At 57.5% G+C, this 112,736-nt stretch carries 112 protein-coding genes, 5 tRNA genes, 1 other RNA gene and 2 pseudogenes (1 of these 120 running past the window's edge); 72 read left to right on the top strand and 48 right to left on the bottom strand.

Translation table 11 applies throughout. The features are described from left to right. The 4 genes and pseudogenes from rpsD to SynMINOS11_RS03285 all read left to right on the top strand — a co-directional run. Positions 1–216 carry the 3' end of a 30S ribosomal protein S4 gene (gene rpsD / locus SynMINOS11_RS03295; RefSeq protein WP_011935039.1) on the top strand. Its footprint begins 393 nt before the window's first position, so 216 of the gene's 609 nt are visible here — the last part of the coding sequence; its start codon lies off the left edge, out of view; its stop codon occupies positions 214–216. 427 nt (positions 217–643) lie between these two features. Then, positions 644–1,237, top strand: a pseudogene (locus tag SynMINOS11_RS13115) (hypothetical protein); the annotation flags it as partial. A 3-nt stretch (positions 1,238–1,240) separates the two neighbouring features. Then, on the top strand, positions 1,241–8,761 hold the full coding sequence (locus SynMINOS11_RS03290) for a YadA-like family protein (protein WP_255445469.1): 7,521 nt from the start codon (positions 1,241–1,243) through the stop codon (positions 8,759–8,761). A 3-nt stretch (positions 8,762–8,764) separates the two neighbouring features. Beyond that, positions 8,765–9,163, top strand: coding sequence for a hypothetical protein (locus SynMINOS11_RS03285; protein WP_186549832.1), 399 nt, complete (start codon positions 8,765–8,767; stop codon positions 9,161–9,163). Between the two features lie 6 nt (positions 9,164–9,169). Here the strand turns inward: SynMINOS11_RS03285 and SynMINOS11_RS12865 are convergent, their stop codons facing one another. Continuing rightward, the gene (locus tag SynMINOS11_RS12865) at positions 9,170–9,391 is read right to left on the bottom strand and encodes a hypothetical protein (RefSeq protein WP_255445468.1); all 222 of its coding nucleotides are present in this window, start codon (positions 9,389–9,391) and stop codon (positions 9,170–9,172) included. On the opposite strand from SynMINOS11_RS12865, the gene SynMINOS11_RS13110 reads away from it, so the two are divergent. The 4 genes from SynMINOS11_RS13110 to SynMINOS11_RS03265 all read left to right on the top strand — a co-directional run bounded on the left by SynMINOS11_RS13110 (position 9,293) and on the right by SynMINOS11_RS03265 (position 11,971). After that, the gene (locus SynMINOS11_RS13110) at positions 9,293–9,652 is read left to right on the top strand and encodes a putative 2OG-Fe(II) oxygenase (RefSeq protein ID WP_370586192.1); all 360 of its coding nucleotides are present in this window, start codon (positions 9,293–9,295) and stop codon (positions 9,650–9,652) included. The genes SynMINOS11_RS12865 and SynMINOS11_RS13110 overlap by 99 nt on opposite strands. Before the next feature lie 78 nt (positions 9,653–9,730). After that, on the top strand, positions 9,731–10,528 hold the full coding sequence (locus SynMINOS11_RS03275) for a hypothetical protein (protein ID WP_186549828.1): 798 nt from the start codon (positions 9,731–9,733) through the stop codon (positions 10,526–10,528). Beyond that, entirely contained in the window at positions 10,486–11,733 is a 1,248-nt protein-coding gene (locus tag SynMINOS11_RS03270; RefSeq protein WP_186549826.1) for a YadA-like family protein, read from the top strand. Before SynMINOS11_RS03275 ends, SynMINOS11_RS03270 begins: the two co-directional genes overlap by 43 nt. After that, a complete protein-coding gene (locus SynMINOS11_RS03265; RefSeq protein ID WP_186549824.1) occupies positions 11,705–11,971 on the top strand; it encodes a hypothetical protein in 267 nt (88 codons plus the stop codon). The genes SynMINOS11_RS03270 and SynMINOS11_RS03265 overlap by 29 nt, the downstream gene beginning before the upstream one ends. A gap of 198 nt (positions 11,972–12,169) precedes the next feature. On the opposite strand, the gene trpC is transcribed toward SynMINOS11_RS03265, so the two are convergent. From trpC to SynMINOS11_RS03240, 5 genes are all read right to left on the bottom strand, one after another. Then, positions 12,170–13,054, bottom strand: coding sequence for an indole-3-glycerol phosphate synthase TrpC (gene trpC, locus SynMINOS11_RS03260; RefSeq protein WP_186549822.1), 885 nt, complete (start codon positions 13,052–13,054; stop codon positions 12,170–12,172). A gap of 8 nt (positions 13,055–13,062) precedes the next feature. Beyond that, positions 13,063–14,490, bottom strand: a complete 1,428-nt coding sequence (gene lpdA / locus SynMINOS11_RS03255) for a dihydrolipoyl dehydrogenase (protein WP_186550667.1) — start codon at positions 14,488–14,490, stop codon at positions 13,063–13,065. An 8-nt stretch (positions 14,491–14,498) separates the two neighbouring features. Next, entirely contained in the window at positions 14,499–15,338 is an 840-nt protein-coding gene (locus tag SynMINOS11_RS03250; RefSeq protein ID WP_186549820.1) for a TrmH family RNA methyltransferase, read from the bottom strand. Beyond that, positions 15,325–15,573, bottom strand: a complete 249-nt coding sequence (locus tag SynMINOS11_RS03245; RefSeq protein WP_011935031.1) for a hypothetical protein — start codon at positions 15,571–15,573, stop codon at positions 15,325–15,327. The genes SynMINOS11_RS03250 and SynMINOS11_RS03245 overlap by 14 nt, the downstream gene beginning before the upstream one ends. Positions 15,574–15,672: 99 nt before the next feature. Then, positions 15,673–15,756 (bottom strand) — tRNA-Leu (locus SynMINOS11_RS03240). 226 nt (positions 15,757–15,982) lie between these two features. On the opposite strand from SynMINOS11_RS03240, the gene murA reads away from it, so the two are divergent. Further along, positions 15,983–17,284: a UDP-N-acetylglucosamine 1-carboxyvinyltransferase gene (gene murA / locus SynMINOS11_RS03235; protein ID WP_186549818.1), complete on the top strand. Its 1,302-nt coding sequence runs from the start codon at positions 15,983–15,985 to the stop codon at positions 17,282–17,284. Here murA and SynMINOS11_RS03230 read toward each other — a convergent pair. Beyond that, positions 17,282–17,363: transfer RNA gene (locus SynMINOS11_RS03230), tRNA-Leu, on the bottom strand. The two genes, murA and SynMINOS11_RS03230, sit on opposite strands and share 3 nt — an antisense overlap. Positions 17,364–17,385: 22 nt before the next feature. Here SynMINOS11_RS03230 and SynMINOS11_RS03225 point away from each other — a divergent pair. The 3 genes from SynMINOS11_RS03225 to SynMINOS11_RS03215 are packed head-to-tail and all read left to right on the top strand — an operon-like array spanning position 17,386 to position 20,232. Further along, a complete protein-coding gene (locus SynMINOS11_RS03225) occupies positions 17,386–18,558 on the top strand; it encodes an aspartate aminotransferase family protein (RefSeq protein ID WP_255445467.1) in 1,173 nt (390 codons plus the stop codon). Between the two features lies 1 nt (position 18,559). Then, positions 18,560–19,762, top strand: a complete 1,203-nt coding sequence (locus SynMINOS11_RS03220) for a bifunctional folylpolyglutamate synthase/dihydrofolate synthase (protein WP_186549815.1) — start codon at positions 18,560–18,562, stop codon at positions 19,760–19,762. Continuing rightward, positions 19,762–20,232, top strand: coding sequence for a pentapeptide repeat-containing protein (locus SynMINOS11_RS03215; protein WP_011935027.1), 471 nt, complete (start codon positions 19,762–19,764; stop codon positions 20,230–20,232). Before SynMINOS11_RS03220 ends, SynMINOS11_RS03215 begins: the two co-directional genes overlap by 1 nt. On the opposite strand, the gene SynMINOS11_RS03210 is transcribed toward SynMINOS11_RS03215, so the two are convergent. Beyond that, positions 20,212–21,552 carry an FAD-binding oxidoreductase gene (locus SynMINOS11_RS03210; protein ID WP_186549814.1) on the bottom strand — a complete coding sequence of 447 codons (1,341 nt, stop codon included), beginning with the start codon at positions 21,550–21,552 and terminating at the stop codon, positions 20,212–20,214. The genes SynMINOS11_RS03215 and SynMINOS11_RS03210 overlap by 21 nt on opposite strands. Beyond that, complete coding sequence (locus tag SynMINOS11_RS03205; RefSeq protein ID WP_186549813.1) at positions 21,552–21,938, bottom strand: DUF4359 domain-containing protein; 387 nt, start codon at positions 21,936–21,938, stop codon at positions 21,552–21,554. The genes SynMINOS11_RS03210 and SynMINOS11_RS03205 overlap by 1 nt, the downstream gene beginning before the upstream one ends. Positions 21,939–21,979: 41 nt before the next feature. On the opposite strand from SynMINOS11_RS03205, the gene SynMINOS11_RS03200 reads away from it, so the two are divergent. Then, positions 21,980–22,052 (top strand) — tRNA-His (locus tag SynMINOS11_RS03200). Positions 22,053–22,063: 11 nt separating this feature from the next. On the opposite strand, the gene SynMINOS11_RS03195 is transcribed toward SynMINOS11_RS03200, so the two are convergent. Both SynMINOS11_RS03195 and SynMINOS11_RS03190 read right to left on the bottom strand, forming a co-directional pair. Continuing rightward, the gene (locus SynMINOS11_RS03195; RefSeq protein WP_186549812.1) at positions 22,064–23,119 is read right to left on the bottom strand and encodes a DUF1611 domain-containing protein; all 1,056 of its coding nucleotides are present in this window, start codon (positions 23,117–23,119) and stop codon (positions 22,064–22,066) included. After that, on the bottom strand, positions 23,113–24,153 hold the full coding sequence (locus tag SynMINOS11_RS03190; protein WP_186549811.1) for a dipeptide epimerase: 1,041 nt from the start codon (positions 24,151–24,153) through the stop codon (positions 23,113–23,115). Before SynMINOS11_RS03190 ends, SynMINOS11_RS03195 begins: the two co-directional genes overlap by 7 nt. Before the next feature lie 86 nt (positions 24,154–24,239). Between SynMINOS11_RS03190 and miaB the strand changes: the two genes are divergently transcribed. The 5 genes from miaB to ftsZ all read left to right on the top strand — a co-directional run bounded on the left by miaB (position 24,240) and on the right by ftsZ (position 29,128). After that, complete coding sequence (gene miaB, locus SynMINOS11_RS03185; protein WP_186549810.1) at positions 24,240–25,601, top strand: tRNA (N6-isopentenyl adenosine(37)-C2)-methylthiotransferase MiaB; 1,362 nt, start codon at positions 24,240–24,242, stop codon at positions 25,599–25,601. Between the two features lie 18 nt (positions 25,602–25,619). Next, on the top strand, positions 25,620–26,657 hold the full coding sequence (locus SynMINOS11_RS03180; RefSeq protein WP_186549809.1) for a D-alanine--D-alanine ligase family protein: 1,038 nt from the start codon (positions 25,620–25,622) through the stop codon (positions 26,655–26,657). Continuing rightward, positions 26,654–27,064 carry a hypothetical protein gene (locus tag SynMINOS11_RS03175; RefSeq protein ID WP_011935020.1) on the top strand — a complete coding sequence of 137 codons (411 nt, stop codon included), beginning with the start codon at positions 26,654–26,656 and terminating at the stop codon, positions 27,062–27,064. Before SynMINOS11_RS03180 ends, SynMINOS11_RS03175 begins: the two co-directional genes overlap by 4 nt. Next, positions 27,061–27,876 (top strand): cell division protein FtsQ/DivIB, encoded by an 816-nt coding sequence (locus tag SynMINOS11_RS03170; protein WP_186549808.1) that lies wholly within the window; start codon positions 27,061–27,063, stop codon positions 27,874–27,876. Before SynMINOS11_RS03175 ends, SynMINOS11_RS03170 begins: the two co-directional genes overlap by 4 nt. 112 nt (positions 27,877–27,988) lie before the next feature. Beyond that, positions 27,989–29,128 (top strand): cell division protein FtsZ, encoded by a 1,140-nt coding sequence (ftsZ, locus tag SynMINOS11_RS03165; protein ID WP_255445466.1) that lies wholly within the window; start codon positions 27,989–27,991, stop codon positions 29,126–29,128. Between the two features lie 23 nt (positions 29,129–29,151). Here ftsZ and ffs read toward each other — a convergent pair. Next, positions 29,152–29,248, bottom strand: an RNA gene (ffs, locus tag SynMINOS11_RS03160) — signal recognition particle sRNA small type. 37 nt (positions 29,249–29,285) lie between these two features. Here ffs and panB point away from each other — a divergent pair. After that, complete coding sequence (gene panB, locus SynMINOS11_RS03155; protein WP_186549806.1) at positions 29,286–30,098, top strand: 3-methyl-2-oxobutanoate hydroxymethyltransferase; 813 nt, start codon at positions 29,286–29,288, stop codon at positions 30,096–30,098. Here panB and hemW read toward each other — a convergent pair. Continuing rightward, positions 30,016–31,248: a radical SAM family heme chaperone HemW gene (gene hemW, locus SynMINOS11_RS03150; RefSeq protein WP_186550665.1), complete on the bottom strand. Its 1,233-nt coding sequence runs from the start codon at positions 31,246–31,248 to the stop codon at positions 30,016–30,018. The genes panB and hemW overlap by 83 nt on opposite strands. Before the next feature lie 61 nt (positions 31,249–31,309). Here hemW and SynMINOS11_RS03145 point away from each other — a divergent pair, with 61 nt between their 5' ends. Genes SynMINOS11_RS03145 through SynMINOS11_RS03125 form a run of 5 tightly spaced genes read left to right on the top strand, consistent with a single transcriptional unit; the run spans position 31,310 to position 35,713 of the window. Continuing rightward, a complete protein-coding gene (locus tag SynMINOS11_RS03145; protein ID WP_186550663.1) occupies positions 31,310–32,380 on the top strand; it encodes a PIN/TRAM domain-containing protein in 1,071 nt (356 codons plus the stop codon). A 24-nt stretch (positions 32,381–32,404) separates the two neighbouring features. Then, positions 32,405–33,079, top strand: coding sequence for an ATP-dependent Clp protease proteolytic subunit (locus SynMINOS11_RS03140; RefSeq protein WP_186549805.1), 675 nt, complete (start codon positions 32,405–32,407; stop codon positions 33,077–33,079). Between the two features lie 40 nt (positions 33,080–33,119). Continuing rightward, the gene (locus SynMINOS11_RS03135) at positions 33,120–33,722 is read left to right on the top strand and encodes an ATP-dependent Clp protease proteolytic subunit (protein ID WP_011935013.1); all 603 of its coding nucleotides are present in this window, start codon (positions 33,120–33,122) and stop codon (positions 33,720–33,722) included. Positions 33,723–33,767: 45 nt separating this feature from the next. Further along, on the top strand, positions 33,768–34,763 hold the full coding sequence (ilvC, locus tag SynMINOS11_RS03130) for a ketol-acid reductoisomerase (protein ID WP_011935012.1): 996 nt from the start codon (positions 33,768–33,770) through the stop codon (positions 34,761–34,763). 14 nt (positions 34,764–34,777) lie between these two features. Then, positions 34,778–35,713 carry a CobD/CbiB family cobalamin biosynthesis protein gene (locus SynMINOS11_RS03125; protein WP_186549804.1) on the top strand — a complete coding sequence of 312 codons (936 nt, stop codon included), beginning with the start codon at positions 34,778–34,780 and terminating at the stop codon, positions 35,711–35,713. On the opposite strand, the gene SynMINOS11_RS03120 is transcribed toward SynMINOS11_RS03125, so the two are convergent. Continuing rightward, positions 35,710–36,405, bottom strand: a complete 696-nt coding sequence (locus SynMINOS11_RS03120) for a sugar transferase (protein ID WP_186549803.1) — start codon at positions 36,403–36,405, stop codon at positions 35,710–35,712. The genes SynMINOS11_RS03125 and SynMINOS11_RS03120 overlap by 4 nt on opposite strands. A 65-nt stretch (positions 36,406–36,470) precedes the next feature. Further along, the gene (locus SynMINOS11_RS03115) at positions 36,471–37,649 is read right to left on the bottom strand and encodes a glycosyltransferase (protein ID WP_186549802.1); all 1,179 of its coding nucleotides are present in this window, start codon (positions 37,647–37,649) and stop codon (positions 36,471–36,473) included. A gap of 91 nt (positions 37,650–37,740) precedes the next feature. Between SynMINOS11_RS03115 and SynMINOS11_RS03110 the strand changes: the two genes are divergently transcribed. Next, positions 37,741–37,983 (top strand): hypothetical protein, encoded by a 243-nt coding sequence (locus SynMINOS11_RS03110; RefSeq protein ID WP_011935008.1) that lies wholly within the window; start codon positions 37,741–37,743, stop codon positions 37,981–37,983. A 551-nt stretch (positions 37,984–38,534) separates the two neighbouring features. After that, complete coding sequence (locus tag SynMINOS11_RS03105; RefSeq protein ID WP_186549801.1) at positions 38,535–39,839, top strand: arylsulfotransferase family protein; 1,305 nt, start codon at positions 38,535–38,537, stop codon at positions 39,837–39,839. Here SynMINOS11_RS03105 and SynMINOS11_RS03100 read toward each other — a convergent pair. From SynMINOS11_RS03100 to SynMINOS11_RS03075, 6 genes are all read right to left on the bottom strand, one after another. Continuing rightward, complete coding sequence (locus SynMINOS11_RS03100) at positions 39,836–40,888, bottom strand: sulfotransferase (protein WP_186549800.1); 1,053 nt, start codon at positions 40,886–40,888, stop codon at positions 39,836–39,838. The genes SynMINOS11_RS03105 and SynMINOS11_RS03100 overlap by 4 nt on opposite strands. Before the next feature lie 331 nt (positions 40,889–41,219). Further along, entirely contained in the window at positions 41,220–41,477 is a 258-nt protein-coding gene (locus SynMINOS11_RS03095; protein WP_186549799.1) for a hypothetical protein, read from the bottom strand. A gap of 275 nt (positions 41,478–41,752) precedes the next feature. Further along, on the bottom strand, positions 41,753–43,342 hold the full coding sequence (locus SynMINOS11_RS03090; RefSeq protein WP_186549798.1) for a GMC oxidoreductase: 1,590 nt from the start codon (positions 43,340–43,342) through the stop codon (positions 41,753–41,755). Next, entirely contained in the window at positions 43,333–44,136 is an 804-nt protein-coding gene (locus tag SynMINOS11_RS03085; protein ID WP_186549796.1) for an aldo/keto reductase, read from the bottom strand. Before SynMINOS11_RS03085 ends, SynMINOS11_RS03090 begins: the two co-directional genes overlap by 10 nt. Continuing rightward, on the bottom strand, positions 44,117–44,824 hold the full coding sequence (locus tag SynMINOS11_RS03080; RefSeq protein ID WP_186549794.1) for an FkbM family methyltransferase: 708 nt from the start codon (positions 44,822–44,824) through the stop codon (positions 44,117–44,119). The genes SynMINOS11_RS03085 and SynMINOS11_RS03080 overlap by 20 nt, the downstream gene beginning before the upstream one ends. 15 nt (positions 44,825–44,839) lie before the next feature. Then, complete coding sequence (locus tag SynMINOS11_RS03075; protein WP_186549792.1) at positions 44,840–46,003, bottom strand: glycosyltransferase; 1,164 nt, start codon at positions 46,001–46,003, stop codon at positions 44,840–44,842. A 184-nt stretch (positions 46,004–46,187) separates the two neighbouring features. On the opposite strand from SynMINOS11_RS03075, the gene SynMINOS11_RS03070 reads away from it, so the two are divergent. From SynMINOS11_RS03070 to SynMINOS11_RS03060, 3 genes are all read left to right on the top strand, one after another. Then, the gene (locus SynMINOS11_RS03070; RefSeq protein ID WP_186549790.1) at positions 46,188–46,961 is read left to right on the top strand and encodes an FkbM family methyltransferase; all 774 of its coding nucleotides are present in this window, start codon (positions 46,188–46,190) and stop codon (positions 46,959–46,961) included. Between the two features lie 793 nt (positions 46,962–47,754). Continuing rightward, complete coding sequence (locus SynMINOS11_RS03065; RefSeq protein ID WP_255445563.1) at positions 47,755–47,919, top strand: hypothetical protein; 165 nt, start codon at positions 47,755–47,757, stop codon at positions 47,917–47,919. A gap of 30 nt (positions 47,920–47,949) precedes the next feature. Further along, positions 47,950–48,399, top strand: coding sequence for a hypothetical protein (locus SynMINOS11_RS03060; protein WP_186549788.1), 450 nt, complete (start codon positions 47,950–47,952; stop codon positions 48,397–48,399). Positions 48,400–48,409: 10 nt separating this feature from the next. Here the strand turns inward: SynMINOS11_RS03060 and SynMINOS11_RS03055 are convergent. From SynMINOS11_RS03055 to SynMINOS11_RS03035, 5 genes are all read right to left on the bottom strand, one after another. Beyond that, positions 48,410–48,494: transfer RNA gene (locus tag SynMINOS11_RS03055), tRNA-Ser, on the bottom strand. A 28-nt stretch (positions 48,495–48,522) separates the two neighbouring features. Then, complete coding sequence (locus tag SynMINOS11_RS03050) at positions 48,523–50,331, bottom strand: ComEC/Rec2 family competence protein (RefSeq protein WP_441351177.1); 1,809 nt, start codon at positions 50,329–50,331, stop codon at positions 48,523–48,525. A 92-nt stretch (positions 50,332–50,423) separates the two neighbouring features. Next, entirely contained in the window at positions 50,424–51,293 is an 870-nt protein-coding gene (gene glyQ / locus SynMINOS11_RS03045) for a glycine--tRNA ligase subunit alpha (protein WP_043737810.1), read from the bottom strand. Between the two features lie 233 nt (positions 51,294–51,526). Beyond that, positions 51,527–51,940 (bottom strand): hypothetical protein, encoded by a 414-nt coding sequence (locus tag SynMINOS11_RS03040; protein WP_011935002.1) that lies wholly within the window; start codon positions 51,938–51,940, stop codon positions 51,527–51,529. 95 nt (positions 51,941–52,035) lie between these two features. After that, the gene (locus SynMINOS11_RS03035; protein WP_186549784.1) at positions 52,036–53,634 is read right to left on the bottom strand and encodes a multicopper oxidase family protein; all 1,599 of its coding nucleotides are present in this window, start codon (positions 53,632–53,634) and stop codon (positions 52,036–52,038) included. A 44-nt stretch (positions 53,635–53,678) separates the two neighbouring features. Here SynMINOS11_RS03035 and SynMINOS11_RS03030 point away from each other — a divergent pair, with 44 nt between their 5' ends. Further along, entirely contained in the window at positions 53,679–55,175 is a 1,497-nt protein-coding gene (locus SynMINOS11_RS03030) for a carbohydrate porin (RefSeq protein WP_186549782.1), read from the top strand. 3 nt (positions 55,176–55,178) lie between these two features. On the opposite strand, the gene ubiE is transcribed toward SynMINOS11_RS03030, so the two are convergent. Genes ubiE through hisF form a run of 3 tightly spaced genes read right to left on the bottom strand, consistent with a single transcriptional unit; the run spans position 55,179 to position 56,904 of the window. Then, positions 55,179–55,871: a bifunctional demethylmenaquinone methyltransferase/2-methoxy-6-polyprenyl-1,4-benzoquinol methylase UbiE gene (gene ubiE / locus SynMINOS11_RS03025; RefSeq protein ID WP_186549780.1), complete on the bottom strand. Its 693-nt coding sequence runs from the start codon at positions 55,869–55,871 to the stop codon at positions 55,179–55,181. Further along, positions 55,861–56,100, bottom strand: a complete 240-nt coding sequence (locus SynMINOS11_RS03020; RefSeq protein ID WP_186549778.1) for a hypothetical protein — start codon at positions 56,098–56,100, stop codon at positions 55,861–55,863. The genes ubiE and SynMINOS11_RS03020 overlap by 11 nt, the downstream gene beginning before the upstream one ends. Positions 56,101–56,133: 33 nt before the next feature. Continuing rightward, the gene (hisF, locus tag SynMINOS11_RS03015) at positions 56,134–56,904 is read right to left on the bottom strand and encodes an imidazole glycerol phosphate synthase subunit HisF (RefSeq protein WP_186550661.1); all 771 of its coding nucleotides are present in this window, start codon (positions 56,902–56,904) and stop codon (positions 56,134–56,136) included. A gap of 71 nt (positions 56,905–56,975) precedes the next feature. Here hisF and petP point away from each other — a divergent pair, with 71 nt between their 5' ends. The 4 genes from petP to SynMINOS11_RS02995 all read left to right on the top strand — a co-directional run bounded on the left by petP (position 56,976) and on the right by SynMINOS11_RS02995 (position 60,884). Then, complete coding sequence (gene petP / locus SynMINOS11_RS03010) at positions 56,976–57,188, top strand: cytochrome b6f subunit PetP (protein ID WP_011934996.1); 213 nt, start codon at positions 56,976–56,978, stop codon at positions 57,186–57,188. A 4-nt stretch (positions 57,189–57,192) separates the two neighbouring features. Further along, complete coding sequence (gene chlG / locus SynMINOS11_RS03005) at positions 57,193–58,146, top strand: chlorophyll synthase ChlG (protein ID WP_186549776.1); 954 nt, start codon at positions 57,193–57,195, stop codon at positions 58,144–58,146. 99 nt (positions 58,147–58,245) lie between these two features. Beyond that, a complete protein-coding gene (locus SynMINOS11_RS03000) occupies positions 58,246–60,282 on the top strand; it encodes a transglycosylase domain-containing protein (protein WP_255445529.1) in 2,037 nt (678 codons plus the stop codon). Further along, positions 60,279–60,884 carry a DUF4079 domain-containing protein gene (locus SynMINOS11_RS02995; RefSeq protein WP_255445464.1) on the top strand — a complete coding sequence of 202 codons (606 nt, stop codon included), beginning with the start codon at positions 60,279–60,281 and terminating at the stop codon, positions 60,882–60,884. Before SynMINOS11_RS03000 ends, SynMINOS11_RS02995 begins: the two co-directional genes overlap by 4 nt. On the opposite strand, the gene SynMINOS11_RS02990 is transcribed toward SynMINOS11_RS02995, so the two are convergent. Further along, a complete protein-coding gene (locus tag SynMINOS11_RS02990) occupies positions 60,868–62,172 on the bottom strand; it encodes a 16S rRNA (cytosine(967)-C(5))-methyltransferase (protein ID WP_255445463.1) in 1,305 nt (434 codons plus the stop codon). The genes SynMINOS11_RS02995 and SynMINOS11_RS02990 overlap by 17 nt on opposite strands. Continuing rightward, positions 62,162–62,512 (bottom strand): MGMT family protein, encoded by a 351-nt coding sequence (locus SynMINOS11_RS02985; RefSeq protein ID WP_186549772.1) that lies wholly within the window; start codon positions 62,510–62,512, stop codon positions 62,162–62,164. Before SynMINOS11_RS02985 ends, SynMINOS11_RS02990 begins: the two co-directional genes overlap by 11 nt. A 3-nt stretch (positions 62,513–62,515) precedes the next feature. On the opposite strand from SynMINOS11_RS02985, the gene trmH reads away from it, so the two are divergent. Next, complete coding sequence (trmH, locus tag SynMINOS11_RS02980) at positions 62,516–63,205, top strand: tRNA (guanosine(18)-2'-O)-methyltransferase TrmH (RefSeq protein WP_186550657.1); 690 nt, start codon at positions 62,516–62,518, stop codon at positions 63,203–63,205. 9 nt (positions 63,206–63,214) lie between these two features. Here the strand turns inward: trmH and SynMINOS11_RS02975 are convergent, their stop codons facing one another. Beyond that, positions 63,215–63,487, bottom strand: a complete 273-nt coding sequence (locus SynMINOS11_RS02975; protein WP_186549770.1) for a hypothetical protein — start codon at positions 63,485–63,487, stop codon at positions 63,215–63,217. A 27-nt stretch (positions 63,488–63,514) separates the two neighbouring features. On the opposite strand from SynMINOS11_RS02975, the gene SynMINOS11_RS02970 reads away from it, so the two are divergent. After that, positions 63,515–65,461, top strand: coding sequence for a glycosyltransferase family 2 protein (locus tag SynMINOS11_RS02970; protein WP_186549768.1), 1,947 nt, complete (start codon positions 63,515–63,517; stop codon positions 65,459–65,461). On the opposite strand, the gene SynMINOS11_RS02965 is transcribed toward SynMINOS11_RS02970, so the two are convergent. Continuing rightward, complete coding sequence (locus SynMINOS11_RS02965) at positions 65,365–66,237, bottom strand: ABC transporter permease (protein WP_186549766.1); 873 nt, start codon at positions 66,235–66,237, stop codon at positions 65,365–65,367. The two genes, SynMINOS11_RS02970 and SynMINOS11_RS02965, sit on opposite strands and share 97 nt — an antisense overlap. Positions 66,238–66,258: 21 nt before the next feature. On the opposite strand from SynMINOS11_RS02965, the gene SynMINOS11_RS13065 reads away from it, so the two are divergent. The 14 genes and pseudogenes from SynMINOS11_RS13065 to SynMINOS11_RS02900 all read left to right on the top strand — a co-directional run bounded on the left by SynMINOS11_RS13065 (position 66,259) and on the right by SynMINOS11_RS02900 (position 79,829). Beyond that, a complete protein-coding gene (locus tag SynMINOS11_RS13065; protein WP_304623014.1) occupies positions 66,259–66,825 on the top strand; it encodes a type IV pilin protein in 567 nt (188 codons plus the stop codon). Next, entirely contained in the window at positions 66,816–68,243 is a 1,428-nt protein-coding gene (locus SynMINOS11_RS02955) for a hypothetical protein (protein ID WP_186549764.1), read from the top strand. Before SynMINOS11_RS13065 ends, SynMINOS11_RS02955 begins: the two co-directional genes overlap by 10 nt. Positions 68,244–68,933: 690 nt before the next feature. After that, positions 68,934–71,708 carry a calcium-binding protein gene (locus SynMINOS11_RS02950; RefSeq protein ID WP_186549762.1) on the top strand — a complete coding sequence of 925 codons (2,775 nt, stop codon included), beginning with the start codon at positions 68,934–68,936 and terminating at the stop codon, positions 71,706–71,708. A gap of 101 nt (positions 71,709–71,809) precedes the next feature. Further along, a complete protein-coding gene (locus SynMINOS11_RS02945) occupies positions 71,810–72,325 on the top strand; it encodes a hypothetical protein (RefSeq protein ID WP_186549760.1) in 516 nt (171 codons plus the stop codon). Then, positions 72,318–72,830, top strand: a complete 513-nt coding sequence (locus SynMINOS11_RS02940) for a GspH/FimT family pseudopilin (RefSeq protein ID WP_186549758.1) — start codon at positions 72,318–72,320, stop codon at positions 72,828–72,830. Before SynMINOS11_RS02945 ends, SynMINOS11_RS02940 begins: the two co-directional genes overlap by 8 nt. Beyond that, positions 72,827–74,122: a prepilin-type N-terminal cleavage/methylation domain-containing protein gene (locus tag SynMINOS11_RS13060; protein ID WP_304623013.1), complete on the top strand. Its 1,296-nt coding sequence runs from the start codon at positions 72,827–72,829 to the stop codon at positions 74,120–74,122. Before SynMINOS11_RS02940 ends, SynMINOS11_RS13060 begins: the two co-directional genes overlap by 4 nt. A 317-nt stretch (positions 74,123–74,439) precedes the next feature. Further along, on the top strand, positions 74,440–74,826 hold the full coding sequence (locus tag SynMINOS11_RS13055) for a type IV pilin protein (RefSeq protein WP_370586181.1): 387 nt from the start codon (positions 74,440–74,442) through the stop codon (positions 74,824–74,826). Positions 74,827–74,890: 64 nt separating this feature from the next. After that, a pseudogene (locus SynMINOS11_RS13105) lies at positions 74,891–74,983 on the top strand (prepilin-type N-terminal cleavage/methylation domain-containing protein); the annotation flags it as partial. A gap of 63 nt (positions 74,984–75,046) precedes the next feature. Further along, on the top strand, positions 75,047–75,367 hold the full coding sequence (locus SynMINOS11_RS02925; protein ID WP_255445562.1) for a hypothetical protein: 321 nt from the start codon (positions 75,047–75,049) through the stop codon (positions 75,365–75,367). Beyond that, entirely contained in the window at positions 75,367–77,037 is a 1,671-nt protein-coding gene (locus SynMINOS11_RS02920) for a hypothetical protein (RefSeq protein ID WP_186549750.1), read from the top strand. The genes SynMINOS11_RS02925 and SynMINOS11_RS02920 overlap by 1 nt, the downstream gene beginning before the upstream one ends. Beyond that, complete coding sequence (locus tag SynMINOS11_RS02915; RefSeq protein WP_186549749.1) at positions 77,034–77,501, top strand: type IV pilus modification PilV family protein; 468 nt, start codon at positions 77,034–77,036, stop codon at positions 77,499–77,501. Before SynMINOS11_RS02920 ends, SynMINOS11_RS02915 begins: the two co-directional genes overlap by 4 nt. Positions 77,502–77,503: 2 nt before the next feature. Further along, positions 77,504–78,148: a pilus assembly FimT family protein gene (locus SynMINOS11_RS02910; protein WP_370586180.1), complete on the top strand. Its 645-nt coding sequence runs from the start codon at positions 77,504–77,506 to the stop codon at positions 78,146–78,148. Positions 78,149–78,263: 115 nt separating this feature from the next. Beyond that, on the top strand, positions 78,264–78,746 hold the full coding sequence (locus SynMINOS11_RS02905) for a hypothetical protein (RefSeq protein WP_186549745.1): 483 nt from the start codon (positions 78,264–78,266) through the stop codon (positions 78,744–78,746). Positions 78,747–78,761: 15 nt separating this feature from the next. Beyond that, a complete protein-coding gene (locus SynMINOS11_RS02900; RefSeq protein WP_186549743.1) occupies positions 78,762–79,829 on the top strand; it encodes a hypothetical protein in 1,068 nt (355 codons plus the stop codon). 10 nt (positions 79,830–79,839) lie between these two features. Here the strand turns inward: SynMINOS11_RS02900 and SynMINOS11_RS02895 are convergent, their stop codons facing one another. Further along, a complete protein-coding gene (locus tag SynMINOS11_RS02895) occupies positions 79,840–82,125 on the bottom strand; it encodes a secretin N-terminal domain-containing protein (protein WP_186549741.1) in 2,286 nt (761 codons plus the stop codon). Between the two features lie 138 nt (positions 82,126–82,263). Between SynMINOS11_RS02895 and SynMINOS11_RS02890 the strand changes: the two genes are divergently transcribed. Then, positions 82,264–83,721, top strand: coding sequence for a sensor histidine kinase (locus tag SynMINOS11_RS02890; RefSeq protein ID WP_186549739.1), 1,458 nt, complete (start codon positions 82,264–82,266; stop codon positions 83,719–83,721). Here the strand turns inward: SynMINOS11_RS02890 and SynMINOS11_RS02885 are convergent. Beyond that, the gene (locus tag SynMINOS11_RS02885) at positions 83,666–84,271 is read right to left on the bottom strand and encodes a prepilin-type cleavage/methylation domain-containing protein (RefSeq protein ID WP_186549737.1); all 606 of its coding nucleotides are present in this window, start codon (positions 84,269–84,271) and stop codon (positions 83,666–83,668) included. The genes SynMINOS11_RS02890 and SynMINOS11_RS02885 overlap by 56 nt on opposite strands. A 122-nt stretch (positions 84,272–84,393) precedes the next feature. On the opposite strand from SynMINOS11_RS02885, the gene SynMINOS11_RS02880 reads away from it, so the two are divergent. Beyond that, the gene (locus SynMINOS11_RS02880; RefSeq protein ID WP_186549735.1) at positions 84,394–84,762 is read left to right on the top strand and encodes a response regulator; all 369 of its coding nucleotides are present in this window, start codon (positions 84,394–84,396) and stop codon (positions 84,760–84,762) included. On the opposite strand, the gene SynMINOS11_RS02875 is transcribed toward SynMINOS11_RS02880, so the two are convergent. Both SynMINOS11_RS02875 and SynMINOS11_RS02870 read right to left on the bottom strand, forming a co-directional pair. After that, positions 84,744–85,835: a sensor histidine kinase gene (locus SynMINOS11_RS02875; RefSeq protein WP_186549734.1), complete on the bottom strand. Its 1,092-nt coding sequence runs from the start codon at positions 85,833–85,835 to the stop codon at positions 84,744–84,746. The two genes, SynMINOS11_RS02880 and SynMINOS11_RS02875, sit on opposite strands and share 19 nt — an antisense overlap. Further along, the gene (locus SynMINOS11_RS02870) at positions 85,832–86,227 is read right to left on the bottom strand and encodes a PAS domain-containing protein (RefSeq protein WP_186549732.1); all 396 of its coding nucleotides are present in this window, start codon (positions 86,225–86,227) and stop codon (positions 85,832–85,834) included. The genes SynMINOS11_RS02875 and SynMINOS11_RS02870 overlap by 4 nt, the downstream gene beginning before the upstream one ends. Before the next feature lie 78 nt (positions 86,228–86,305). On the opposite strand from SynMINOS11_RS02870, the gene SynMINOS11_RS02865 reads away from it, so the two are divergent. The 7 genes from SynMINOS11_RS02865 (at position 86,306) to SynMINOS11_RS02835 (ending at position 92,759) form a co-directional block, all read left to right on the top strand. After that, a complete protein-coding gene (locus SynMINOS11_RS02865) occupies positions 86,306–87,028 on the top strand; it encodes a response regulator transcription factor (RefSeq protein ID WP_186549730.1) in 723 nt (240 codons plus the stop codon). 179 nt (positions 87,029–87,207) lie between these two features. Further along, a complete protein-coding gene (locus SynMINOS11_RS13050; protein ID WP_304623012.1) occupies positions 87,208–87,591 on the top strand; it encodes a prepilin-type N-terminal cleavage/methylation domain-containing protein in 384 nt (127 codons plus the stop codon). 81 nt (positions 87,592–87,672) lie between these two features. After that, a complete protein-coding gene (locus SynMINOS11_RS02855; RefSeq protein WP_186549726.1) occupies positions 87,673–88,152 on the top strand; it encodes a type IV pilin protein in 480 nt (159 codons plus the stop codon). Further along, a complete protein-coding gene (locus SynMINOS11_RS02850; RefSeq protein ID WP_186549724.1) occupies positions 88,146–89,822 on the top strand; it encodes a hypothetical protein in 1,677 nt (558 codons plus the stop codon). The genes SynMINOS11_RS02855 and SynMINOS11_RS02850 overlap by 7 nt, the downstream gene beginning before the upstream one ends. A 111-nt stretch (positions 89,823–89,933) precedes the next feature. Beyond that, entirely contained in the window at positions 89,934–90,458 is a 525-nt protein-coding gene (locus SynMINOS11_RS02845; RefSeq protein ID WP_186549722.1) for a type II secretion system protein, read from the top strand. After that, entirely contained in the window at positions 90,437–91,063 is a 627-nt protein-coding gene (locus tag SynMINOS11_RS13100; protein WP_186549720.1) for a prepilin-type N-terminal cleavage/methylation domain-containing protein, read from the top strand. Before SynMINOS11_RS02845 ends, SynMINOS11_RS13100 begins: the two co-directional genes overlap by 22 nt. Before the next feature lie 136 nt (positions 91,064–91,199). Further along, positions 91,200–92,759 (top strand): vWA domain-containing protein, encoded by a 1,560-nt coding sequence (locus SynMINOS11_RS02835; protein WP_186549718.1) that lies wholly within the window; start codon positions 91,200–91,202, stop codon positions 92,757–92,759. A 3-nt stretch (positions 92,760–92,762) separates the two neighbouring features. On the opposite strand, the gene SynMINOS11_RS02830 is transcribed toward SynMINOS11_RS02835, so the two are convergent. The 5 genes from SynMINOS11_RS02830 to lepA are packed head-to-tail and all read right to left on the bottom strand — an operon-like array spanning position 92,763 to position 95,913. Then, entirely contained in the window at positions 92,763–92,993 is a 231-nt protein-coding gene (locus tag SynMINOS11_RS02830) for a hypothetical protein (protein ID WP_186549716.1), read from the bottom strand. A gap of 19 nt (positions 92,994–93,012) precedes the next feature. Then, a complete protein-coding gene (locus tag SynMINOS11_RS02825) occupies positions 93,013–93,486 on the bottom strand; it encodes a GspH/FimT family pseudopilin (protein WP_186549715.1) in 474 nt (157 codons plus the stop codon). After that, on the bottom strand, positions 93,473–93,868 hold the full coding sequence (locus SynMINOS11_RS02820) for a hypothetical protein (protein ID WP_186549713.1): 396 nt from the start codon (positions 93,866–93,868) through the stop codon (positions 93,473–93,475). Before SynMINOS11_RS02820 ends, SynMINOS11_RS02825 begins: the two co-directional genes overlap by 14 nt. Positions 93,869–93,873: 5 nt before the next feature. Then, entirely contained in the window at positions 93,874–94,068 is a 195-nt protein-coding gene (locus SynMINOS11_RS02815; protein ID WP_186549711.1) for a hypothetical protein, read from the bottom strand. Positions 94,069–94,098: 30 nt separating this feature from the next. After that, on the bottom strand, positions 94,099–95,913 hold the full coding sequence (gene lepA, locus SynMINOS11_RS02810) for a translation elongation factor 4 (protein ID WP_186549709.1): 1,815 nt from the start codon (positions 95,911–95,913) through the stop codon (positions 94,099–94,101). 70 nt (positions 95,914–95,983) lie between these two features. Between lepA and SynMINOS11_RS02805 the strand changes: the two genes are divergently transcribed. Together SynMINOS11_RS02805 and SynMINOS11_RS02800 are read left to right on the top strand one after the other, a co-directional pair. Next, positions 95,984–97,120 carry a glycerol dehydrogenase gene (locus SynMINOS11_RS02805; protein ID WP_186549707.1) on the top strand — a complete coding sequence of 379 codons (1,137 nt, stop codon included), beginning with the start codon at positions 95,984–95,986 and terminating at the stop codon, positions 97,118–97,120. A gap of 77 nt (positions 97,121–97,197) precedes the next feature. Then, the gene (locus SynMINOS11_RS02800) at positions 97,198–98,874 is read left to right on the top strand and encodes a SulP family inorganic anion transporter (RefSeq protein ID WP_186549705.1); all 1,677 of its coding nucleotides are present in this window, start codon (positions 97,198–97,200) and stop codon (positions 98,872–98,874) included. Between the two features lie 21 nt (positions 98,875–98,895). Here SynMINOS11_RS02800 and SynMINOS11_RS02795 read toward each other — a convergent pair whose 3' ends face one another. Further along, a complete protein-coding gene (locus SynMINOS11_RS02795; protein WP_186549703.1) occupies positions 98,896–100,329 on the bottom strand; it encodes a malate:quinone oxidoreductase in 1,434 nt (477 codons plus the stop codon). A gap of 43 nt (positions 100,330–100,372) precedes the next feature. Here SynMINOS11_RS02795 and SynMINOS11_RS02790 point away from each other — a divergent pair, with 43 nt between their 5' ends. Genes SynMINOS11_RS02790 through SynMINOS11_RS02765 form a run of 6 tightly spaced genes read left to right on the top strand, consistent with a single transcriptional unit; the run spans position 100,373 to position 106,213 of the window. Then, entirely contained in the window at positions 100,373–100,639 is a 267-nt protein-coding gene (locus SynMINOS11_RS02790) for a NifU family protein (protein WP_011934966.1), read from the top strand. Between the two features lie 40 nt (positions 100,640–100,679). Beyond that, a complete protein-coding gene (gene serS / locus SynMINOS11_RS02785; protein ID WP_011934965.1) occupies positions 100,680–101,957 on the top strand; it encodes a serine--tRNA ligase in 1,278 nt (425 codons plus the stop codon). 21 nt (positions 101,958–101,978) lie between these two features. Continuing rightward, a complete protein-coding gene (rseP, locus tag SynMINOS11_RS02780; protein ID WP_186549701.1) occupies positions 101,979–103,067 on the top strand; it encodes an RIP metalloprotease RseP in 1,089 nt (362 codons plus the stop codon). 48 nt (positions 103,068–103,115) lie between these two features. Next, entirely contained in the window at positions 103,116–103,418 is a 303-nt protein-coding gene (gene rpsN, locus SynMINOS11_RS02775; RefSeq protein WP_011934963.1) for a 30S ribosomal protein S14, read from the top strand. Next, the gene (aat, locus tag SynMINOS11_RS02770) at positions 103,415–104,023 is read left to right on the top strand and encodes a leucyl/phenylalanyl-tRNA--protein transferase (protein ID WP_186549699.1); all 609 of its coding nucleotides are present in this window, start codon (positions 103,415–103,417) and stop codon (positions 104,021–104,023) included. The genes rpsN and aat overlap by 4 nt, the downstream gene beginning before the upstream one ends. Before the next feature lie 30 nt (positions 104,024–104,053). Further along, positions 104,054–106,213 (top strand): polyribonucleotide nucleotidyltransferase, encoded by a 2,160-nt coding sequence (locus SynMINOS11_RS02765; protein ID WP_186549697.1) that lies wholly within the window; start codon positions 104,054–104,056, stop codon positions 106,211–106,213. On the opposite strand, the gene SynMINOS11_RS02760 is transcribed toward SynMINOS11_RS02765, so the two are convergent. After that, positions 106,210–107,127, bottom strand: coding sequence for a 3'(2'),5'-bisphosphate nucleotidase CysQ (locus tag SynMINOS11_RS02760; protein WP_255445462.1), 918 nt, complete (start codon positions 107,125–107,127; stop codon positions 106,210–106,212). The genes SynMINOS11_RS02765 and SynMINOS11_RS02760 overlap by 4 nt on opposite strands. 1 nt (position 107,128) lies before the next feature. Here SynMINOS11_RS02760 and rsmI point away from each other — a divergent pair, with 1 nt between their 5' ends. Together rsmI and SynMINOS11_RS02750 are read left to right on the top strand one after the other, a co-directional pair. Beyond that, the gene (rsmI, locus tag SynMINOS11_RS02755; RefSeq protein ID WP_186549695.1) at positions 107,129–107,977 is read left to right on the top strand and encodes a 16S rRNA (cytidine(1402)-2'-O)-methyltransferase; all 849 of its coding nucleotides are present in this window, start codon (positions 107,129–107,131) and stop codon (positions 107,975–107,977) included. A 20-nt stretch (positions 107,978–107,997) separates the two neighbouring features. Then, on the top strand, positions 107,998–108,213 hold the full coding sequence (locus SynMINOS11_RS02750; protein ID WP_011934958.1) for a hypothetical protein: 216 nt from the start codon (positions 107,998–108,000) through the stop codon (positions 108,211–108,213). A gap of 1 nt (position 108,214) precedes the next feature. Here the strand turns inward: SynMINOS11_RS02750 and SynMINOS11_RS02745 are convergent, their stop codons facing one another. Then, positions 108,215–108,985 (bottom strand): helix-turn-helix domain-containing protein, encoded by a 771-nt coding sequence (locus SynMINOS11_RS02745; RefSeq protein ID WP_186549693.1) that lies wholly within the window; start codon positions 108,983–108,985, stop codon positions 108,215–108,217. A 58-nt stretch (positions 108,986–109,043) separates the two neighbouring features. On the opposite strand from SynMINOS11_RS02745, the gene SynMINOS11_RS02740 reads away from it, so the two are divergent. From SynMINOS11_RS02740 to SynMINOS11_RS02730, 3 genes are all read left to right on the top strand, one after another. Then, a tRNA-Arg gene (locus tag SynMINOS11_RS02740) sits at positions 109,044–109,117 on the top strand. Positions 109,118–109,251: 134 nt separating this feature from the next. Next, positions 109,252–109,797, top strand: coding sequence for a hypothetical protein (locus SynMINOS11_RS02735; RefSeq protein WP_186549691.1), 546 nt, complete (start codon positions 109,252–109,254; stop codon positions 109,795–109,797). An 831-nt stretch (positions 109,798–110,628) separates the two neighbouring features. Then, a complete protein-coding gene (locus tag SynMINOS11_RS02730) occupies positions 110,629–110,796 on the top strand; it encodes a hypothetical protein (protein ID WP_186549689.1) in 168 nt (55 codons plus the stop codon). A 75-nt stretch (positions 110,797–110,871) separates the two neighbouring features. On the opposite strand, the gene SynMINOS11_RS02725 is transcribed toward SynMINOS11_RS02730, so the two are convergent. The 3 genes from SynMINOS11_RS02725 to SynMINOS11_RS02715 all read right to left on the bottom strand — a co-directional run bounded on the left by SynMINOS11_RS02725 (position 110,872) and on the right by SynMINOS11_RS02715 (position 112,705). Further along, positions 110,872–111,051, bottom strand: coding sequence for a hypothetical protein (locus tag SynMINOS11_RS02725; RefSeq protein WP_186549687.1), 180 nt, complete (start codon positions 111,049–111,051; stop codon positions 110,872–110,874). A gap of 108 nt (positions 111,052–111,159) precedes the next feature. After that, a complete protein-coding gene (locus tag SynMINOS11_RS02720) occupies positions 111,160–111,390 on the bottom strand; it encodes a hypothetical protein (protein ID WP_011934953.1) in 231 nt (76 codons plus the stop codon). Positions 111,391–112,405: 1,015 nt separating this feature from the next. Further along, positions 112,406–112,705, bottom strand: coding sequence for a hypothetical protein (locus tag SynMINOS11_RS02715; RefSeq protein ID WP_011934951.1), 300 nt, complete (start codon positions 112,703–112,705; stop codon positions 112,406–112,408). Positions 112,706–112,736: the final 31 nt, after the last annotated feature.

Genomic DNA, 112,736 nt, shown 5'->3' with positions numbered 1-112,736 from the left:
AAAGCCGGTGATGTGATCGCCATCCGCGAGAAGAAGCCCAGCAAGAAGCTGGCCGAAACCAACCTGGAATTCCCAGGTCTGGCCAACATCCCCCCTCACCTCGAGCTCGAGAAGAGCAAGCTGACCGCCAAGGTGGTGGGCAAGTGCGAGCGCGAATGGGTCGCGCTCGAAATCAACGAACTGCTGGTGGTGGAGTACTACTCCAGAAAGGTCTGATCGCCTCGCCAATTCGTTCATCAAGCCCTGGCCATTGGCCGGGGCTTTTTTTGCCATCAACTTGAGGGAACTACAAGAACAAGCTCAATCCTGCTAGCCAACGTATTTAGTAGCGAAAGGCACACTTGGAAGGTCGATCAAAATTCCTGGCGAACAAGGGAATGTGAGCGAAGCGCTGTGATTGGCCTAGGGCAACACCGTCACTGACTTTGAACAGCCCACCAGCTCCATGACACATGATGCGTTCCAAAACTTGACCGCCGTTTTGGCAAAAAAGCGGCCAGCCCAAACCAGCCAAAAATCGTGCCGAAAGCCTGGCCCACAGGGAATTCCAATAAGAGCAAGCGGACATTACACATAGAAACCAAAGGAATCTCTTCACAATCACAGAAGAGCACTTTACTAAAGTTTACTTAGAAAATAATCAGTGCTAGCTGTGAAGCGCTCCAGCTTTACTCTCACGGCGATTGCTTTACAGAGCGGTATCTGGGCCTTTGGGCATTTCGCTGCCTATGCCCAATACCAAGCCCCTGACTCGGCAACAGCTACCGGAACAGGCGCTCTCGCCCTTGGAGAATCTGCCGCGGCAAGCGCTAATTACGCAACAGCCGTTGGCGCCAGTGCTGATGCGTCTGCAGAAAATTCCATCGCCCTGGGCAACGTTGCTAATGCCACTGGGGCTGCAGCAACAGCCATCGGCGCAGCTGCTACTGCCACTTCATCCAACACCGTTGCCATTGGATCGGCAGCACTAGCGACGCTCAACGACTCCATAGCATTTGGCTCCAATTCCAATAGCTCAGGGGCAAGCAGCGTTGCCATAGGAGCTAACAGCCAAGCATCAGCGAACAGAGCCATAGCGATTGGCAGCAACACAGCTGCATCGCAAACGAATTCCGTTGCACTGGGAAGCGCTTCTTCAGCATCTGCATCGGATGCCATGGCCTTGGGGAGTGGCGCCTATGCCAATGGCACCAATTCAGTGGCAATAGGGCCTGGAGCACAAGCGACAGCAGCCAACCAGATGACCTTTGGCCAGAGCAGCACGCGTTATGTCTTCCCGGGCATAACAGTGAACCAAAGCTCACTCAAAACACCCCCTGTAACAAACACCCCAGCAACAGCAAATGGATATGTCTATGCCTATGTGAACAGCTCATCAAGCACTGTTCAATACGCCTATGGCAGCGCCAATGTTCCTACAGATGCTACCAGCAGCTACAAAACAAGTGTTACCTATAACTCAACAACGACAACATCAAATTATACGAATAGTTCAATGACAGCGAATGGCTGGACAATGCAGCCTAACTTCTCGTCTACAGCAACAGTATTTAGCAACAGCGGAGATTTAATAACGACATATTCAAGTTCATCCGACACAAATGGCGTGTGGTACGCCAACGCAGCCAGTGGGGTTTACTTCTTGGCAACGAACTCGTCATCCACCACTGTGGATTGCAGCCAAACTTACAACTCAACATCTGGCTACAGCAATGGATCTTTCACAACTTCCACAACAACAAGCAGCTCTTGCGTTCCTGCAGGGGACAATTCAGTTACATACAATTCAACCACAAATTCGTGGAGTACATCTAGCTCAAGCTCTACAAACAGCTCAAGCATTGCCCGTTCCAATGGCGATCAAACAACCATCGCCATAAAGTCTGACCCACCCTCAAGAGGAGATGTCTACAGAAATAGCACCATTAGCAAGCTTACCGCTGGTGCCCTTAACGCAGCGCCCCTAATCAGCAATCTTCTCTCAGCAGGCAGAGACCCTGGGAGTCCATTTCAAATTGACAACAGCTCCTCCCCAGGCGAAGTTTCCAGAGCATCTGCTTTAACTGATTTTGGCACTGGCCTTTGCACAGATTCCTCTAGTACAACCCGCGGCGCCAACTTTTCATTTGATGGAGATGGCCTTCTATCGGTAACTGGCGAGGTAGAGCTTATGCAGGTCACCAGCGTAGAAACAGATGAATTCACAGGCGAAGTCACTGCTATTTTTGTTGACGGCACTGTTGATTGTGGGGGGCTTTGCGGGGGAGGCGGAACAGTAGATGGAGCAAGCAATATCACCGGCGGTGGCTACATCGAGATGATTGATGTCAACATCGACGGCGCTGATTTAATCCTTGAAACCGATGGCGAAGCTGCACTGGCCTGGGAAGCGGAGTCAGGAGACCAATTTTATGGATTCAGCTGTGGCGAAAACCTTACTTTTGATGGCGTAGCTGATGTTTTTGGCAAAGCAAATACAGCTGGCGCCATTGCCATTGGCCCGGATACAACCTCCACAGGAGGAACGGTCATCGGCGCCTTCAGCAAAGTCGGCAAAGGTGTTGCCCTTGGTGAAGCCGTGGATGTTGACGGCGCAGGCTCAGTCGGGGTGGGCCTTGGAGCTGTGGTCAAAGGCAATGGCAGTGCAGCCATCGGCCTTGGAGCCGTGGCCAATGGCACCCGCGCCCTTGCCATGGGTACAGCCGCAGTCGCTGACGGGGATGGCGCTGTAGCCATCGGGCGAGATGTCAGCGCTCTAGGTGATTCCGTCATGGCGCTTGGAGCAGGGATTGTCAGCACGACTCCTCGCAACATTCAAATTGGTTTTGATGATCGCATTCTTAATGCAACCGACGAAGTGCAAACGTTAGCCGGGGATAACATCGACCTTCAATCTTCAGGAACCCGGTCAACAGAATTAGGGTTTAGGAATGATACTTTTGGAGACGGAGCTGTTGCAATAGGACGGAACATCAGGATATCAAAATCGGCAACAGATTCGATTGCCATTGGCGGAGGAGGCATCGATGCAGGAGGAACTGTCGTCCCGAAAACCTTTGTGAGCATGAAGAAAGCTGTGTCGATTGGGATAAACAATAAACTTGAAAGCAGCAATGTTGTTAAACAGATTACTGTTTGCGATCTTAAAACATTAGCAGAGCTCGACAAGCTTGGATTGAAGGATCAGTGCGGTTCAAACCTTGGTAAGTATTACTGGACCTCCGAGCCAAGCAGCAAAGCCCTCGTCATGGGCGGTGGAAACAAGAGCAGATCAAGCAAATCCATCATTATCGGCAATGAAAGCGAAGCATTAAATGTTCTGTATCAACGAGGTTTATTCGCTAATCTGGACGTTATCAATACTGTCGCCCCTGATGAAAAAGAAGGGACTATTCCGTACGATCTTTATTATGACCTACCCAACCAAATTGTTGTTGGTTCCAGTTCAACCGGTACCGGCTCTGGCAGTATTACACTTGGAAATGCGGCAGGAAATTATAGTAAAAGCGTTTTTAGTGCTGACAGCACTGCATTTGGAGATCTCTTTAACCTCTTAGCCAAAAGCTATGTCGATGCCCTTGAAATCAAAACAGCACGAGAGGCATCGACGAACATAGCAACGGGGCTCACCCCTTTTGGGAATTTCTCAGACAACACTGTCGTAATTGGCAATACGGCTTCTTGCACAGGCGATAAGTCAATCTGCATCGGCAATAAAGCTCTCGTCTTTTCAGACACACTGCAAAAAAGTGCCAATGCTTATGTTTTCAAAAAAACAGGTAATGCTGACATCGCGTCTGTGTTTAGCAGTATCGTCAGCTCAGACAGTGGTTCAACACAAATTGGCAGCGGCTACTCCATTGGCTTTAGCAACTCGACTATCGGAACCGGCAAAGTTTTAGGCAGCAACAATTTACTAATAGGCAAGGGGATTTCCTGGAAATCAACTTACTTTGACGCTCTTGTCTCTATTTTTGGAATGTATGGTAGTGATTTTGCTAAAGAACTCCAAGCAGCTGCTGATGCCCTCGCAAAACTTACATCGGATATTCTTCCGAGCAGCGTTGGCTACTCGAATGTTGGCGTTGGCAACAACAATATTATATTTGGTGAATACTTAACATCCCTAGGGAATTACAACTTTGGGGTTGGACAGCACTCAGTTTCGATCGGCAATAACGTTAACGGTGGGTTTTGCTCAGCTTGGAAGGGGCTTTCCAGTGGCTCGCTTGTAAGCATTATCAGTGGTATTGAATCAGGGGATGGGTGGGAAAAGTGGTCTGACAAAATTAAAGATTGCTTTGATGGTGAAGTTCTGCGCAATGAGGTCACCACCCAATTCGCAGTAGCTATTGGAGATTACAGCTCATCTGGCGGGCACAACTCGACTGCATTAGGTGCCTATGCCAACAGTGGAGGACTGAAGTCCACAGCTCTTGGTTCCAGCAGTAACGCTTCCGCCCAGGGAGCTGTCGCGATTGGCCACAACTCTGCAGCTGCCGGTGAAAACTCCATCGCCATTGGCAGCTACACCTCAGCCAGCTGTGCCAACTCGTTTGTGCTTGGTGCTGGTGCCATTGCCAATGGCGATGGTGCTGGGGCTATTGGCTACATGGCCAACACTCAAGGCACAGATTCCATGGCGATCGGCGTTAAAGCCTGTGCTCTTAACACCAACGCTTCTGCCATTGGCACCAATGCCACAGCCAGTGGTGTGAACTCCATGGCCTTTGGTGCTAACTCAAGGGCGACAGGCGCTAATTCAACCGCCATTGGAGCCCAATCCTTCGCTGATCAAACCAACTCCTTCGTCATTGGCCCCAACACCACAGCTTGCGGCATCAATGCTGGCGCCATTGGCGCATCGGCCAATGCCAATGGCGAATCATCCCTGGCCATTGGTGTTCAATCCTATGCAAAAGAGAACAGCTCTCTAGCCCTCGGCACCAATGCATCGTCCATTGGCACCAACTCCACGGCCATTGCGGTCAATGCCTCGGCCACTGGTGCTAACTCGATGGCCATTGGCTACTTCTCATCCTCCAATGGCGTCAACTCAGCGGCACTCTCGGTGATGGCCAATGCCACCGGGAATAACTCCGTTGCACTAGGTGTCTTTGCCAATGCCCAGGGCGGCAATGCCCTCTCCTTTGGCACCTTCTCACTGGCCTCTGGAACCAATGCCACCGCCATCAGTTCCAACTCATCAGCCACCGGTGATAACTCCATTGCCATTGGCGTTGATTCGGTTGCCAACAAGCAAAACGCGCAGTCCTTTGGTGTTTCGGCCACTGCAGCTGGCATCAATGCCGTAGCGATTGCCGCTGGCTCCTTTGCCAATGGCAGAAACTCCATGGCAATGGGTGTTCTAGCCAATGCCACAGCCCTCAATACCGCTGCCATCGGCACCTTCGCCCATGCCACGCAAAACGGTGCTTTGGCATTTGGTGCGAACTCAGCGGCCACCGCCAATTACACGATGGCCTTTGGCGTCAATTCCTTGGCAAGCAGCAACAACGCTATTGCCATTGGCCGCTACGCCAATGCCACAGGCAACGTCGCCATTGCTTTTGGCATGTTTGCCAGTGCCATCAGCAATGACACCTTCGCGGCTGGTGCCTTCGCTCAGGCGCTCAACAAGAACGCTCTTGCAATTGGCACCAATGCCAAGGCAACCGGTGAAAACACCATGGCCATCGGCACCTGCAGTAACGCTTACTTGGCTGATGCCTTTGCTGCTGGTTTGCAAGCAGAAGCGATAGGTACCAACTCAATGTCGTTGGGCTTCCAGTCCAAGGCGCTCAAGACCAACAGCCTGGCCTACGGCACACGGGCCAATGCCTCAGCTGATAACGCTATGGCAACGGGTACCGGCGCCATCGCCTCTGGCAATGAATCGATTGCATCGGGCACCAGTGCTCAAGCAACAACGAATGGAGCTATCGCAATTGGCCCGCTCGCAATGGCTAAAGCCAGTGAGACCATTGCCATGGGTGCTCGTGCTGAGGCCACTGGCAACTATGCCATCGCCATTGGCTACAAATCTCTCGCCAATCAAGAACGTGCTTTTGCAGCTGGTGCACAGGCCCAAGCAACAGCCAATGGCGCCATGGCGTTAGCTGCGTTTGCCAATGCCACCGGCACTGATTCCATCTCCGCTGGTTTTAACGCCCTGGCCAGTGGCAACAACTCGATTGCACTTGGCACCGGCACCCGTGCTCTCTCTAACGATGCCTTTGCAACGGGTTATCAGGCCAATGCCAGTGACATCTCGGCTTTTGCTATTGGCACCAACACGTCAGCCAGTGGCCAGAACGCGATTGCGATGGGCACATCCGCTCAAGCCAGCAATGTTGATGCCTATGCCTTTGGTGCTACGAGCTTTGCTAATGCAGTGAATGCAACTGCAATCGGCACTCAATCTAAGGCCACAGGTACGAACGCATTCGCCATTGGTTTAGAAGCTACATCCAGCGCAGAAAATGCTCTCGCTTTTGGCGTCAGTGCTAGCTCCTCAGGGGTCTCAGCCAGCGCGATCGGCACGAATGCTGATGCCTCTTCGCAGATGAGTGTTGCTATTGGCTTTGATTCCATTGCCAATGGAATGAATGCATTCGCTGCAGGGTCTCTTTCCCTAGCTTCTGGAATTGACAGCTTGGCAGCTGGAACGCGCTCCAGTGCCACCAACTTCCGCACAACAGCCATTGGTACTCGTGCTGTGGCCTCAGCGATCGATGGAGTAGCGATTGGCTTTGAAGCCAGTGCAATCGCTACCAATGCTTATGCAGCAGGTGTCAAAGCCAAAGCCAGTGGTGTGAATTCCATCGCTTGGGGCGTCCACGCTGAAGCGACCAATAACAACTCGATGGCCATTGGTGTAAACAGTCTCTCAACAGGCATTGATTCAACAGCAATTGGTCCCAATGCCAGAGCAACTGGAGAGAATGCATTTGCCTTAGGTGTTAATGCGATTGCCAGAGGCAACAATGCTTTTGCTATTGGAGTCAATGCCAAAGCAATTGGTGATGATTCTTTCGCATTTGGCGATCAATCTTATGACAGTAAGCGCTCCGTTGATTCATTATCAACAGGAGATAATTCTACCACTCAAGGTTCGGCTTACGCAGCCGCTTATGGAACGGATTCAACCGTTTTGTTCTCAGCTAACAGCTTTGCCTATGGAACCAATTCCAAGATTCTCTTGGCTCCTAACGCCGTTGCATCTGGAACGGATTCGCAGGCCCGTGGTGAGAATTCCATGGCCTATGGAACAAACTCTGAAACAGCGAGCGGCTCAACCAATGCCACAACATTTGGCCATAGTGCTTATGCCAATGGCGTTAATACCCAAGCTTCTGGCACTTCAGCCCAAGCCAATGGAACGAATTCCCAGGCCTCTGGCGCTAATGCACGCGCGATTGGTTTCAATGCTGTCGCTCAAGGCACTGATGCGGTTGCAGAAGGCCGCAATGTGATTGCCATTGGTACGGGTGCCAAAGCGTTTGGTTACAACACCAATGTGGTTTCCATCGGCACTGATGGTTTTGCTGACGGCACCAATGTGGTTGCTCTTGGTGCCGCATCCAGGGCCATTGGCACCAATGGCTTGGCCATTGGCACCGGTGCTTACGCCCAAGGAAGCAATGTCATCGCCATTGGTCCTGCAGCTCTGGCTGATGGTGTCGAATCCGCTGCGATCGGATCTGGTGCCATTGCCTTTGGCACGCAGGCCTTCGCGGTTGGTGCCTTCTCGAGCTCTTATTCCGATTACGGCTCAGCCTTTGGCCCTGGCGCCACAGCTCGCGCGTTTGGCTCCACCGCGATCGGCATGAATGCGGTCACAACACGGCCGTTTGAGGTGTCGCTCGGCAGCGCAGAGTCTCCTTACAGCCTGCCTGGCTTGCACCCCAATGGATTCGTGGGTGATCGTTACCAAAAGCCAGGTGAAAAGCGTTTTGTCACCACAGACCAAAACGGCACGCTAGGCACCACCAGCTACAGCCCCGATGAGGTGGTGGCATCGATTGGCGCCGTTGGTGCCTTGAGCGCAGCGATGGGCTCTGTTCCTGTAACAACGCTGCTGCCTGACGAGACCGTGCGTTGTGGCGTCGGCACCGGCACCTATGGCGGTCAATACGCCGGTTCACTGGGTTGCGCCGCGAAAGTTGCCAATCGCTTGTTCTTTAACGGCGGTGTTGCGATGACAGCAACCGACACGGTGAATAACGGAGCGATGGGCCGGCTGGGCTTCTCCTTTGGTTTTGGCGGTGCACCACCCAAAGCCAAGCAAGCGGAACTCGCTGCGATTCCAGCGATGGCAACAGGAGGTCAAAGCTTGTTTGAACTGGGCAACAGCACTGGCGCTCAAGGCGCAGGTGAAGCTGCTGCTGTTATGGCCAAAACAACCGCTCCTGCAGTCATTGCAGCTAACAGCGTTCATCCATCCATTGTTGAAATCCAAACCAACAAAGACCAGGAACTACAACAACGGCTCAAGGAATTAGAGGCTGAAATCGAGAAACTCAAGCATGAAGCCCAGAGAGATAATGATCTGAATGAAGGCAATGAGGAGGCCTATGGCAACTCCCTTAAGCGTCTTGCGGAAATGAAGGAAGAAAAAGAGCTACTTCAAAAAACTCTTGCCGCCAACACACAAAAGCTCCAACAACAAGAGCAGCAAATTCAAGAGCAACGCCAAATGATTCTCGAGCAAAAGCAAAGACTTGATGCTCTTCTTCTCAAATTTGAGTCCAAACTCTAAACAATGTATTACTTTGCAAAATCCAAGTTCTTAGCACTAGTAACACTTGGTGTGCTTCAAACTACTGCTGCCGTTAGCGCTCCTCTTTCACCTGCCACTGAAGGACAAATACGCAGCATCATTGCGCAATCGGCACTCTCCAGTTGCTACTTGCTTAAGGCAGGGGTGAATCCAAAAACTGCCTACACGGCCAATTCGGCTGCCGCCATGAGTCATCTCAAAGACACCGGCATGGCAAGCGTTGACATGACAGATGAACGAATTCGGAAGCTCTCCAAATTGATCAGCTTCCGCATCGCTCGCGCCTCCACACGCATCTGTCCCGAGCTTGTTCCGGCCAATGTCAAATCCTCACTCGACAAAGTCGAAGCTCTAATGAAAGAGCGCCGCGAGACCCCTTAACGCTGATCAGCCGCTAATCAACGTTTCCAAGGCTTGCGGCACATCGCTTTGGCCCGCCAGGGCTGGAGGCTTGACAGCCCGCATGAGCTCAAAGAATTTGGCGTCCTCAATCAAGACATTCAGCGCAGCTTGTCGATTGTTTGCCAGCAGCTGCGCTGGGAGCCCACACGCCGAGCCTTTGACAGCTGGCTGAGCGTTCTGCCAACAGGCGGTCACCATGTTTGCCATCACCACAGCCCCAATCTGCTGAGTGGCGTGGCCTATCTCGATGCCATCACTGCAGAGTCAGGACGCCTGATTTTGCGAGATCCAAGACCGGGGCGATCGATGTTCAACAACATTCAGCTGGGGCCAGTTGATGTACCCGTGGAAGCAGAAGTGGGGTCCATTTTGATTTTCCCGGCTTGGCTAGAGCACTCTGTCGAGATCAACAACCACGGGGAAAGACGCAGATCAATAGCGTTCAATCTCGGGTCTCAAGCGAGATAAAAGAAAAAGATTCTGTTCATCTGTTTCCCAAGCAAACTCTCAGCCACTGCTCAGACTTAAACCCATCGCTACCTTTTGGTGCGCAATCCCTCCCTCAAATTGGCCCTGGTGGTCCTTCAGGGAGGCATGTGGGCGTTTGGGCAATTTGCCGTTTACGCCGAGAGTTTTTCAGCGCCCACAGGCGCAACAGCAACAGGGGATAATGCGGTTGCCATTGGTGAAGCTGCCTCTGGCGGGGGCGATTCATCCGTTGCTGTTGGCAATGACAGCAACGCCAATCAAGACAGTGCCATTGCCATCGGCAATGGCACCAGCGTCAGCGCCAGGAATGCCTCAGCGTTCGGTACCGAATCAAGAATTTGGGCTGGGGCGACGAACTCCTATGCCTATGGCTACAACTCCCTGGTTTATATCGCTGCAGAGAATGCCATTGCATCAGGAACACAAGCCAAGGCCATCGCCAGTAATTCCATGGCCATGGGGATGCAAGCTCAAACTGGCGGCGCTAACTCCATCGCCATTGGCTTCAATGCTCAAACTTCCGGGACCTCAAATAACCAGCAGTCCGTCAACTCCATTGCCGTAGGTATTTCGTCACGGGCCAATGGCTCCAATTCAATGGCCTACGGATCAATGGCCAATGCGAATGGAGCTAATGCCATAGCCTTTGGCGCTAACGCCTCTTCCAACGGTCCGAATACCAGTGCCTCAGGTACAAACGCTAGAGCCATTGGCTTCAACGCGATTGCTGACGGAACTGACGCCCTCGCCGAGGGTCGCAACGTGATCGCCATTGGTGTTGGCGCCAAAGCACTGGATACAACACCAATGTCGTGTCGATTGGTACCGACGGCTATGCCGAGGGCACGAACGTAGTTGCTCTTGGCGCATCATCTCGGGCTATTGGCGTCAATGGCATGGCCTATGGCAGTGATGCGAGAGCAGAGGGCACCAATGTCTCAGCATTTGGCACTGGTGCTTGGGCCACAGGAGTGGGTTCAACAGCGATTGGTCCCCGTGCCTATGCCTTTGGAGTTCAGACCCTCAGTGTTGGTGCTTATTCGAGTGCAGAAGTGGCCTACGCCTCAGCCTTTGGCCCTGGTGCCACAGCGCGCGCGTTTGGCTCCACCGCAATCGGCATGAATGCGGTCACAACACGGCCATTTGAGGTGTCGATTGGTAGTGCGTATTCCCCGTACAGCCTGCCTGGCTTGCACCCCAATGGTTTCGTGGGTGATCGCTACCAAAAGCCAGGTGAGAAGCGCTTTGTCACCACAGACCAAAACGGCACCCTAGGCACCACGAGCTACAGCCCCGATCAGGTGGTGGCATCGATTGGAGCGGTTGGAGCATTGAGTGCTGCGATGGGCTCGGTTCCAGTGACAACGCTGCTGCCCGACGAATCAGTGCGTTGTGGTGTGGGCACGGGAACCTACGGCGGTCAATACGCGGGTTCGTTGGGTTGCGCCGCGAAAGTTGCCAATCGCTTGTTCTTTAACGGCGGTGTTGCGATGACAGCAACCGACACGGTGAATAACGGAGCGATGGGCCGATTGGGTTTCTCCATTGGCTTTGGTGGTGCGCCCAAGAAAGCCAAGCAAGCGGAATTAGCTGCGATCCCCACCATGAACATGGGAGGGAACAGCTTGTTTGAGCTGGGTAACAGCACTGGCGCTCAAGGCGCAGGTGAAGCTGCTGCTGTTATGGCCAAAACAACAGCCCCTGCAGTCATTGCAGCCAAAGCAGCTGAGACCTCCGTCCACGCCAATCAAGCGCAAGAGACCGAAGAGCTCAGGGCACGCCTGGCAGAACTAGAGGACACCATCGCTGAGCTGAGCCGCGAGCAACCAGAAGACGGTCAAACGGAGCCAGAACTGGCAGCCGCCTATGCCAGAGCCATGGAGGCGTTAGAGAAACTCACTGAAGAAAAGCAACAGCTTGAGGATGAACTAACCGGCAAACTCAACGAGCAAGGCATTCAAATTGCTGAGCAGCGCGCCATGCTGCTCAAGCAGCAACAAATGCTGAATGCTTTGCTCAAAAAGATCGGCGATGATTCCATCACTGCACCGAGCAACTAATCATCTTGATTTGATGAGTACCCCGTCAGCGCTGGCAACCATTGGAGCATCAGCCATCTTTGCGGGGCTACAGCTTGTTACCTCCAATCCCAGTTACAGCCAACAAGCCTCAAAGCCAATGTCGCAGCGAGAGCTCAAGGAGCTGCTGAGTTTCTCCACAACAAAAACTGCCTACCGCGGCTCAATGACAGATCTCTCTTCACCGACTTACGCCGAGCTGGCAATGCCTTTGGTTTGATTTTGACTCAGAACCACAATGGCAACATTGCCGGAGTGAGCAACACTCTTGACTTTACAAAAGCCCGCGCTTTTTACTAATGAGCTTGGTTTCCAGGTTCTAAAGACCTGCCCCAATGTCCTGACTCCCAATGAAAAGAGCAGGATGGAAAAATTAAAGCTGGAGCTCCAACGGCAATAGCGGCTAATCAGATCCGAATCAGCCGCTAATCAACGTTTCCAAGGCTTGCTGCACATCGCTTTGGCGCATCAAGGCCTCACCCACCAGCACCGCATCGGCCCCAGCGCTCTGCACCCGATCGAGATCATCTCGGCTGAACAAACCCGATTCACTCACCAGCAGCGCGCCGCTTTGACGTAACTGCTCGCCGTAGGTAGCCGTCAGCGTTTCTGTTGTCGCCAGATCGGTTTCAAAGCTGGTGAGATCGCGGTTGTTGATGCCGATCAGCTGCACACCCTCAAAGCTGAGCGCACGCTCCAGCTCAGCGGCGTCATGCACCTCCAGCAGCACCTGCAAGCCAAGGCTGCGGGCCACTTTCAGTAAATAGCTGATGTCTTGATCGGTGAGGATCGCTGCGATCAGCAGCACCGCATCAGCGCCAGCGGCGCGGGCTTGATAGAGCTGATAGGGGCTGAGGATGAATTCCTTGCAGAGCAGGGGCAGATCCACCACCTGGCGCACCTGCACCAGCACCTCAAAACCACCTTGGAAAAAGCGCTTATCGGTGAGCACCGACAGGCAGCTCGCTCCGCCTGCGGCATAGGCCTTGGCGATGGCCTCGGGATCAAAGTCTTCGCGGATTACCCCTTTGCTGGGGCTGGCCTTTTTCACCTCAGCAATCACTGCCGGCTTACGGCAGCTGGCCTTCAGCGCAGCGATGAAATCACGGGGCGCCGGCAAGGCCGCCACCTGGGATTTCAGCTTCTCGAGCGGCACCCGCTCACGGGCCTGAGCGACTTCGCGGTCTTTCTCCCAAACGATCTCTTCGAGGATGTGGCGCGGGGCCTCATCGTCGTGGGGGACGGCGTATTCCAGATGGGCCACACGCACCTTGGGGTTGGGCGGCCGGCGACGGATTTCCATGGCGGGGCTCAAGCAGCAAGGGCGTGGGCGGCCTGCTTGTAGGCCGATTCCACCACCTCACTCAAGGTGGGATGGGTGTGCACCTCATAAACGAGGTCGCGCACCGACTGGCGGCGGGCCACGGCATTGGCCACCTCCTGAATCAAATCAGCGGCGTGCAAACCAAAGATGTGCGCGCCCAACACCTCACCGGTGTCTTTGCGGAACAGCAGCTTCATCAAGCCATCGCTCTCCAGCTCCGCCAGGGCCTTGGAGTTGGCCTTGAAGTAGCTGCGCACGCTGCCCAGTTCAAAGCCCTGCTCAGCAGCGAGGGCTTTGGCATCGGCCTCGCTGAGGCCGACCGAGCTGATCTCCGGGTGGGTGAAGGTGGCCGCTGGAATCGAGCGGTAATCCACGGTGCGGTTTCCGCCGCAGATGTTCTCAACCGCCACAACGCCCTGGGCAGCTGCGGTGTGAGCCAGCATCAACTTGCCGGTCACATCACCCACGGCCCAGAGATGGGGCACGGGATTGCCGCCAGCGAGCACCCGCAGCCCGTCATCCACGGGGATGAAGCCGCGCTCGCTCTCAACGCCCACAGCAGCCAAGTTGAGATCAGCACTGGTGGGAACTCGGCCGGTGGCCACTAGCACCGCATCAACTTCCAGCACTTCCACCAACTCTTTGGTGCCGGCATCAATCAGCTCGATCTTGACCGGGCTGCCCGGGATCACCTTGGAGGCAAAGACACCGGATCGGGTGTCGATATCGCGGCTTTCAATCAGCTTGCGGCCTGCCAACTTGGCGATGTCGGGATCGAAGGTGGGCATCACCCGATCGAGGGCCTCGATCATCGTGACTTCACATCCCAGAGCGGTATAGACATCGGCAAATTCCAAGCCGATGTAGCCACTGCCGATGATCGCCAGCCACTGGGGCAGGCTTTCGAGGCGCACGGCGTCATCGCTGGTGAACACCGTGAGTCCGTCGGTTTCAATGCCGCGCGGCACAAAGGGATCGGAGCCCGTGGCAATCAGCACATCGGTGGCGCTGAGCACCCGCTCCACACCATTGCTCTGCCGCACAGCCACCTGCTGTGGGCCGGCCAACTCGGCCGTGCCGCGCACGATGGTGACGCCAGCACGCTCTAAGGATTTGGTGAGATTGGCGCGGATGTTCTCCACCAGCTGGGTGGCGTGATCAGCGATTGCCTGGCGATCGAACTGAACGGTGCCGGGAGTGATGCCAAAAGAAGAGAGGTGCTCGCCATCGCTGAGCTCACGCACCCGGCCGCTGGCAGCCAATAGCGCTTTGGAGGGCACACAACCGCGGTTGACGCAGGTGCCGCCCATTTCGCGGCTCTCGATGATGGCCGTCTTCAGGCCCTTGTCAGCAGCGTGCTTCGCTGCATCAAAGCCGCCATAGCCGGCCCCGATCACGATCAGGTCGTAGTCCATCGCCGCGGTCAAGCGCCCAACGCAGTTGCCGCCGATTCTCTCCTGTCGTGCCCCTGCCTTACGCGCTCCAGTAACAGCACGCCCGCTGCCACGGCCACATTGAGGGATTCCACCGCCGCGTGATGGGGAATCGTCAGGGCTGTGACGCCCTGCTGCACCAGGGCTGGATCCAAGCCGCTGCCTTCATTTCCCAGCAGCAGCAGGCTGGGCTGATGCCAATCGGGCTGCCAGTAGGGCTGGCCGCCATCGCGCAATGCGGCATAACAAGCCACACCCCGCTCTCTGGCCATGGCCAGCACAGGAGCCAAATCATCAAGCCGCTGCATGGAGAGCTCCAAGGCAGCACCAGCAGAAGCGCGCAGCACCTTGGGCTGCCAAGGGTCGGCGCCACCGCCCAACCAAACCCGATCCACACCAGCAGCTAGGGCGGTGCGCAGGATCGTGCCGAGATTGCCGGGATCTTGAACGCGGTCCAAGGCCAACAGCAGCGGCGATTTGGCCTGCGGCCAAGACGGAGCTTGCAGCCCAGGAGCTGGATGGGGCACCAGGGCGATCACCCCATCCGGGCTATCGGTGCTGGCCATGGCCTGCAACACCTCAGGGCTGACCGGTTGCAATGGCTCAGACCCCAGCAGCGTTGGGTGTTGCTCTTGCCAGCGGGTTGTAGCGATCAAACGATCTAAGGGCAGCCCAAGACGGCGGCATTCCTGCAACAAGTGGGTCCCCTCCAGCAGCAGCAAGCCCTGCTCGCGGCGGCCGCGCGGCTGCTGCAAAGCGCGCACCTGATGCACCAGGGGATTGCGGCGACTGCTGATCAAATCAGCGGGGCGACCGTCAAATCTGCTCAAAGCGGCGCAGATGAATGTCGTTCTTCATCACGATGCCTTCGGGGCTGAGATCCAGGCCCTTCACCGAAGCCACCGAACCCTCGATGCCTTCGGTGCGCAGGTTTTCCACCAACTTTTTGATCACCTCTTCCTCCACCTTCGCTTCATCGAGGCTGTCGGGAGTTAAGCGCTCCAAGAAGCGACCCACTTTGGAGGCCACAACGTCCGAGGCATTACTGATTTTGAGGACGATCACTGAAAAATGCCCTTGTCTTCTTCAGGATGCCAAGAATGGCCCCCAAAAAAAAGAAGCAAAATCTATAGAGCAGTTGTTATCGGTAACAACTAATTGAAGTGCGGATGGGGAGACTTGAACTCCCACGATGTTGCCACCACTAGTACCTGAAACTAGCGCGTCTACCAATTCCGCCACATCCGCTGGCGTTACCCAGATCCCCTGCAGGAGCAGGGTTAATCAGCCTTAGAAAGGAACTCACCGGGACGCGTTTGCGAGCCCGCCGAGCTGGCAGCTGACAACCATAAACCATGGCTGAACGCCCCCAAAGCCCACCCGAAGTGAGCCAATCAAGACAGTTCAACGGCCGGCCGTCTAGACGGTCTCACTTGCGATTGTCAAGATGTGGGTCCAGACGGCCACATTGCCGATGAACGTCATTCTTGCGCCGTCTCAAAAAGCTCTCACTCCGCACCTTGAAATTCGAGGCGGTCGGCGCTTAGCAGGGGAGATTCGCGTCAGCGGCGCCAAGAACTCAGCCCTGGTGTTGATGGCCGCCTGCCTGCTCAGCAGCGACGATCTCAAGCTGCGCAACATGCCGGCCCTCTCGGACATCCAGGGCATGGGCGAAATCCTCGAGTCGCTCGGGGTCACCATGAACCGGGGCGACGGGTTCGTTGAACTCAACGCCTCTGGGCTCAACCAGTCGTCACCGCCCTATGAGCTGGTGAACGGCCTACGGGCCAGTTTCTTCTGCATCGGTCCTCTGCTGGCTCGCACTGGCGTGGCCCGGGTGCCGCTACCCGGTGGCTGCCAGATCGGCGCGCGCCCTGTGGTTGAACACGTCAAAGGTCTTAAAGCCCTCGGCGCTCAGGTCACCATCGAACACGGCGTGGTCTCAGCTGTCGTTCCAGGCCGCGGGCATCGCCTCACCGGCGGCAAGATCCACCTGGATTGCCCCAGCGTTGGCGCCACCGAAACCTTGATGATGGCCGCCGCCCTGGCCGACGGCGAAACAACGATTGAAAACGCTGCCCAAGAGCCCGAGGTGGTGGACCTCGCCGGCTTGATCATCGCCATGGGCGGGAAGGTGCGCGGAGCAGGCACCCCCACGATCACGATCGTGGGTATGGAGCGCCTGCATGGCGCCGACTACATGGTGATCCCCGATCGCATCGAAGCTGGCACCCTGCTGCTGGCTGGTGCCATCACCCGCTCCAAGCTGCGCATCACTCCGCTGATTCCTGAGCATCTCGGCGCCGTGCTGAGCAAGCTTGAAGAGGCTGGCTGCACGCTCGAATCCGATGGGATCGGCATGACCATTTCGGCCGATCGCGTGCGCGCCGTTGATCTGCGCACCCAGCCATTCCCTGGCTTCCCCACCGATCTGCAGGCGCCATTCATGAGCTTGCTGGCCACGGCCGAGGGCACCAGCGTGATCACCGAAGCGATCTTTGAAAACCGGCTCCAGCATGTGGCTGAGCTGCAACGCATGGGCGCCGCCATCCGCACCCAAGGCAACACAGCGTTCATCGAAGGTGTTCCCTTCCTCAGCGGAGCCCCAGTGACCGGTAGCGACCTGCGCGCTTCAGCCGCCATGGTGCTCGCGGGCCTCGCCGCTGAAGGCACCAGCTTGGTGCAAGGCCTCAAGCATCTCGATCGCGGCTACGACCGCCTGGAAGAGAAGCTCAGGAGCGTGGGTGCGTCGATTGAGCGTCACGACGTTGGATAGGGGCAGTCGGACTCGAACCGACAAAGCCGAAGCCGGCGCATTTTGAGTGCGCTGCGTCTACCAATTCCGCCATGCCCCCGCAGGATCAATCTACCGCTGTGATGGCCACCTACGGCCGCTTCCCTGTGAAGTTGGAACGTGGCCAAGGGGTTTGGGTTCATGACAGCGAAGGACGCCGCTACCTCGATTGCGTTGCCGGCATTGCCACCTGCACCTTGGGCCATAGCGACCGGGCCCTGCGCCGGGCTCTAACCCAGCAGCTGCGCAAGCTGCAGCACGTCTCGAACCTCTATGCCATCGGTGAGCAGGAGCAGCTAGCCAGCTGGATTGCAGACAACAGCTGCTGCGATCAGGTCTTTTTCTGCAACTCCGGCGCCGAGGCCAATGAGGCCGCCATCAAGTTGGCCCGCAAATATGGCCACAGCCGCCGCGGCATCAACCAGCCGCTGATCCTCACGGCCCGCTCCAGCTTTCACGGCCGCACCCTGGCGGCCGTGACAGCCACCGGCCAGCCCAAATACCACCGCGGTTTTGAGCCCCTGCCCGAGGGCTTTGCCTACTTCGATTACAACGACATCCCCAGCCTGGAGGCTGCGCTGCAGCAGCACAGCGATCGCGCGGTGGCGGTGCTGCTGGAACCCCTGCAAGGGGAAGGCGGAATCCTGCCGGGCGACCGTGCGTTCTTCAGTCGCTTGCGCCAGCTTTGTGATGAGCGCCAACTGCTGTTGATCAGTGATGAAGTGCAGGTGGGCATGGGCCGCAGCGGCACCCTCTGGGGCTACCAGCAGCTGGGCATTGAGCCCGATGCCTTCACCACCGCCAAGGGCCTTGGTGGTGGCTTCCCGATTGGCGCTCTGGCGGTAAAAAACTATGCCGCCGTCTTCGAGCCGGGGGATCACGCCAGCACCTTTGGCGGCAACCCCCTGGCCTGCCGCGCTGCCCTCACCGTGGCCCGCGAACTGCAGCAGCGACGCCTGCTGGAGAACGTGCAGCAACGGGGCGAGCAATTGCAGCAGGGCCTGCAACAACGGGTGCAGCAATGGCCGCAGCTGCTGGCTGGTGAACGGGGCTGGGGCTTGATTCGCGGCCTGCTGCTGCGTGATGACAGCATCAGCGCCATCGATCTGGTCAAGGCCGCCATGGCAGAGGGGTTGTTGCTGGTGCCGGCTGGCAGCCAAGTGGTGCGCTTTGTGCCCCCCCTGGTGATCAACCGCCGCCAAATCAACCAGGCTCTGCAGCGCTTGGATCAGGCCCTCAGCAAACTCGCGGCCTGACGTGCAGCTGCCCGATCCGGTCGAGCTGGGCGATCTGCTCGAACCCTTCAGCCGCCGCGGCATCGACCTAGGTCTCGATCGCCTGCATCAGGCCCTGGCCGCTGGCGGTCACCCGGAGCAGCGCTTTCCTGCCGTGCAAGTGGCCGGCACCAATGGCAAGGGCTCGATCTGCACAGCCTTGGGGGCGATCTTGCAAGCCGCGGGGCTCAAGGCTGGTCTCTATCGCTCGCCGCATCTGATCAGTTGGTGTGAGCGGATCGCCATTGGCGATCAGTGGATCACAGCAGACAAGTTGCGCTCGCTATTGCAGCGCTGGCAGCCCCTGGGCCAACAGCATCAACTCACTCCGTTTGAACTGCTCACGGCGGCGGCGATGGATCATTTCGCCGCGGCCCAGGTTGATCTAGCGGTGCTGGAGGTGGGCCTGGGCGGCCGCCTCGATGCCACCACCTGCCACCCCAACCGGCCGGTGCTCGGCATCGCCAACATCGGCCTGGACCACCGCGAACACCTTGGCTCCACGCTCGAAGCGATCGCCACCGAAAAGGCCGGCATCTTTCACACCGGGGCCGTGGCTTTCAGCGCCCCGCAGCCAGACTCCGTGGCCCAGGTGCTGGAGCAGCAGGCGCAGCAGCGGGGCTGCCAGCTGCACTGGGTGGAACCGCTGGCCGCCGAGGTTCCCCTGGGCTTGGCCGGCAGTTGGCAGCGCAGCAACGCCGCTGTGGCCCTAGCCATGGCCCAAGAGCTGGCCCGCCAGGGCTGGCCAATCAGTGTTCAGGCCATGGCCCAAGGCTTGGCCCAGGCCCAGTGGAGCGGCCGCCTGCAGCGTCGCCAGTGGCGCGGCCAGCCGGTGCTCATTGATGGCGCCCACAACCCCCCAGCCGCTGAGGGACTCCGCCGCGAACTCAACGAGCTGGCGCCGGGACAACCGCGTCATTGGCTGCTGGGGATTCAGCGCCACAAAGATGGGCCCGCCATCGTTCGCGCCCTGATGGCCCCAGGGGATCGCGCCTGGATGGTGCCAATCGAAGGCTGCCGCAGCTGGCAAGCCGCTGAGCTGACGATCCCAGGCGTGCACGACAGCCCCTCAGCTGAGCAGGCCCTCGAGCAGCTTTGGCCCGCGGCCTGTGAACCGGTGATTGCCGGATCGCTCTACCTCTTAGGCCAGCTCTGGCCCACACTGGAGCCCCCTGCCGAAGGCTGATGCTGCGCCTGCTTGTTGTGCTGCTGTTGAACCTCAGCCTGCTGTGGCCCCTGCAACCGGCCATGGCCAGCGGCAGCTATCTGGAAAAAACCGACTACACCCTCACCAACCAAAGCGACGCTGATTTCAGCGGCCAAGATCTCGAGGGCAGCTCCTTTGCCGGTGCCGTGGTCCGCAATGCTGATTTCAGCGGCGCCAAGCTGCACGGTGCGATCTTCACCCAAGGGGCTTTTGCAGGCTCCAACTTCGCCGGCGCCGATCTCAGCGATGTGCTTATGGACCGCGCTGATTTCACCGGCACCAACCTCAGCGGCACCAACCTCAGTGGCGTGGTGGCCAATGGCAGCAGCTTTGCCAAAGCCGAGATCGAGGGTGCTGATTTCACCGGCGCCCTGCTCGATCGTGATGATCAAATCACCCTTTGCCGCAAAGCCAAAGGGGAGACGCGCCTAAGCCTCGACTGCCCCTGAGCTCCAGCCCCGCAACTTGCCTGGATTGCAGAGCCCGGCTGGGTCATAGGCCCGTTTGGCGGCCACCTGATCGGCATCCACCACACCCAAACCGCCGTCTTCCACGGTGATGGCATGGGCGTTAAAGACCAATCCCCCGGCTGCTTTCAGCGCCCCATTGAGCTCCGCGAGGGCTGCTTCTCCGCGCCATTGGAAGGGCAACAAACCCACCCAGCGCAGCCGTCCGCCTTGGCGCACCCGCTCGAGATGCCAATGCACCCAGCCCGGCCAGCGCTCCGCGATGGCCTCGATGAAGGGCCCCACTGGATCGGGCAACAGCACCAGTTGATAGGTGAACTGCGGCGCATTGGCGCGCACCTGCAAGGTGGTGTGGTTCCAGCAGAGCTCACGCAGCAGCAAGCCGCGGGGGGGCCATTGCGGCCGCTGCCAGCAGAGCTCGGCGCCGGCAGCGGTGGCCATGGTTTCAATCAGCGGCAATGCCGCCGGAGCCGCCAGCAGCAGCAGGGCATCGCCACTTGGCCAAGGGCTGCTGCCCAGGGCGGGCATGCGCTCCAGCAAGCGCCGCTCCAAAAAACAGAGGCCATCGATCTCCAACGCCGCAGCCGTGAGTTGCTCCCCTAAGGCCAAGGCAGCCGCTGCGCTCTCTGCCACCAGCGCCACTTCTTGCCAGTCCTGCCATGGCGCCGTTGGCACCGTGATCGCCGTGAAGATGCCGTTGCTGCCATAGGCATGGTTCAGCCCGCGGGCGGCAGCGGCATCGAGTTGCAGCACCCGCGGCTCCGGCTCAACCGTCACCACCTCCAGGCCCAGCAGATTGCCTGGATCGCGCAAGAGCCCCCAGCGCACACTGCCCACACCGCTGGAGCCGCCGGCGATGAAGCCCCCCAAGCTGGCGGTGCGCCAGGTGCTGGGGGCCAAACGCAAGGCCCAACCCTGGGGCTGCAGATAGCGATCGAGCTCGAGCAATCGGCAGCCCGGCTCAGCGGTGAGCACACCGCTGAGGAGGTCAAACTGCCGCACCTGCTGCATCGCCGAGGTGTCGAGAACCACGCCGCCTTCCAAAGGAACGGCTTGGCCGTAGTTGCCGGTGCCGGCCCCCCGTGGGGTGAGCGGCACGCCATGGCGAGCGCAAGCACCTGCCACTTGCACCACCTCCGCAGTGCTGGAAACACGCACCACCAGATCGGCGCAGCAGGGCTGCAGGCGCGGCACCAACGAAGGCGAAAAACTGAATTGGTCGTGGGAGAGCTGCTGCAGCAGCGGCCCTTGATCAATCAAATCGAGCTGGGACAGCTCAGCTCTGAGGTCGCGAAGACCCATCAATCCACGCTCTCAGCGCGCAGCACGATGAATTGTCCAGCCACGGCGAGGGTCTCGAGGGAATAGCGGGGCAAGGGCAACTGAGCCAACAAACCCGATGCCCCAACCTCTGTTTTGTAGAGGCTAAAGAAACCAAAATTGCGCCGCTGGCTCAGCTGCAAGGCCAGATCACCGAGGGCTTCCCGTTGATCGCGAAACAGGCGAGGGCAGTTGTCCACCATCAGGTTCACCATCAGCGGCAACACCCCATCGCGGCAAAACTCCTGAATGCCCCTTTCGCTGAGCTCCCGGCCCGCAAATTCAGCGAAATCTTGAGGCCCAGGATTACCGATCCAAAGCAAGGCACCGGCTGCAGGCAGCAACAGGAGAGGGAGGGAAAAACGCACGCTCGAGCAGAACCGGCCGCTGGTAGATTCTGGTCTCCACGGCGGGCGTCGCCAAGTGGTTAAGGCAGCGGCTTGTGGCGCCGCTATTCGGGGGTTCGAATCCCCTCGCTCGCCCTTCTCCGTGGTCAGCTGAGCAACGCTTCCAGCAGACGGTCAGCTCCACCACGCACAGGATCAGCGCAACAACACCCCGTGTCTTGGGCTGTTTGCTCGATGGCTGCTGCAGCCTGACGGTCATCCAGTTGTGCTGTGTTCAGGGCAATCGCCTTCACCCGCGCGGGCGCGAGCCCCGGCGGCCGCCCTAGGCGCGCCAACGCCTCCACCACCGCGATCAGCTCTGGCAGCGGCGGCAAGGCGATCTCCGGCAAGTTGCGGATGCTGCGCTGCCCGGCGCGGTGCACCAACAGCAAACTATTGGCCTGACTGCCTCGCATTAACGGCAAGGTGGCGGTGGAGCCTGGATGACAAAAGGAGCCCTGGCCCTCCACAAAGACGATCGACTCCTCACCAGCCCCCTCAGCCACCTGCAACACGGCCTGCTCAACGGCGCCAGCGGCGTAATCGACCCGCACCGCATCCAGTGGCACGCCGCCACCAGCAATCAAAATCCCGGCCTGACCCGTGCCAACAAAGCGGGCATCCAGTCCGCGCTGGCGTGCTGCGGCGGTGAGCTCCAGGGCTGCGCTCATCTTTCCAACCGACATGTCGGTGCCCACGGCCAAGATCCGACGGCAGGGCAAAGACGCGGCCCGCGCCGCGGCCACACCAAGGCCAGCCGGCTCCTGGCGCAGATCCCAAATCCAAGAGCCCGGTTGCACCGCAGCCTGCAACTCCGGATCAGCCGCGAGCTGGGTGTGCAAACCACTGGCCACACTCAAGCCGCTGCGTAACGCCTCCAGCACCGATTGGCGGACCGGCTCTGGCAGCACACCACCGGAAGGCGCCAAGCCCACCACCGCCACCTGGGGCCCATAGACCATGGCCTCAGCCACCGAGCCCACCACCGGCACCGGGCGAGGGATCCCGGTGAGCAATGGCAGATCAGCGCCGGCATGGCCTGGATCCAACACAGCCACCACAGGGCCCTGGCGGTAGCGCAAAAACGCCAGGCCCGTTTTGCCGGAAAGATCAGAAAGGCCGCCGTGCTGCAGCAGCAGCACTGGTGCATCGGGGCTCAACATGGCTGCACCCCCAAACCCGCCCCGCTACTGGGCTGCAGCAGATCCCCCTGGGCCAGCGGGCCAGAGAAGGGGTCATCAGCCAAGTTGAGATGGGAATCGAGATCGGGCCACTCCACCAGGGGCAGCAGCTGGGCTGCCGCACCATTGAGCAGGGCGCTATCGGAGTAGCAGCCCAGCATCAACTTCAGGCCCAACCGCGAGGCCACCTGCGCCATCAACAGCGCCTCGCTCAAGCCACCGGTTTTGAGCAGCTTGAGGTTGACCCCCTGCACGTGGGGCGCCAGCCGCAGCAAATCCTCAAGGTTCCAGCAGCTTTCATCGGCCACCAAGGGAATCGGAGCCGCCCCCTGCAGGGCCGCAAACCCCTGCTCGTCGCCGTCGCTGGCCGCTAACGGCTGCTCCACCAGCACAACCCCACGTTCCGCCAGCCAAGGCAGCATTTGGCGCGCTCCCTCCAGGCTCCAGCCGCCATTGGCATCCACTTGCAACTCAGCCCCGCCCAGCACTGGCAACAGGGCCTCCACCAGAGCCTGGTCATGGCTGAGGCCGTCGGGGCTACCCAACTTCAACTTCACCCGGCTGGCCGGCAGCTGCTGGCGCCATCGGCTCAAGCGTTCCAGCACCTTCTCCACAGGCGCCAGCCCGAGGGTGACGCTGGTGGGCTGGCAGCCGCGCAGGTCCAGGCCCCAAAGCCGCCACAGCGGCTGGCCCAACAGCTGCCCCCAGAGATCATGCAACGCCAAATCCACCGCGCAGCGGGCGGGCGCACTTAGCGGCGCCAGCAATGCCGGCCAATCGGCCGGCTCCTGCCAGCCAGCAGCCTCCAGTTGCGGTAACCAGCCCGTGAGCTCCTGCTCGAGCTGGGCGGTGCTGAAAACCCGCTGACCGGTGTCAAAGCCACCGGTTTCGCCGCGGCCGATCTGGCCGCCGTGTTCAAGCTCCAAGAGCAGGTGCTCCACAGCCGCGGTGGTGCCGCGGCTGATGGTGAGAGGTACCTGCTTGGTCAGCGTGAAACGACGCAGTGACCAGCGCATCGCAAGCCAACCCAAGACCATCGTGTCTCACCCTGCCACGTCAGTTCACCGGCCATGGTCAAGACTGGGTTGAGCCTCATCCACCCATGGCCGACTCCTCCCGAGGGACCTACTGGATCACCACCTTCGGCTGCCAGATGAACAAGGCCGATTCCGAGCGGATGGCCGGCATTTTGGAGTCCATGGGGTACAGCGCCGGCAGCGGCGAAGATCAGGCGGATCTGGTGCTCTACAACACCTGCACGATTCGCGATAACGCCGAACAGAAGGTTTACAGCTACCTGGGTCGTCAGGCCCGGCGCAAACGCGACAACCCAGCGTTGACCCTGGTGGTGGCCGGCTGTGTCGCGCAGCAAGAGGGGGAGTCCCTGCTGCGCCGCGTGCCCGAGCTGGATCTGGTGATGGGCCCGCAACACGCCAACCGGCTCGACACCCTGCTGAGCCAAGTCGAAGCCGGCCAGCAGGTGGTAGCCACCGACGACCATCACATCCTGGAAGACATCACGACAGCCCGGCGCGACAGCTCGCTCTGCGCCTGGGTGAATGTGATCTATGGCTGCAACGAGCGCTGCACCTACTGCGTGGTGCCCTCGGTGCGCGGCCAAGAGCAATCACGCCTGCCCCAAGCCATCCGCCTGGAGATGGAGGGGCTAGCGGCCAGCGGCTACAAAGAAATCACCCTGCTGGGCCAAAACATTGATGCCTACGGACGGGATCTGCCGGGCATCACGCCGGAGGGCCGGCGCCAAAACACCCTCACCGATTTGCTGCACCACGTGCACGACGTGGAGGGCATTGAGCGGATTCGCTTCGCCACCAGCCACCCCCGCTACTTCACCGAGCGCTTGATTGAGGCCTGCGCCGAGCTGCCGAAGGTGTGTGAGCACTTCCATGTGCCGTTTCAAAGCGGCGACGACAAGCTGCTCAAAGCCATGGCGCGCGGCTACACCACCGCCCGCTACCGCCGCATCGTCGAGCAGATCCGCAAGCTGATGCCCGATGCCGCCATTAGCGCCGACGCGATCGTGGGCTTCCCGGGCGAAACCGATGCCCAGTTCCGCCGCACCTTGGAGCTGGTGGATGAGATTGGCTTTGACCTGCTCAACACCGCCGCCTACTCGCCAAGGCCCAACACACCGGCAGCCGACTGGCCCGATCAGGTGGAGGAGCACGTCAAGGTGGAGCGCCTCAAGGAGCTCAACGCCCTGGTGGAGCGCAAAGCCAAAGCCTGCAGCCAGCGTTACTTGGGCCGGGTTGAAGAGGTGTTGGCTGAAGGCATCAACCCGAAAGACGGCACACAGTTGATGGGCCGCACCCGCACCAACCGGCTCACCTTCTTCCCAGCTGGGAGCCACCGCGTTGGCGACACGGTGCCGGTGCGCATTGAGCAGGTGCGCGCGTTTTCCCTGAGCGGGTCTGCCCAAGCCCAGCCAGCGCTGGTACGTTGAGCTCCCCGCTCTAGAGCCTTGAGCAGCCAGCAATCCAAGGTTGTCGGGCTCATCTTTGGCGGCGCCTCCGGCGAGCACGACGTCTCAATTCGCTCCGCCGCCACCGTGGCCGAAGGACTCGCTAGCGGTGCCAACAAGGAGCGCTACCGCGTTCAGCATGTCTATATCGATCGCCAGGGCCGCTGGTGGGGTGATGCCATCGCCCGCCAGGTGCTCAGCAGCGGCCAGGCCCTTGCTGACGATGGCAGCAGGCCGGGCTTCAGCGGCTTTCCCGATGGCTGCCTGGAGGTGGAGATCTGGTACCCGGTGCTGCACGGCCCCAATGGCGAAGACGGCACCATCCAGGGGCTGTTCAGCCTGATGCAGCGCCCCTTTGTGGGCTCTGGCGTGCTGGGCTCAGCCGTGGGCATGGACAAGCTGGCGATGAAGGCAGCCTTCTCAGCCGCTGGCCTGCCCCAAGGGCCCTACCGGCCCGTGCTGGCCAGCGAGCTGGGCAGCAACAGTCAACTGCTCGAGGAGCTGGAGACGCAACTGGGCTATCCCTGCTTCATCAAGCCCGCCAACCTGGGCTCTTCGGTGGGGATCAGCAAAGCCACCAACCGCAGCGAACTGCAAGCGGGATTGGATCTCGCCGCCAGCCACGACAGCCGCTTGCTCGTGGAGAAGGGTCTGCAGGTGCGGGAGCTCGAGTGTGCCGTGCTGGGAGGCCAACACCTCAAGGCCTCGGTGCTGGGTGAGGTGAGCTTTGACGCCGATTGGTACGACTACGAAACCAAGTATTCGTCAGGGCTCAGCAGCACGCAGATTCCCGCCGATCTCCCCGAAGCCATCAGCAGCCGCGCCCAGCTCTTAGCGATCGAAGCGGTGCAGGCGGTGGGGGCCAGCGGGCTCAGCCGTGTGGATTTCTTTTACGAGGAAGCCAGCGGCAGCCTGCTGATCAATGAAATCAATACGTTGCCCGGCTTCACTAGCCAAAGCATGTACCCCATGCTCTGGAACGCGAGTGGTGTTCCGCTGGAGGAGCTTGTGCATCAACTGCTGGAGCTAGCCCAATGAGCCACGGACTGATGTGGCTGCCGCTGCTGGTGGCCTTTGTGGTGTTGACGGCCCTTGGCTGGCTGGAACGGCGCCGCCAGCGGCTGTTCCTGGAGTGGGCCAGCGAATCGGAACTGTCGAAGCTTGATGGCAGCGGCGCCGCTCGCCTCAAGGATGGTTGGCTCGAGTGGAGCAGCTTTGAAGCTGGAAAACTCAAGCAGGAGGGCCGCTTTGAGGTTTGCAAGCTGGAACTCGTTGAGCTGTTGGCGCTGAGCTCCGGCGATGCCCCCCTCACCGACGAAAGCCATGGGCCCTGCCGCCTGCGCCTGATTGGCAGCGGCGATCAGCGGGATTTGGCCTTTGCCGATGCCGATCGCGCCCGCGACTGGATTGAGCAGCTGATGAGCCGCTCCCGCTGCGAGCTGTGAGTGTGCGCAGCCCAGCGCGCCCCCAACGACCGGCCAGTGCTGAGCTGCAGCGCCGCCGGGACTTACGCCGGCGCAAACGAGTTCACTTCGCCGCGCAGCTGTGGAGCCTGCTGCTGCTGCTGAGCGCCAGCGCGGGCCTGGGTTGGCTGCTGCTGCGCCATGGCTGGCTGCTGCGCACACCAGAGCAGGTGCAACTCACCAGCCGCTCCCCCTTCAACCGCGAGCAGGTGATCAGCGCCGCTGGGCTGCGCTTTCCGGTTGCCCTGTTGAGCCTTGATGGCGCCAGCCTGCAGCAGCGCCTGGGAGCCAAGCTGCCGGTGGAGGACATCCGCCTGCAGCGCCAGCTCTGGCCGCCCCAACTGCTGATCGATCTCCGCCTCAGGCAAGCCGTGGCCCGCGCCGTGCGGCACACACCTCAAGGCCGGGAAACGGGCTATGTCGATCGCACCGGGGCATGGATCAGCCGGGCGCAACAGCAACAAGCCCGGGGTGAAGCGGTGCCCGCCTTGCGTGTGCTGGGCTGGCAGCCAAGGCATGCCGGCACCATCGCCCTGCTGCTGCGGGAGCTTCCGCCTGCTGCGGCCATCAGCCAGATGGAATTCAGGCGCAATGGCGAGCTCTGGATGCAAAGCAGAGCTCTAGGTCCGGTGCGTTTTGGCAGCTTGGATCAACGGCTCCCCAGACAACTTGAGGTGCTCTCGCATCTGGCAGAACAGCAACCATTAGCCCAAGAGCCAACCCAAGCCTTGGATCTCAGCGATCCCGAACGACCCGAACTGATGCTGGTGCCGCCGAAGTCGTCAGAAAACTGACACAGCCAAACATTGCGAATTGCGCGATTCGGGGCGAACCTGTCGCATCAACTTCTGACCATTCGGTCATTCCTCGATAATGCTGCAGCCAATGAATGGTGTGGGCACTGCCATGGAACGTGAAGCCAACGCAAGTTCTGGCAGTCCAGATACCAAATTCAGCGCAGCCGCAGCAGGAATCGTGCCCAGTCAGAACGCCCGCATTCAAGTCATCGGTGTTGGAGGTGGCGGCAGTAACGCCATCAATCGGATGATCGCCTCCGAGCTCCATGGCGTTGGCTTTTGGGTGCTCAACACCGATGCCCAAGCCCTGCTCAATTCAGCGGCCAGCCAGCGCGTGCAGCTGGGCATGAAGCTCACCCGCGGCCTCGGTGCAGGCGGCAACCCTTCCATCGGCCAGAAGTCCGCGGAAGAATCCCGCGTTGATCTGCAGCAGTCCCTGGAAGGCACCGACCTGGTGTTCATCACCGCCGGTATGGGCGGTGGCACCGGAACTGGCGCTGCTCCAATCGTGGCGGAAGTAGCGAAAGAATCCGGCGCCCTCACCGTTGGCATCGTCACCAAGCCCTTCACCTTTGAAGGCCGCAAGCGGATGCGCCAAGCCGAGGAAGGCATTGCCCGCTTGGCTGAGCACGTGGACACCTTGATCGTGATCCCCAACGACCGGCTGCGCGATGCCATCTCCGGGGCTCCCCTGCAAGAAGCCTTCCGCACAGCCGATGAAGTGCTGCGCAGTGGCGTCAAAGGCATCAGCGACATCATCACCAAACCGGGCCTGGTGAATGTGGACTTCGCCGACGTGCGCTCGGTGATGGCCTCCGCCGGCACGGCTCTGCTGGGCATCGGCGTGGGCTCAGGCCGCTCACGCGCCTCAGAAGCCGCCATGGCGGCCATGAGCAGCCCGCTACTGGAATCAGCCCGCATCGATGGCGCCAAGGGCTGTGTGATCAACATCAGCGGCGGCCGCGACATGACCCTTGAGGACATGACCACCGCCTCAGAAGTGATCTACGACGTGGTGGATCCTGAGGCCAACATCATCGTGGGCGCCGTGGTGGATGAGGCGCTGGAGGGCGAAATCCACGTCACCGTGATCGCCACCGGCTTTGAAGGCGGCAGCCAATACGTGCCCCAACGCACACTGCGCACCGAGCTCAGCGACACCGCAGCCCAGGCCAACCTGGAGATCAACGACAACGGCGTCCGCATCCCGGCCTTCCTGCAGAACCGCCAGAACCGCGATCAAGACTGAGTCTTGAGCTCAGATTGTGAAGGGGTGACCCGGAGTCCACGCCTGCCTCGAGCATCCCGTGTGGCTGCTGCCTTCCGGATCTGACCAGGTTTAGGCGTCGGAGCCGCATGGGTCCGAGTCGCCCTGATGTTAGCAATGGCTCACGCCTGGAGATGTCTTGAGCCTCACGCCCCGCCAACTCGGCGAGCAGCTGCGGCAACGCAAGCAACAGCGGCAACCGATTGCCGTGCTGACCGCCTGGGATGCCCTCAGCGCCAGTTGGGCTGAGGCCGCTGGGGTGGATCTTGTGCTGGTGGGCGATTCCCTGGCGATGGTGGCCCTCGGCCATGCCACCACCTTGCCGGTGACGCTTGAGGCGATGGTGCAGCACACCGCGGCGGTGGAGCGGGGCCTACGGCACACCCCGATCGTCAGCGATCTGCCGTTTTTGAGCTATCAGTGCGGCCCGGATCAAGCCGTGGCGGCCGCCGGCCGCTTCCTCAAGGAAACCGGTTGCGCCGGCGTGAAATTGGAGGGCGGCGAACCTGAAACCATCGCCGTGATCGACCGCCTCGTGCGCAGCGGAATCCCAGTGATGGGGCATCTGGGGCTAACGCCGCAATCGGTGCATCAACTGGGCTACCGGCGCCAAGCCACCGACCCGGTGGCGCAAGAGCGCCTGCGGCAACGGGCCCTGGAGCTGCAGCGAACCGGTTGCTTTGCCCTGGTGCTCGAGCATGTACCGGCCGAGCTGGCCACGCGGCTCAGCGCTGAACTCAGCATGCCGGTGATCGGCATCGGCGCCGGTGAGGGCTGCGATGGCCAAGTGCGCGTCAGCGCTGATCTGCTGGGGCTCACCCCGCAGCAGCCCCCGTTTTCACCCGCGTTGCTGGATGGCCGCGAGCTGTTCAGCCAAGCCTTGCGCCAGTGGGTGCAAGCGGTCCAGAGCGCTCCAGTGCCGCCAACAAATCACTCAGCACCGCATTGCTGAGGCTGAAGCCCTCCGGGGCCACCAGGCGCAGACGCTGAGCGCTGAGCTCCACCACACCGCGCTCAATCCAGCCGGCCAAGACGCGCTCCAGCCAAGCGCGCTCCAGCCCCCAAAGCCCGGTCTGCTGCAGCCAGGCCAGATCCACCCCCTCACGGCGGCGCAAACCCACCAGCAGCAGATCCTCGACAGGAGGCCAGCCGGCGGCTGGGCCATCGCCTTGGCGGCCAGCATGCGCTTGCACCCACTCGCTGTAGGCATCACGCGTGCGCGGGCGCGCCAGGCGCTCTGTGCCCACACCAGAGGTGGCCCCGAGCCCCAAGGCCCACCAGCTCGCCCCACTCCAATAAACGCGGTTGTGGCGGCTGGCCTGCCCGGGAAGGGCCCAACTGCTGACCTCGTAATGGCCATATCCCGCCGCCTGCAGCCGCTGGTGGGTGTGTTGCAAGCGATCGGCGGCCTGATCGTCGTCCGGCAGCAGCAGCTCTCCGCGGCCTTGGCGCCAGGCAAACACCGTGCCGGGCTCCACGATCAGGTCGTAAATCGACAAATGGGGAGGCGCCTGGGCCAAGGCCTGGCTCAACTCCCAATCCCAGGCCTCAAAGCTCTGCTGCGGCAGGTTGACGATCAAATCCAAGCTCCAGCTCTGCAGCAGCGCCTGCTGCTGGGCCTGCCGCAACCAGCTGCAGGCTTCCCGCAGCTGGTTGGCGCGGTGACGGCGCCCCAGCTGCTCAAGCACGCCATTGTCAAAGCTCTGTCCGCCGAGACTGACGCGATTGATGCCCAGCGCCAGCACCGCCTCAAGGCGCTGACGATCAAAGCTGGCCGGATCCATTTCCAAGGTGAGCTCAGCGCCCGGCGCCAAGCCCCAGTGGCGGCGAACCGCCGCCAGCAGTTGCGCCAACTGATCAGGCGACAGCATCGATGGGGTGCCGCCACCGATGTAAACGGTCGACAGGGGCGGGCCTGCAGGTGCTGCTGCAAGGTCGCGCAGCAGCCAATGGAGGTAATCAGCAATCGACTGGGAGCGGCTGCCATCGGCCTGATCACCCAGGGGAACCACCGGGAAATCGCAGTAAAAACAGCGCCGATGGCAAAAGGGGATATGGAGATACAGGCTCCGGGGCGGGCGCCGACCCGCGGGAAGCGGCACACTCATGGCAATCTCCCTGGCAAATTCGCGCAGATCGCGCTCGCCGCGTCCCTCCAGTCTGATTGTGGAAGCTCTGCTCCTGCTGCTGTTTGTGATCTCCGGGGCTGCCGCTGGCTTCCTCGGGGTGGATCTGCTGCCGCCGCGCATGTTGATCCAGGTCACCAACCTGGAAGGCTTGCAGTGGGTAATGGGGGGCTTTGGCGCCTTCTTTGGCCTGATTGCCGGCTTCCTGTTCCAGCGGCTGCGGGCCCAGCTGATGCGCCAGGTGCGCACCATGCCCACCGACCTGCTGATCAGCCGCGCGGTGGGGCTGATCTTGGGGCTGCTGGTGGCCAATCTGCTGCTGGCACCAATTCTGCTGCTGCCCTTGCCCTGGGAAGTGGGCTTTGTGAAGCCCCTGGCCGCCGTGCTCAGCAACGTCTTCTTCGGCGTCAGCGGTTACAACCTCGCCGAAGTGCATGGCCGCACCCTGCTGCGGCTGTTCAACCCCAGCAGCACCGAAGCGCTGCTCGTGGCTGATGGGGTGCTGCAGCCCGCCAGCCCAAAAATCGTGGACACCAGCTTGATCATTGATGGCCGCCTTAGGGGCCTGCTGGAAAGCGAAATCCTGGAGGGGCAGGTGATCGTGGCCCAGTGCGTGATCGATGAGCTGCAGCAGCTGGCTGATTCGGGCAACAGCGACAAACGCAGCAAGGGACGCCGCGGCCTCAAGCTGCTGGCTGAGCTGCGCGATAGCTACGGCCGCCGGCTGATCGTCAACAGCACCCGCTACGAAGGCGATGGCGTTGACGACAAGCTGCTCAAGCTCTGCAGTGACACCGGCGGACTGCTGCTCACCACCGACTACAACCTGGCCAAGGTGGCTCAGGTGCAAAACCTGCGGGCGCTCAACCTCAGCGAGCTGGTGATCAGCCTGCGGCCTGAGGTGCAACCGGGCGACCTGCTGCAGCTCAAAATCGTGCGCGAGGGCAAAGAAGCCGACCAGGGCGTGGGTTACCTGGAAGACGGAACGATGGTGGTGGTCGAATCAGGCAGAGGCAGCATCGGCGAGCGGCGCGAAGTGACGGTGACCGGCGCCTTGCAGACACCGGCAGGCCGAATGGTTTTCGCCCGAACGGCAGATGCTCGCTAGGCTCAGCCGACCAATCTCCTCGCCATGGATATCCGATCGGTGTCGGCGCCCTACGGCGACTCAGGTGGAGCCAGCTTCCGCACCCCACCGCCGGACCTGCCCTCGTTGCTGCTGAAGGAGCGAATCGTTTATCTGGGACTGCCCCTGTTCTCCGATGACGATGCCAAACGCCAAATGGGCGTGGATGTCACGGAGCTGATCATTGCTCAGCTGCTCTACCTGGAGTTTGACAACCCCGAGAAGCCGATTTTCTTCTACATCAACTCCACTGGCACCAGCTGGTATTCGGGCGATGCCATCGGTTTTGAAACCGAAGCCTTCGCCATCTGCGACACGATCCGCTACGTCAAACCACCGGTGCACACCATCTGCATCGGCCAGGCCATGGGCACCGCCGCGATGATCCTCTCGGCCGGCGCCAAGGGCCAACGGGCCTCACTACCGAACGCCTCGATCGTGCTGCACCAACCCCGCAGCGGCGCCCGCGGCCAAGCCACCGACATTCAGATCCGCGCCCAAGAGGTGCTGCACAACAAGCGCACGATGCTCTCCATGCTCTCGGAGAACACCGGCCGCACCGTTGAGCAGCTGACCGCTGATTCCGATCGGATGACCTACCTGACCCCGGATCAAGCCATGGACTACGGCCTGATTGACCGGGTGCTGAGCAGCCGCAAGGAGCTGCCGGTCGCCGTCTGATCGTCCCCATTCATCTGTTCACCTCACCTGCGCATCAGCCATGCCCATCGGCACTCCTTCCGTTCCTTACCGCCTTCCCGGCAGCCAATACGAGCGCTGGGTCGACATCTATACCCGCCTCGGCGTTGAGCGAATCCTGTTCCTGGGCGGCGAAGTCAACGACGGTGTCGCCAATGCCCTTGTGGCCCAGATGCTCTATCTCGATTCCGACGACAGCAGCAAGCCGATCTACCTGTACATCAATTCACCCGGTGGATCGGTCACCGCTGGCCTGGCGATCTACGACACCATCCAATACATCAAGTCGGATGTGGTGACGATCTGCGTGGGTCTGGCTGCCTCGATGGGGGCCTTCCTCCTGGCCGCCGGCACCAAGGGCAAACGGGTGGCCCTGCCCCACAGCCGGATCATGATTCACCAGCCCCTGGGCGGCACCGCCCAGCGCCAGGCCAGTGACATCGAGATCGAAGCGCGCGAAATCCTGCGCATGAAAGATCAGCTCAACAAGCAGCTGGCTGACATGAGCGGCCAGACGATCGAGAAAATCACCAAGGACACCGACCGGGACTATTTCCTGAGCGCCGACGATGCCAAGGCCTACGGCCTGATCGATCGCGTCATCAGCCATCCCAGCGAGGCTTAAACAGACGTTTGGGTAGGCTCTCGGTTTGCCCTGCCTGAAGACCGGATGGCCACGCTGTATTACGACACCGACGCTGACCTGGGCCTGCTCAGCGGTAAGACCGTGGCGATCATCGGCTATGGCTCCCAAGGCCATGCCCACGCGCTGAACCTCAAGGACAGCGGCGTTGATGTGGTGGTGGGCCTCTATGAAGGAAGCCGCTCAGCCGACAAAGCCAAGGCCGATGGGCTGGAGGTCCTGAGCGTTGCCGATGCGGCAGCCAAGGCCGACTGGATCATGGTGCTGCTGCCTGATGAGTTCCAGAAAGAGGTTTACGACAAGGAAATCGCCCCGCATCTGAGCGCCGGCAAGGTGTTGAGCTTTGCCCACGGTTTCAACATCCGCTTTGGCCTGATCAAGCCTCCGGCAGATGTGGATGTGGTGATGATCGCCCCCAAGGGCCCGGGCCACACCGTGCGCTGGGAATACCAGAACGCCCAGGGCGTGCCGGCCCTGTTTGCCATTGAGCAAGACGCCAGTGGCAACGCCCGCGGCCTGGCCATGGCCTATGCCAAAGGCATTGGCGGCACCCGCGCCGGCATCCTCGAGACCAACTTCAAAGAAGAGACCGAAACCGACCTCTTTGGTGAACAGGCCGTGCTGTGCGGCGGCCTCTCGGAGCTGGTCAAAGCAGGCTTTGAAACCCTGGTGGAAGCCGGCTATCAGCCGGAGCTGGCCTACTTCGAGTGCCTGCATGAGGTGAAGCTGATCGTTGACCTGATGGTCAAAGGCGGCCTCTCGGCCATGCGCGATTCGATCTCCAACACCGCTGAATACGGCGACTACGTGAGTGGGCCTCGCCTGATCACTGCCGAGACCAAAGCGGAGATGAAGCGCATCCTGGGTGACATCCAAGACGGCACCTTCGCCAAAAACTTCGTCGCTGAATGCGAAGCCGGCAAGCCAGAAATGAACAAGATCCGCGAGCGCGACAGCGCCCACAAGATCGAGGAAGTGGGCAAGGGCCTGCGCGCCATGTTCAGCTGGCTCAAAGCAGCCTGAGCAGTTGGTGGCTGGTGGCCGCAGCCTGCGGCCTGGATCGACTGATTGGCGATCCGCGCTGGTGCCTGCACCCCGTGCAGGTGATGGGCGCGTTGATTGCGCAGCTGCGCCTCTGGGTGGAAGCCCTTGGTGGTGATCGCCCCTGGGCGCTGCGGCTTGGGGGCGGCCTGATCACGGCTCTGCTGGTCAGCTGGAGCGCGGCCGCCGGTTGGGCCCTGGAGCAGCTCAGCCTGCGCAGCCCATGGGCAGTGCCGCTGCTGGTGATCGCTCTGGCGAGCGCCTTGGCCGGACGCAGCCTGCGGCTGGCCGTGGAAGACGTGCTCAAGCCCCTCAGCAGCACACCGCCTCAGCTGCAGCAGGCCCGGCAAAAACTGGCCTGGATTGTGGGGCGCGATGTGGCTGGCTTACCGGCCCCAGAGCTGCTGCGGGCCCTGGCAGAAACAGCTTCTGAAAATGCCGTCGACGGCCTGTTTGCACCGCTGTTTTGGATGCTGATCGGGGCTGGGCTGTGGAGCCTCAATCCAGCGCTGCCTGGCCCTTTGGCTCTGGCTTGGGCGTTTAAAGCCAGCAGCACGTTGGATTCGATGCTCGGCTACCGCCGCGGGCGGCTGCAGTGGCTTGGCACCGCCGGTGCTCGCTTGGATGATGGGCTCACCTGGCTGCCCTGCCGGCTGCTGGCCCTCAGCCTGGGGCAATTGGGGCCAGCTCTGCGCGATGGCGCCAGCGATCCATCCCCCAACGCTGGGGTCTCCCAAGCCGCCTATGCCCATGCCCTTGGTTTGCGGCTTGGCGGGCTGAACCGCTATGGCGGCATTGAGCGGGCCAAACCGCTGCTGAATGAGGGCGGGCGAGCGGCTGATCAGCAAGGCGTTCAGGCCATCCTCAGCGCGACCCAACGCAGCGCTCTGCTGTGGCTAGGACTGAGCGGCCTGGTGGCTCTGCTGGTTTAGTAAGCGCCCTTGTTGGCAGGGAACAGCACCACCGAGACCGTGCGCCAGAGGATGCGCAAATCAAGGCCGAGGCTGCGGCGGTTCACGTAGGTGAGATCGAGCAGCACGCGGCGCTGATAGCTGACGTTGTTGCGGCCAGACACTTGCCACAGGCCCGTGAGGCCAGGGCGCACGCTCAGCACCTGCTCCATGGCAGGGCCATAACGGGGAATTTCCTGCTCAACGATGGGGCGCGGACCCACCACGCTCATCTCACCGCGCAGGATGTTCCAGAACTGGGGCAGCTCATCGAGGCTGGTGAGCCGCAAAAACTGACCAATCGGCGTGATGCGCGGATCACGGCGCAGCTTGTGGTCTTTCTCAAACTCCGCCCGCAGCTGGGGGCAGGACTCCAGCAGCTCCTGCAACCGGCGATCCGCATCGAGCTCCATGGTGCGGAACTTGATGCAGCCAAAGCGCTGAAAACGGCGCCCTATGCGCTTTTGAACAAAAAAGACGGGGCCAGGGGAGGTGAGCTTCACCAGCAGGGCCACGCTGAGCAGCACTGGGGAACCCAGGCTCAACATGGCCAGCGAAAACGCGATGTCACCGCTGCGCTTCAGCGTTGCCAGCGGACGGACACGACGCTGTACAAGACCACTCAGCCCAAGGCGATCGCATGTATTCAGAAGGCTGGCTGGTCTTGAAAGCATCGCGTAAACAGACCTGACTGCACCGTACGGACTGTCATGTGACAATCCCACCGGATCTGGATCACCTACCCCACAGGCACAGCGGAGTGGGAACCGATCCCGTGTTGGTTGACCCAATCAATGAGCAGCGAGCTTAAACGTTGCCGGAAGGATTCTTCAGAGAATCCCTCGGCATGCAGGCGCAGCCGCTCAGCCGGCAGCTGCTGCCACAGCCCATTGCTTTCAAAGGACTCCAGTGCCGCTTTCACAGCGCCGAGCTGCTGTTCCGCAAACAGCAGCCCCGTGGCTTGAGCAGGCTCTTGGCTGAGGCAACGCACCGAATCCAGCAGGCCGCCGCGCCCCAACCCCACCACCGGTGCCCCAGAGGCCATGGCCTCCACCGGAGCAATGCCGAAATCCTCCAAACCGGCGTAGACATAAGCGCGGCAGCGGGCCAAGAGCTGCTCCACCTCATGCGCCGACGAGCGACCCAGGAACCGCGTTGAAGGGCCAGCCATGGCCTCCAGCCGCGAGCGTTCTGGTCCATCGCCCACCACCACCAAGGGCAGATCCAGCTCCCGGCAGGCCTGCACCACCAGATCCACGCGCTTGTAGGGAACCAAGCGACAGACCGAGAGATAAAAATCTTCCCGGGGTTGTTGCCAATCGAAGCGCTCCACATCCACTGGTGGCGGCAACACCGTGGCGTTCCGGCCCCAGTAACGGGCAATGCGCTGGGCCGTAAAACGGGAATTGGCAATCAAGCGATCCGGCCGGCTGGCACTGAGCACATCCCACTGGCGCAACTGGTGCAGCTGCAAACGGATCCATGGCCCCAGGGGGCTTTGAGCCAAGCGCGAGCGGCGCAAATAGGCGTGCATTTGATCCCAGGCGTAACGCACGGGGGTGTGCACGTAGCTCACATGCAGCTGCTCAGGCGACGTGAGCACGCCCTTAGCCACCAAATGGCTGCTGCTCAGCACCAGCGGATAGCCCGAAAGGTCCAGCTGCTCAATCGCTAGGGGCAAGAGCGGTAAGTACTGCTGCACATGGCTGCGGCCCCAGGGCAGCTTTTGGATGAAGGAGGTTTCGATCTGGCGGCCCGCCAACCAGCTCTGGGGCCGGCCGCTCTCGCCATCCACCAAGGCAAACAGCTGCGGATCCAACAGCTGATCGAGTTGCTGCACGACCAACTCAGCCCCACCCACCGAGCGCGGGCTAAACCACTCATGCACCAGGGCAGTGGGGAAGGGGAACAGGGCCATGGCCGGAGCCTATCCGGGTTAGATACAAGTTCTGAAGCTTGCTTGCCGCCTCCAAAGCAGGCCAGCAGGCTGATGCCACGTTGTGGGGACGATGGCACTACGTTCGCTGCTGGAGGAATCGCTTCCGGAGTCGTTGTTTGGCAACACCGACCGCTTCTCCTGGCACGCCACACCGGTGGGCATTGCAGCCCTTTGGACCGGCAAGGTGGTGCCCACCAGCCCGCCGTTCGAGCAAGCCCTCGAAGAAGGCATGACGGTGGGTCTTGATCTCAGCCGCGAAGAACGTGAATTTCACCAGGTGCGCCAGGGACTAGTACTTTTATTTCATAGTTAAATAAAAGGCAGGCAAAACAATAAAACCAGACAAGAGGGATTGAAAACTGCCAGCAGCAAACAAAGGAGGCACAAGATAGAACGGTTGAACCAATAGGGCAGCAGCCTTGAGAAACCGCAAGGGGGGAATTAACAATTAGAGGAAAACATTAATGAGCGAAGGCAAGGTTTAAAAGGAAAACGACTAAGCGGCACGAATTGAAAACCAAGAAAACTAAATCACAGCAAAATCACAAGAACCACACAAAACTACAAACAATATAAAAAGCAAAAAGAGAAGGGAAGGCTCACAGGGAATACTGCCCGAAAACCCAAGACCAATTGGAACAAATAGGTACGAGAAATCGAGTCACAGAGAGAGTCGGACTAGTGAAATACAAAATAAACAACCACGAAGCAAGAGCGAGTGACATTATTAATACATGCTAAAATCACGATTGGATAGGGGCACAAACGATGCCGAGACAAAAATTGCGTTCAAAGAAAGTACAAGCAAAAGCATTGAATGCGGTCCTCTTTCTTTCAGGATGCTTGTTGTATTCAGCGGCGGTCATGTATAGCGAGAAATGCAATGAAAACAGAAGATGTCAAATAGCACAAACAATAAGCAAACCAACAAGAGCAACATATTATGGACTGGATGCAATCCGAGCTTACTTTTTCAGCAAAGAACTTCTAAGCGGGCAATCAGTGAGATCTTTAGATGAATCAGTCAGCAAGTTTGGGCACTTAAATCGTAAATTCAACTTTCACATCGCGAAGATCGACAAGAAAGACAACGGATATCTGCTACTGTCTTACAGGGACGTAGAGAAAGATATTCCAGCCATTGAACTATGGGATCTAAGTAATCAGACAATGACATACAAATGGGAAACAAAAAAAGCATGCGCAAAATTCACCAGAGGATATGTCAATTGCCCAGGATATTTCATGAGTCCAGTGGTACTAAATGACAAAAGTATAGTGTTCAACACTCAGGTGAACGGCAACAAGTTAGTGAGAATAGACAAGGATGGCAATATCCTTCATGTCAATAGCTCTATGATGTTTCACCACAAGGTACACATGGATTCAAAGAAGAATTTATACGCTACCGCCACGAAGAAAAATACTTACAATGATCCAGGCAGAGGTTATGCAATGAGCATAGTGAGTTTAAACAAAGAACTGGAGATTGAAAATGAGGTAAACATAAATGACATTTACAAAGACTTAGGGCTGACGTCTAAGTTGTATTCTTCAAATTCAAAAGACCCAATACATGTCAATGACGTTGAAGTATTGCACCAAGAGAATGAAATAATCATGCTTATAAAGCTAAGAAGCCCTGGCTCGGTCATAGCTTACAACGCAACAAAAGATTACACATACTGGATACTTGACGGAATCACGAAGCAAGGGCATGACGTTGATGTTATATCGGCAGATCCCTTAGTTATAAGCGTATTTGACAACAATATAGAAACACCTCACGAAAATGAGCTAATCAAGACAAAAACAACCAAAGGCAATAGAGTGTTATTCATTCACGGGCTATCACTTCCAAAAACAAGAGAAAAGACGAAGATATATACGACACTGGACTCTAGGGAAGGAGGACCAATATCAATAGAAACGGTGGAATTCAAGAAGATGAAAACACCACCAACAACGATATCTGCAGGACTATCCGAATATAATAGCAAAACAGGTGCAATCATAGTCGAAGATTCCAACCATGGCCGAATATTTTCATACAACGTCAACACAAAAGAGACTGAATGGGAGTTTATAAATAAAAACAAGAGCGGTGATATGTATGGGAGGCTGGGGTGGAGCAGCTTATACAAATCCAACCCGATTAGCGAAGATTAGATTGAAGAATAATTTAGCAACTTATCATAGATATTCAAGGCATCGTTGAGCCTATATTTATCTAGCCCTGAGACCGACAGGGGAATCTCTGCATTGCTTGATCTAAAGGTCCTTGTGAAGCTATGAATACGCAACTGCTTAAATAGAATTTCAAGATAACTTGGCTCTTTGCAAAGAAGTTCATAGCAAAGACAAAATACGTTATGATTGTCATAAATAGAAGAATTCAGGAACCATGTATGGGTCCTTAGCCACTGATCTAGAAAGTAATTGGGATCAGAGATGGTGGAATGAATATTAATTTTAGATTCAAAAGCTTGATCTTCCACTTCATACGAAAACTTGCATCGATAAAAACCAAACTCTCTGTGTCCGAATAGCTTCATGTATTCAGAAATGAACTGATCTTGTTCATGCAAGCGCAGAAAAGTGTGATGTGCCTTACATAACGAAGCAATATGCGCGACTGGGTGACGGAAAAGGACTAAAAAAGTAGATTTTGGAAAATGCTTGACAAGTTGAGGTAATCGGACATGGTTATTATTATTTTTGACGAGTGTGAAATTCTTATGTTGCGCCCTTGCATACTGATCTAACAGATAATCATAACCTCTAAGAACACTTGAATCATAAATCTTGCGACTACTAAGAGGAGCTAAATAATAACTTGGGTCAGACTTTATCCAATAGGGTTCGTCTAAACATTCGGGAGAGTTGGCTGATATTAAAATTCCGTCGCCGTGGTATCGCTCATAAGGCTGTAAATTCTTAGCTGGAATGGCACTTGCTAGGGTCGCTAGTCGAGGTGACAATACAAATGGCGCATGTTTATAGCAAATGCTGGCATACAAAGATGTACTGTATAGTTGATTCAGCAAAGCTGTTGTACCAGCACGAGCCAAACCGGTAATAAAAAGATGCTGATTATTACTTGGAGAAGGATAGTCCGTTGATTTATCTAGCAATCTCTGGTACAAGTACTGGCTCAATATTGTTCCACCAAGAAACTGCCTGTGGAGAGTTTTATCCAAAGCTGAATATTGATTCATCTAGAGATATTAATGAATGCAAATACATAGGGGATAGTGGACAATGCAAGTGAGGCAGCTAATGACATGAATCTAGTAGATAAAACAAAAGCTGAGGCTAGATAAGGCAATACAACAAAGCCTATGCTTGCTAATAACTTTACCCCCTTATTAGCCAAATTTTCATACAAATAAGCCGAAATTTGATTTTCAGAGTAAGCAGCTAATACAGCTTGAAGAGAGTCAATATAATTTGAAAGATTGGCAGAAAAATGTGACCTCAAATAAATCCACCTAACACAAATGAAAGACAAAAAGAGGAGGAGAATTATCAGCAATAAGGGGGAAGCCGTCATTTTTTAACTTGAACATTGTGTCTGACTTTGTCACTCTTGATCTTTTTTACCCTATAGACGAGGGACTTAAGTATTGCTGTAATTCTTAGAAAAGCAGAGAACAAAAAAGCAAGCAAAACTGTTGTAGCAACTACTGCTGCACCAATTGCCACGCCAGGACCTGCGTATGCATGCGCAGGTAATGCTACGGTTAATGTGGCCGAAAAGACTAAAGCCAAACCAAAAAGCCTTACAGAAAAGGGGGCTTTGCTCATTGGTCTAGTGATTAGGCTGCTGATCATAGCAAGTAGTTGTAATGGAGTAAAAATGAATTATCCCAAAATTTCAGGCGATACAACCTGCAGCTGAGTGGTGTTTTTGAGAACTAAAAAGCTGATATATCAACGACTTTCCCGAAAGAAAATGGATATAATCTAATTAGTCTAAAGAGTAATACCTACTGAGCAATTAGCCCTAAAAAAATAGCCTTTCATCAACAGCCATACAAACTAGAGTGTAAAGAATTAATAGCTGGGCATCTCCTCAGATTTCATTCAGGGCATAGCGCGTTGGCCAGCTTGGCAGTTAAGCACAACACACTAAATGTAGGATTTGCTGTTCCGGGCGAAGGTAATACACCTGTCGAAGATGACCACAAATTCTCGAATTTTCTGACTTTCAAATTTAAATCTACAACCGATAATTTAGAGTTTCCCATTCGAGTAGTAGCTGTTGGATGGTAAGCATCATATGATGCAGAGTTCTCCGCTATATTTGTCGGGAAAGGCAGTGTATTAAGATTTGGGAGAGTAGACGATCTTGCCCAGGCATCAAGATAAAGACTGGAAAGCTTGTTAATGTTTGATTTATCGCTTAGAGAAATACCCCAGTTGATATTAGCAACCAAGCGGTTAAATTTATCCCTCTTAGAGGTTAAAGTAACAGCATTAGTATAGGATTTTTCTTGCTCAACATCAATACAAAAATCACATGGGGTGTTAGGAGGGATATGTAAACGCGAATTTATCAATTTATTGCCAGCTAGACGCGCTAATCCAAAGATGCTCTGTGCAGTTTGAGCAGCCGATATTGAAGGCAGCTGTCTCGACTGAATAGAAGCAAGAATTTGCTTTGCAACATAGAAAGACTCATCCTTTTGTCTAAAAACAAAATGGGAGAATGAACGAGGAAGATTGGCCGACTCTGGCTTAAGAAGAAATCTATAGTTTCTTAGAAAAGAACCTTGAAATGTTGGACTGAATAAACTAACAACCCGAGGAACTTCAATAGGGTCGACACGTGCTATTGGTAGAGAGAGATGATCAGACAAATAGCGGCCAACTTCGTTATCTTCTGCTGAATACGCACCATTTGATTGGGCAGAGATCTCAAGAAGGATACGGGCCGACTCAATTGCTCCAGAGCAAATTATGTATCTCTTAGCTTTAACTTGAACTTTTTTATGGTTCAAGGAGACTGCGTTAACAGATGAAATGCGAAGCCCAGCAGAATCACCAGGAAAGAATTGCCAGGCAGAAACAGAAGCATTATAAATCAAGGTTGATTGTGAGTTAGTAGTATTACCTTCAGCAAAGCGTATGAAATTTTTTTGCGAAAATGGCAATATAAGACTTTGCCAGAGGCTTAGCCCTGATCCAGCTAATGCCTTGTGTAGACTACATTCAGTAAAGGGAATAGATGTCAAGCAAAAGAGTGGGTCGTAGCTAAAATCAAATGAAGACAATACATTCTGCTGATTTTCCTCAATTGAATTAAGGATAAAGTTCCAAGTATTTGTTGTATCTGACTCTGACTCATCTCCTTCTCTCAAATCGAATGAAGAATGAGGAATAAGAGCCCCTCCCCATCTCGAGGATGAGCCGCCCAGACCAAAATACCTACCTTCGGTTGCACCAGAATAAACGGAGGAGGAGAAATCAGGTAAATATCCAATTGATTCTGTAGACACTGGTTTTAACGGTCCGGCATCAAGAAGAAGAAAGTTAGCATTCCGTTTATTAAGAAGGTGCGCCAAAAAGAGTCCTACTGTTCCAGATCCGACTATACAAATATCCGCTTCAAAACTTTCTGGTACTAAGCCAGAAGAAAGGTCAAATATTCTAGAGTAAATTAATGACATAAGCTAACTAACTCAGAAAGATGTAACAGGCTACTGGTCGAAAAAAGATGACAACAGTCGTTCTTTAATTTTACTGTACTGCTTAAATAATTTCCTTTCTTGAGAATTGATGAAACAAATCCGAATTCGAATTGGGGCGAAATCATAGGCAATAAAGGAGAACTATAATTGGACCTAAAAGATGTGCAGTGTGTTTGGATAACAGGCGCCAATTCAGGTGAGCTACTAAGAATATCTAAGATATGTTCCTGGAAGCCAGCTATTCCCCAAGCACGAATACGACCAGCACGCTTCTCATCTTCAAGCCAGGCCAATAGTTCATCTGGGTGAAGTAAATATGTATATGGCTCGTGAAGAAATAAGAAATCAATATAGTCTGTTCTCAAGCGTTTTAAACTACTAGTTAGGCTGGACTTAGCCGATTGAACCGAGAAATTAATACGAAATGGTGAATCATAGCGCAAAAGCTTGTTAATCAACTTAAAAGTATAGAGGGAAACGTTATTATGGGCGTAGTTTGTTCTAGGGTATAGACCAAATTTAGTAGTTACTGTCACAGCACTTCTTCTTTTGAAGAGAAAAGTGCCTAAAGCTATCTCTGATGTCCCAAGCCCATAAATTGGGGCTGTGTCGAAATGCGTTATACCCCTATCTAGAGCAGTGCACAACAATTCAATACGCTGGTCAAATGAAACATGGTGAAGCTTACTCGTCCCAAAGCCAAGTTTTGAAAGAGTGATATCCAGATTGTGCAGTAAAAAATGCTTCAAATTCTCATCTATTTCGAGTTGCAATTAAATGGCTAGGGTCAACAAACTTGCATATAAAGCTATTATTCTTTAAGACCTCTAAGATTAATCTTGCAACATTAGATCTCCCATCCTGGTCTAGTATTGAGAAATGAACCTCGACACCGATTGCGTATAAGCTTGGAGAGGATAAGACTATAGGAATTCCCTTTAGTACCTCCAACTCAGAACCTTCAACATCTATTTTTAGAACATTTGGATACGATAAGTTGTGGAGACTACACATAGTATCTCCAGTGAAAATACTGACTTTTACAGAATCTTCAGTTGGATCCTTTGAAATTCTACTTGTAGCACCAATCGGATCTAAACCCTGATTAAAAAAGGTAGTTTCATTTTCAGCACCCAAGCCAACATTGAAAGCAATAAAATTAGATGAGCAACCAATACTTGATGTGAGCTCATTAAAGTTTCTGTCGCTGGGTTCAAACGCTACAACGCAGCCATCAGGGCCTGTCTGTTGTAAAAACTTTCGACTGTAGTATCCAATATTAGCACCGACATCCCAAATTACGTCTCCAGGCTGAATCAAAGACTCAAGCTCTAAATCATAAGCTTCTTCGTAGTCATTCCCGTACAATAGTTGCATTAAATAAGGATTGATTCCAAGCCTACGCAATAATCTACGCAAGAAAAGAAGTGCTGGCCAAGTCCAAGTAAATTTTATGTTCATGACTTGCTAACGCAACTAATCAAAGAGTATAAAGTCTGGCACGTTCAAATTACCAGGGTCAAGCAAATAGTCATAGAGCATAACTGTTTTCCTGAACACAGACTCTACTGAGTAGTTTTTTATAAGATATTCACGTCCTCTTTGGCCCATAGCCCTTAACTCCTTAGTCTGTTTGGACATCAGTTTAGACAATCCTGAGCTGATTGCCTCTACGTCAGGTTCGCAGGACAATCCTGCATCTTGACTATTTAACCAGTCCCAAGGAGTTTTATTAGAAACCAAACAAGGCAACCCCGACATAAGAGCTTCAGCAACACTCATCCCAAAATTTTCAGAGTAACTTGGAAGAACAAAAATATCTGATTGAGAATAAGCCCTGAACTTTTCAGCTCCATACAGGGGACCAACAAACTCAAGTCTATTCAGATTCAGCTGAGCTGATAACTTTTTGATTGTAGTCAGGTAGCCGCTATTGCCATAATAATCTACATCACTGCCCACAATCTTTAAGGTCCAATCTGGAAATTTATTTTGAAGGCGAGACCAAGCCTGAAGCAGTACATCAAGGCCTTTAACGGGATGGATTCGAGAAAGAAAAAGTAATGTCTTACGATTCAGAAGTCGTTTATCTGAAGGCTGTCGATCGATTGAAGTGTCTATACCATTAGGTATTATTGCTACAGGCTGAGTAAAACCTAATCGTCTAATGTCTAAATATTCATGAAAAGCTGTTGCATGAAAACAAGTCACTTTTGCTAAGGATTTTTGTTGAAGAAACTTCCAAAATACTGGTTTTAACCACGAGCCATGATTGAATGCCCAATCAGAAAATGCACCTCGCGGTGATACTACATATGGTATGCCGTAGTTTGATGAAATTTGCCCTGGATATACTGCACACATTTGCCACATCCCATGATTATGTATCAATTGAACAGCTTTATTTTTAGCTCGGCTTTTAAGATAATTACGTAGCTGTATAGAGTGTCCCAGCTTGTTTAGGCCTAGAGTTACTGGGAATTTTTTACTAAAATTATAATGTTTACTCGAAGTACCAATATCCAGGGATAGTAGTTCTATGTCATATGTGGAGTGGCCAAGGGATTTACATAATCCCAAAACAGAGGCGGATGGCCCACTATCCTCACGAGTTATTGAAGGAATGACGTGAAATATCATTTAAACTGATTAACGCAATAAGAAAAGGTGATAGAGGTAAAACTCTTGAAAATTAAATGCATAGGGATCTAACGCTTGATCACTTGCGCGGTCAAGCTGTAGACATCTTAGTAGTCGGCTAAAGCCCGGCCCCCAATAGACATTTTCAATCCTTGACCTGTTAACAGGTTAACATGGATGCTAAATGATTAACAAGCAGGCCTTACAAGTGATCTCACAGCCCAATCGACTCATATCCAAAATTTTTTTAAAGGCCTCGAGACTTGCGCGTCAAGCCTCAGAATCCTTAGAAAGAGCTGGTCATAATGCATATCCATATAAATCATTGAATGATTTAGACAAGCAAATTGCATCAATTGCCCCAGAATTGCTCAATTCAAAAACATTTTTTATTGAAGCAGGTGCAAATGATGGAATCAAGCAAAGTAATACTTTTTTCCTTGAATCTCTCTATGGCTCGCATGGTCTTCTCATTGAGCCCTCACCAAGTAATTTTGAAAAATGCATGAAGAACAGGTCGAACGGCAATATTTACGAAAATGTAGCGATTACAGAACATGCCAATGCAGGTAAATTAATTGAGTTTGTATACTCAGACCTTATGACCACGGGATTAAATTCTTTGGATGTAGATCCCGTAGATCATGCCAAGTCTGGATTGCAATTTTTTGATGGTATTAATTATAGATTTTATGCCAAGGGATGCACAATTGATTACCTAATGCAGAAACACTCTATTCAAAGAGTAGAGCTTCTTTCGCTTGACCTAGAAGGGGCAGAGCTGGAAGCGCTAAAGGGCGCAATGCTTGAAAAAAACCTAATAAGCTACATACTGGTAGAGACAAGAAACCTGCAGGCGATACAAGGCTTTTTAAGCACTAAGAGCTACACTCTTCTAGCAAAACTAACTGCATCTAATGCCCCTTCACACGATTATCTATTTAAAAAAATCATATAAAACTTGCGGAGTAATTTCCTCCTTTCGAATCCAGGTTGCAAATTTAGTGCATTCATTTTAAGAATACGCTAGCCATAGACGGCAATAATTCTATACTATGCAACTAATTAGTTCTTTTTGCATGAATAAGTTATGATGCATTTTAAATTTTCAATATATCTCGATGGCAATTCCTATAGGCTTTAATCATTTCAATCGATAAGCACTCTCTCTGCTACTCGAAGCAAGAAATATTGTTTTTGTTTTCTCAAAAATTGACCAGGATGGTTTTCCTGAATCCATTTCTCAGTATAATCATGCTAAAGAAATAGCCAGCTCTCTCCTCCTCCAAAAAAGAATTTCAGTTTATCAGACAGACATTGTTTCCTGGCAAGACCTGGAATGTCGGAGTAATTGCATTCAAGGAGTTCGAAGCCTTATATTAATATTACAGAATCTGAGGGTCGAGTTAACTTAGTGATAAACTTAATATAATGATTTTTGTTAATCGATATAGTCAAGTACAATCCTTCCGAGTCAAATTCGTCTGCTGGGTCACCACTACAAAATAATTCCCAGAATAAACACACAACACCTTCGAAAGTTGCCCATACCTAAGAAATACTTAAGACAGGGTGCTTGGAATTAAAACCACAAAATTTGTCCTTTATTAAATCTTGAATGGGTCGCTTTCCACCATCCATCTTCCGCTCCGCGCAGAAAATGCACTAACAACAGCATATGACGATTTTACACAATATTCGCGGATCACTTCCTAAATCACCTCTTACCAAGACTGCACACTTCTCACGTTATGCCTATTGGCATCCCTGGACTATGGACCGGCAAGGTGGTACCCACCAGCCCGCCGTTCGAGCAAGCCCTCGAAGAAGGCATGACGGTGGGTCTTGATCTCAGCCGCGAAGAACGGGAATTTCACCAGGTGCGCCAAGGCCTCGTGCTGCTGTTTCACAGCTAAAGAAGAGGCAACCCTGTGAGGCCTTGATCGATGCTCCTACTAGCCAGCCTGAGCGGGCTGCTGTTGGCCTCCGGTAACTGCGAGTTCCTCCAACCGATCGGCGGTGACGGCAACACCACCGTGACCAAGCGGGTGGATCGACCGAAGGTTTCTCCTTTGCGGATGGCGTTAGGCCGCACGAACTGGAACACGGATTTCAGCGTCAACCAGCCCTACCGCAGTTACAAGCTGTTCTTCACAGCGCAATCCACCGAACAGGCCACCTACCCGATCGAGGCTTACCTCAAATTCAGCGATGGTTCGAACCTGCGCGTGGTCGATGAATCGATGAAGCCGCCACTGGGCACTGGATCCATGTTTGGCCCATTCACAGCTCCAAGCGGCAAGGCTGTGAGCCAAGTGAATTTCAAAATTGGCGCCAGCAAAGACCCCGGAGCCTCCGGCTTCAGCTACCGCATTTCCGTGCAGGGCTGCCGGTAGCGAGTGATCACGGAGAGGGTGGGATTCGAACCCACGGAAGGTTGCCCTTCAAACGATTTCGAGTCGTTCGCTTTCGACCACTCAGCCACCTCTCCAACCAGGGCAAAACCCTGAGACCGCAGGTTAGGCCCTAGGGGCTGCGGCGCTTGCTCTCGCGCCGGCAACGCTCAGAGCAGTAGCGCACCTCCTCCCACACGGCCTTCCACTTCTTGCGCCACTGAAACGGGCGGCCGCACTGGACGCAGGTTTTGGTGGGCCTCCCTTCGTGGTGTGGCACTGACCGCAGGCCGCAAGGGCGTCCATGTTGGCGCTCACGCCCTGTTGGCGGAGGCAATAGCAGCGGCGACCCAGCTGCAGCAGCGCCTCATCAGGGACCTGGAGCTGACTGCGAAACAGCAAGCCAGGGCTGCTGAGCTCACCACGCGGCAGCACCTGCAGCTGCGGGCTCAACTTCTGCCAGCAGCCGAAATCATCAGCTGGAACTGGATCCAAGAGGACTACCCAATCCAGGCGCGGTAAGCCCAGGGCCTGGCGCAAACGCTGGGCTTGGCTGCAACTGCGGGGCCCTGCATCGCGGCTCACCAAGGCGCCGCGGCCGCCATGGCGCAAGAGCACCAGGTTGCCCTTCCCAATTGGCAACTCAAGAAGCTCGTCAGCCAGCAAACGCTGCCCTTGCCACAAACAACTGATCAGCACCAGCCCTGCGCCCCAGCGTCGCCAGGGGCCACTGCATCCCAAAAGCCAAGGCATTAACCCCAAGCTCAACAGCAGCACCAGCACCAGCGGCGGTTGGCCCAAGGCCAGCTGGGCCAAAGGCAGAGCCGCCGCGCCCTGCACCAGCAGCAGCAACAGTTCGGAAGGCCACTGCAACAGAGCGGTGATCACCGGCAGCAGCGGGGGAACGAGTTGAGCCGCCAGAGCCGCCGCCATGGCGCCGGTGGTGAGCAGGGTGAGCAGGGGCGCCGCCAGCAGATTGGCCGGCACGGCGTAGAGCGGCAGCACGCCGAAATGCAGGAGCTGCAGCGGCAATGTCCACAGGCATGCGGCGATCGGAACCGCCAGGGCAGCCGGCAGCCGCTGCTGCAGCCGAGGGGCGGTAAGCACCAAGCCAGCAGTGGCCACGGCACTGAACTGAAAGCCGAGATCCAACAGCCAAGCGGGCTGCCACAACAGCAGAGCCAGCAAGCTCACCAGCAGCAGCCCCAAAGGCCGTGCCCGTTCACCGGATTCACGAATCAATAGCGCTATGGCCCCCATCAACACCGCCCTGAGAACCGATGGCATCGGCCCTGCCAACAGCACAAACAGCCCCAAAGCCGCAGCCCCGCTGATCACGCGAAGCAGGCGCGGGGCTCGCCGCGTTAGGGCCAGCACAACGCCCAACAGCACCGAGAGATGAAACCCGCTGGCAGCCAAGGCATGGCTGAGGCCTGCGGCGCGAAACGAGTTGGTGATCGCATCAGGCAAGGGCGCCATCGCCCGGCCCATCACCAGCGCCGACAACAGCGCTCCATGGCGAGGGCCGGCAGAGGCCTGCAAGCGCGCGGCGTGTTGCTGCCGCCACTGCCATAACGGCTGCGTTTGGCGCTCCAGCAGCTCGTAGCGCTGCACGGCCAAGGTGGTGAAGATGGCTTGTCTGGCCAGCTGTGCCGCTCGATCACCCAGCACGGGATGCAGCGGCGGCCTGGGCTGGCGCACCGTGCCAGCCACGCGCAAACGCCAACCGGGATCGAGCTGCTTGGGGCACTGGCGAAACCACAGCTGGCTGCGCCCTTGATGGGCACCCTCGAGCTGCAACACCGCGCTGCAGGCACCTGAAGCCACACGGCGGGGTGGCCGCTGGATGCGCCCTTCCAACACAACCGATTGAGGCGCCAGATGAACCGGGTCAGTGGGTGTTGGCCTGGGCCAGCGCCACCAGCACCAGCCCAAGGCCAGCGGCACCAGAAGCAAGCCAGCCCTCCAAGCTCGTGCCACCAGCGACGTTCATGGCCAGCTCAGCGTTCCCCCTTATTCGGAAGGAATTAACCCTTGAGCAGCGGGAAGCCAAGGGCTTCTCGTTCGGCCAGCCACGACTCCGCCACCTGACGGGCCAAGTTGCGGATTCGGCCAATGGTGGCGGTGCGCTCGGTCACCGAGATCACCCCGCGTGCCTCCAGCAGGTTGAAGGTGTGGCTGCACTTGAGCACCCAATCCAGCGCCGGCGCCGCCAGGCCCTGCTCGCAGAGGTCTTTGGCTTCCGCTTCGTAGATCTCAAAAAGCTTGAACAGGCGCTCCGGGTTGGAAGCTTCGAAGTTGTAGGTGCACTGGCCCTTCTCAAACGGCAACCAAATGTCGCCATAACTGCGCTGGCTATCCCACTGCAACTCCCACAGGCTTTCCACGTCTTGGAGATACATGGCCAAACGCTCGAGGCCGTAGGTGATCTCAATCGACACCGGCTTGCAATCGATGCCGCCGCACTGCTGGAAGTAGGTGAACTGGGTCACCTCCATGCCATCGAGCCACACCTCCCAGCCCACACCCCAAGCTCCGAGGGTGGGGGATTCCCAGTTGTCCTCAACAAAGCGGATGTCGTGATCAGCCGCCTTGATGCCGAGGGCTTCCAGGGAGCGCAGGTAGGTCTCCTGGATGCCATCGGGTGATGGCTTGATCAGCACCTGGAACTGGAAATAGTGCTGGGCCCGGTTGGGGTTATCGCCATAGCGGCCATCGGTGGGCCGGCGGCAAGGCTCGGCATAGGCGACGGCCCAGGGCTCGGGGCCGATGGCGCGCAACACGGTGTGGGGGCTCATGGTGCCCGCCCCTTTTTCCGTGTCGTAGGGCTGCAGCACCAGGCATCCCTGATCCGCCCAGAAGCGCTGGAGGGTGGAAATGATGTCCTGAAACTGCACAGCAATCGGCATGGCCTGGGCAATTCTGCAGGCCGAAGATCAACTGCTGTTGCGAATCACTTGCAATTCAGCCCACAACCCTGCTTGAGTTGCGAGACGTTCTCAATAAATCAGCATGCTTCGGCTCTTTGGCAACCGCGACGACCTGCTCTCAGCCCTGACATCCCAATGGGCTGACGAGCAGCTGCGCCTACCCAGCCCCGAGCAACGCCGGCCCAAGCGGTTTCGGCCGATCAGGAGGCGGCCAAGCAGCGGTGCAAGTGGGTAATGCGGTGCTGGCGCTCCCGCGACTCCGGGCAGTAATCCAGCATCCCCAGCCAGTGGTCGCCGTTGCGGCGCAACAGCAGCACGGGTTTGGCGCTGCTGCCGTAGTGGTCCAAGAGCAAGCTGCAGATCTGCTCGGCCAGATCGCCGCCATCGGGGCGCCGGCGCAACACGCTGTTGAAGGCTTCGATCTTGGCGAAGGGCACAAAGCGAATCGACTCGACCGGATCCGGCTCGTGCGGCGGCGGAGCACCAGACTCCACAGACACCCCGTAGCGCGCTTCAGTGACCACAAGCAGGCCATTCATGGCCAAGGTCCGCTCCAGCAACTGCTGAATGCGGGGCTCGATCTCGGGTAGCGGAAATAGCAGCGGAGCCTCCACGGCCTCGACCTACTTCTTCAGATTTCCTTAATCTATGGCACCAGAGCCGCCAAATCTGCCGAATGCTCTGGAGTGGAAGCCGAACGAAAAACTCCTCAAAAAGGCAAATACTCGTGGCCAAAGCCGGCTGGATCCCACCAGCTCAGGTCAGCCGAGCGGTAGGCCACCACATTGAACATGCCGCGCACGTGGTGGTAGCTGATGTGGCAGTGGAAGGCCCAGATCCCAGGGTTGTTGGCATCGAAGGCAATGCGGCAGCGGCCGCCTTTGGGCACATAGACCGTGTCCCTCATGGGTCCGGCCACAGGCTCACCATCGATTTCCAAAATCTGGAATTCATGGCCATGCAGATGCATGGGATGCCCCATGGGCGTGGGGTTGGTGAACACCATCTCCACCCGCTGGCCCTCGTCCACCCAATAGGGATCGCGGTAGGGGTAAAAGCGATGGTTGAGGCCCCAGGTGTATTTGGGGGCAGGGCCAGTCAACGCAACAGGGATGGTGTTGTCGGCCGCTCGCACAGCCAACGGGGTCTTGGCCCGCAGTTGCCGGTCTTGGCTGAAATCCAATGACCCTGCCCACTGCTGGCTTTGCGGCGCCAAGGCCGGAGCCTTGAGCTTGCGGCTGCTGCGCAGCACCACCCCGCAGCGCAAGTTGCTGCGCTCACCCAAAGCCAACAGAGGAAACACCCCCGGCGTATCGGGCATGGTCAGCCGCAGCGTGAGGCGCTGCGCCAACGCCAGTTGAAACACCGAGCCGCGAATCGGCTCCACGGGATTGGCATCGGTGCGCAGCAACTCGCCCTCGAGCTCACCGAGATCAAGGAAAAAGCTCATAAAGGCGCTGGCTGCAATCCAGCGAATCGCCACCGTCTCGCCCGGCTCGACATCAATGATTTCGGGATCATCGAGGCTGCGCTCATTGGCCAGCAGCGCGTCGTAGACCACATCGGGAGCCATCATCAGCACCCCGTCCGCTTGCTTCCAGCCAAAGCGTTGGCTTGTCGGATCCCATTGCTGGGTGAGCAGCGGGCGCGGCTCGTGCCAGGGGAAATCCGCCAAGCGTTTGGCCATGGCGGTGCCACCGCCGCGCTCGCCAGCCACCACATTGCTGAGGATCTGGCTAGCCGGGGTGAAGCTGAAATCTCGCAGCATCACGGTGATGGTGCGATCAGCCCATTGCTCTTGCTCCGCATCAAGGATCACAAACGGCTCGGCCACGAAGCTCTGGGTCTGCAGGCCGTAGTGGGAATGCATCCAAAAGGTGCCGTTTTGCACCAGTGAGTAGTGGATGCGTTGGCGTTGGCCCGGCGGGATCGGCGGTTGGGTGACAAATGGCACCCCATCCATGGCATTGGGAAGAATCAGGCCATGCCAGTGCACGGTGGTTGGCACCGGCAGCTGATTGATCAGCTCGAGATTGATGCCATCGGCTTGGGACGTGGTGTAGCCCCGCTCGCCATTGAGCTGACGGATGCAGCCCCGAACAACGGTCTGCCCCAACACCGTGATCGGTGCCGTGGCGACCTCAAGCACCACCGTGGCGGCATTGCGGGGCCGCTGAAACGCCGGCTGAGCAATGAACCGCTCCCAGGAACGGCGAACTGATGCTTTGGCTTGCTGAAACAGCTCCAGGCTGGCGCCGCCGATCACTGCGCCGAGCACACCGAGTTGCAGAAAGGAGCGACGAAGCAAGAGCGCCGGAGCCAGTCACCACGGTCTAATCACAGCCTCTGGCCGTGGCTGTTCTGGCTGTCCAGTGGACGCTCAACAAGCTTTCGCATTTCGCCATCGCTGGCATCAGGCCGCCCCTAACTTCTGGATCGCTTGGGGAGGCCGAACCGATGGCGCTGGGCAGTCGTTTCTCTCTGGCACTGCTGGCCCTATCGCTGTCGTGGCTCCCGGCACCGGTGGGTGCTGAACCAGCTGATCAACCCAAACCAGCGAAACAGCTCAAGGTGATGGAGACCCCACGAGGTCTCCTCGAGGCGGCCACCTTTGGCGAGATGCTCGGCCTGCCGGACTGGATGGCCATGAGCCTGAGCTTGGTGAACCAGCCGATGGGCAACATCACCGGCTCCAAGCAACGAACCTTCCGTTCGATCGACATGCAGGCCATTGATTGGAGCCTGGGCAGCGGCCTCAGCAAAGAGGACAGCAACAAAGATGAATTCGACCGCTGGAGCTTTCGCAGCAGCCTGGCGACCTACATCGGTGTCCCCCCGTACTTCAGCGAGGACATTGGCGCGGCCTTCCCCCTCCAAGCCCTAGAAGACACCGAAGGACTGCAGCAAGGGTTTTGGCTGCAGGGCCTTTGGCTGCAGCGCGACAGCGAAAACTTGAGCCTGAAATTTGGCAACAACCTCAGCCTCGATCCACTGGTGGAATCGCCGGTGTACAACGCCTACGTCAACTCGACGATCAACTCCACGCTGAACCTCAGCCTGCCGGGCTACCCAACGGTTCCGTTCAGCTCACTGGGAGCCAGCCTGCAATGGCGAGCCAACGATCGGCTCACGGTGAACTACGGCGGCTATCAGCTCAGCAATCAACGCACTGGCTTTCCAGCCGGCCGCTGGAAAGGCTGGCGCTTCAACCTGGATCGCGATGACGGCTTTGTGCAGGCGCTGCGGCTGGATTGGGCCCTGAGCGAGACCAGCGGCGAACCCCTGCTGATCTGCATGAGCCAGGAGCATCCCGATGTGGTGGTGCGCCACCGCGAGGGGTGCACGCGGCCGATGCGGCTCGAAAACAAGCTGCCCGATCCCGTGTTGCAACTCGGCGCCGTTTCAGGGAGTTGGCGTTTCCCGCAAATCAACAACCCCAGCCGTTGGGAGAACCGCGCCAACAGCATCTTTGCCAGTGCCACGCTGCCTGTGCCCTTTGCCCTAGGCCATGGCAGCCGCCTCTGGGGCAGTGCCGTCATCGGCACCGAGCCCGCCATCAACCCAGTGCCCCTGTTCATCGAAGGAGGCTGGATCACTCAGGGGGTGATTCGGCAGCGGCCTTTTGACTCCGTGGTTCTGGGCTTAACGCGCAGCAGCTTTTCCCCCTCTCTCGGCAGGGCCTCTGGCCAACGCATGACCTACGAAGGGATGATCGAGCTGGGCTACATCCTGCAACTCAGCCAAGAGCTGGCGCTGCAACCCGGCGTTCAAGTGATCGTCAATCCCGAGGGCACCGGCGACAACGAGACATTGGTCGTGCCGGGCCTGCAGGTGAGCTTCAACTGGTAGAGCTCAGCAGCGCAGTTCCAACAAGCCCATCAAGCCACCGGCCATCGGGCGATGCTGCGCCCAGCTAAAGCCTGCTGAGAGGGCCATCTGCTCTTGCTCAACGCCGGTGGGGAACTCAGCAATGCTCGTCTCCAAATAGGCGTATTGCTCCTTGAGCCCCAGCTGGCTCGCCACCGGCACCACCACCCGGCGTAAGGCCTGGGTCTGCAGCGCTGAGGCTGCCCCGCCGCCGCGATTGAAATCCAAGACCGCGGCGCGGCCATCGCGTTGCAACAAGCGCCTGAGTTCCCGCAAACCCGCCGCTGGATCCGGGAGGTTGCGCAGGCCATAGGCCATCACAGCCCCGTCAAAACTTGCAGCCGCCCGAGGCACCGCCAGGGCATCAGCTTGGAGCCACTCCACCGGCAGCCAAGGGCAACGCTTGTGGCGGCGGCGGGCCTGCAGCAATGGAGCCGCTGCTGCATCCACAGCCAACACAGCCCCCCCGCGGCGCAAACGCTCGGCCAGCACGAGGGCCAAGTCGCCAGTGCCGCAGCAGAGATCGAGCCACTGCTCGCCGGCAACGGGAGCCAAGCGCTGCACCATTTCGCGCTTCCACAGCCTGTGCAGGCCGAGGCTCAACAGGTCGTTGAGGCGGTCGTAGTGGGGAGCCACCTCATCAAAGAGCTGGCGAACTGCCTGGGCTTCAGCCGGCATGAAAGATATGAACCAACGGCGCGTTGGGACCCGTCAGGGTGATCACCATCACGGTAGAGAGCCCAACGGCAGCCGAACACACCAAACAGCCGGCCAGCATCAACGAAAACTCATTGCTATCACTGGCTGATTGCATCAGATTCAAGGCCCAGGCCACCAAGGTGATCACCACGGCCACGAGCAATAAACCAATCAATCCGGGTAACAGATCCAATCCGTTGGACCCCATTTAGTAAGAAATGTCACAGACAACTTAACGAACTCAAGCGTCCACCAGCGGCCGCACAGGCACACCGCGGCGCTGCAAATCAGCCTTGATCTGCTCCACCGTGAGCACGCCGTCATGCAGGAGCGACGCCAGCAGTGCAGCGGCGGCCCCGGTGGACTCCAGCACCTCAGCGATGTGATCCAGAGAGCCCGCCCCACCAGAGGCAATCACTGGCACGCTCACCGCATCGGCAATGGCTGCGGTGATCTCAAGGTCGTAACCCTTTTGGGTGCCATCACCGTCCATGGACGTGAGCAGCAATTCCCCCGCGCCGCACTCCACCACTTGCTGGGCCCAAGCGATGGCATCGAGGCCGGTGTTCTCGCGGCCTCCTTTGACATAGACATCCCAGCCACCACCGGCGCGGCGGCGAGCATCGATCGCCACCACGATGCACTGGGCTCCGAACTGGCGGGCCCCGGCGCGGATCAGCTCGGGATCCTTCACCGCTGAGGAATTCAGGCTGACCTTGTCGGCACCAGCCCTCAACAGCGCCGTGATGCCCTCAAGCGAGCGAATTCCACCACCAACGGTGAACGGAATGAACAGCTGCGAGGCGGTGCGCTCCACCAGCTCCACCAGGGTTTCGCGGCCTTGATGGGTGGCGGCGATATCGAGAAACACCAATTCATCGGCGCCCGCAGCGTCGTAGCGGCAAGCCAGCTCCACGGGATCGCCGGCATCGCGCAGGCCCACGAAATTCACCCCCTTCACCACGCGGCCGGCAGCCATGTCGAGGCAGGGAATGATCCGTTTAGCAACCACAGCAGCACCAGCAACACAAAGGAACGAGATGGCGCTGGTAAGGTTGCCGCGAAACCCAGTCAGCACCGTCGATGTCCCAGCCTGCCATCAACGTGGGATCCAAGGTGAAAATCACCCGCGTGCGTGATCGCATCCCGGCAGATCTGGTGAAGCTGCTGCTCGGCAATTCCGAAGGCACCGTGACCGGCTTCAAGATGACCGACGGCAGTGGCGTTGGCGTCAAGGTGAAGCTGGAAGGGGGCCCGGAAACCTGGTTCTTCCAAGACGAAATCGCCCCAGCTTGAGCTTGTGAGCGACGCCCGTCAGCTGCTTGGCATGAAAGGTGCCAGCGGCACCTCCAGCATTTGGAAGCTGCGCTTGCAGCTGATGAAACCGGTCACCTGGATTCCCCTGATTTGGGGCGTGCTGTGTGGCGCGGCCGCCAGCGGCAACTTCCACTGGCAAACCAGTGATGTGTTGGCGTCGTTGGCCTGCATGTTGATGAGCGGCCCGCTGCTGGCCGGCTTCACCCAAACCATCAACGACTACTACGACCGCGAGATCGACGCGATCAATGAGCCCTACCGGCCGATCCCCTCTGGGGCGATCCCCTTGTGGCAGGTGAAGGTGCAGATCTGGGTGCTGCTGATCGCCGGCATCGCCGTGTCCTATGGCCTCGATGTTTGGGCTGGTCACAGCACCCCCGTGCTGCTGCTGCTGGCCTTGGGCGGCTCCTTTGTGAGCTTCATTTATTCGGCCCCACCGCTGAAGCTCAAGCAAAACGGATGGCTCGGCAACTACGCCCTGGGCGCCAGCTACATCGCCCTGCCCTGGTGGGCCGGCCAGGCCCTGTTTGGCCAGCTCAGCTGGGGCATCGTGGCGCTCACCTTGGCCTACAGCCTGGCGGGCCTCGGCATTGCCGTGGTCAACGATTTCAAGAGCGTGGAGGGCGACCGGAAACTGGGTCTGCAATCACTGCCGGTGGTGTTTGGCATCGAGCGGGCCAGCTGGATCAGCGCCGGGATGATCGATGTCTTCCAGATCGCCATGGTGGTGGCCCTGGTGCTGCTGGGTCAGCACTTTGCTGCTGTGCTGCTGACGCTGCTGATCATTCCCCAGATCACCTTCCAAGACATCTGGCTGCTGCGCGATCCAGTGGCCTTTGACGTGAAGTACCAGGCCAGCGCTCAACCGTTTTTGGTGATCGGCATGCTGGTCACCGCACTGGCCCTGGGCCACAGCGGCTTCAGCAGTGCCGGCTAGGTTTTCTCAACTCGGTTTTTCTCTGGGACACGCCCATTGGCCATCACCCCTGAGCTGAACAACGAACCCAAAGACAAGGGGACAGCTCCGCGGCGGCCTGTGAAGATCCCGCGCCGGAGGCGCTTGATCTTGGCGGGCGTGGTGGCTGCGGCCGCTGGCACCACCGCGGCATTTGGCAGCTCAGCACTGCTGCAGCAAATCGATGGACTGCTGCCTGACGCGCGCGGCATCAGTGCTTTCAGCCGCCCCGGCACGGTGACGATCCTTTCGGCCGATGGGGAGGTTCTGCAAAAGCTGGGGCCGGCCTCCAGGGAGAAGGTGGCGGTTGGCCAGATGCCAGAGCTGGTGAAGGAGGCCTTCATCGCCGCGGAGGATCGGCGCTTCTACCAGCACAACGGCGTGGATGTCGTTGGCATCAGCCGGGCTGTGGTCACCAACCTGCAGAGCGGCTCGGTCAAGCAGGGCGCCAGCACCATCACCCAGCAGCTCGCCCGGGTGGTGTTTCTCAACCAGGATCAAACCCTGATCCGCAAGGCCAAAGAAGCGGCTCTGGCCTTAAAGCTCGAGCGCCAGCTCAGCAAAGAACAGATCCTCAACCAGTACCTCAACAACGTTTATCTGGGCTCCAGCGCCTACGGCGTGGCCGATGCCGCCTGGATTTACTACTCCAAAACCGTTGATGAACTAACGCTGCCGCAAGCAGCCCTGATCGCCGGTTTGCCGCCGGCCCCGTCGGCCTATTCACCGCTGGTGAATCCCGATCTGGCCATCCAGCAGCGCAACACCGTGCTGCGCAAAATGCTCGAGGCGGGCTTCATCACAGCAGCCCAAGAGCAAGAGGCCAAAACCGCACCGCTGGACCTCAAACCAGCCCTGCCCAAGTTCTGGAACAGCACCGCTCCCTACTTCACCAGCTGGGTGGCCCAGGAGCTGCCAAGGGTGCTGAGCCCTGAGCAACTGGAGGTGGGCGGCCTCACCATCCGCAGCAGCCTCAATGCCGGCTGGCAAAAGCAAGCCAAGACGGTGATCGCCAAGAACACCTGGGGCGGCCAGCAGGGCGCCTTGGTGGCGCTGGAGCCAGGCACCGGCCTGGTGCGCGCCATGGTCGGCGGCAACGATTTCAACAAGAGCCAGTTCAACCGCGCTACCCAGGCCCTGCGCTCACCGGGCTCCACCTTCAAGCTGTTCGACTACACCGCTGCGGTGAAAGCCGGCATCAAGCCAGAAGACATCTTTGTCGACAAAGCCCAGTGCTGGGGTGGTTACTGCCCGAAGAACTTCGGCAACAAGTATTTCGGCAATGTGAGCCTGGCCGATGCGCTGAAGAATTCGCTCAACACCGTGGCGGTGCAGCTGCTCGACAAGGTGGGCTTCGATGCGGTGATCAGCACCGCCCGCTCCCTTGGCATCACCCGGCCCTTGGGGCGCTACTACCCCTTGGCCATTGGCGCCTATGAGCAAACCGTGCTGGAGATGGCTGGTGCCTATGCCGCCATCACCAACCGCGGTGTCTACGTGCCGCCAACACCATTCATGAGCATCAGCGGCTCCAATGGCCAGGTGATCTGGAGCCGCCAGAGCAATGGGGCTAAGTCCACCCGCGCGGTAGATAGCGACACCGCCGATGCGATGAGCTGGATGCTGCAGCGGGTGGTGAGCGGCGGCACCGGTGTGGCCGCCAGCTTGCAAGACCGCCCCGTGGCCGGCAAAACCGGCACCTCAGAAGGCGGCCGCGATCTCTGGTTCATCGGCTCAATTCCGCAGCTCACCACCGCCGTGTGGCTCGGTTACGACGACAACCGCGAGCAGAAAGGCTCCAGTGGCGATGCCGCTTGGGCCTGGCGGCAGTTCATGATCCCGGTGGTGAAGGACATGCCGGTGCAGCAGTTCCCGCCCAAGCCGGTGCTAACCCGCAACTTCAAGGCACCCGCCGGCGCTTTCCTGCCCCCAGATCCCGCGGCGATCAAGAATTTCGAAGGCCTCGACGCCCCACCGCCAATCGATAGCGGCTTTGCGCCCGCACCGGCACCGGGCCCAGCGCCTGATGTGGTGCCGATGCCGCTCACCCCTGGTCCCACCGTGGAGCTGGCCCCAGGACTTGAGATCATCGAACCAACAGTGAATCCCTTCGAGTGAGTCAACTGACGGCCCTGGAGTGGCTAGCTCTGCTGCACCCGGTGCTGGCCATCTTGTTTGTGTACCCGGTGGCCGGGGCCACGATCCGGCTGGGGATCCTGGCGCGCGAAAAGCGCACCGACTACAACCCGGCGCTCCCAGACACCGTGCCCACCGAGCACTGGCAGCACGGCCGCTGGCTGGTGAGTAGCGCCGTGGTGATCACGCTGTGGTCGTATCTGGTGATCGCGATTCGCAATGGCCTGGGGCTCAATCCCGTGCTCTGGGCCGCAGGGCTCGGCACCTTGGCCGCCCTGCTGGCCCTATGGCGCGTCAGCACAGATCCGCTCAAAGCCAGCTTCACGCTGCTCTGCTGGGGCGGCTTGATTGGCCTAGGGACGCAGCTTCCCATTGGCGATCTGCCCTTTTGGAGCTCCCACTTTTGGTCGGGCGTGTTGCTGATTGGCCTGCTGCTGTTCTCCCTGGCAGCCCGCAGCGGCATTGCATCCACCACCCAACTGCGGCGGCTGCATGTCAGCGCCATGGTGCTGGGGGCGGTGCTGTTTGCCGTGGTCGGCATCACCGGCTGCCGCGACCTGATTCAGTTCACCGCCGGCGGCTGAGCACCGCGGCAAAGAAGCCATCGCCGCCTTGGCTATCGGGCCAGAGCTGCAACGGCGGCTCACTGAATTGCCAATCGGGGTTTTCCTCCACAAAGGCCTCCACTACGCCTGTGTTCTCCGCGGGGTGCACCGTGCAGGTGGCATAGACCAAGCGGCCATCGGGTTTGAGTAGCCGCGCGCCCTGCTCCAGCAACTGGTGCTGCAGGCCCACCAACTCCTCGATGCCATCGGGCTTGAGGTTCCAGCGGGCATCGGCATGGCGCGCCAAGGTGCCCAGCCCTGAGCAGGGCACATCAAGCAGCACCCGATCAAAGCTTTCGGCCTCCCAATCGGTGAGGTCGGTGGCATCAGCCGCTTCGGTGCGGATGCAGCTCAAGCCCAAGCGCTCGGCATTGGCGCTCACCTGCTGCAGCCGCCTTGGCGCCACATCAACCGCCACCACCTCACCTTGATCACCCATCAACTCAGCGATGTGGGTGGTCTTGCCGCCGGGGGCCGCGCAGGCATCCAGCACCCGCTGGCCTGGTTGGGGGGCTAAGAGCGGCGCAATGCGCTGGGCGGCGCGATCTTGCACGCACCAGTGGCCTTCGCTGAAGCCAGCCAGCTGCGGCAACGGGCCCGGGCGGCTGGTGAGGGTGAGCCCATCGGGCAGCTCCGCTAAGGCCACAGCTGGAAGGTTTTCCAGCAGGGCCTCACGGCTGCTGCGCAGGCGGTTGCAGCGCAGATCAAGCGGCGGGATGCGGTTGCTCGCCGCCGCCAATGCCTCGGTGCGCTCAGGGCCGATCTGCCCCCATAGCTCGGCAACCAGCCAATCGGGCAGGGAGTGCTCCAGGGCCAAGCGTTTTTGGGGATCACTGGGCACAGGCAGGCTTTCGCCTGCCTCAACGGCCCGCACCGCCGCGCGCAGCACCCCATTCACCACCGGTGCCAAGCGCTGCAGCCGTTCGCGTTTGGCCAGTTCCACCGCCGTGCTCACGGCCGCCGATGCCGGCACCCGGTCCATCAGCAAAATCTGCTGCAGGCCCACATGCAGAAGCCAGCGCAGCCGCGGCGGCTGCTTGGCGGCTGGCACCTTGCCGAGGCGATCAAGCCAACCATCCAGGCGCCGGCGCTGGCGGATGGCGCCATAGGCCAGCTCGGTGGCCAAACCGCGATCGCGGGGGCTGAGTTTGCTGCGCTTGAGCTCGCGCTCGAGGGCCAGATCGGCATAGGCCCCATCCCCCACCGCCTCCAACACACGCCAGGCCACCAAGCGCGGCGGCAAACCAACAGCGGAATCAGGGCTCAATAGGAATGGGTAGCTCCGGTGTCCACAGATAGCGCCGCAAGGGCAATGCCCCTTGCTCACTGACGGGGATGCCTTCCTCGATCAACAGCTGACGCTGAATCCAGTCACTGCCTTCCCGGGCCGGCGAAAAGCTGATGCGCCCGCTGGCATTCACCACCCGCTGCCAGGGCACCTCACTGGGCAGCTGCAGCCGCCGCAGGGCCCAGCCCACCTGCCGAGCGCAGCCCCAACAGCCCAGCAACTCAGCAATTTGGCCATAGGTGGCCAGACGCCCTTTGGGGATCTGCGCCACCAGGTCGTACACCCGCTGGTCAAAACTGGTGGATTGTTGGCTCGCCACCGGTTGCCGCTGCTGCCCCGCCGCTTTGAACGTTTGCGCTCGGTGCTGAAGGGCCGCATGGCCGATCTCACCGTGCTGATGGAGGCGGTGGAGAAGCCCCACAACCTCTCAGCAATTCTGCGCACCTGTGATGCCACTGGGGTGTTTGAGGCCCATGCCGTCAGCCTCAAGGGCCGCCCGCGCACCTTCAACAGCACCGCCCAGGGCTCGCAGAAGTGGGTGCCGATCCGCGATCACGATTCGGTGAAAGACGCCTTTGCTGAACTGCGCGCCAAAGGCTTCCGCATCTACGGCACGATGCTGGGCGTCAATGCGGTGGACTACCGCAGCTGCGATTTCACCAAGCCCTCGGCCTTTGTCTTGGGGGCAGAGAAATGGGGCCTCACCGCTGAAGCCGGCGATGCGGTGGATCAGCCGGTGTTCATCCCGATGAGCGGGATGGTGCAATCGCTGAATGTGAGCGTGGCAGCGGCCACCCTGCTGTTTGAAGCGGTGCGCCAGCGCCAGGCCGCAGGGATGATCCCCACCCAAGGCGAAGGCCTTAGCCCGGAGCTGTTTGATCACACCCTTTTTGAGTGGGCCTACCCCCAGGTGGCCCGCTGGTGCCGCGACACGGGGCGCCCCTATCCAGGTCTCAGCGAAGAGGGGGAACTCTTAGAAGAGCTGCCGCGCACCGTGAAGCTGCGCTGCTGAGCGCTCCACTCAAAAAGGCAAAAACAGCTCACCGCTCTCGCGGGTGATCTTGCTGTTGGAGCGCAGGCGGGTGGAGGCAAAGGCGCGGGCACGGGGCAGGCTCAAGGCCACCGCCAACAGCAGCAAGCTGATGGCCACATGGCCGCCACCAACGCACAGCGTCAGCACCAACAGCAAGGTGGCCATCAGCTTTTCGAGGATGCCGATCACCTCATCGGCATTGCGCATGCCGAGGAACCAGAACAAGCCTGTGAGTCCGATGAGAAGTAGCGAAACGCCCATCGCGAGGCCAGTGGATGTTTCTAATTTATGAGCTCATTTGCTGCGCTGCAGCGTTACCCCATGCAATGGCGTCGCTGGGCAGTGCTGACGCTGAGCCTGTTGTTGGCTCGTTATCTGTTCTGGCGCGTCAGCTCCACGCTGAATTTCACGAGCCCAGCGGTAGCTGGTTTGAGCCTGCTGCTGCTGGGCTGCGAGCTGGTGCTGCTGATCAGCGCCTTTCTGCCGCTGTGGTTTTCCCTGGCGCGCAGAAGGCCGCTCAAGCCTCAGCCGCTGGGTCGGTTCCCGGCTGTTGATCTGCTGCTGCCCAGCTGCGGTGAGCCGCTGGATGTGGTGCGCCGCAGCCTGCAGGGCGCCCTGGCTCTTGATTACCCCACGCTCACCGTGTGGCTGCTGGATGACACGGGCCGCCCTGAGCTGCAGCAGCTGGCTGGCCAACTGGGCTGCCGCTATCGGGCCCGCAGTGAGCACGCCCATGCCAAAGCCGGGAACCTCAATGCCGCCTTGCCGCTGCTGCAAGGCGAACTGGTGGCGGTGCTCGACGCCGATGTGGTGCCGCAGCGGAGCTTTCTTGAGCGCACGGTGAGCCTGCTGGAGCAAGACAGCAGTGCCGCTCTGGTGCAAACGCCGCAGAGCTACATGAATGCCGATCCAGTGCTGCGCAATTTGCAGCTCGAGCGCTGGCTGCTGCCCGATGAAGAGAGCTTCTACCGCTGGGTGGAGCCCGTGCGCCAAGGGGTGGGAGCAGTGGTCTGCGCCGGCACCTCCTTTGTGGTGAGGCGCCGCGCCTTGATGGCGGTTGGCGGCTTTGAAACGGGCACCCCCAGCGAAGATCTCGCCACGGGCATCCGCCTGGCTGCAGCCGGCTGGCGGCTGCATTTCTTGGCTGAAAAGCTCAGCGCTGGGCTGGCGCCCCACAGCGCGGCGGCGATGGCGCGGCAACGCTGCCGCTGGGCCAGCGGCACGCTGCAGATCCTGCGCACTGGCGCCAACCCCTTCACGATTGCTGGGCTGAGCCCGCTGCAGCGGCTGGCCTTCGCCGAAGGCATCCTGCACTGGCTCAACGTGCTGCCCCAGCTGCTGCTGCTGTTGATGCCGCTGCTGGCGGTGCTGGCTGGCGGCAGCCCGATTCGCCTCGATGGCGGCGGCCTTGTGAGCGTGGCGCTGCCCTTTTACGCGGCGCAGATGCTGCTGGCCCGGCCGATCAGCGGCCAAGCCAGGGGTGCGGTGCTGCCTGAGCTCTACCGCTGGATTTTCCTGGTGCCGCTGGTGGGCGCCGTGCTCAGCACCATCGCGAAGAAGCCCAAAACCTTCCGCGTCACCCCCAAAGCACCAGGGCCAGCGCGCGGAGCTGAGCCGGGCTTGGTGATTCCGCTGGCGAGCCTGCTAGCGGTGCAGGGCTTGGCCTTGGTGGGCCTGCTGCGCTGGCCGCCGCCAGCGGCGCCATTGGGGCTGACTCTGTTTTGGCTAGCCAGCAGCACCCTGCTGCTGGGGCTCTCGCTGCGCTGCTGCTGGGACAGGCCTGGGGTGAGCGCTGTGCCCTGGTTTGCCGTTCAAAGCAAGCAGAGCTGGGGACAGGTCACCGCCCTCAGCGAAGACGGCCTCGAGGCACGCCTGACTGGCAACCAAATCCCAACGCAGCACTGGGGCCTACCGCTGGAGCTGGTTTGCCAGAAGGGCCAGCGCATCGGCATGCGCTGGGCTCAGCTCAACGCTGAGCAACGCCAATGGCTCAACCAACGGATCTATGGCTCTGCCGGCTGCTGGCCGGTGCGCCGCGCGCCTTTCGAGCCGCGCGCCTTGGGGCCTGTTTTGCTGCGCCTGATCAGACCTGCCAGCACTGAAACCTGGTTCAACAGAAGCCTGCTGCCGCTGGCGCTTCAGGGCCTGGCTTCATCGCCGCTCACCCATGCATCCAGGCCTTCGCCAATGAAGGAGAGCGCCAGCACCAGGATGAACATGGCCACCCCGGGGTAGAGCGCCGTCCACCAAATCCCGGTGGGCAGGGCCGTGAGCGCCTGCTTGAGCTCAGCGCCCCATTCGGGAACAACAGCCGGAAGGCCCAGGCCCAAAAAGCCAAGGCTGCCGAGCATCAACACCGAATCAGCCGCATTCATGGTGAGCACCACCGGCACCGAGGTGATCACGTTGCGGAACAGGTATTTGCGCATGATCCACACCGGCCCGGCCCCCAGGCTCTGGGCAGCTTCCACAAACAGCTCGGCTTTGACAGAGGCCGTTTGATTGCGCACCACGCGGAAATACTGCGGCACATAAACCACGCACAACGCTGCGGCGGCATTGAGCAGGCCCTGGCCCAACAAAAAGGCCATCACCACCGCCAGCAGCACCACCGGCAGGGAATAGACGGTGTCCATCAGCAGCACCAAGGCCCGATCCACCGGCCCACCGAAATAACCGCTGAGCATCCCCAGCGGCACACCAACAATCAAGGCCAAGGTGAGCGCCAGCACCACCACCTTCAGCGCTACGCCGGCTCCAGCAATGGTGCGAGCACACACGTCTTGACCCAAACGATTGGTGCCGCACCAGTGCTCTAGCGATGGCGGCGCATTGATCTCGTTCTCGAGGCCGGTGTTCACATCTGGCAGCAGGCCAATGCCAAACAGCACAGGGCTGATCAAGGCAATCAGCACATAAAAGAGCAGCACCCACAGGCCCACGCGGGCCAAGCGGGCTGAAAGGGACCGCGGACGCCAGGTCCAGAAACGCTGCAGCCAAACCGATGCCATGGGCATCGTTCTACAGCAGCCATGCAAAGCCAGCTCTGCCTAATTCGCATAAATACAGCGCGAAAGAGGAGCGATTTACCCAACAATCAATGGGTCTTACGTGAGAATCACATGAGCCAAGGCAGCACGTCTCTCATTCGCCTACTTCGGACTCGGCATAAAAACGGCCACGCCAACTCCGCGTTCACCCTTGTCGAGCTGATGGTGGTGGTCGTGATCGTTGGCATCCTCAGCGCCATCGCGCTTCCCAACTTCCTCAAGCAAACAGACAAAGCTAAGGCCACTGAGGCCAAACAGAACATCGCCTCAACCCTGAAGCAGGCCCAGGCGCAGTTTGTGGAAGACGGGCAAACGCCAAAAACAAGCGCCACCGACATGAACACGCTCTATGGCACCCCGAAAGATGGTGCTGGCTTGTTCAACTACGCAGGCGCCTGGAGTTCACCGATTTACACCATCACAGCCAAGGGGAATTCAACCGATGCAGGCTTGAAGGACAAGGTGATGAAGGGTTGCGCGAACTTTGACACCGGCAAAGTCGACATGCAGTCGGTCCTCGATGACAGCTCTGCACCCTCTTGCAGCTGAAATCAATCGTGAGAGGTCTGATTCGGCGCGATATCAAAGCCGATCAAGGCTCAACCATGGTCATTGTGTTGATGGCATCGCTGATTGCGACCGTCAGCACAATGGCCATCGCCATGCAAGCGCACAACAGCTATGTCAATAGCAGCCGGCAAAGCATGGCGAAACGTGCCCGCGAGGCCGCTGAATCAGGATTAGCCATCCTGGTTGAAAGCTTGAACCAGGACTACCCAGAATGGCTCGTTAGCAATTACAACGGCAGCGGTTCTTGGTCACGCAGAGATAGCGGAGGCACAGGCTGCCGGACAGAGATCACAGGCCAGCCAATCACCAGTGGCATTAGCAGCCAACAAATCAACGGAACCCGAGGTCAATACCGACTAAAGAGTTTTGAGTTTGATGGCACCAGCTACTACGGCGGTCGCGGCAGGTTTGTCGTTGAAGGAGAAGTTGTCTCAAAGGACAATCAAAAACTAGCCGCTGCACAAGTCATCCAGGAGATGACAATTATTGCCAAATCCTGCAACTCACTACCAGGAAGTCCTGACGAGAGTGAAAGCATCTGGCCAGGGCTCTTTATGCAAAATATTGGCGACTATGACCGCACAGAAGTCAAACTTAAAAATTCAAAGCCAGCTCAACCTGCCGCTGTGCTTTGCACAAGCAAAGAGGAGGATTGCCGGAGCAGCTCAAGGCCTTGGAAAAGCAGTTATCCGCCCTGGGATGACGTGAAATTTCAACCCGAAATCACACTGCCAGAAACACCAACACCGCCTGCAGGACTCAGGGCCACGCGAATCAAACCGGCACGATGCACAGCTGCCCGCGGGCGCAGAGAGCAAAGCGACACGGTCTATCGAATCCCTGAAGACGTGCCTGCAGCAAGCAAAAAACAAGACGCCGATGGCACTTGGCATGTCTATGCCAGCGATATCAGCATGACTGGTCGCAGCGGTTGTGAGACAAAGTTAAAAATCAGCAAGGGTCCCATTCGCCTCTATGTCAGCGGCAATGTGAACTTGGCCCCACACGGAAGACTCGACACCAGCTCGGTGAATCATGCAGCGGATTTCATGCTGCTGGGCACAAAGCCACGCCTCAGCGGCCGCTGCCGGCAACGACTGAACACCAAACAACCACTGGGAACAAAAAGCAATCCAGCCAAGGCCTTTATCTGGATGCCATCCGGTTGCGTGAAATTCCAGTTCACCAAGACAGACCCCCATTATCTCGAGGGCGCTATCTGGGGCCAGCAATATGACGCCACAGGAGCAGGAAGCTACGACAAGAATTACGTTGATATCAGCGTTCCCGAAGGGCTACCCAGCCTGATCTTTCAACGGCTTGGCGTCAGCTTTGGCGTTGGGCAAAGAGAGTACGTCGCCCAAGGAATCCTGAGCTGGAGAAGCCACGGGCGCTGACCCAAAAAGCTATCGAGCAGCAAAGGTCCGGCCCAAAAAGGCTTGAAATTTATACAGCATGCTTTTAATGAATTTGCAGCTTCGCCCTAAAAGACTAATAAGCCAGGTTAACCGGAAATAGATACACATTTCACCCAATTCGCCATAGCCTCTCAGCTGCGTCTCAGACAAGACTCATTCCCGCTTAGGTCGCCTGCTTAAGCGCCAGGGAACAAAAAGCCAGGCAACTCACAACCTCAAATCAACTCATCTACTGATTGCCAATTGCAGGCAACCAGGACTTATCCACTTGCTTGAAATTTCTCAATGGCATCAACTCTGAATTTCAACTCTTTCTCTAGGGGAGGATGGGGCTGGCAGCGCGATTGGCGTGGCCGCTGGCGCTGGAGGTCGTCCTACAACGCGACTGCCACAGGCCTGGACAATCGCGTTCTGAGTTCAAACGCTGACACTCTCAATATTTCAGCCACGGCAATCGCCAGCCGCTGGGGAACTGGAAGAGCAACAGGTGTCAACAACAGCAAAATCTTCTTTGGCGGATCAAACATCAACATCTCGGCCTACGCCAGAGGCAGAGATGCGTATGCCATCGGCATGCTGGGAAGCTTGATCCAAGCATGCGGTTGCGACGACAAAACGATCAATATCAACGCCAAGTCGAGAGTGTTCAGCTATGACCCCGCATGGGGCATGCAGCGCTCAGCAATCCTGTCTGGATCAGGAAATGACTCCATCAACATCACAGCAGATGCTGGCTATGCCAATCGCTGGGGACGGCGGAGTGGCTCGCTAATCCTCGCGAAAGGCATGGAAAGCAGCCTGCTGAACACAGGCTCAGGCGATGATGTCATCACCATTAATGCAATCGCCGATGGAGATCGCCGCTCTGTAGCCAATGCCATCGGGATTGACCAAAACTCCCAAGTCATCACAGGAGAAGGCAACGACAAGATCTATGTAACAGCCGATGCCACAGGTGTTCAATCCAATGCCTGGGCCATCAGAAATAGCTCCATTGACACTGGCAAAGGTGACGATTTAGTAAGCCTGACAGCCAAAACATGGCAAACCGGATGGCGGCGAGATCCGGCCTATGGAGCAGAAAATAGCTCCATCAAACTTGGAAAAGGAGATGATCAACTTCTGATCAAATCTCAAGCCGGCGGGGTTGGCGATCTACGTGCCTATGGAGCTGTTGGCTCAATTCTTGATGCAGGATCAGGTGATGATTCTTTCAACATTGATGTCAGCGCTAATGGAGGCCGCGGCACAAGCAGCAACTCATACAGCAGGAGCTATAGCTATGACTACAGCCGTGAATACGACTATTCACGCAGCTACGGCTATAGCCGAAGCTATGGGGGCAGCCGATCTTGGTGGAGGCCGACCTACGAGCGCGAATATGGGTACGAAAGAAACTACGACGTTGCCAATAAATACTCGCGATCACGCACTTATGAGTTCTCGAACAGCTACGAAAACAAAGACCTGCGTGACGGCAGAGCGTTTGGCCTGGTGAATTCCAAGGCTCTCCTTGGCAATGGCGATAACGACGTAACCCTCAATATCCAGGGCAACAACGAAGCCAAAGGCCTGGTCAAATCAAGCCTTCTAGCTGGCAAAGGCAACGACACCGTCAGTATTGACGTCTTAGCCAATGGTGAACGCTCTAATCAAAGCAGCGGCTCTTACTTTTCTGACTACAGCTACAGCAGCGAAGGGCATAGGAAAAGCAGTTACCGCAGCTGGAGTAATTACTCGCGAATTGGCGGATATAGCAACTATTCCAGCACCAGCAGCTACTCTTCCGCGCAAGAGAGTGAATGGGCAAACAAAAGCCAATCCACGAGCAAATCAAGTTGGAATAATCAAAATATCAATCGCTTCGGCACAGCCATTGGTGCAGAGAATTCAGCGATCGACCTCAGCTCTGGAGATAACAGCATCGCTGTTAATGCGAAAGGGGGCGAAATAGCAATCAGCCTCAGCCAGTCCAGCCTGAATACTGGCAATGGCAACGACAGCATTGAGCTCAATGCGATTGCCGAAGGAGAAAACAGCCGGATCAACAGCTCCTCTTCGAGCAATAGCTCAACAGCAAGCAACTGGAGCAAAAACTCTCGGTCTTATTCAAACAAATACGACTACAACTGGAGCACCTGCATAAGTAGAGGTTTCTCCAAGTACGCCCATGAAAACAACTCCAAAAGTGAATGCGAAAATTCCAGTTCCTATAAATACAATAGTGAGTACAACAACTCCTACATTAATCGCTATGGCAATGCGGTAGCCGCCCTGAATTCAACAGTGAATACCGGCGGTGGTGATGACAACCTCAGCATCAATGCTGAGGCTGGATCCAGCGCCATTGGCTTGAAGGGAAGCTCCGTCGATACAGGCTCTGGCGACGACAGCATTGAACTAGCTGCTCTGGCAGACGGTGTTAGGGGGTACAGCTACAGCAACACGGGCAGCTACAGCAGAAGCGGCAGTTACAGCTACAGCAGAAGTGGCGAGTATGACTACTCACGCAGCTACGGGTACAGCTACGGCTGCTGGGGCGGCAGGGACAGAAGCTACAGCTACAGCCGGTCTTACGACTACAGCTACAGCCGCGATTACGGGAACTACTCCAGGAGTTGGGGCTGCAGCTACGACGGCGGCATGCAAAGCACTGGTGTCGCCAAAGGGTTAGAGAACTCCAACCTTGATACAGGCAAAGGTGATGACAGTGTGCTGATTGATTCCATCGGCAGCCGCAAAGCGATTGGCCTGGATCAATCAACGCTGGATACTGGCAAAGGCCACGACACAGTGGATCTCATTGCAGAGGCCCTTGATGACAAGCAGGGCATTGCCTTTGGCCTCAAAGACAGCTTCTTGCACACCGGAGCCGGTGATGACTCCATCTACATCGCTGCACTGGGATCTCAACAGCAAACCGCTCTGAGCAACAGCACCATCAGCACTGGCAATGGAGCTGACTACCTCACCGTGGAAGGTGACATCACTGGCAGCACCATCTCTATGGGCCGTGGTGATGACACCGTTGATCTCTTTGGTGGCGGCCAATCATTGGTCTACGCCGGTGGCGGTGATGACAGCGTCACCGGTGGTGACGGCAACGACACCATCTATGGCGACAAAGGCCATGACACCCTCAGCGGCAATGCTGGCAACGACACCATTTATGGAGGCAATGGTGACGACTTGATTGATGGCGGCATCGGAGTTGATGTTCTCTTCGGCGGCTGCGGGTCCGACACCTTCATCCTCAATTGCGGTGATGGCTTCGCAACCATCGCCGACTTTGAAGTGGGCTCTGATGCCTTGACCTTTGCTGATACCAGCAAGATCCGCATGGAGTTCAAGGACAGCGACAGCCTCTTCTACAGCGGCACCGATTACCTCGGTGTTGCTCAAGGGGTCAAGCTCACGGAACAAAAGGACGGCAGCTTCGTGTGACGCGAATCCTGCCCATACGGCTAACCAGTCCCCGCCTTCTGCGGGGACTGTCACCCACTCAAACCGCTCTACCACCAGGACAGTCCCTAACGGAGGTCCTGGTGGCTAGTTCCGTTTTGGCAATCACGGTGATGGCCGTCACGCGCGGGATCATCAACGCCCAAGGCATTACCCAACGAAGCAGCCAAAGACACGCAGCTGAGGCCCTAATAGCCAATGATCTTGAGACAACAGTGCGTCAGCGCTTTTTCAGCTTTCGCTGCAGCCAAGGGCCTTGCCTCCCTAAGGAGACCGAGTCTCAAGTTCTGCTCAAGAATCAGGACAAGCCCCTGCGCTACTACAACGATGACAACAAGCAGGCATTCATTAATAGCTGCCAAAACAGACAGCTCGCCAAAGACCTCCTAGCCACACCAACCGATGGCATTGCAAGTGGAGAATCCACACTGAGTGGCACTGGACACCTACTGAAGGGAGTCGTGGTGAAACGACGAATCAACCTGGTCGAAAACAATGCCAATTCAGCTGTCGTGGAATACGAAGCACTCCACAACAACAAACGCATTGCGTACCGCAAAGCAATCTTGATCCCCAATGCGGTGCACTGGTGTGGCTAAGGCAAACTCCGGCTTCACGATGTTGGAGCTCCTCGTTGTCATGGTGATCTTGGCGATTCTTGGGGCGCTCGCGATCCCTAGCTTCCTGGCCTCCGTGCGGCGCGAGCAGCTGACAGCCACCAGTCGCTCCGTAGTGGATTGGCTGGAGGAGGCGCGTCACGAATCCATCAAAGAGATGCTGTCCTGCGAGGTCTTATTGACGTTGAGTGCAGACAAGACAGGACAGCTAGCAGTCAAAAGCACCAGCCCAGGGTGTACAGAGCAACTTCCTCTGGTGATTGGAGGAAATGCCCCGGGGAAAACCCAACTTGCAGTCAATGGTCAACAGCAAGGCAATGTTGCGCTGCTGTTTTCACCACGCGGAACAACCTCCAGCAACCAGGAATGGCGGCTGACAAGAGAGGAAGTTGCAGTAACCCGCTGCATCCGGATTAGCTCTCCTTTGGGATTGATCCGTCTAGGCACGCTCCGTTCAAACCAATGTGATTACAGCCAAGCCCTGTGAAGCCCTTCATAACTCCCACGAGCAAAAGCACAACCGGTTTCACCTTGGTGGAGCTCTTGATCGGCATGGTCATCGGCTTGATCGTGGTGGGCTCGGCGGGGAACTTAGTGGTCAACACCGTGGAATTGCGCAGCAATGCCGAAGAACTAAGGCGTAAACGAGATGAGTGGAAGCTGGCGACCAACTTCATTGAAGCTGAGATCGCCTTGGCAGAACGGGTGGTCACCAGTTCAGATGCGATCAATATCCCCAGTGAATGTGGCATCAGCACGACTGAGTTCACTCACGCGGTTGTATTCCCTCTGGAGCGACCCATGGGAGTCAGTGACGAGAACAGCCAGGTCTTGCCATCAGCGATTTATGCCATCCAAAACATCAGTGACGGCAGTGCCATGGCAGGACAAGCACTGGTGCGCTGCGGCCCTCGTATCAATGACGGCGACAGCAACCGAGGTTTCTACACCGCAGAGATTTGCCCTAAAGGCCAAAGTCGCACCTGCCGCGAAGTCATCCTCGACAACCTCAGCTCGCGTGACGATTGCAAACAAGGCTTTTGCATCGATGCACCAAGCTGCAACAGCAATGGATTGCAGGGACAGGGGCTCCGTTTCCTGCTTCTCGCCAATGGTCTATCAACATCATCGAAAAGCCCCTACGGCCAATGCCTTGGTACCCAGTCACGAGTGGCTCCGGTCTATTACTTCCCTGACGAAAGCAGCGCCTGCAATGGCAGCGGCAATGTCAACCGGCGCGATTTGTTGTACGTGACGCGTGATCCCTCCGTCGACTATCCAGGCAATCAACCCAAACTGAATCTTCCACAAGGAGCAATCAAAAAAGACCAACAGGTGGTGATGTGCGGTGATGATTTTTTCTACACCGTGGAAGGCTCCAGCAAAAACGACATCATCGAAGCCCAAAGCACTGATAAAGACACCACGCTGAAAGGTGGGGATGGCAACGATCGTCTACTGGGCGGACAAGGGAACGACACCTTGGAGGGAGGAAGCGGCGACGACATCTTGATTGGAGGCCCAGGCGCGGATGTCTTGAAGGGCGGCAGTGGTAAAAACAGCTACCTAATCCAAGGAAATGACCAGATTGAAGGAACAGATGGGGTCGATGTGATCTACATTCGCCGTCCAAAAGCAAATGTAAGCCTCTCCAATTGCAGGAGAGTCATCTGTAAAGCCAGTGATGCCAACGCTTTTAATGGTGACCCGGCCTTTTCAATCAGCATTCGAAAAGGAGATGTTCTGATCTTCCTTGATGGGCGGGAAGTACTTAGTTGAGTCAAGAGGCACCGAAGCAGACTTTCTTTGCAAAGCAGGCTTCAGTCACTGACTACCCTGGCAAGCCAGTGGCAGCCTGGGCTCTCAGGAAACTCTAATCAGGCAAAGCAGGCTTCTCAGGCAACTCTCACGAAGCAATCTGAGGAATCCAAGTAAAACTGAGAAAAATCACCAGGTTTTCTCAGATGACTCCGATTCAGGCTGGCGGTCCTCAACTGCAGGCGTCAGGACTTCTATCTGGTCGCCTGCTGCAGAAACTCGCTAAGAAAAGCCAGACCAATTCTCTGATCAATAGGGGCTTCACTCTCGTGGAGCTGATGGTGGTGATCGTGATTGTTGGCATCCTCAGCGCGATTGCCCTGCCCAACTTCCTCAAGCAGACCGATAAAGCCAAAGCCACAGAAGCCAAGCAAAACATTGCCTCAACCTTGAAACAGGCTCAGGCCCAATACGTCGAAGACGGCACAGCACCAAAAACAGCCGCCGCGGATATGAACGAGCTGTATGGGACTCCATTAAACGGAGCGACAACCTTCAATTACGCCGCCGCTTGGAGCAGCCCCATCTACACAATTACCGCCACTGGTAATGCAACCGATGCGGGATTGACCTCAAAAGTAATGAAGGGCTGCGTGAACTTCGACACCGGCAAGGTCGACGTGCAATCCGTACTTGACCAAACCGCCGCACCATCCTGCAGCTGATTGGGCGATCACAGTCCTCAGCCATTCCTACGTCTAAGCCAATCCGCCTTACGCATCTTCTGACGTGGCTTCTCGCGCTACAGCATTCTCAGACTCGGGCTTCACGCTGACAGAGCTCGCGATAGCTGTAGCGATTGTTGGCATCCTGACTGGAATCGCTCTGCCGAATTACTTCAACGCGGTCCAACGGGCTCGTCAGAGCGATGCGTCAAGCCAAATCATGACGATCCTGACCAGCGTTCAGGCCTACCGCGAAGAGTTTTTAGAAGTTCCCAACAGCTGGGACGACATCGCTCAAATCACCCCGGTAATGACCGATAACGGCATTGCCACTGGGGCCTTAACAACCCCCATCACCACGCCCAATGGGGGGCATTTTCAAATTTCCTTCGCCAATTCAGGAGACATCACAACGGCCAGGGCGAGCAAAACAGGCTCATCGGCATGGGGCATCAGAGCCTGCCTCAACACGACGACTGGAGTCTCTGATCTGTTCAGGGAACAGCCCGGCAAAAGTTCTCGCACGGTGAGCTGCACCTGATGCGATCACTGCTGCGCCACCTCATCAAACGCCGCCATGGCAACCGAGACAGCGGTGTAGCCGTCGCTGTGGCCCTGATGACTGGGTTCATGTTGTTGGTGGCCACCAGCGGATTGGTAGCCAAACAGATGATGAGCCGCCGCGCGTCGGCCTCAGAAAGTTACAAGCAGCTGGCTGAGCTAGCGGCAGGCAATGGCATGAACCGGATCCTGGCTGCTCTCAACGACGACGCAGCCAACATCTCGCACCTCTGGAAGCTCAGCCAAAACGAGGAATACACGCCTGTAGGCCAACCCCTGCAGCAATGGGATCTCAGCGGCAATGCCCTACGCATGTCGATGACCCAGCCCTGCGCGCAAACCAATGGTCTTGGACCCGAGCGCGATGTGTTGTTCTCTGGCGATCTCAGCAACGGCAAAAACCTCAGAGACGATGGCCGCAAGGACTCCGTTCAGATCAGCTACCGACTGCGCTCATACAACTACTCAGCAGGTGACAGCAAGGCGACATTTGCTGTTGAGGGTTACGCCACAGCTGGCCAAGGGGACTCAGCCAAGGTCCTGGGTCGATCGCTACTGACCCGTGTCCTGGCTCTCAAAGATCTGCACAACAACGACAACGACTGGGGTGTCATCGCTGGTCGCTCGATGCAACTGGGGCCAAGCCGGATTGATGGCGATGGCCGCATCCTCTGGATGCTCAACCAGAGTCAGGCTGAAAACGTCGTCAGGCAGACAGCCTGCAACACAGGACAGCTAGCCAACCAACTGGGAATCAGCAGCTCGAACACCGCAGCACGCCTGTGGCCTCTCTCGAGCACCACCGATGCCGACCTGGAGTTTCCGAGCGCCGGCATCTTCGATCAAAAAACCAGCATTGACCGGGTCAACACCAGCTCCTCCTCCGATCGCAGGATCTGGTCGATAGATGACAGCCGCACGACGATGTGCAGCGGCACACGACCCTCGCGCGGCGCGAGTGGGGATGCGATTTGCGTTCGTGGTGAATCACAGGGGCGCTGGAGTGCCCTTGAAAGTGCCTCAACAGTCCGGCGCTTTCGCGGACGTGTGCGACAAATCACGCTGCACAGCGATGACATTTGCCAAGGCGATTCATCCAAACCCTGCACGATCTGGATCGAGAAGATCAACCTCAGCCGAGGGGCCCAACTCAGCATTGAAACTGGCAGCCAGAACGGCGCGCGGCCAGTGGTTCTGCGCATGTTGCGGCCACAGGAATCCATCACCCTTACCAACGGAACGCTCTGCCAGGCGCGCTACAGCCGCAGCAGCGCAAGGCCACTTCCCTGCCAAAACCCGACTCAGAGCACGGCCACCAATCTGGTGATCCTTGGAACAGGGGGCAGCAAGAGCAACTCCTGCAGTAATCCAGGACAACATCTCAGCTTTGGCGGCAACGCCTTGCCCTCGGCCTTTGTTCTGCTGCCCCAAGGAACGGTGTCGGTGCAGCGCGCTGCTGCGATGAATGGGGCGATCTGGGCGCACAACATCTGTGCAAGCGCTGGGGTAGCTCTGACTACCAGACAACCCGGCGGCTCATTAATCGAGTCGTTCAAGGAGACATGGCAACCCGATGACTCCCTGACCTTCGGGCGCACGATCACCAAAGGGGTTCGAGGCACTGGCCTCGACATGTTTGTGCGGTGGTGAAGCGCATACCAGCCACAGCCAAACAACGCCGGACGGTCCCTTCGGGTGGCTTCACGATCGTGGAGTCCCTGGTGGCTGGGGTGATTTTGTTCATTTTGATGCTGAGCACCAATCGCTTTTTGCTGATTGGCATGGCGAATTCAACCCGGAGCGGTCAGCGCACAGCACTGGAGTTGGAAATCCTCAATGACATCGAAGAAGTTCAAGCCATTGATGCGTTGATCAATAACTCACCAGAGCTCAAAACTGAAGCCTGCACCAGCAGAAACCCAGCCCTTCACCTCTCGCAGCAGATCTCAACTCAAAACCCGGTCCCCAATGGCAGCACTTGGGGTCGCCAGTTTGACAGCTCTGATTCGGACATTTTGATCGTCACCTACGAATTTGCGATACCAATGCGAGACACCAAGGAAAAGGAATACCGGATTGTCGAGCTCAATCCCAGTTTCATGGCGACGTGTTGACCATGAGCTTGCCAACCCGCCAAACAAGCCATGGATTCACCCTCACTGAGCTGATGGTTTCCGTTGTCCTGACCAGTCTGGGCGTGATGACCTTTGTTCCCATGGTGGAGCAAAGGGTCAAGCAAACAACGGTGGATAGTTACACCAGCAAGATTGAGTCAGGGATTATTCAAATGAAAGCCAACATGGTGAGCCGGCAGGGAAGCTGCCGCATCGCTCTACCAAGTGGCTCTGGAACGGAAACGGAGATCACGGCTAAGGCCCTTGAAAGCTTGGTCATTGATGATGACCCCAACGATCCCGATGCCTGGTGCCCACCACCGACAACGGACATGGGTGGTTTAAGCATGAAGCCAACCAGCACTCGTTTTTTAAATATCAAGAACAGCTTGTCTGAGCATCAGCACGACGACATTCGACTGCTAATCACACCAGCTGAAATCTCAATGAACACCATCGGTGGTGTGACAGCACCAGAGGCGAGTTTTGACCCAACTCCCCTGACAATCAGGATTAGGTCACGAGGACTTGAAAGCAGAGGCAAGGGCCTAGAGCGCTGTCTCCAACTGGAGGTGATGACCGGGACCTTAATTCGCGGCACCTGGAAAGGATCAAATTTCGACACAGGCCAATGCACACAAAGCTGATGCCCTTCTCAGACAACACTCACCCTCCAGACAGGAGCCGTTAACCTTGAGCCCGACACCTCACAGTTACAATCAAGGTCATACTCAGATTGGCCGGTCCATGCATCCAAAGTTGATGCATCGCACCCTTGGTGTGCGGTCAAAATTGAATGGCTTCACGCTTACTGAAGCCATGGTGGCAGCAGTGACCACCATGGTGGTTGTTGGTGGCGCTGCAATGGGCATGAGAAGCCTCAATTCCGCCATCCGTGAAAGCGGCGATCTCTCAGGATTACGCAGTAATGCGCTCACTGGGACCAGGCTTCTGCGCTCAGAAGTGCAGCGCAGCCTTTACCTGATTGTCAAAGGCGGAAGCTATGAAGATGAGCGCGGTTATACCGACATGGAGAACGGCGCTTATCCAGAATACCAAGCATCAATTAATGACTGCGCAGCCATCCAATCAGGGCGCACCTTCAATCCATTTTTTGGCATGAAGATGGCTGAGCTGGATACACCTGTGGTGTATGGACTTGGCACAGCCAACAACGGGATGAATTATTCCCTAATCCGCTGCGGCCCTCCCCTCAGTGCCGACGGTCGCTACGAAACAGAATAGGTCATTCTCTCCACAGTGCTAGAGGGAATTGGCACGATTCCTTGTGATGACCCCAGTGGTCAATGCCCCAGACCAACAAATAAAGAAGGCAAGCAACTCGAGATCGCCGAGATTGCTGCCAACCTGGATACAACCCTGCTTAGTGATAACAGCTCAGGCCTCCGCTCCTATATGGAACCGGCGATTGCGATTCAAACTGATAGCTACCGCAAACTTCTCAAGATCATTGACCCGACCACAGAATCTGACGCGATCAACTACAGCTTCCTGCACAACCCAGGCGGCAAAGGCGGCAGTCAGGTGGATCTAGATCTGATCGCCTACGCCAGGGCAGACAAGGTCTCACGCACTGATGATTTCTACACCGTCCGCACTGGCGATTCCGGATTGGTTGACGATCCAGATCCCATCACGACCTGCCAGGGCAACAACTGCAGCTTCTACGGCATTCCCGTCAACACCAACTCCGTGCAGCTGGTAGTTGATGGCTCCGGCTCCATGAGTGCCTGTGTGGCCTGGGGCAACACCCGCAGCAGCACCAAGCGGATCTTCTTCAACGGCCGCAAGTACTTCAGAACACGCCGCACCTGCTTGGTGACCCGGATGGAGTCGCTGCAAAGCGAATTGCGCAACCTACTGAATTCACTACCGGCCAGTGCCAATGTGAGCTTGCAAGCCTTCAGCTCACCGGGATACCTCAACCACCGCAACTGGAAAGACGGCCAGTTGGTGGCCCTAACGCCAGCCAACTTGAGCAGTGCCCTGGCCTTTGTGAATTCCCTCTCAGAAGGCAGGGTCACCCGCTGGGGAGGAACCCACCCCTGGGATGCCCTCAACAAAGCGTTCCGGAACGATTCAGCAAACAGCATCTACTTCCTCACAGACGGCCAACCCAACCGCGATCCCAATGGCGGCTACTGGAGCACAAGGGATTACAACCGCACGGCTGATCGCTACGTCGCCATCAACAACAACCGCAACGATCAACTCGCCGTTAACACCGTGTCGATTGGTCTGCACTCACCCTGGATGGAAATGATGAGCAACGGCGCCAGTGGCTCCTACAAACTAGTCAACCAATAAAGAGAGGCCGTCAGGGCTGATAGATCAGCTTTCGCGCATCCTGACTAGATGGCTCATATCCGTATCCATAACTCCCGCCTTGATCATCATCCATGATTTGTGGTGTCACCACAATAACCAGCTCTCTCTTGGTGCGGGTTCCAATGGTTTTCCTGAAGAACTGACCAATAAGAGGTATATCACCTAAAACAGGCCATTTTGTAAATTCTTCTTTGGTGTCATCTTGTATTACACCTGTCAAAATCAAAGTCTGGCCATCTCGAACACGAAATTCACCTGTTTTGAGCTCACGTAAAGCAAGATTCTGCACTGAATAGAGGACATTATTACAAGTCGTTTGCTCAGGCAAACCCGCCGGCGCTGATAGTGTGGGATTGACTTTTAGAGTAACAAATCCATTGTCATCAACCCTTGCAACAGAAACATCTACCTCCAGCCCGGCAGTCTCTTTCTCCTGCTCGCAACTGATTACGCCAGTAGATGAAGAAGAGGAATTCACATTAGTAGTGTAAGTCCGGCCAACTCCAACGCTAGAGGATTCGCTTTCTTGCACAATCAATGTGGGATCAGCAAGTATTTTTGCGCTGCCGCCTGCGATTTGCGCAGTAACATAATCAAAAAACTGATTCTTAGGATACTCAAAGTTCAATGGCGTCTCGTAATTAAGGGTGGTATTTCCGTTATCTAGCTCCACTTCAGTTACTCCTGGCTGCCCTGGATTAGAGTAAGGTCCATAGCCTGGGCGTGAATACAAGTTTCCTTGCAAAGGAGGAGTATTTGCATTGTTTCCATACGGATATCGAGAACCGGCACCTTGATAGGGATATTGCCTGATGGGACGGTCTACAAATTGCTGGGCACCACCTGGCAACTGAAAAGCTCCAGAGCCGACGAGAGGAGACCCTGTTGGTGTTCCATCTGCAGCCGTGTAGTTTCCAGGCAAACCCGTTTCAGGAGATCCAGGAGGCTTGAGCTCACCAAAATTGACAAGCATTTGGCCGCTGCGATTCACGATAAAAGTATTACCTGTTCTTACCGCAAAGCTATTATCGAAAGTCTTCGCATTTGTAAGGTCAACATCAAGTATTTGAACACGAACAGCTACTTGTCGCTTTCGAAGATCAACTTGCTTGAGATAGCCTTCAGCTATTTCAACAAGATTGGGCTCGCCCGTGAGGGTAATTGAATTTAAGCGATCATCAGGTGAAACAGTAAGCCCCTTCAGAGGCAAGGCCCCGGCCGCTGCACCATCAGCCTCCACCGTTTGAATACTGACACTAGTGCCAGTCAACTCTGTCTTTGGACCTGTATTGACTTGACTACCTGTTGCTCCAACAACATCAACTGCATCAACCTCTGCTTGTTTTTCTTCCAGGACTTTTGTCCTATAAAAAGTAGCTCCTTGGCTCATTAAAAACTCTGTAGCTCGAGCAGGAGAAACCTGATTAAGCCGAACCGTACGACTCATTAATTGCCTTGCAAAAGACGGAAGTTTTTCGCCCACAATCAGAGTTTTTCCTTGGCGCTTAGCCTGCAATCCCCCCAAGGTCAGCACAAGGTTTACGGCTGACTCAATCGGCTCATCTTGGAAATCAACTGAAATGGGATTCCCTCCAGCGCTGCCTTGACCGTCTTCAGTTTTCTTGCTGTAAAAGGCAACGTTGTACCCACCAGCTCGCCCCAAAGTCATCAACACATCACGGGCTGGGGCATTGCGAAGCGTTAGACGTTCGACCATGCCAGCCCCTGGCATCCGAACTTCATTGCCTTTGATCGCGATGGTGCCGATGGCCATATCACCAACGGGAGGCGCTGTTGCTCGCTTGCGCAGTGGCGGCACATAGGTATTGCGCTTCACCCGCCCAGGAGTGTTGAGGTCATAGCTGCCCGCCACCATTTCCGGCAGAGGCTGCGCTTTAAAGCTGACCTGCACATCACGGCCATTGGCAGTCACCAGAGGCGACCCCAAGGTCTTCCCAGGCAGTGCATTGACCTCTAATCGCCAGAGGGTGCCGCTGCCGCTAAAGCTGATGCTGTCCATGCCGGCATCGGGCATGGTTAGAAATTTGGGGCTTCCCAGAGGAGGCCTCCGCTGCCCTGTATTGACCTCTATCAACCAGCCGTTATCTGTTTTGATCTTACGAACATCAGGGCTCGGGCCCATGCCAACCAACCGCAGCTCAATCGAGCCGGGGTAGCGCACCACCTTGAGATCAACCTGCTGCTCAGCGCGAACGACAGCTACCGGAGGGATCGCCATTGCTGCAGCTACAGCCACCGGCAGGAGGCGATGCATCCATGAACCAGGAAACTTTGCCGAAGGTACCGGGCCAAAGCATGGCCATCCAGTGGTCAGCTGCCGAGCTGCGATGGCTTGGGCCTCACTGGCGCGGGTATAACAAAAGAGCGTCCCGGGATTCGTCAGCTGGATGGGATGAAAGCTGTACGCCCCTGGCACCGCCGATTCATTCGCAGCATGCAGCAGCAGCTGCAGCTCGCCTCCAGTGGCGTGATGATCCTCGGCTTTGCTGTGGCAGCGGGCTCCACACTTTGGATCGGCAACTTCAATTTGCAGCGGGAACTAGCCCGTGATGCCAAACAGGTCAAAGAGGCCCTCAACCGCCGCGGGGAAGAGTTGATGTTGCTCCCAGTAGCAGAGCGCAATCGATTGCTGAGTCAGCTCAGGCGCAACAACACCAATTGGAAGCAAACGGTCTGGATTGAACTCGACGATGGAACCAAGCTCCTGCCCAGCCAAGCGGAGGGATCAGTTCCAGCTGATCTGGTTTGGCGTTTAGTCAGTAGCAACCAGCCAGGCAGTCTCAACCGGATTGTCCATAGCAGCTTGCCCGATGGGGTCTCTGTGGTGTCCATGGTGGAACCCACTGGCATCCCGGGGATTCGCCTGGGCATTGCTCAAAACATCACCGCTTACACCCGAGCCCTTGGCCAGCATCTGACCCTGCTGGTAATCAGTTGGGGCATCACGCTGCTACTCAGCCTGCGTCTGATCGGCGTCTTGGTCAGCCGGATTGTGCAGCCATTACGCCAACTCAGTCGCAGCGCTGCGACCTTGAAGTCCGATTCCCTACCCGGCGGCAGCATCACCGTTGGAAACGCCCCAGAAGAAGTGGCTGAACTTTCTGAGTCCTACAACTCATTGCTGGATCGCCTCTCAGAGGCATGGCAGCAACAGCGACTCTTTGTCAGCGCCGTCTCCCATGAACTGCGTACGCCGCTCACCATTATTTCGGGCTACCTCAACCGCACGCTCAGGCGCGGCACCAACCTCAATGAGCAGCAGCACAAAGCGATCTCTGTTGCTGGAGAGGAATGCACCCGCCTGATCCATCTGTTGAACGACTTGCTGGATTTATCACGCAGTGACAGCGGCCAGCTGCAAATGACGCGCGAAAGCTTTGACCCCAGACCTGTTGTGCTCGAGGCCATCGAGCAAGCCACCAACACCTTGGAGCACCCCATCACATTCCACACAGACGTAAAGCCAGACGACGATCTTGTGATGGAAGCGTGCCCAGAGCGCCTCAAGCAGGTGCTGCTCAACCTGATGGAAAACGCTCACAAATACTCAGCTGCTGACGCTCCAATCGGCATCGAGCTGAGCCGTGAAGCCACCAGTTGTTGCCTTGCAATCACCGACAACGGCGATGGAATTGCCATTGGCGACTTGCCTCATATCTTTGAGCGGTTTTACCGCGGTAAACACTCCAAACGCAGTGGCGGCTCTGGGCTAGGACTCGCCGTTGTCAAGTTGCTGGTTGAGGCGATGGGAGGGGAGATCTCCGTTCAAAGCAGTGTTGGAGAAGGGAGTTGTTTCACTCTGCAATTTCCACTGCCTGCAAAACAGCCTGGCCTTCCTGCTGCAGGCTGAGCTCCCCTTGGCGCCAGGAAAGCTGCCACTGCACCAATCCGCTCACCTGTTCCCAGCAAGAGGCAAGCATTTCTTCTCGCTGGCCATGGGGTAAAGCACAACCCTGCCAAGCCGGTGCATCAGCGTCCAAGCCATCCAGTACAACGCGATGTTGATAAGAGGCCATTGGATTCAGCTGCCCATCGAGGCCATAGGCCGGACCGCAGCGCATCAGAACGTGCCCGCGCCAGATGCGGCTGGGTGATGGACCAATGCTGTAGCTGATAACTACCCCATCAGCCAGAAGGATTTGGAGCAATGGTTGGCGGCCTGCCATGGAGCAAGACGGCAATAGCTCAGGTGCCAAAGCAACACCGCGCTGAATATCAGCGCTGATGAGTTGATTGGCCCTCATCAGCAATTGCCGTTGACGCAGCACGACTCCCAATCGACTGCCCAGGATCTGTTCTTGCAGCAACCAACTGGCGACCACAGCAACCATCAGCAGGCCAAGGCTGCAAGCCAACAGCAATTCCACCAACGAAAACCCTTGATCCTGGCCTCGATTCACCACCTGCCACGCTGCTCAAGGCAGGGTTCCCCGCACAACCCCTCAGAAAGTTCTCAGTAAATCCTCAGGTCAATTACCGCCAAAGCACGGCCAAACTGTTTTTGTGCTCCAAGTTGGTCTCGATGCAGCGCGCCCTCGTGGCCATCGTTGATGACGATCCCCGCATTCAGGATCTGCTCAGCGCTGAGCTCGGCGACTTGCAGCAACCCCACTGCAGCTACAGCAGTGCAGAAGCCCTGCTCGCCGAATTGGATCTCCGCCAGCCTGGTCTGATCCTGCTGGATGTGTTGATGCCTGGGATGGGTGGAATGGGCTGTCTCAAAGAGCTCCGTCAACGCGGTTACGCAGGGACCGTGGTGATGTTCAGCGCTCTCAATGATCCAGAACTCAAACAGAAAGCAGAAGCAGAAGGCGCCAGCGGCTGGGTGGTGAAGTCAACGCTGTTTGATCAACTGGAGCCGCTACTGCAGCACTATCTCCCCAACAACTGAGGCCAGCGCAGAACAAACAAAGCGCCACGACTGGGGTGGCTTGAAGCTTCCAAAGCAATGCTTCCCCCCATGGAATCCATCAATGCCTCACACAGCGCCAGGCCAAGCCCAGCGCCATCGGCCTGGGCGCTGTCACGGTGCTCCTCAAGACGCACAAACCGCTCGAAAATTTGCTGACGCGAACTCGGCTCGATTCCTGGGCCGTGGTCTTGCCATTGCAGAACAAGTTGCTCAGCTTCTGAACTCAGTTTCAATTGAATCTGCGCAGGAGCTGAGCTGTAGCGAAGGCTGTTGTCGAATAATTGCGCCAATACTTCGGCCAATGCCTCGACATCAACGTCAATGTCGGTACTAGCCAGCTGAGACGGGAGCAATTCCAATACCACCCCCTCTGGCAAGAGCTGTTGCGCGCACCACTGCTGCAACCAGTCCTGCAGCGATACACGGCGTAAATGCAGCTGCTGGCGTCCGGTCTCTAAATCACTCAAGGTCAACAGGTTGCGCAGCAGCCGAGCTAATCGGCCGGTTTCCTGTTGCGCATGCTGTAACCACTGCTGGGGCTCATGCCCCAAAGAAAGGGCTGTATGGCCAAGCCGCTTGAGGCTGCCGCTGACGATCGCTAGAGGAGTGTTGAGTTCGTGGGCCAAGTCATTGAGAAAGCGCCGTTGCTGCTGCAACGCCTGCTCTTGAGGCGCCAAGTCACGAGCAAGCAACAGCAGATAACCATCACCAGGCTGGGGAATTCGCCGCCACTCCAATTGGATCGAGCGACCAGCTAGTTGAAAGATGCCGTTGCCATCACCGCGCTGAATGCGCTGCAACGGGTGATCAGTCGAATCCAGGGATAACAACTGTCCGTTGCTTCCGGTGACGGACTCAAGCAGCTGGTCTAAGCGCTGCCCTACCAGAAAAATCGCCAATCCATTGGTCCAGAGATCCGCCGCTGATTGGTTGCCCCAACGGACTTCACCACCAGGCTCAACAATCACCATCGCTTCACTGGCAGCATCAAACGCCACCTGCAACAAACCCAGGGACTGACGCAATTCAGCCAGCAGGGCCTGATCAGTCATTCTGCTGAGGACGCGTATGGCCCCTCCAATGGGCGCAAGGTGGCAGCAAAGCTCCAACTGCCATCGGGATATTTCTCAGCAACGATGTAGTGCTCGCTTTGCACTTCACTGCCGTCACTGCACACCGTGGCCAGGGTCAGTGGATGGCCCACCACCTTGGAACTTTCAGTGAGCTGAAAGCGCGCAAAGCCGGCGTGATGAAATTCACGAAAGCTGGGCGGCAGGATCGCTGAAATTGATTCACCGACCAGCTGACCCTCAACCCAGCCATACACCTCCGCAAAGCGGGCATTGAACTCAACGATGTTGCCTCTGGCATCAGCACGCACAAAGGGCAAGTTTTCCTTTTCGCGCAGGGCCGCAACAGCGCCTGGAGTCCACTGCTCCGCCATGGCGTTCTCGCAATCAAATTCAGATTAGGAGCGATTGCGCTAATGCACCTATAAATAGAGAAGGCCACAACGGTGGGAATGGCTCCGGAAGCTGAGCAGCTACGTCTGCTCCTGGTTGATGATGAGCCCAAGCTCACCGAGTTCCTGCGTATGGAGCTGGAGCTGGAAGGCTATGCCGTGCAGATCGCCCACGATGGCGCCAGCGGCCTGATTGCCCTCAGGGGAGAACCTGCACCAGATCTGGTGTTGCTCGACTGGAACCTGCCTGACTTCACCGGCCTTGATATCTGCAGGCGGATTCGATCCACCGGCATGTCCGTGCCTGTGCTGATGCTCACGGGCTACGACGAAGTCAAAGACAAGGTGGAGGCTCTCGATGCCGGCGTCGACGACTACCTGGTCAAACCCTTCTCGATCGAAGAACTCTTAGCCCGGCTCAGGGCGCTGCAACGGCGCTCCAATGCCCTGCAGCCCCAAGCCAGCGAACCGGATGTGCTGCGCATTGGTGATCTGGAGCTGAACCAAGCGAATCACGACGTCCGCCGCGGCAGCCGCAGTATCCAGCTCTCCAACAAGGAGTATCAGCTGCTGGTGTTCCTAATGCGCTCACCCAACAAGGTCCAGTCGCGCTTGGAGATCCTGCATGGGGTGTGGGGCGAGAGCTTCTATGGCGATGACAACCTGCTCGACGTTTATATCCGCTACCTGAGACAAAAAGTTGAAAGCCCCGATGAACCCAAGCTGATCCACACCGTGCGCGGCGTGGGCTTCATGATGCGCATAGAAGGCTCTGAAACCTGAGGAATGCAAAGCATGCTTTGCATTCAACGATGAGGATCTCTCATCTGATCATTCAGAAATCTCTCATTCATCCATAGCTGAAATTACATCTACAGGTCAAAAGGGCTGGATAGAAAGGTCAGGTACCCGAGGCGCATGGCGCCATCGACACCATGACTTCTCTAAATCCTTCACTGCGCTTGGCTCTGATTAACAAAGCCAAAAGCAAGAAAAACCTCCTTCAAAAAGGCTTCACTCTTGTTGAGCTTTTGGTGGTGGTTGTGATTCTTGGCATTCTCTCCGCTGTTGCACTGCCTGCATTCCTTGACCAATCGGATACTGCCGCAGAAAGCGCAGCTGATGCGGCTGCATTGGCAGCAGCCAAATCATGCGAAGCAGCCCTCATAATGAACGAAACCTACACAAATCCAGCAGGTGTTGGATTTGCAACAGGCACAACCGCTTGTGCATACGGCGCCGAATTCACAACCCTAGCTGCAGTTTATGACAGACTTGGCACTCAGGCAATTGCTGAAGTAGGGGCCAACGGAGGAACGAGCGTAACAACCAACGCCGCAGCATAATAGGGCCAAAAATCAGACAAACTAGCCTCTAAAAGCCCCTTCATATTTAAAAGAAGGGGCAAAAATTATTACCAATTGGCCATGCATAAAGTTCAAAAAGCAAACCTGCATGCCTTCACCTTGCCCGAATTATTAGTAACAGTATCGATTCTTGGAATCCTTGGTTCTGTTACTACACCAGCACTACTCGGACAACTAGAAAGAGGACGCCAAGGGGAGGCCGAGACATTGATCTCACAACTCATTACTCAAACATCTGCCTTCAACGACGAATTTGGCAAAGCAGCTGAAAGCTGGCGCGATCTAGACGCAATTGCAACTATTTCAACAGGCGACGGCACTGCAGACTCGTCAGACTTTGAAGCAATAACAACACCTAGCGGAAATTACTCGGTCTCAATAACTAAAAGCGAGAACAGCTACACGTTTGCAGCAACACCAAAAGGCAATGCTTCCTCTAAATACAACGTCATTGGATGCTCAAATATCGCCACAGGCGCAAGCCAGATTATCTCCGGGGACAGCCAAGCAGCCGCCAGTGCCGGCGACCTCAAATGTTAAATCCAGCAACCCAAAAAAAGAAACGAAGCGATTTCTCTACGAAGCAAGAAGAAGGCATGGCCCTGATCATCACTTTGATGATGGGTCTAATGCTGCTGGCCGGATCAAGCGGCTTGCTGGCCAGGATGACAATGAGCCGAAAACTGGGAGCATCAGAGAGCTACCAACAAATGGCCGAAACCGCTGCCCTCAATGGCTTTAATCGCATCCTCGCCACGTTAAACAACGACAATGATGAAAAATATCGTGGCTACTACTTCAGTCTTGACAATAAAGAAGGAGAGCCTGACGTGCAGGGCGATGAAAGCCTTGACTGGGATACTGCCAACAATGACCCAAGGCCAAAACCACTCGAAGAACTTTGCACCGACACAAGCGTTGGCATGCCTGTGGGCTGGCCGAGAAATGAACGACAACTCACATCCAGCACACAACGCAACGATGGCAAAGGGCCAATCCAACTATTTTACCGAATGCGCCAATACTCACAGCCTGAAGATGGGGGGCAAGGTGAGGGCACTTTTATGATCGAAGGATTGGTTCGGCGTGAATCAGCTGGTAATCCTGAGAACTACCTGGCGCGCACACTCCTAACCCGATCTCTCTATGTCCAATCACTTGTAGCAGCTGAGGGAGATTGGGCAGTAATGGCAGGCAAATATATGGAGCTAGGGGATTCAAAAGTGACTGACCACAACAACAATGCCGATGGGGCAGGAATGATCTTACTGGATGTAAAAGATGCATCTGCATTTGACACGTCGTCAGAATGCAGTCAATCTGCCCGTAAATCAGCAGTTGATGCAAACAACCAAGAAATAGGCTCAAAAATTTGGCCAGTCCTCAAGAGGGGTTTCCCTCTTACGACTCTATTTGAAAAAGACAAGCTTATCGACTCTGTTGACGGAACGGCCCGAGTATGGAGTTTTGACGATACGCCTGCTCCTGCTGACCCAGATCTCGACCCTGATAGCGCGAGCTTCCAAGCACAATGCATTGACTCAGTGGTCTGTACTCGTCTAGCCAACAGCGACGAATTCAAAACTCCAGAAGGAGTTGAGATTAACAACGCTTCAAAAACCATCTCCATCAAATCGGACGTGCTTTGCAAGGACCAATCCGGATTTGAATGCCATGTCTTTATTGAACATCTCAAGCTATCCTCGACTCAACTCTTAATTGAAACAGGGCAGAGACCTGTCGTACTTCATCTTGAAAAGCCCCAAGGAGACGCAATCAATAGCAATTTGAGTGGCCAAATCAAACTCACTGGCACAAGCAAACTGTGTGGAACAACAGGAGGCAGTTCCTGCAACGGTAAGCCAGAGCGGCTTGTCATTACTGCCAATGCAGGGCAAACAGGGATGGCTTGCAATGCCTCAACCCATGTGCTGAGTTTCGAAGGGGATGCTCTTCCGCACGCTTTTATTCATCTTCCCAGGGGCACAGTTCGACCAAGTGCTGACAGCAAATTACACGGTGTTATTTGGGCCCACAGCATCTGTGCCAAGGATGGAAGTATTCACCTGGTCACTGAGGACTCGAGCAGCACTGTTGTCCGAGCAGCCGACGATTTGTGGAAGTGGAGCGAAGAGGGTTTTGCAGGTTATGGGCGAATGGTCACCCGCGGCATCCGAGGCACAGGTCTTGACACCTTTAGACGCTGGTAATGACTCAGCATGATTTCAGATGTTTATCAGCAGCAACTCAAACTCTTTTCTCTTAATGCACCAATGAACAAGCTGATTTTGCACGAGACTATGGATAGCGGTTAAAGCGCCATGCTTAGCCGATTGCGCCACAACTTAAAGAACAACTCCACCCAAGGGCAAGATGGCTTCACTCTGGTCGAAGTCTTGGTGGCTGGCGTGCTACTGGCATCAATCATGGCAAGCGTGAGTCGGTTGAGCACCTCTGCGTTAGCAAGCAGCTCAAAGCAAGCTGAGAGAACAAGGATCGAAGCAGCAATCAATAACAACATCCAAAACTTGCAAATGGAAGATTCATATCTCCGTTTTACTGAGATGTCTCCCACTGAGCAGGAAGAAAGCTGTAAAGACCCAACAGGCAAACTACAAAGTCACCTCTCAGAGCAAGTCCCCGAACCATCACCTGACGGAGTTTCTCAGACCATTGAAAGAACATTTGAGACACTCGCTGAAGATGGCATGGATATTCTTGTTGTGAAGTACAAATTTAAATCTCCCGAGTACAAAGGCAAGTCTGATGCTGATGAACGGTGGGAATACAGGCGCATCGAACTCAATCCTAATTTTTCATCTCAATGCTTTACAACGATCAAGTGATACGGAATGAAAATTCAGGCTTTACGTTAGTTGAGCTGCTGGTTGTTATTGTCTTAATTTCGATCGGATCAGCTCTCAGCCTGCCCACATTCATGCGGACATTAAAGCAGCGTGAAGTTGATCGGTATACACAGACTGTTGAATCTGGATTGTTTAGTCTTCGCGCCAAACTCGGAACCACAAAGTCAAGCTGCGAAATCTCATTTCCAAGTCCAAATCAATATCGGCCTGTGTGGGATATCTTGGAATTCCAGCAACCCAATGGGATTCAAACCAATCTGACTGGCCGAATTAGCTGCTGCAATTCCCAAGAGGGATGCGTTGGGGGGCCAAACTATCGCATCATTAATCGAGAAGGAACTCCCGAGCGGGACAATGTTGAAGTTGCAACTACTTTGTCCGGCTTTCAAATGAGTCCGCCTGGCACGAGCGCCGACTCTAGTCTCCTAAGGATTTTAGTGCGCTCGAAAGATCATGCAGATTCTTCATATCGAACAAGCAATGGAAAGAGCCGCTTATTGACACGCTGTGTGGAAGTCTCAGGCAGCGGAAGCATTAGTCGAGGGACTTGGGATGGTGCATTAAAAGCATGCTCTATTGACTAGCGATTCCATTCAGAAAAGATTCACTTTCAACTCAGCAGCTATTCAACACAACTGCGGCAATAAAGGTAATGATGAACTCATATAGAAGCATCATCGCATTCACCAAGCTTTTGCTTTGATCCTCCGCTCTAGTTCTATGACGCGACTTCACCAGCTCATCAATCAGCGCAAAAATCACAAACGGCGAAGAGAAGCAGGAATCGCGTCCATGACGGAAGCCATGGTGGCAACGGTTGCAACATCACTCGTCATCGGAGCTTCAGCCCTTGGATTGAGAACAACAGAAACACTCATAGGGCAATCAACCGACAAGGCCACGCTCCGCCAGAACACCACCAACGGCATGCGCCTGATGCGCTCAGAAGTTGAACGTAGCATTCACCTTGTTGTAAAAAATACGGGAGGATTTCCTGAAGGCAAGAGTCACCTTGACTTATCAGATTCTCGATACACAAACTCGCTTTCAACTTGCGAAACTCTAGCTGGCACAAGTGGTTTTCAACCAATCTTTGGAGCCAAAATGATTGAATTAACAGATCCCGTTTTCTATGGGGTCAGCAAAGGTACCAATGGACTTGGTTATACCCTAAAACGCTGCGGTGCACCTTTAAAGCTTGATGGTAACTATGACGATGAGACTGAAAAAAGTTTCGTCTCAATCATCCTCGAAGATATTGGCAGAGTCCCTTGCAACACAGATGAATGTGCTACAGAAAAAGCATTAGGAACTTACCTATCCAGCTCTGACTTCACATTTGATCAGGGCTTTACCCCCTACAGAGAAGCATATGAACCAGCTCTCAGACTTGAAACAGATAGCAACTTTAAACTGATTAAGTTTGTTGATCCTACAGAAGCGAACCCTGAAGATGACAACATCAAAGCCAGTTTTCTAGAGAAGCGTAGCAATACAAAGACAATCACCAAAAAAGATCTGCACTTCGCAGCATTTGCCCGTGCTGACAAGCGTGTCAATGACTTAGATGATGATTCCAATGGAGGCATTCTAAGTGGCGCCTTCTTCCAGAACATCACCAGTGACAGAGTTCGATTTGTGGTCGATGGATCAGGCTCAATGAGTGCCTGTGTCTTATGGGGTGATGGCTATGCCCAGTGGCGGAAGTTCTACAAACCAGGCCATGGCTACATCACGACCAACCGGCGATGTGCATTAACTCGAATGGAATCTCTTCAGAAAGAACTAGCGGTGATACTTGACAAGCTGCCCGATGACACCCGAATTGGCCTGCGCTCATTCAGCTCATATGGATACGAAAATCACAAAGTTTGGAAAGACTATGGGACGAAGCTGAAGCGTCTAGGGGATGAAGGTGTCCGGGATTCAGCCATTGCTTTTGTTTACTCCCTCGATGATGAAACACCCTCATCTTGGGGAGGAACTGATCCATGGGATGCCATCCAGGCAGCCTTCAATGATCAAGAAACGGATGCTCTTTACTTCCTATCAGATGGCAAGCCAAACAGGGACCGCAATGGCGGCTACTGGGGGGGCTCAGATGAAGACCCAACAGCGAACTACTACGCCGGGTTGAACACAGGGCGGGATGTTGTCCTCAAGGTCCATACGACGGCTCTCGGACTCGAGTCCGCCTGGATGGAACAACTGGCAGAGCAGACAGGGGGGCATTACAACGAAGTCGATCGCGACAGCATTGGGGATGCCACGTCGGGATAAGCCTTACTTCTTCAGATACTTCTTCTTGCCACTGGCCGTCAGCACGTACTGCCCGCCTTTCGGGCCCGTGAAGATCTGCTCGGAAGCTTTGGCTGCCTTTGAGGGCTCAGGCTTCGCCAAAGGTTTGGGTTTGGGAGCGATGCCGGTTTGCTGCACCGTTTGACGCATCAGCGCCATCATCCGCTCAAGCCACGTTGGAACTGCCATAGCCGTTGCACTGGCAAAGATCAGCACCCTCCTTGTAACGCCAGCGTCAAGATTCTGCTGACGCTGGCGGCACACATTGACTGTTTTCCCAACGGCCTCGGCGTGTGATGCCCAGCGGCAAGCTGATCACCACACAGCGTTCTTGATCCAAACCATCCACCGCTAAGCGCACGGTGCCGCCCCCCAGCACCAAGCCATTGGCGGTGAACTGCAGCGCGGTGATGTTGTGATTCAGCCTCAGGCCATTGGCGCGATCACCCGCGAGCAATGGGCTAACGGCATGGGTGCAAGCAGGCAAGCTGCCGTCATCAGGTTCAACCCAACCGGCCTCCCCCAAGGCCAGAGCGCATGGACTCTGTTGATCCATCGCCTGATCGCGGGCTTGCTCAATGCCCAGCTCAAGCTGGCGCGCCGCGGCCAGCAACCGCTGATGGGCTATGGGCGTGCGGCTGGCGTTGAGGCTGGTGCCGGCCAGGATTCCCACAATCGCCACAGCAGTGAGCAGCTCAACCAAGCTCATTGATGCAGGCCCCCAACCCTTGAAGGCTGAACTCGCGCTGACGCTCCAGTTCACCAGCACTGACGCGCAGCTGAAGGAGTCCATCGGCAATCTGAAGTTGCCGTTCAGTCGGGAACGACTCGGCTGCCTCGATGGAGCCGGCTTGCTGCCACGTGGCCTGCAGCTCCACCAAGCCCTGGCGGCGTTGCTCCTTGTTGCTGCAATCCACTGCCAGCAAAGCCCCCTGCCTGATCAACAAACCCCCATCGCGCTGCAGTTGCAAGGCCAGCCAATGCTGTTGGGCAGCTGCTTGCTGTTGTTGCTGGGCCGCTCGGCCGATGGAACCCGAAAGCTGCAAGCCCAAGTTGCTGAAGATCCCCAGCAACATGGCGCTCACGAGCACCTCGGTTAATCCAAAGCCTGCCGCATCACGGCTGAAAACTCGGCATCGGCCTGTTGAGCGCGCTGCAATTCGCGCTTTTGGCTCAGCACTCCCTGCAAAGCCATGGCCTGCAGCGCCAAACCGCTGGTGATGATCACCAAGCCGAGCAATAGAACCGATGGCAGCACAAAACCCTGCTGCCGTGGTGGCTTGCTCCACATCACTGCCCCGCTGCTGGAAGCAGCGTTCCCCTATTTGTTCTCGTTGAGCTTGAGCACGGCCATGAAGGCCTCCTGGGGCACATCCACCTTGCCCATCGCCTTCATGCGCTTTTTGCCTTTGGCCTGCTTCTTCAGCAGCTTTTTCTTTCTGGAAATATCACCGCCGTAGCACTTGGCCAACACGTCTTTGCGCATGGCGCTGATGCTTTCGCTGGCGATGATGCGGCTACCGATCGAGGCCTGCAGCGGGATCTTGAACTGCTGCCTGGGGATCAACTCCTTGAGCTTTTCCACCAAGCCCTTGCCCACGCCATAGGCCTTATCGCGGTGCACGATCGTGGTGAGCGGATCGGCCTTGTCGCCATTGATCAACACATCCAGGCGCACCAACACGTTCTGGCGGTAGCCGATCAAGCTGTATTCCATCGAGGCATAGCCCTTGGTGCGGCTCTTCATCTGATCGAAGAAGTCGGTCACCACCTCCGCCAGAGGCAACTCGTATTGCAACGTCACCCGATCTGTGGTGATGTACTTCATGTCAATGAAGGTGCCGCGCCGTTCCTGGCACAGCTCCATCAAGGTGCCGTTGAAGCTATTCGGCGCGTAGATCTCCATCTTCACGTAGGGCTCCTCGATCGATTCGCGGGCCTGCGGTTCCGGGAGCGTGGCCGGGTTATCCACCATCACGGTGGAGCCATCAGCCATGTTCACCTTGTAGATCACCGATGGAGCGGTGACGATCAGATCGAGGTCGTATTCGCGCTCAAGCCGCTCCTGCACGATCTCCATGTGCAGCAAGCCCAAGAAGCCGCAGCGAAAGCCAAAGCCCATGGCGCTGCTGGTTTCCGGCTCGTATTTCAAAGCGGCATCAGAGAGCTTGAGCTTGTCGAGTGCATCGCGCAGATCGGGGTATTGATCAGCGTCAGTGGGGAACAGGCCGCAGAACACCATCGGCTTGGCCTCGGTGTAACCGGGGAGCGGCGCATCAGCAGGAGCACTGGCCAGGGTGATGGTGTCGCCCACGCGGGCATCGGCCACGGCCTTGATCGAGGCGGCCAGATAGCCCACCTCACCGGCATGCAATTCATCAACTTGCTTTTGATCGGGCGACATCACGCCGATCTCATCGAGTTCGTAGGTCTTCTTGCTGGCCATCAGCAAGACCTTGTCTTTCTTGCGAAGCCGGCCGCTCACCACCCGGAAGTAGACGATCACGCCCCGGTAGGGGTCGTAATAGGAGTCAAAGATCAACGCTTTGAGCGGTTCTTCTGTGGTGTCCGGTGGCGGCGGCACCCGATCAACGATGGCCTGCAGGATCTCAGGGACGCCCAGGCCGGTTTTGGCTGAGCAGTGGATCGCATTACTGGTATCGAGGCCGATGATCTCTTCAATTTCGGTGCTGATGCGCTCGGCATCAGCTCCCGGCAGATCGATCTTGTTGAGCACCGGAATGATCTCCAGATCATTGCCGAGTGCCAGGTAGACGTTGGCCAGGGTTTGCGCTTCCACCCCCTGGCTGGCATCCACCACCAGCAGCGCTCCTTCACAGGCCTGCAGGCTGCGGCTCACCTCATAGGAGAAGTCAACGTGGCCGGGGGTATCGATCAGGTTGAGCGTGTAGAGCTCACCATCGGCTGCTTTGAACTGCATGCGCGCGGCCTGCAGCTTGATGGTGATGCCCCGCTCCCGCTCCAGGTCCATGTTGTCCAGGAACTGCGCCTGCATATCCCGATCCGCCACCGTGCCGGTGTCCTGCAGCAAGCGATCGGCCAGGGTCGATTTCCCGTGGTCGATGTGGGCAATGATGCAGAAATTGCGGAGCCTTGAGACGGGGGCGTCTGTCATCAGCAGATCTTAGGGAGAAGCCCCTGCTCACCTGCTGCTTTGGCTAGGCAAGGGCAGAGCGCCGCAGGCCATGGCCTACCGCACCGATTTCGGCAGCATCCACCAGCGGCCCCTGGGGGTTTTTGGCGCTCCAGCGCGGTATGTGCAGGGCCCTGGCGCCACATGGGAACTGGGCCGTGAGCTGCAGCGCCTGGGCTTTGAAGGGCCCGTGCTGTTCATCGCTGGCGGCACCGCCCAACGCACCCTCGCCCCGATCTGGCAGGAGCAATTGCCACCGGTGGGCCTGCAGCCCGTGATCGATGCCTTTGGCGGTGAATGCAGCGAAAGCGAGATCAAGCGTTTGGTGGGGATGTCGGATCACCACGGCTTTTGCGCGGTGGTGGGAGCTGGCGGCGGCAAGGCCTCCGACACCGCCCGTGCTGTGGCCGATGAACTGGGGCTGCCGGTGGTGATCACACCCACCCTGGCCAGCACCGATTCCCCCTGCAGCGCTCTTTCGGTGATCTACTCCGATGAAGGCAGCGTCACCGGCTTTCGCTTCTACAACCGCCACCCCGAGCTGCTGCTGGTGGACACCGAAGTGATCGCCAAAGCCCCCAAACGCCAACTAGTGGCTGGCTTGGGCGATGGTCTAGCCACCTGGTTTGAAGCGCGCGCCACCCACGAAAGCCACCGCAACAACGTGGTGGGCGGCAAGCCCCTCACCAGCGCCCTGATGCTGGCCAAGCTCTGCCACGACATCCTCTTGGCCGATGGCCCAGCGGCTTGCGCGGCCATTGATGCTGGCGTTCCCACACCAGCGCTGGAGCGGATTGTGGAGGCCAACATCCTGCTCTCGGGGCTGGGCTTTGAAATCGGCGGTTTGGCCCTGGCCCATGCGGTGCACAACGGCATCAGCACCATCCCCGGCAGCCACCACAACCTCCATGGCGAAAAGGTGGTGATCGGCCTGCACACCCAGCTGGTGCTGGAAGGCCAACCCCAAAGCGAAATCGATGCGGTGTTCCGCTACTGCCAGCAGGTGGGACTGCCCACCACGCTGGCCCAAGTCGGCATCGACGCCAGTAACGACGCTGAACTGATGGCGATTGCTGAGCGCTCCGTGATCCCTGGGGAAACCAGCCACAACGAACCGTTTGAGGTCACCGCCATCGCTGTGATGAGGGCGCTGAAAGCAGCTGATCAACTGGGCCGGGCTTACCTCTAAAAGCTCAACAATCTCAGCGGCCCCTACTGCCACTTGGATGTTCTAGGCCCATCCTGTCGAGAGGGAAACTTCGTGAATTGGGCAGCTTCAATGCGCTGATGCCCGGTGTGGTGGCGCTGCGTCGCTACCGCTTTGGACAGGACTTCAGCCACGACCTCTTTGCCGGTCTGTCGGTGGCAGCGGTGGCGCTGCCGGTGTCGATTGCCTACTCCGAACTGGCCGGACTACCTCCGGCCATCGGGCTGTACGCCAGCATCGGGCCCCTGTTGGCCTATGCGCTATTTGGCACATCACCCCAGCTGGTGGTGAACCCCGATGCAGCCAGTTGCGCCATCCTTGCCGCGGCCATCGCACCGATGGCGGCAGGCGATCCGGCGCTCTACCTGGCGCTGGCCTCAGCACTCACCCTGTTCACCGGTGTGCTCTGCGTGCTGGCCAGTGCCTTTCGGCTGGGAGCCCTGGCGGACTTTCTTTCCAAGCCCATCTTGGTGGGATTCCTCAATGGAATCGCCATCTCCATCTTCCTGGGGCAAATCGGCAAGGTGCTGGGCTTTCAGATCACCGCCAGCCGGATCATTCCCAAGCTGATCGAGATCATCACCAAGCTGCCCACCACCCAGATGCCCACCTTGCTCGTGGGCCTGTTCAGCGTGGTGGTGCTGGTGCTGGTCAAGCGCTTCCTCAAAACCATCCCGGCGGCCCTGGCGGTGCTGGTGCTCTCAGCGCTGCTGGTGGGGCTGATGGATCTGCCGGCCATGGGCGTTGCCGTTCTGGCCCCAGTCCCAGCCGGGCTGCCCGCCCCAGCCCTGCCGCTGGTGCCGCTGGAGACCATTCCCAAATTGCTCGGTTCAGCCGCCGGCCTGGCGCTGGTGCTGTTCACCAGCGGCACGATCACCTCCCGCAGCTTTGCCTCGCGCGGTGGGTATGAAGTGGATGTGGATCAGGAGCTGGTGGCCTATGGCGCCGCCAACATTGCCGCCTCGTTGACCCAGGGATTTGTGGTCACCGGTGCTGACTCGCGCACCGCCATGGCGGTCACCGCTGGAGGCAGAACGCAGGTCACCGGATTGGTGGCCGCCGCCACTATCGCCCTGGTGCTGCTGGTGTTCACCGGCCCGCTGCAATTCGTTCCGGTGGCGGCCCTTGGCGTGGTGCTGATCGCCGCGGCCCTCTCGCTATTGGACATCGCCAGCCTGCGCCAGGTCTGGCGTATGGACCAGCGCGAGTTCGGCCTATCGCTGGTCACCACCGCCGGTGTGGTGGCCCTGGGCTCGATCAACGGCATCCTTTTTGCCGTGGCCCTAGCGATCATGCGCTTCGTGAAGCACACGGCGCGCCCGAGTGTGGAGTTGCTCGGAGAGCAAAAGGGACTGCCTGGGCTGCATTCCATCGATCGCCACGGCAAAGCCTCAGCCATCCCGGGGCTGGTGCTGTTTCGCTTCAACGCCCCGCTGGTGTTCTTCAACGCCGACCACTTCAAACAGCGCGCCCTCGCTGCTGTGAAGGCCTCCGGTGGTGAGCTGCGCTGGTTTGTGATTGATGCGGTGCCGATCAGCGACATCGACATCAACGGCCTAGCCGTGCTGAAGGATTTGCAGCAGCAGCTCCAGCGGCAAAACATTGCACTCATCTGGGCTGGACGCCAGAGCGAATTTCTCAACCTCATCGCCCAGATCGGCGAAAACACTGACGGCTTGGACAAGCTGACCTATCCGACCCTGCGTCAGGCGGTCAATGCCTACAAGGCGTTGTGATCCAAGCCGCGCTGCTGAGCGCTAGAGCCCCAGCACCGCTGTATTGCGGCTGCGGCTGCTGAGCACATCGCCGCCCCAGCTGGGGAACAGCCTCTTGAGCCGCTCTTGCCAAGCAGGAGTAGCCAAACGGCTGGCAAAGCAGCGCTCGAGCACCTCCAACATGATCGTGACGGCGGTGCTCGCTCCGGGCGAAGCCCCCAGCAAGGCAGCCAGCGAGCCATCAGCGGCGGCCACCACTTCAGTGCCCAGCTGCAACTGGCCGCCCTTGGGACCGTTTTTGATGATTTGCACCCGCTGCCCCGCCACCGACAGGGTCCAGTCGCTGGCCTTGGCCTGGGGCAGGAATTGCTGCAAGGCCTCCAGCCGCTGCTCCGGGCTTTGGCGCAGCTGATTGATCAAGTACTGCACCAACGAGACGTTGCCGGCCCCCACCTGCAGCATCGGCAGCAGGTTGCCGATGCGCACCGAGCGGGGCAAATCCAACAGCGAGCCCTGCTTGAGGAACTTGGTGCTGAAGCCAGCAAAAGGGCCAAACAGCAACGATCGCTCGCCATTGATGAAGCGCGTGTCGAGGTGCGGCACCGACATTGGCGGTGCGCCCACCTTGGCTTTGCCGTACACCTTGGCCAGATGACGACTGGCCAGCTGGTTATCACCACACACCAGCCACTGGCCGCTCACCGGGAAGCCGGCAAAGGCCTTGGCTTCCGGGATTCCGGAGCGCTGCAACAGCGGCAAGGCCCCGCCGCCAGCACCGAGGAACACAAACGGTGTTTGCACCCGCTCGCCGCCAGCAAGCTCAACGCTCCAATCGCCGTTGGACTTGCGTGTGAGGTTGTTGACCTCACAACCGGTGCGCAGCTCCAAGGCACCATTGCGCTGCAGATCCTGCAAATACAGCCGCGTCAGGCTGCCGAAATCCACATCGGTGCCTCTGGAGATGCGCGTCGCGGCCACCGGCTCCGACGCACCTCGCCCCTGCATCACCAAGGGCATCCACTCCGCCAACTTGGCAGGGTCGCTGCTCCACTCCATGCCGGCAAAAGCAGGCAGAGCGCTGAGCTGTTGGTGGCGCTGGCGCAGAAACGCCACATCGCCTTGCCCCCAGACAAAACTGATGTGGGGCACCGAATTGAGAAAAGCCGGGGTGTCGAGCTCGCCGCGCTCGCGCAACGTGGCCCAAAACTCCAAGCTGCGCTCAAAAGCCGCATTGATCGCCAAGGCCTTGGCGGTGGCCACGCGGCCATCGGCCTGCTGCGGCGTGTAGTTCAGCTCGCAATTGGCGGCATGGCCGGTGCCGGCGTTATTGGCCGCTGCACTGCTCTCGAGGGCAGGCCCATCGAGACGCTCCAGCATCAGCAGCCGCATGGCTGGATCCAGCTCATGCAGCAGCGCCGCCAGGGTGGCGCCCATGATTCCGGCGCCCACCAGCACCGCGTCGTAACGATCAGTCACGCCTGCCAGCTTTTAGGCTTCAACTAGCAAACAGCTTGCTGCCATGACCACCGATACCGCGGCCGCCACCAACGATCCCCAGGCCCTAACCCTGGAGAACGTGGAGCGCACCCTCGATGAGCTCAGGCCATTCCTGATGGCTGATGGCGGAAATGTGGAAGTTGTGGAGATCGACGGCCCGATCGTGAAGGTGCGTTTGCAGGGTGCCTGCGGCTCCTGCCCCAGCAGCACCATGACCTTGAAGATGGGCATTGAGCGCAAGCTGCGCGAAGCCATTCCCGAGGTGAGTGAAGTGGTGCAGGTGCTCTGAGGCACCTGCCTCGTAAGCTCCGCCCACCTGCCCTGAGGCCGTGCTGGATCAGCGCCTGCTGCGCGACAACCCTGAGCTGATTAGCCAGCAATTGGGCAGGCGTGGCATGGAGGTGGACCTCACCAAGCTGCAGCTGATCGCCAAACAAGAGCGCGACCTCGAAGAGCAGCGCAGCAATCTGCAAGCCGAAGGCAACCGCACCGGCAAAGAGGTGGGGATGCTGATCAAAGGCGGCGCCGCCCCCGACAGCGATGAGGTGAAGGCCCTGCGCGAAAAGGGCAACCGCATCAAGCAGCAGGTGGCGGTGCTGGAGGAAGAAGAAAAGGGCCTGGAAGCCAAGCTGCGCGAGCAGCTGCTGGCCCTGCCCAACCTGCCCTCAGCCGATGCCCCCGAGGGCAAAAGTGAGGCCGACAACGTTGAGGTCAAGCGTTGGGGCGAACCGCGCCAGGGCAAAGACCTCGAAGAGCACTGGCAGCTGGCTGATCGCCTCGGTCTGTTTGAAACCGAGCGCTCCGTGCGCATTGCCCAGAGTCGTTTCATCACCTTGATGGGTGATGGAGCCCGGCTCGAGCGCGCCCTGATCAGCTTCATGCTCGATCTGCACAGCACCAAGGGCTACACCGAGGTGATGCCGCCGATTCTGGTGAACAGCGCCAGCCTCACCGGATCCGGCCAGCTGCCCAAATTCGCCGAAGAAAGCTTCCGCTGCGCCGACGACGACCTCTGGCTCACCCCCACCGCCGAAGTGCCGCTCACCTCGCTGCATCGCGATGAGGTGATTGCCGTTGAGCAGCTGCCGCTCAAGTACGCCGCCTACACGCCCTGCTTCCGCCGTGAAGCCGGCAGCTACGGGCGCGACACCCGCGGCCTGATTCGCCTGCACCAGTTCAACAAGGTGGAGCTCTATTGGTTCTGCCACCCCGAAAAATCAGCTGAGGCCCATGAGCAGCTGACACTCGATGCCGAAGCCGTGCTGGAAGCCCTCGAGCTGCCCTACCGGCGCTTGGAGCTCTGCACCGGCGACATGGGCTTCTCGGCGGCCCGCACCTACGACCTGGAGGTGTGGCTGCCTGGAGCGGGCTCGTATCGGGAAATTTCCAGCTGCAGCACCTGCGGTGATTTCCAAGCGCGGCGATCAGCCATTCGTTTCAAAGAGGGCAAAGGCACCCAGCTGCTGCACACCCTCAATGGCAGTGGCCTAGCGATCGGTCGCACCATGGCGGCCCTGCTGGAGAACGGTCAGCAGCCCGATGGCAGCATCCAATTGCCCGCTGCGTTGGTGCCGTACTTCGGTCGCGAACGACTCACGCCACAATGATCCTCTTCTTGGGGTGAGCTTGTGGGGGTGCTTTCAGCGCTATTAATCCTGGCGCTGCTGGTGGTGGTGCACGAAGCGGGCCATTTCCTGGCCGCTGTTTGCCAGGGCATCCGGGTCACCAGTTTCAACGTGGGCTTTGGCCCAGCCCTGCTGCAAAAGCAGCGCAATGGCGTGCTGTATGCCCTGCGGCTGATCCCCCTGGGCGGCTTTGTAGCCTTCCCGGAAGACGAGCCCGATAACGACATCGACCCGCGCGATCCCGATCTACTCAAAAACCGGCCCCTCTCCCAACGCGCCCTGGTGATCGCCGCTGGTGTGATTGCCAACGTGATCCTGGCTTGGGTTGTGTTGGTGGGTCAGGGCCTGGTGGTGGGCATCCCTTCGGGCTTCAGCGCCACAGGTGGTGTGCTCGTCACCGGCGTGCAGCCCCAACAGGCCGCCGCACGAGCGGGCCTGGAGCCCGGCGACACCCTGATCGGCCTCAATGGCCAACCCCTTGGTGGCGGCAGCACCGCCGTGCAAAGCCTGGTGGATGCCGTCAAAAGCTCCCCCAGCCAGGAATTGCAAGTGGAAATCAAGCGCCAGGGTGAAACCCTCAGCGTGCCGATGATTCCGGCTGATCTGGGTGGCAGCGGCCGCATTGGCGCTCAGTTGCAACCCGCTGGAGTGGAGAACTTCCGCCGCCCCGCCAATCCGCTGGAGGTGATCAGCCGCGCCAATCGCGACTTCGCCGCGATTTGGACCCGCACCATCGATGGCTTTTGGACCCTGATCACCAACTTCGGTGAAACCGCTTCGCAGGTGTCAGGCCCAGTGAAGATCGTGGAAATGGGGGCCCAGCTGGCTGAGCAAGGCGGCTCAAGCCTGTTCCTGTTCACCGCGCTGATCTCCATCAACCTGGCGGTGCTCAACGCCCTACCGCTGCCCATGCTCGATGGCGGCCAGTTCGTGCTGCTGCTGATCGAAGGCCTGCGCGGCCGGCCGCTGCCGGAGCGGATTCAAATGGCCTTCATGCAATCGGGCTTGGTGCTGCTGCTGGGCCTCAGCGCGGTGCTGATCGTCAAAGACACCAGCCAACTGAGCTTGGTGCGTCAGTTGATGGGCAACTAAACCCATCGTTTATGCTGGCGGATTCCTGATTCCAATCCGGGCTGCCGCATGGCGAAGAAGTCGATGATCGCGCGGGATGTGAAGCGCAAAAAAATGGTGGAGCGCTTCGCCGCCAAGCGGTCGGCCCTGATGGAGGCGTTCGCCAACGCTGCTGATCCCATGGAGCGGCTGGAGATCCACCGCAAGATCCAACAGCTGCCCCGCAACAGCGCCCCCACCCGCATGCGCAACCGTTGCTGGGCCACCGGCAAGCCCCGTGGCGTTTACAGAGATTTCGGCCTGTGCCGCAACCAGCTGCGTGAGCGCGCCCACAAAGGCCTGCTGCCCGGTGTGGTCAAGTCCAGCTGGTGAATGACTTACTGGCGGCCTACGCCGCCGGTTGGTTTCCCGTGGCCGAGGGTCCCGATCGGGCTCTCGGCCTTTTTCGTGCCCGCCAACGGGCACTGATTCCCCTTGATCAGCGCTTCCATGTGCCCCGCTCCCTACGGCGCCAGCTGCGGCCCGGCCGCTTTGAGCTGAAGCTCAACAGCGCCTTTGCCGCCGTGGTGGATGGCTGCGCCGATCGCCCCAGCACCTGGATCAGCCTGGAATTAAGGGCCATCTACCAAGAGCTGCATCGCCTGGGCTGGGCCCACAGCATCGAAGCCTGGGATGCGCACGGCCTCGCTGGCGGCCAACTGGGGCTGGCGATTGGCCGCTGCTGGATCGGTGAATCGATGTTCCACAGCCGGCCCCATGCCTCCAATGTGGTGCTGGTGCAGCTGCAAAGCGCCCTGCGCCAAGGCGGCTTTGAGCTCTTTGATGTGCAGCTCAGCAATCCCCATCTGGAGCGCTTTGGCTGCTTTGAGCTCAGCGATGCGGAGTACACCAGCTGCCTGGCCAAAGCCGTGCAGCAGTCAGCCCGCCTGCAGATCGGCAGCAGCGCGGTCAGCAGCGGGGCCTGGATGCCAAGATGAAAGTTGACAGCAACCAGGACATAAGAGCCAGTGCAAGGTGAAACACGGTCGATCTCCTTTGATGGAAGGGAGATCCGACTGACGACGCGCCGTTACGCGCCCCAGGCCGGCGGCAGCGTCTTGATCGAATGTGGTGATACCGCGGTTCTCGTCACGGCAACCCGAGCCAACGGCCGCGAAGGCATCGACTTTCTGCCCCTGACCTGCGACTACGAGGAGCGCCTCTACGCCGCTGGCCGCATCCCCGGCAGCTTCATGCGCCGCGAAAGCCGCCCGCCTGAGCGCGCCACCCTCGCCTGCCGCCTGATCGACCGCCCGATCCGTCCGCTGTTCCCCAGCTGGATGCGCGACGACCTGCAGATTGTGGCGACCGTGATGTCGGTCGATGAGCGCGTCCCGCCCGATGTGCTGGCGGTGACCGGCGCTTCTTTGGCCACCTTGCTGGCCAAGATCCCCTTCTATGGACCGATGGCCGCCGTGCGCGTCGGCCTGCTGGGCGACGACTTCATCCTCAACCCCAGCTACCGCGAGATCGAGCGCTCCGAGCTTGATCTGGTGGTCGCCGGCACCGCCGAAGGTGTGGTGATGGTGGAAGCCGGCGCCCAACAGCTGCCGGAAGAGGACATGATCGAGGCGATCGACTTCGGCTACGAAGCGGTCCTCGAGCTGATCCGCCACCAGAAAGAAACGATCGCTGAGCTGGGCATCGAGCAAGTGGTGCCCGAAAAGCCGGAGGAAGACACCACCGTTCCCGACTACCTGGCCAAGCAGTGCACCAAAGACATCGGTGCAGTGCTCTCCCAGTTCACGCTCACCAAAGCCGAGCGCGATAGCCAGCTCGATTCGATTAAGGCCAAGGCTGCTGAGGCCATCGCCGCCCTCAAAGAGACCGATGCGGTGCGCGCCGCTGTGGGCAGCAACGGCAAGTTGCTGGGCAACAGCTTCAAGGCGCTGACCAAATCGATGATGCGCGCCCAGATCGTCAAAGACGGCAAGCGCGTTGATGGCCGCAGCCTCGATCAGGTGCGTCCGATCAGTGCTGCCGCTGGGGTGCTGCCCAAGCGCGTGCATGGCTCCGGTCTGTTCCAGCGCGGGCTCACCCAGGTGCTCTCCACTGCCACCCTCGGCACCCCCTCCGATGCCCAGGAGATGGACGACCTCAACCCGTCCAACGAGAAGCACTACCTGCACCACTACAACTTCCCCCCCTACTCGGTGGGTGAAACCCGTCCAATGCGCTCCCCCGGTCGCCGCGAGATCGGCCACGGCGCCTTGGCTGAGCGGGCCCTGCTTCCCGTGCTGCCCCCGAAAGAATCCTTCCCCTACGTGTTGCGCGTGGTCTCAGAAGTGCTGAGCTCCAACGGCTCCACCTCCATGGGTTCGGTCTGCGGCAGCACCCTGGCGCTGATGGATGCCGGCGTGCCGATCGCCGCCCCAGTGGCCGGTGCTGCCATGGGCTTGATCCGTGAGGGCAGCGAGGTGCGCGTGCTCACCGACATCCAAGGCATCGAGGACTTCCTCGGTGACATGGACTTCAAGGTGGCCGGCACCGAGAAGGGCATCACCGCCCTGCAGATGGACATGAAGATCACCGGTCTGGCCATGAAGACCATCGGTGAGGCCGTCACCCAGGCCCGTCCGGCCCGTCTGCACATCCTCGAGAAGATGCTCGAGGCGCTCGATAAGCCCCGCGACACCATGTCGCCCCATGCCCCACGTCTGCTCAGCTTCCGCATCGATCCAGAACTGATCGGCACCGTGATCGGCCCCGGCGGCCGCACGATCAAGGGCATCACCGAGCGCACCAACACCAAGATCGACATCGAGGACACCGGCATCGTCACCGTGGCCAGCCACGACGGTGCTGCTGCTGAGGAAGCCCAGAAGATCATCGAAGGCCTCACCCGCCGCGTCAGCGAAGGCGAGTACTTCGATGGCAAGGTCACCCGCGTGATCCCGATTGGCGCCTTCGTGGAAATCCTTCCTGGCAAGGAAGGCATGATCCACATCTCCCAGCTCTCCGATCAACGGGTCGAGAAGGTGGAAGACGTGGTCAATGTTGGCGATGAGGTGCGCGTTCGCGTGCGCGAGATCGACAACCGCGGCCGCATCAACCTCACCCTGCGCGGTGTGCCCCAGGACGGCTCCGATCCTCAGCCCACTGTGATCCTGCCGATCGGCGAGTCCTAAACCGCAAAGCCTGGATCAATCTCAGCCAAGCAAGCCCGGGCCAGCTCACAGAGCTCGGCCTGGGCTTTTCCATTGCTGGCGATCAGGCAGCCGGCTTGGCGCACATCGCCGTCGTTGTAGAGCAAGGGCTCGCCATCGGCGTGGCTGAAGGCACCGCCCGCAGCCAGCAGCACCGCTTCTGGAGCCGCCATGTCCCAATCCTTAGGGGCGCTGCGGCCCGACAGGGAGATGTAGACATCGGTCTCCCCACGCAGGATCGTGGCCACCTTGCCGCCGACACTGCCAATCGCCTTGGTGTCGCCCAAGGCCAACGCCTCCAGCAAACGCTCGAGCCGCTCATCGCGATGGTTGCGGCTCGCCACCAGCACCAAATCAGAGCGCTGTGCGCGGCTGCTGAGCTGGGCGGGGCGCTGCGTGCCATCGCGGGTTTCACACCAGGCCTTCTGTTCATCCACCAGGCCAAACCACACCTCTTCCCGCTCGGGCTGGAGCACCACCCCCAGCACCGGCCGTTGGTGGTGCACTAACGCCAAGTGCACGGCGTACTCGCCGGTGCCCTGCAGGAAATCCTTGGTGCCATCGAGCGGATCGAGGATCCACAGCCATTCGGCATCCAGCGGAACACCAGCGGTGAGCTGCTCCGCAGCGGTTTCTTCGCTGAGCAGAGCCCAGGGGGCATCCGGGAAGTTGCTGCGAAAGCCATCGAGCAGGTGTTGATTCACCGCCAGATCCGCCGCGCTCACCGGGCCTTCGCCGCCGTTGTCCACACTCAAGGCGGGGGGATAGCCAAAGGGAGGCTGCTCGGAGCGGGCATAGGCCCGCAGGATGTCGGCCGACTCCCAAACCAAACGCCGCAGCACCGCAAGGATGGCTTCGGTGGTGGGCATCATGGATTGATCACAGGCGAGCGCCATTGTGAAGGAGCCCAGCCCCGGGGTTCTCTATTTGGTGGGAACACCGATCGGCCACCGCGGCGACCTCTCGCCGCGGGCCCAGCAGCTGCTGGCAGCTGTTGACCGCGTCGCCTGCGAAGACACACGCCACAGCGGCTTGCTGCTGCATGGCCTGGGCATCCAGCAAAAGCTGATCAGCTTCCATCAGCACAACCAGCAGCAGCGCATCCCCGAACTGCTGCAGGCCCTGGATGATGGCGAAGCTGTGGCCTTGATCAGTGATGCCGGCCTACCGGGCATCAGCGACCCCGGCGAAGAGCTGGTGGCGGCGACTCGCGCGGCGGGCCGCACCGTGATTTGCATTCCAGGCCCTTGCGCGGCCACCACCGCTCTGGTGAGCAGCGGCTTGCCCAGTGGGCGCTTTTGCTTTGAAGGTTTTCTGCCGGCCAAAGGGCGCGAGCGGCAGCAGCGCCTGGCGGCCATCGGTCAAGAGGAGCGCACCAGCGTTCTCTATGAAGCGCCGCACCGGCTGCTGCAACTGCTCAAAGAACTGATCGAGCACTGCGGAGCTGAGCGGCCGGTGCAGGTGGCCCGCGAGCTCACCAAGCGCCATGAACAGCACGTGGGGCCCACCTTGGCGGCAGCGCTGCAGCACTTCAGCACATGCAAACCCCAAGGCGAATGCACGGTGGTGCTGGGCGGGGCGCCTGCCAGCGAACCCGAAGCTTGGGATGCCGATGCTCTGCGCGCCCAACTGCAACAGCTGCAAGCCGGCGGCCTCAGCGCCTCCGATGCCGCCCGTGAATTGGCCAGCCGCAGCGGCCACTCCAGACGTGAGCTCTATGCGCTGCTGCATAGCGCGGCAGACTGAACCCATCGCCACCAGTTGAAATGCTGCTGCGCCTGCGCCTGCTCACCGGAACCATGGTCAGCTCCTTGCTGCTGCTGGTGATGCTGTGCCTGGGCAGCCAAAACCTCAACCAGCGCGAACCACTGCAGCTTGGTTTTGGCCAAAGCGCTCCGCTGCCCACTGGTTTTGTGGTGGGCATCGCCCTGGTCTGCGGGGTGTTCAGCGGCGGCAGCGTTGCCGCACTGCTGCGGCGTTAGCTCAAGCGCCAGGGATGGCGTAGAGGCTGCCTTCTAAAACGATGCGGCTGATGCCCTGGGCCAGGATGAATGGCGCGGTGCGGCCAAAGACGCCGGAATCCGGCACCTTGATCACACGCTGACTGCGGCCGCACTGTCGCTTGGCCTGGCGGGGGTTGCTGAACAGCGCAATCGCCTGTTGCTCCATCTCAGTAGCCGCCACAGCACCCAGCTCGCTGAAGTCTTTAACGGGGGTGCCTTTGAGCTCGACGTCGCGGTCGACCAACAGATACACCGTGGAAGGCAAGCTTCCATCCACCAGCGGCTTACTGACGCAAGGGGCGCCGCCATCAATCACCCCGAGACCAGGCAGCGGGGCAATCGCCACAAAGGTTTCAGCAACGCTGTCGTCGTCGCTCAGCTCATCAAGCTCCTCGTCGCTGTCATCAGCGCCGAAATCATCGGCGTCATCAAGGGCCAAAGAGCTACTGCCCTCCAGCGGCTCATCAGCTTCCAGTTCAGCCTCAGGGGAAGGGGCCTCTGGTGCGGCCTCAGTTTCGGGTTCGTCTGCCTTGGGCTCGTCTTCTTTCACCGCAACAGCAGCAGTACCACGGCCACTGCGCTTCTGCTTGAGGCCTTCGTACTCATCGGGGCTGAGCAGAGCTTTCACGGTGCGGCTCACCGTGTTGGGGCTGCAACCAAACGCTTCGGCAAGCGCCGCCGCTGTCACGCCGGCCTTGAACTGGCTCACCAGCTCCTGCTTTTGGCTGTCGCTTAGGCGGGCCGGGGCCATTGGGGAGCTTTCACAGCCCTCCAATCTAAGCAGCTTCACTGGCAGGATTGGAGGGCCTGCTCCCTTAGCTCAGCTGGATAGAGCAGCTGCCTTCTAAGCAGCCGGTCGTTGGTTCGAATCCAACAGGGGGCGTCAAGCAAAACCAAAGCAGGGCAACTGAAGGCGTCTTTCGTCTCCCCAGTGATGGCGGCTGGAGTGTCCATCAACCTGCAGAACCATTTCGACCAAGTGACCGTTGACAGCGGAGGCCATCTGTCGGTGGTGAAATGCCGCCGACAGATGACCTGCCGCAACTGTCCCGTCGAGAAGGGACGGTCTTAGACGACAACCCTTGGTTCATCGATGGGTGTCAGGTGTACGCCCGTCAGAACCTTCAGGCCCGCCACGATCGCCATCTGATTGCAGCCGCTTACGCACGAGAGGGCTATTCGGTCCAGCTAGTCGAACGCGAAGCCACCACGCTGGAGCGCCAGCGGTGTTCAACACAGAAGGCCCAGACGGACGCCGCCAACGAAAGAGAAGCGGGCCGCGTGGCAGACGCTTCTCCACCCTCAGACGATCAGTCACCGGAAGCGAGTGCCGCAACCAGGAAGAAAGACCAAATCTGCAATCGCTTCAATATCGTCCCTGCGGAATTGACCACCCAACATGTACTCGACATAGGCAACGCGTTCCCCGCTTTGAGGAATCGGCTGCTGTACGACAACACGACCGCGCTTGGCTTGTTTACTCATGGCCGGTTAAAGCAATTAGGGGACGCTTACGTCCTAGACCGAGTGCGCATTGCCAAATTGCATCTACAGCTGCATTGAATAAAACAACTGACTACCGAAGCCTGTGCCGCAGATTTACTCACCAGCAAGGACTGGTTTAGTGCCAACGACGCCTGGGTGAAGCTTTCACATCGACTGGTGATGGAAGATTCCTGTGCCAAGCGATACCCAAGCAGAAGACACTCAGCTTCAGCTGTCCTATCAGCGTTGTGCAGGCAATTCTGTGCATCTTTGGCTTCGGCAAGGAAACAAAGCAGAAGCGGGTTAGCGGGAAAGTCGTTCGTCTTCACAGCATCACCGACCCGTTGCACCAATTCGCCACTACCAAGGTGCTGAGCCACTGGGAAGCCAGGCCAGAACTGGTTTTAGGTGATTGACTTGGCGACAGCACTGAAGCAGATGTCACGGATGATCCGTAATAGAAAGCGCAATGCAGATAATCCGTTACAGGAACCAATGACTGTTCCTGCCAGACGGTACAGACGAATACAGAATCGCAGTTCTGTCTTTGCAAAGTTGAATCTGTTCCAAGGGGTTTTCCGTCCCCAAGGGCAGCATCGTCTCGGCGGGCACGTTAGTCAGTCGGGACTTTGTTGTGTCTGATAGGTACTAATTACTGTCTCTTCTAGACGGTACAGCTGGATACACCATTGGCCTTCAGGTGTTGATTGATTGAGTTCAACCCGCATAGGTAGCAGGCCAATTTCGCGGGTCAGCATCGCCCCAGCATTCCTCACACCAGCTGGGGTTTTGTTGTGTCTGGGCTCATCAATTCAATTGAATTCGTTTGGTGAACACAAATAAGCCCCCATTTAGGGGTAGCGGTTATCCCTTGGGTCAGGGCATTGTTAGGGGCTCTTGAGCAATGAAATGAGTCCGATCAAGCTCACCGACGCTCCAGATGGCTTTGAGTACTACAAGGTCTGCGACCCACAGGGCGTTTGCCGCGTGGTCAGGGGATTCCAAGAAGCCCAGCGGGTCATGAAAGAGACGCCTGGCCTGACTGCCACCAAGCTGCCGAGCACCAAAGCCACCTAAGAAAAAAGCGGCCCTAAGACCCGCCACAACTCAATTGAACTCTCAGTGTTCCGCGCTTGGTGGTGAGTGTTTCAGCTAAGAACCCCGATCCCTTTCACGCATGGAGATGCGGCGCTGAAAGCGGCGGACATGGCGGCGGCGCAATTGCCACGGGATGAAAAAGGCAAGGAATACCAATCCACTGATGAGCAGGGCTTTAGCTAGGTCGCTGCCGGAAGCCAAGGGAATGATGGGCAGCGCCTGAGCCAGAGGCATCATTTTGATTGGGGATTAATCCTGACCACAGCCTGTGGTGAGCAATTCAGGCAGCAGCCAAGTCTGTGGAAAAAAATTGTTATTCAGAAAACAATCTTGTGGAAAAAATCATTGATCTGGCGGCGTCCACAGTGGCAATCCCAATGGCGGCAGTACGGCTGAGAGTTCAACCATTTCGGCGTGGCTAAAACCTGCCTCTTGGCTGAAGACGGCAGTGAGGTGGTCCAGCGAAAATTCAAGGCCTTCACGGATGGCTTCCTCACGGGTGGTGGCATTGGTTGGCTCGATGCGCGACTGGTGGCCATCCCAGAAGCAGAGCCAATAACGGGGCTTTTTCATCAGCGTTTAGGCATAGGCGCGGCCAGCTCTCTCTGCATGGGTTCGATCAGCTTGATGGACTCCCTCTCGCTGTATGCCGTTGATGCGAAGACCAAGAGCAGCAGGAAGCCAGTGCCAACTGCATAGAAAAAGCCGAGGCCTTTCTTCTTCGGTTTCGGAGTCGATGGCTCTGTCATTGCTTGCTCTCTTTCGACACCCCTACCGTCGCTGCAATCGATGGTTCACCGCTTCCCCCAATCGGGGGAATTGCCCCCGCCGAAGCAGGCGCCGTTTGGTCAAAGGCCAAATCTATTAACGGCCAACCTCAGCCTGTTCTTAGCTGACCCCATGCCTTTTTCCATGAACTCATGCAGGTCTTCCTCAGTCCACCGCTGCAACTGAATATCCTTCCAGCTCTCGTCTGCAATGCAGGCATCTAGGTAAGACATTGCCTCAATGAGGTTGTCGAACCACTTCCCATCGAATTGTTCGCCGTCAAAAACTGATACGCAGAACAAACCGGATCCAGACCTGAGTAAGGAGTGAAAAATTACCGTTCAGAAGGATTTAGCAGATGAGAGCTGCCTGAGTGCCTCATGAAAACTGGCAGAAATTTCTGAAGCCTCTTCCCCGAACGTTAGTTCCCAGCTGAGAACTGACGTTCGGGCTGGTGCCCAACAAAAAGCCCCCGCCCAAGCAGGGGCAACTGAGATCAAGCACCACGTCTCAGAAATGACGCGGACGAACCGACGTTTGTTGTTACTGATTCTGTGGGCATGGCCGCTACATAAGACACAGCGGATAGAGCAGCCAATACAGCTGCCACGGTTTTTTGGTAATTGGTCATTGGATTAGCCCGCTTATGAAGGCCGCAAAAGCTTGGCCAAAAACCCTGCATGCTTTCCACCCTGTTTTTCTGATTTGTTGATGAGAGTCTCCTAAGCCCTCTGAACGCATCACCTCAAAAAGCCCCCGCAAAGTAGTGGCTAAAGCTGGTCTTGCCTGCTTCTGGCTTCAACGACAGCCTTTCCAGCAATCAGCTTTTATGCGTCACCACGGATCCTGAAACTGGATCCGTGACACCAAGCTCAGGCGAGATCTCCTCAAAGAAATCACGGACCTTGTTCAGGTGTTCGATCATCAGCGGACGGGCCGCCACCAGCTTCTCTTCGCTTTCCCATAGGCCTACAAAGCAATAGCTGCGTTCTCCTGTCTTGGCCCAGTAGGCATCAAGCATCCCCTCAGGGTTCACCCATTGCTCTGTCTCGGCGATGAACTTCTCTTCGCAGCCCTCCTTGCAGCGCACGCGGACGTTGTTGAGGTACTTGGCGGCCACGAGATCAAATCAGGTCGCGTGATCCTCTCAG

The sequence above is a fragment of the Synechococcus sp. Minos11 genome (assembly GCF_014279855.1).
Lineage (GTDB): Bacteria > Cyanobacteriota > Cyanobacteriia > PCC-6307 > Cyanobiaceae > RCC307.
The sequence above is the reverse complement of the archived record's forward strand: the minus strand, read 5'-3'. Positions and strand labels throughout refer to the sequence as shown.

What these genes read in the sequence shown, in the direction of transcription:
- SynMINOS11_RS02850 (WP_186549724.1), top strand. Translation starts at nt 88,146, where the DNA reads ATGTTAAATCCAGCAACCCAAAAAAAGAAACGAAGCGATTTCTCTACG.
- petP (WP_011934996.1), top strand. Translation starts at nt 56,976, where the DNA reads ATGTCCCAGCCTGCCATCAACGTGGGATCCAAGGTGAAAATCACCCGC.
- SynMINOS11_RS02925 (WP_255445562.1), top strand. Translation starts at nt 75,047, where the DNA reads ATGACGATCCTGACCAGCGTTCAGGCCTACCGCGAAGAGTTTTTAGAA.
- SynMINOS11_RS02845 (WP_186549722.1), top strand. Translation starts at nt 89,934, where the DNA reads ATGCTTAGCCGATTGCGCCACAACTTAAAGAACAACTCCACCCAAGGG.
- SynMINOS11_RS03080 (WP_186549794.1), bottom strand. Translation starts at nt 44,824, where the DNA reads ATGAACATAAAATTTACTTGGACTTGGCCAGCACTTCTTTTCTTGCGT.
- SynMINOS11_RS02880 (WP_186549735.1), top strand. Translation starts at nt 84,394, where the DNA reads ATGCAGCGCGCCCTCGTGGCCATCGTTGATGACGATCCCCGCATTCAG.
- SynMINOS11_RS03195 (WP_186549812.1), bottom strand. Translation starts at nt 23,119, where the DNA reads ATGTTGAGCCCCGATGCACCAGTGCTGCTGCTGCAGCACGGCGGCCTT.
- SynMINOS11_RS02905 (WP_186549745.1), top strand. Translation starts at nt 78,264, where the DNA reads ATGCATCGCACCCTTGGTGTGCGGTCAAAATTGAATGGCTTCACGCTT.
- SynMINOS11_RS03265 (WP_186549824.1), top strand. Translation starts at nt 11,705, where the DNA reads ATGATTCCATCACTGCACCGAGCAACTAATCATCTTGATTTGATGAGT.
- ubiE (WP_186549780.1), bottom strand. Translation starts at nt 55,871, where the DNA reads ATGCCGGCTGAAGCCCAGGCAGTTCGCCAGCTCTTTGATGAGGTGGCT.
- SynMINOS11_RS02750 (WP_011934958.1), top strand. Translation starts at nt 107,998, where the DNA reads ATGCTGCTGCGCCTGCGCCTGCTCACCGGAACCATGGTCAGCTCCTTG.
- SynMINOS11_RS03285 (WP_186549832.1), top strand. Translation starts at nt 8,765, where the DNA reads ATGTATTACTTTGCAAAATCCAAGTTCTTAGCACTAGTAACACTTGGT.
- SynMINOS11_RS02790 (WP_011934966.1), top strand. Translation starts at nt 100,373, where the DNA reads ATGACCACCGATACCGCGGCCGCCACCAACGATCCCCAGGCCCTAACC.
- SynMINOS11_RS02760 (WP_255445462.1), bottom strand. Translation starts at nt 107,127, where the DNA reads ATGGCGCTCGCCTGTGATCAATCCATGATGCCCACCACCGAAGCCATC.
- SynMINOS11_RS03140 (WP_186549805.1), top strand. Translation starts at nt 32,405, where the DNA reads ATGGATATCCGATCGGTGTCGGCGCCCTACGGCGACTCAGGTGGAGCC.
- lpdA (WP_186550667.1), bottom strand. Translation starts at nt 14,490, where the DNA reads ATGGACTACGACCTGATCGTGATCGGGGCCGGCTATGGCGGCTTTGAT.
- SynMINOS11_RS03110 (WP_011935008.1), top strand. Translation starts at nt 37,741, where the DNA reads ATGGCACTACGTTCGCTGCTGGAGGAATCGCTTCCGGAGTCGTTGTTT.
- SynMINOS11_RS03105 (WP_186549801.1), top strand. Translation starts at nt 38,535, where the DNA reads ATGTATAGCGAGAAATGCAATGAAAACAGAAGATGTCAAATAGCACAA.
- SynMINOS11_RS02855 (WP_186549726.1), top strand. Translation starts at nt 87,673, where the DNA reads ATGCATAAAGTTCAAAAAGCAAACCTGCATGCCTTCACCTTGCCCGAA.
- SynMINOS11_RS03100 (WP_186549800.1), bottom strand. Translation starts at nt 40,888, where the DNA reads ATGAATCAATATTCAGCTTTGGATAAAACTCTCCACAGGCAGTTTCTT.
- SynMINOS11_RS03120 (WP_186549803.1), bottom strand. Translation starts at nt 36,405, where the DNA reads ATGCTTTCAAGACCAGCCAGCCTTCTGAATACATGCGATCGCCTTGGG.
- SynMINOS11_RS02865 (WP_186549730.1), top strand. Translation starts at nt 86,306, where the DNA reads ATGGCTCCGGAAGCTGAGCAGCTACGTCTGCTCCTGGTTGATGATGAG.
- SynMINOS11_RS02825 (WP_186549715.1), bottom strand. Translation starts at nt 93,486, where the DNA reads ATGAGCTTGGTTGAGCTGCTCACTGCTGTGGCGATTGTGGGAATCCTG.
- SynMINOS11_RS03210 (WP_186549814.1), bottom strand. Translation starts at nt 21,552, where the DNA reads ATGGGTCTTCGCGACCTCAGAGCTGAGCTGTCCCAGCTCGATTTGATT.
- SynMINOS11_RS02870 (WP_186549732.1), bottom strand. Translation starts at nt 86,227, where the DNA reads ATGGCGGAGCAGTGGACTCCAGGCGCTGTTGCGGCCCTGCGCGAAAAG.
- SynMINOS11_RS02965 (WP_186549766.1), bottom strand. Translation starts at nt 66,237, where the DNA reads ATGGCATCGGTTTGGCTGCAGCGTTTCTGGACCTGGCGTCCGCGGTCC.
- SynMINOS11_RS02895 (WP_186549741.1), bottom strand. Translation starts at nt 82,125, where the DNA reads ATGCATCGCCTCCTGCCGGTGGCTGTAGCTGCAGCAATGGCGATCCCT.
- SynMINOS11_RS03095 (WP_186549799.1), bottom strand. Translation starts at nt 41,477, where the DNA reads ATGAGCAAAGCCCCCTTTTCTGTAAGGCTTTTTGGTTTGGCTTTAGTC.
- SynMINOS11_RS02725 (WP_186549687.1), bottom strand. Translation starts at nt 111,051, where the DNA reads ATGCCTCTGGCTCAGGCGCTGCCCATCATTCCCTTGGCTTCCGGCAGC.
- lepA (WP_186549709.1), bottom strand. Translation starts at nt 95,913, where the DNA reads ATGACAGACGCCCCCGTCTCAAGGCTCCGCAATTTCTGCATCATTGCC.
- SynMINOS11_RS03070 (WP_186549790.1), top strand. Translation starts at nt 46,188, where the DNA reads ATGATTAACAAGCAGGCCTTACAAGTGATCTCACAGCCCAATCGACTC.
- SynMINOS11_RS03060 (WP_186549788.1), top strand. Translation starts at nt 47,950, where the DNA reads ATGCTCCTACTAGCCAGCCTGAGCGGGCTGCTGTTGGCCTCCGGTAAC.
- ftsZ (WP_255445466.1), top strand. Translation starts at nt 27,989, where the DNA reads ATGGAACGTGAAGCCAACGCAAGTTCTGGCAGTCCAGATACCAAATTC.
- SynMINOS11_RS02745 (WP_186549693.1), bottom strand. Translation starts at nt 108,985, where the DNA reads ATGGCCCCGGCCCGCCTAAGCGACAGCCAAAAGCAGGAGCTGGTGAGC.
- SynMINOS11_RS02730 (WP_186549689.1), top strand. Translation starts at nt 110,629, where the DNA reads ATGAGTCCGATCAAGCTCACCGACGCTCCAGATGGCTTTGAGTACTAC.
- SynMINOS11_RS03020 (WP_186549778.1), bottom strand. Translation starts at nt 56,100, where the DNA reads ATGGGGTCCAACGGATTGGATCTGTTACCCGGATTGATTGGTTTATTG.
- SynMINOS11_RS13065 (WP_304623014.1), top strand. Translation starts at nt 66,259, where the DNA reads ATGCAAAGCCAGCTCTGCCTAATTCGCATAAATACAGCGCGAAAGAGG.
- SynMINOS11_RS03175 (WP_011935020.1), top strand. Translation starts at nt 26,654, where the DNA reads ATGAGCCACGGACTGATGTGGCTGCCGCTGCTGGTGGCCTTTGTGGTG.
- miaB (WP_186549810.1), top strand. Translation starts at nt 24,240, where the DNA reads ATGGCCGACTCCTCCCGAGGGACCTACTGGATCACCACCTTCGGCTGC.
- ilvC (WP_011935012.1), top strand. Translation starts at nt 33,768, where the DNA reads ATGGCCACGCTGTATTACGACACCGACGCTGACCTGGGCCTGCTCAGC.
- SynMINOS11_RS03225 (WP_255445467.1), top strand. Translation starts at nt 17,386, where the DNA reads ATGGCCACCTACGGCCGCTTCCCTGTGAAGTTGGAACGTGGCCAAGGG.
- SynMINOS11_RS02875 (WP_186549734.1), bottom strand. Translation starts at nt 85,835, where the DNA reads ATGACTGATCAGGCCCTGCTGGCTGAATTGCGTCAGTCCCTGGGTTTG.
- SynMINOS11_RS03190 (WP_186549811.1), bottom strand. Translation starts at nt 24,153, where the DNA reads ATGCGCTGGTCACTGCGTCGTTTCACGCTGACCAAGCAGGTACCTCTC.
- SynMINOS11_RS02890 (WP_186549739.1), top strand. Translation starts at nt 82,264, where the DNA reads ATGAAAGCTGTACGCCCCTGGCACCGCCGATTCATTCGCAGCATGCAG.
- SynMINOS11_RS03065 (WP_255445563.1), top strand. Translation starts at nt 47,755, where the DNA reads ATGCCTATTGGCATCCCTGGACTATGGACCGGCAAGGTGGTACCCACC.
- SynMINOS11_RS03075 (WP_186549792.1), bottom strand. Translation starts at nt 46,003, where the DNA reads ATGATATTTCACGTCATTCCTTCAATAACTCGTGAGGATAGTGGGCCA.
- murA (WP_186549818.1), top strand. Translation starts at nt 15,983, where the DNA reads ATGAACGTCATTCTTGCGCCGTCTCAAAAAGCTCTCACTCCGCACCTT.
- SynMINOS11_RS02735 (WP_186549691.1), top strand. Translation starts at nt 109,252, where the DNA reads ATGCCGCCGACAGATGACCTGCCGCAACTGTCCCGTCGAGAAGGGACG.
- rpsN (WP_011934963.1), top strand. Translation starts at nt 103,116, where the DNA reads ATGGCGAAGAAGTCGATGATCGCGCGGGATGTGAAGCGCAAAAAAATG.
- SynMINOS11_RS02815 (WP_186549711.1), bottom strand. Translation starts at nt 94,068, where the DNA reads ATGTGGAGCAAGCCACCACGGCAGCAGGGTTTTGTGCTGCCATCGGTT.
- SynMINOS11_RS13055 (WP_370586181.1), top strand. Translation starts at nt 74,440, where the DNA reads ATGGTGGTGATCGTGATTGTTGGCATCCTCAGCGCGATTGCCCTGCCC.
- SynMINOS11_RS12865 (WP_255445468.1), bottom strand. Translation starts at nt 9,391, where the DNA reads ATGGCAAACATGGTGACCGCCTGTTGGCAGAACGCTCAGCCAGCTGTC.
- trpC (WP_186549822.1), bottom strand. Translation starts at nt 13,054, where the DNA reads ATGGAAATCCGTCGCCGGCCGCCCAACCCCAAGGTGCGTGTGGCCCAT.
- SynMINOS11_RS03090 (WP_186549798.1), bottom strand. Translation starts at nt 43,342, where the DNA reads ATGTCATTAATTTACTCTAGAATATTTGACCTTTCTTCTGGCTTAGTA.
- SynMINOS11_RS03135 (WP_011935013.1), top strand. Translation starts at nt 33,120, where the DNA reads ATGCCCATCGGCACTCCTTCCGTTCCTTACCGCCTTCCCGGCAGCCAA.
- SynMINOS11_RS03115 (WP_186549802.1), bottom strand. Translation starts at nt 37,649, where the DNA reads ATGGCCCTGTTCCCCTTCCCCACTGCCCTGGTGCATGAGTGGTTTAGC.
- SynMINOS11_RS02920 (WP_186549750.1), top strand. Translation starts at nt 75,367, where the DNA reads ATGCGATCACTGCTGCGCCACCTCATCAAACGCCGCCATGGCAACCGA.
- SynMINOS11_RS02805 (WP_186549707.1), top strand. Translation starts at nt 95,984, where the DNA reads ATGGCCTACCGCACCGATTTCGGCAGCATCCACCAGCGGCCCCTGGGG.
- SynMINOS11_RS02970 (WP_186549768.1), top strand. Translation starts at nt 63,515, where the DNA reads ATGAGCTCATTTGCTGCGCTGCAGCGTTACCCCATGCAATGGCGTCGC.
- SynMINOS11_RS03215 (WP_011935027.1), top strand. Translation starts at nt 19,762, where the DNA reads ATGCTGCGCCTGCTTGTTGTGCTGCTGTTGAACCTCAGCCTGCTGTGG.
- SynMINOS11_RS02720 (WP_011934953.1), bottom strand. Translation starts at nt 111,390, where the DNA reads ATGAAAAAGCCCCGTTATTGGCTCTGCTTCTGGGATGGCCACCAGTCG.
- SynMINOS11_RS03290 (WP_255445469.1), top strand. Translation starts at nt 1,241, where the DNA reads ATGACCTTTGGCCAGAGCAGCACGCGTTATGTCTTCCCGGGCATAACA.
- SynMINOS11_RS13100 (WP_186549720.1), top strand. Translation starts at nt 90,437, where the DNA reads ATGCTTTACAACGATCAAGTGATACGGAATGAAAATTCAGGCTTTACG.
- SynMINOS11_RS02835 (WP_186549718.1), top strand. Translation starts at nt 91,200, where the DNA reads ATGACGCGACTTCACCAGCTCATCAATCAGCGCAAAAATCACAAACGG.
- SynMINOS11_RS02910 (WP_370586180.1), top strand. Translation starts at nt 77,504, where the DNA reads ATGAGCTTGCCAACCCGCCAAACAAGCCATGGATTCACCCTCACTGAG.
- SynMINOS11_RS02975 (WP_186549770.1), bottom strand. Translation starts at nt 63,487, where the DNA reads ATGGGCGTTTCGCTACTTCTCATCGGACTCACAGGCTTGTTCTGGTTC.
- SynMINOS11_RS02950 (WP_186549762.1), top strand. Translation starts at nt 68,934, where the DNA reads ATGCAGCGCTCAGCAATCCTGTCTGGATCAGGAAATGACTCCATCAAC.